General features: G+C 68.0%; 97 protein-coding genes, 3 pseudogenes and 1 riboswitch. Of the genes and pseudogenes, 39 read left to right on the top strand and 61 right to left on the bottom strand.

Annotation, left to right across the window (positions count from 1 at the left end; translation table 11 throughout):
- A partial coding sequence (locus AB0F41_RS18215) for an NAD-dependent epimerase/dehydratase family protein (protein ID WP_357425168.1) occupies positions 1 to 640 on the bottom strand: 640 nt, incomplete at its 3' end.
- A 32-nt stretch (positions 641 to 672) separates the two neighbouring features.
- A pseudogene (locus AB0F41_RS18210) lies at positions 673 to 993 on the bottom strand (short-chain dehydrogenase); the annotation flags it as partial.
- 63 nt (positions 994 to 1,056) lie between these two features.
- Between AB0F41_RS18210 and AB0F41_RS18205 the strand changes: the two are divergent.
- The 5 genes and pseudogenes from AB0F41_RS18205 to AB0F41_RS18185 all read left to right on the top strand — a co-directional run bounded on the left by AB0F41_RS18205 (position 1,057) and on the right by AB0F41_RS18185 (position 6,128).
- Positions 1,057 to 1,567 (top strand): annotated as a pseudogene (locus AB0F41_RS18205) (helix-turn-helix domain-containing protein).
- A gap of 448 nt (positions 1,568 to 2,015) precedes the next feature.
- Positions 2,016 to 2,777, top strand: coding sequence for an alpha/beta hydrolase (locus AB0F41_RS18200; RefSeq protein WP_357425166.1), 762 nt, complete (start codon positions 2,016 to 2,018; stop codon positions 2,775 to 2,777).
- Between the two features lie 104 nt (positions 2,778 to 2,881).
- A complete protein-coding gene (locus AB0F41_RS18195; RefSeq protein ID WP_357425164.1) occupies positions 2,882 to 3,181 on the top strand; it encodes an AMP-binding protein in 300 nt (99 codons plus the stop codon).
- A gap of 243 nt (positions 3,182 to 3,424) precedes the next feature.
- Positions 3,425 to 5,104, top strand: a complete 1,680-nt coding sequence (locus AB0F41_RS18190) for a 5'-nucleotidase C-terminal domain-containing protein (RefSeq protein ID WP_357425162.1) — start codon at positions 3,425 to 3,427, stop codon at positions 5,102 to 5,104.
- A gap of 415 nt (positions 5,105 to 5,519) precedes the next feature.
- A complete protein-coding gene (locus tag AB0F41_RS18185) occupies positions 5,520 to 6,128 on the top strand; it encodes a hypothetical protein (RefSeq protein ID WP_357425160.1) in 609 nt (202 codons plus the stop codon).
- 80 nt (positions 6,129 to 6,208) lie between these two features.
- Here AB0F41_RS18185 and AB0F41_RS18180 read toward each other — a convergent pair whose 3' ends face one another.
- The 7 genes from AB0F41_RS18180 to AB0F41_RS18150 are packed head-to-tail and all read right to left on the bottom strand — an operon-like array spanning position 6,209 to position 12,768.
- Positions 6,209 to 7,255, bottom strand: coding sequence for a hypothetical protein (locus AB0F41_RS18180; RefSeq protein WP_357425158.1), 1,047 nt, complete (start codon positions 7,253 to 7,255; stop codon positions 6,209 to 6,211).
- A gap of 42 nt (positions 7,256 to 7,297) precedes the next feature.
- Positions 7,298 to 7,657 carry a hypothetical protein gene (locus tag AB0F41_RS18175; RefSeq protein ID WP_357425156.1) on the bottom strand — a complete coding sequence of 120 codons (360 nt, stop codon included), beginning with the start codon at positions 7,655 to 7,657 and terminating at the stop codon, positions 7,298 to 7,300.
- Positions 7,658 to 7,702: 45 nt separating this feature from the next.
- A complete protein-coding gene (locus AB0F41_RS18170) occupies positions 7,703 to 8,716 on the bottom strand; it encodes a zinc-binding dehydrogenase (RefSeq protein ID WP_357425154.1) in 1,014 nt (337 codons plus the stop codon).
- On the bottom strand, positions 8,692 to 10,284 hold the full coding sequence (gene phnE / locus AB0F41_RS18165) for a phosphonate ABC transporter, permease protein PhnE (RefSeq protein ID WP_357425153.1): 1,593 nt from the start codon (positions 10,282 to 10,284) through the stop codon (positions 8,692 to 8,694). Before phnE ends, AB0F41_RS18170 begins: the two co-directional genes overlap by 25 nt.
- Positions 10,281 to 11,099, bottom strand: coding sequence for a phosphonate ABC transporter ATP-binding protein (phnC, locus tag AB0F41_RS18160; RefSeq protein WP_357425151.1), 819 nt, complete (start codon positions 11,097 to 11,099; stop codon positions 10,281 to 10,283). Before phnC ends, phnE begins: the two co-directional genes overlap by 4 nt.
- Before the next feature lie 5 nt (positions 11,100 to 11,104).
- On the bottom strand, positions 11,105 to 12,064 hold the full coding sequence (locus AB0F41_RS18155) for a phosphate/phosphite/phosphonate ABC transporter substrate-binding protein (RefSeq protein WP_357425149.1): 960 nt from the start codon (positions 12,062 to 12,064) through the stop codon (positions 11,105 to 11,107).
- A 32-nt stretch (positions 12,065 to 12,096) separates the two neighbouring features.
- Complete coding sequence (locus AB0F41_RS18150; protein WP_357425177.1) at positions 12,097 to 12,768, bottom strand: phosphonatase-like hydrolase; 672 nt, start codon at positions 12,766 to 12,768, stop codon at positions 12,097 to 12,099.
- Between the two features lie 107 nt (positions 12,769 to 12,875).
- Here AB0F41_RS18150 and AB0F41_RS18145 point away from each other — a divergent pair, with 107 nt between their 5' ends.
- Positions 12,876 to 13,619: a GntR family transcriptional regulator gene (locus AB0F41_RS18145; protein ID WP_357425147.1), complete on the top strand. Its 744-nt coding sequence runs from the start codon at positions 12,876 to 12,878 to the stop codon at positions 13,617 to 13,619.
- Between the two features lie 43 nt (positions 13,620 to 13,662).
- On the opposite strand, the gene AB0F41_RS18140 is transcribed toward AB0F41_RS18145, so the two are convergent.
- The 3 genes from AB0F41_RS18140 to AB0F41_RS18130 form a co-directional block, all read right to left on the bottom strand.
- A complete protein-coding gene (locus tag AB0F41_RS18140) occupies positions 13,663 to 15,207 on the bottom strand; it encodes a hypothetical protein (RefSeq protein WP_357425145.1) in 1,545 nt (514 codons plus the stop codon).
- Between the two features lie 98 nt (positions 15,208 to 15,305).
- Positions 15,306 to 15,584 carry a hypothetical protein gene (locus AB0F41_RS18135; protein WP_357425143.1) on the bottom strand — a complete coding sequence of 93 codons (279 nt, stop codon included), beginning with the start codon at positions 15,582 to 15,584 and terminating at the stop codon, positions 15,306 to 15,308.
- Positions 15,585 to 15,747: 163 nt separating this feature from the next.
- A complete protein-coding gene (locus AB0F41_RS18130) occupies positions 15,748 to 16,155 on the bottom strand; it encodes a hypothetical protein (RefSeq protein ID WP_357425141.1) in 408 nt (135 codons plus the stop codon).
- A 264-nt stretch (positions 16,156 to 16,419) separates the two neighbouring features.
- Between AB0F41_RS18130 and AB0F41_RS18125 the strand changes: the two genes are divergently transcribed.
- Entirely contained in the window at positions 16,420 to 17,313 is an 894-nt protein-coding gene (locus tag AB0F41_RS18125) for an oxidoreductase (RefSeq protein WP_357425175.1), read from the top strand.
- A gap of 46 nt (positions 17,314 to 17,359) precedes the next feature.
- On the opposite strand, the gene AB0F41_RS18120 is transcribed toward AB0F41_RS18125, so the two are convergent.
- Both AB0F41_RS18120 and AB0F41_RS18115 read right to left on the bottom strand, forming a co-directional pair.
- Positions 17,360 to 17,629, bottom strand: a complete 270-nt coding sequence (locus tag AB0F41_RS18120) for a hypothetical protein (protein WP_357425139.1) — start codon at positions 17,627 to 17,629, stop codon at positions 17,360 to 17,362.
- A gap of 40 nt (positions 17,630 to 17,669) precedes the next feature.
- Positions 17,670 to 18,656 carry a glycosyltransferase gene (locus tag AB0F41_RS18115; RefSeq protein WP_357425137.1) on the bottom strand — a complete coding sequence of 329 codons (987 nt, stop codon included), beginning with the start codon at positions 18,654 to 18,656 and terminating at the stop codon, positions 17,670 to 17,672.
- A 408-nt stretch (positions 18,657 to 19,064) separates the two neighbouring features.
- Here AB0F41_RS18115 and AB0F41_RS18110 point away from each other — a divergent pair, with 408 nt between their 5' ends.
- The gene (locus AB0F41_RS18110; RefSeq protein WP_357425135.1) at positions 19,065 to 20,678 is read left to right on the top strand and encodes an ABC-F family ATP-binding cassette domain-containing protein; all 1,614 of its coding nucleotides are present in this window, start codon (positions 19,065 to 19,067) and stop codon (positions 20,676 to 20,678) included.
- Between the two features lie 73 nt (positions 20,679 to 20,751).
- Here the strand turns inward: AB0F41_RS18110 and AB0F41_RS18105 are convergent, their stop codons facing one another.
- The 8 genes from AB0F41_RS18105 to AB0F41_RS18070 all read right to left on the bottom strand — a co-directional run bounded on the left by AB0F41_RS18105 (position 20,752) and on the right by AB0F41_RS18070 (position 26,436).
- Positions 20,752 to 21,165, bottom strand: coding sequence for a hypothetical protein (locus AB0F41_RS18105; RefSeq protein WP_357425133.1), 414 nt, complete (start codon positions 21,163 to 21,165; stop codon positions 20,752 to 20,754).
- A gap of 202 nt (positions 21,166 to 21,367) precedes the next feature.
- Positions 21,368 to 21,856 (bottom strand): cupin domain-containing protein, encoded by a 489-nt coding sequence (locus AB0F41_RS18100; RefSeq protein ID WP_357425131.1) that lies wholly within the window; start codon positions 21,854 to 21,856, stop codon positions 21,368 to 21,370.
- Between the two features lie 198 nt (positions 21,857 to 22,054).
- The gene (locus tag AB0F41_RS18095) at positions 22,055 to 22,864 is read right to left on the bottom strand and encodes an ESX secretion-associated protein EspG (protein ID WP_357425129.1); all 810 of its coding nucleotides are present in this window, start codon (positions 22,862 to 22,864) and stop codon (positions 22,055 to 22,057) included.
- A 1-nt stretch (position 22,865) separates the two neighbouring features.
- Positions 22,866 to 24,233, bottom strand: coding sequence for a hypothetical protein (locus AB0F41_RS18090; RefSeq protein WP_357425127.1), 1,368 nt, complete (start codon positions 24,231 to 24,233; stop codon positions 22,866 to 22,868).
- 12 nt (positions 24,234 to 24,245) lie between these two features.
- Entirely contained in the window at positions 24,246 to 24,623 is a 378-nt protein-coding gene (locus AB0F41_RS18085) for a hypothetical protein (protein WP_357425125.1), read from the bottom strand.
- Between the two features lie 10 nt (positions 24,624 to 24,633).
- Positions 24,634 to 25,137 (bottom strand): DUF3558 domain-containing protein, encoded by a 504-nt coding sequence (locus tag AB0F41_RS18080; protein WP_357425173.1) that lies wholly within the window; start codon positions 25,135 to 25,137, stop codon positions 24,634 to 24,636.
- A gap of 199 nt (positions 25,138 to 25,336) precedes the next feature.
- On the bottom strand, positions 25,337 to 25,543 hold the full coding sequence (locus tag AB0F41_RS18075; protein WP_357425123.1) for a DUF397 domain-containing protein: 207 nt from the start codon (positions 25,541 to 25,543) through the stop codon (positions 25,337 to 25,339).
- On the bottom strand, positions 25,540 to 26,436 hold the full coding sequence (locus tag AB0F41_RS18070; RefSeq protein ID WP_357425121.1) for a helix-turn-helix transcriptional regulator: 897 nt from the start codon (positions 26,434 to 26,436) through the stop codon (positions 25,540 to 25,542). Before AB0F41_RS18070 ends, AB0F41_RS18075 begins: the two co-directional genes overlap by 4 nt.
- 294 nt (positions 26,437 to 26,730) lie before the next feature.
- Between AB0F41_RS18070 and AB0F41_RS18065 the strand changes: the two genes are divergently transcribed.
- Genes AB0F41_RS18065 through AB0F41_RS18050 form a run of 4 tightly spaced genes read left to right on the top strand, consistent with a single transcriptional unit; the run spans position 26,731 to position 28,959 of the window.
- Positions 26,731 to 27,099, top strand: coding sequence for a hypothetical protein (locus AB0F41_RS18065; protein ID WP_357425119.1), 369 nt, complete (start codon positions 26,731 to 26,733; stop codon positions 27,097 to 27,099).
- On the top strand, positions 27,096 to 27,434 hold the full coding sequence (locus tag AB0F41_RS18060) for a hypothetical protein (RefSeq protein WP_357425117.1): 339 nt from the start codon (positions 27,096 to 27,098) through the stop codon (positions 27,432 to 27,434). The genes AB0F41_RS18065 and AB0F41_RS18060 overlap by 4 nt, the downstream gene beginning before the upstream one ends.
- Positions 27,431 to 28,339: an NAD-dependent epimerase/dehydratase family protein gene (locus AB0F41_RS18055; protein ID WP_357425115.1), complete on the top strand. Its 909-nt coding sequence runs from the start codon at positions 27,431 to 27,433 to the stop codon at positions 28,337 to 28,339. Before AB0F41_RS18060 ends, AB0F41_RS18055 begins: the two co-directional genes overlap by 4 nt.
- A gap of 59 nt (positions 28,340 to 28,398) precedes the next feature.
- Positions 28,399 to 28,959, top strand: coding sequence for a GNAT family protein (locus tag AB0F41_RS18050; RefSeq protein ID WP_357425113.1), 561 nt, complete (start codon positions 28,399 to 28,401; stop codon positions 28,957 to 28,959).
- A 91-nt stretch (positions 28,960 to 29,050) separates the two neighbouring features.
- Here the strand turns inward: AB0F41_RS18050 and AB0F41_RS18045 are convergent, their stop codons facing one another.
- From AB0F41_RS18045 to AB0F41_RS18000, 10 genes are all read right to left on the bottom strand, one after another.
- Complete coding sequence (locus AB0F41_RS18045) at positions 29,051 to 29,464, bottom strand: hypothetical protein (RefSeq protein ID WP_357425111.1); 414 nt, start codon at positions 29,462 to 29,464, stop codon at positions 29,051 to 29,053.
- Positions 29,461 to 29,895 (bottom strand): DUF6188 family protein, encoded by a 435-nt coding sequence (locus tag AB0F41_RS18040; RefSeq protein WP_357425109.1) that lies wholly within the window; start codon positions 29,893 to 29,895, stop codon positions 29,461 to 29,463. The genes AB0F41_RS18045 and AB0F41_RS18040 overlap by 4 nt, the downstream gene beginning before the upstream one ends.
- Positions 29,896 to 29,908: 13 nt before the next feature.
- Positions 29,909 to 30,250, bottom strand: coding sequence for a hypothetical protein (locus tag AB0F41_RS18035; protein ID WP_357425107.1), 342 nt, complete (start codon positions 30,248 to 30,250; stop codon positions 29,909 to 29,911).
- A gap of 61 nt (positions 30,251 to 30,311) precedes the next feature.
- Entirely contained in the window at positions 30,312 to 30,782 is a 471-nt protein-coding gene (locus AB0F41_RS18030; protein WP_357425105.1) for a hypothetical protein, read from the bottom strand.
- Positions 30,783 to 30,915: 133 nt separating this feature from the next.
- Positions 30,916 to 31,455, bottom strand: coding sequence for a hypothetical protein (locus AB0F41_RS18025; protein WP_357425103.1), 540 nt, complete (start codon positions 31,453 to 31,455; stop codon positions 30,916 to 30,918).
- A 300-nt stretch (positions 31,456 to 31,755) separates the two neighbouring features.
- Entirely contained in the window at positions 31,756 to 32,070 is a 315-nt protein-coding gene (locus AB0F41_RS18020) for a hypothetical protein (protein ID WP_357425101.1), read from the bottom strand.
- A gap of 13 nt (positions 32,071 to 32,083) precedes the next feature.
- On the bottom strand, positions 32,084 to 33,478 hold the full coding sequence (locus AB0F41_RS18015; RefSeq protein ID WP_357425099.1) for a hypothetical protein: 1,395 nt from the start codon (positions 33,476 to 33,478) through the stop codon (positions 32,084 to 32,086).
- 6 nt (positions 33,479 to 33,484) lie between these two features.
- Positions 33,485 to 33,790, bottom strand: coding sequence for a WXG100 family type VII secretion target (locus AB0F41_RS18010; RefSeq protein ID WP_357425098.1), 306 nt, complete (start codon positions 33,788 to 33,790; stop codon positions 33,485 to 33,487).
- Positions 33,791 to 33,810: 20 nt separating this feature from the next.
- Positions 33,811 to 34,131 carry a WXG100 family type VII secretion target gene (locus AB0F41_RS18005; protein WP_357425096.1) on the bottom strand — a complete coding sequence of 107 codons (321 nt, stop codon included), beginning with the start codon at positions 34,129 to 34,131 and terminating at the stop codon, positions 33,811 to 33,813.
- 98 nt (positions 34,132 to 34,229) lie between these two features.
- Positions 34,230 to 34,556 (bottom strand): WXG100 family type VII secretion target, encoded by a 327-nt coding sequence (locus AB0F41_RS18000; RefSeq protein ID WP_357425094.1) that lies wholly within the window; start codon positions 34,554 to 34,556, stop codon positions 34,230 to 34,232.
- Between the two features lie 87 nt (positions 34,557 to 34,643).
- On the opposite strand from AB0F41_RS18000, the gene AB0F41_RS17995 reads away from it, so the two are divergent.
- A complete protein-coding gene (locus tag AB0F41_RS17995) occupies positions 34,644 to 36,308 on the top strand; it encodes an alpha/beta hydrolase (protein WP_357425092.1) in 1,665 nt (554 codons plus the stop codon).
- A gap of 1 nt (position 36,309) precedes the next feature.
- Positions 36,310 to 36,867 carry an LppA family lipoprotein gene (locus AB0F41_RS17990; protein WP_357425090.1) on the top strand — a complete coding sequence of 186 codons (558 nt, stop codon included), beginning with the start codon at positions 36,310 to 36,312 and terminating at the stop codon, positions 36,865 to 36,867.
- Between the two features lie 27 nt (positions 36,868 to 36,894).
- Here AB0F41_RS17990 and AB0F41_RS17985 read toward each other — a convergent pair whose 3' ends face one another.
- Positions 36,895 to 37,248 (bottom strand): DUF6086 family protein, encoded by a 354-nt coding sequence (locus AB0F41_RS17985; RefSeq protein WP_357425088.1) that lies wholly within the window; start codon positions 37,246 to 37,248, stop codon positions 36,895 to 36,897.
- 186 nt (positions 37,249 to 37,434) lie between these two features.
- Here AB0F41_RS17985 and AB0F41_RS17980 point away from each other — a divergent pair, with 186 nt between their 5' ends.
- Complete coding sequence (locus AB0F41_RS17980) at positions 37,435 to 38,445, top strand: hypothetical protein (protein ID WP_357425086.1); 1,011 nt, start codon at positions 37,435 to 37,437, stop codon at positions 38,443 to 38,445.
- Positions 38,446 to 38,503: 58 nt separating this feature from the next.
- Here the strand turns inward: AB0F41_RS17980 and AB0F41_RS17975 are convergent, their stop codons facing one another.
- From AB0F41_RS17975 to AB0F41_RS17965, 3 genes are read right to left on the bottom strand one after another with little or no spacing between them, the layout of a single operon-like run.
- A complete protein-coding gene (locus tag AB0F41_RS17975; protein ID WP_357425084.1) occupies positions 38,504 to 38,851 on the bottom strand; it encodes a hypothetical protein in 348 nt (115 codons plus the stop codon).
- 22 nt (positions 38,852 to 38,873) lie between these two features.
- Complete coding sequence (locus tag AB0F41_RS17970; protein ID WP_357425082.1) at positions 38,874 to 39,872, bottom strand: hypothetical protein; 999 nt, start codon at positions 39,870 to 39,872, stop codon at positions 38,874 to 38,876.
- Positions 39,873 to 39,905: 33 nt separating this feature from the next.
- On the bottom strand, positions 39,906 to 40,229 hold the full coding sequence (locus tag AB0F41_RS17965) for a hypothetical protein (RefSeq protein ID WP_357425080.1): 324 nt from the start codon (positions 40,227 to 40,229) through the stop codon (positions 39,906 to 39,908).
- Between the two features lie 212 nt (positions 40,230 to 40,441).
- Here AB0F41_RS17965 and AB0F41_RS17960 point away from each other — a divergent pair, with 212 nt between their 5' ends.
- Entirely contained in the window at positions 40,442 to 40,711 is a 270-nt protein-coding gene (locus tag AB0F41_RS17960) for a type II toxin-antitoxin system prevent-host-death family antitoxin (RefSeq protein ID WP_357425079.1), read from the top strand.
- Complete coding sequence (locus AB0F41_RS17955; RefSeq protein ID WP_357425078.1) at positions 40,701 to 41,177, top strand: type II toxin-antitoxin system VapC family toxin; 477 nt, start codon at positions 40,701 to 40,703, stop codon at positions 41,175 to 41,177. Before AB0F41_RS17960 ends, AB0F41_RS17955 begins: the two co-directional genes overlap by 11 nt.
- Before the next feature lie 124 nt (positions 41,178 to 41,301).
- On the opposite strand, the gene AB0F41_RS17950 is transcribed toward AB0F41_RS17955, so the two are convergent.
- From AB0F41_RS17950 to AB0F41_RS17920, 7 genes are all read right to left on the bottom strand, one after another.
- On the bottom strand, positions 41,302 to 41,904 hold the full coding sequence (locus AB0F41_RS17950; RefSeq protein WP_357425076.1) for a TetR/AcrR family transcriptional regulator: 603 nt from the start codon (positions 41,902 to 41,904) through the stop codon (positions 41,302 to 41,304).
- A 6-nt stretch (positions 41,905 to 41,910) separates the two neighbouring features.
- Positions 41,911 to 42,750 carry an enoyl-CoA hydratase family protein gene (locus AB0F41_RS17945; RefSeq protein WP_357425074.1) on the bottom strand — a complete coding sequence of 280 codons (840 nt, stop codon included), beginning with the start codon at positions 42,748 to 42,750 and terminating at the stop codon, positions 41,911 to 41,913.
- Positions 42,751 to 42,811: 61 nt separating this feature from the next.
- Positions 42,812 to 43,972: an acyl-CoA dehydrogenase family protein gene (locus AB0F41_RS17940; RefSeq protein ID WP_357425072.1), complete on the bottom strand. Its 1,161-nt coding sequence runs from the start codon at positions 43,970 to 43,972 to the stop codon at positions 42,812 to 42,814.
- Positions 43,973 to 43,987: 15 nt separating this feature from the next.
- Positions 43,988 to 46,060, bottom strand: coding sequence for a biotin carboxylase N-terminal domain-containing protein (locus AB0F41_RS17935; protein WP_357425070.1), 2,073 nt, complete (start codon positions 46,058 to 46,060; stop codon positions 43,988 to 43,990).
- A gap of 8 nt (positions 46,061 to 46,068) precedes the next feature.
- Entirely contained in the window at positions 46,069 to 47,667 is a 1,599-nt protein-coding gene (locus tag AB0F41_RS17930; RefSeq protein WP_357425068.1) for an acyl-CoA carboxylase subunit beta, read from the bottom strand.
- Positions 47,664 to 48,860 (bottom strand): acyl-CoA dehydrogenase family protein, encoded by a 1,197-nt coding sequence (locus AB0F41_RS17925; protein WP_357425066.1) that lies wholly within the window; start codon positions 48,858 to 48,860, stop codon positions 47,664 to 47,666. Before AB0F41_RS17925 ends, AB0F41_RS17930 begins: the two co-directional genes overlap by 4 nt.
- Positions 48,812 to 50,527 (bottom strand): acyclic terpene utilization AtuA family protein, encoded by a 1,716-nt coding sequence (locus AB0F41_RS17920; protein ID WP_357425064.1) that lies wholly within the window; start codon positions 50,525 to 50,527, stop codon positions 48,812 to 48,814. The genes AB0F41_RS17925 and AB0F41_RS17920 overlap by 49 nt, the downstream gene beginning before the upstream one ends.
- Positions 50,528 to 50,695: 168 nt before the next feature.
- Between AB0F41_RS17920 and AB0F41_RS17915 the strand changes: the two genes are divergently transcribed.
- Together AB0F41_RS17915 and AB0F41_RS17910 are read left to right on the top strand one after the other, a co-directional pair.
- On the top strand, positions 50,696 to 50,851 hold the full coding sequence (locus tag AB0F41_RS17915) for a hypothetical protein (RefSeq protein WP_357425062.1): 156 nt from the start codon (positions 50,696 to 50,698) through the stop codon (positions 50,849 to 50,851).
- A 192-nt stretch (positions 50,852 to 51,043) separates the two neighbouring features.
- Entirely contained in the window at positions 51,044 to 51,313 is a 270-nt protein-coding gene (locus AB0F41_RS17910) for a hypothetical protein (protein WP_357425060.1), read from the top strand.
- Between the two features lie 143 nt (positions 51,314 to 51,456).
- Here AB0F41_RS17910 and AB0F41_RS17905 read toward each other — a convergent pair whose 3' ends face one another.
- Positions 51,457 to 52,050, bottom strand: a complete 594-nt coding sequence (locus AB0F41_RS17905; protein WP_357425058.1) for a TetR/AcrR family transcriptional regulator — start codon at positions 52,048 to 52,050, stop codon at positions 51,457 to 51,459.
- 104 nt (positions 52,051 to 52,154) lie between these two features.
- Between AB0F41_RS17905 and AB0F41_RS17900 the strand changes: the two genes are divergently transcribed.
- Positions 52,155 to 53,036: an alpha/beta hydrolase gene (locus tag AB0F41_RS17900; protein ID WP_357425056.1), complete on the top strand. Its 882-nt coding sequence runs from the start codon at positions 52,155 to 52,157 to the stop codon at positions 53,034 to 53,036.
- Between the two features lie 31 nt (positions 53,037 to 53,067).
- Here the strand turns inward: AB0F41_RS17900 and AB0F41_RS17895 are convergent.
- The 5 genes and pseudogenes from AB0F41_RS17895 to thiE form a co-directional block, all read right to left on the bottom strand.
- Positions 53,068 to 53,674, bottom strand: a pseudogene (locus AB0F41_RS17895) (response regulator transcription factor).
- Between the two features lie 24 nt (positions 53,675 to 53,698).
- A complete protein-coding gene (locus tag AB0F41_RS17890; RefSeq protein WP_357425054.1) occupies positions 53,699 to 54,862 on the bottom strand; it encodes a histidine kinase in 1,164 nt (387 codons plus the stop codon).
- 108 nt (positions 54,863 to 54,970) lie between these two features.
- Positions 54,971 to 55,750: an ABC transporter permease gene (locus tag AB0F41_RS17885; protein ID WP_357425052.1), complete on the bottom strand. Its 780-nt coding sequence runs from the start codon at positions 55,748 to 55,750 to the stop codon at positions 54,971 to 54,973.
- Between the two features lies 1 nt (position 55,751).
- Positions 55,752 to 56,702, bottom strand: a complete 951-nt coding sequence (locus tag AB0F41_RS17880; RefSeq protein WP_357425050.1) for an ABC transporter ATP-binding protein — start codon at positions 56,700 to 56,702, stop codon at positions 55,752 to 55,754.
- Between the two features lie 133 nt (positions 56,703 to 56,835).
- A complete protein-coding gene (gene thiE, locus AB0F41_RS17875) occupies positions 56,836 to 57,531 on the bottom strand; it encodes a thiamine phosphate synthase (RefSeq protein ID WP_357425048.1) in 696 nt (231 codons plus the stop codon).
- Between the two features lie 140 nt (positions 57,532 to 57,671).
- Between thiE and thiO the strand changes: the two genes are divergently transcribed.
- The 6 genes from thiO (at position 57,672) to AB0F41_RS17845 (ending at position 63,000) form a co-directional block, all read left to right on the top strand.
- Positions 57,672 to 58,766 (top strand): glycine oxidase ThiO, encoded by a 1,095-nt coding sequence (thiO, locus tag AB0F41_RS17870; RefSeq protein ID WP_357425046.1) that lies wholly within the window; start codon positions 57,672 to 57,674, stop codon positions 58,764 to 58,766.
- Positions 58,763 to 58,987 carry a sulfur carrier protein ThiS gene (gene thiS, locus AB0F41_RS17865; protein WP_357425044.1) on the top strand — a complete coding sequence of 75 codons (225 nt, stop codon included), beginning with the start codon at positions 58,763 to 58,765 and terminating at the stop codon, positions 58,985 to 58,987. The genes thiO and thiS overlap by 4 nt, the downstream gene beginning before the upstream one ends.
- A complete protein-coding gene (locus AB0F41_RS17860; RefSeq protein ID WP_357425042.1) occupies positions 58,959 to 59,738 on the top strand; it encodes a thiazole synthase in 780 nt (259 codons plus the stop codon). The genes thiS and AB0F41_RS17860 overlap by 29 nt, the downstream gene beginning before the upstream one ends.
- A gap of 130 nt (positions 59,739 to 59,868) precedes the next feature.
- A complete protein-coding gene (locus AB0F41_RS17855; RefSeq protein ID WP_357425040.1) occupies positions 59,869 to 60,876 on the top strand; it encodes an ABC transporter ATP-binding protein in 1,008 nt (335 codons plus the stop codon).
- Positions 60,876 to 61,643 (top strand): ABC transporter permease, encoded by a 768-nt coding sequence (locus AB0F41_RS17850; RefSeq protein WP_357425038.1) that lies wholly within the window; start codon positions 60,876 to 60,878, stop codon positions 61,641 to 61,643. Before AB0F41_RS17855 ends, AB0F41_RS17850 begins: the two co-directional genes overlap by 1 nt.
- Before the next feature lie 592 nt (positions 61,644 to 62,235).
- Entirely contained in the window at positions 62,236 to 63,000 is a 765-nt protein-coding gene (locus AB0F41_RS17845) for an adenylate/guanylate cyclase domain-containing protein (protein WP_357425171.1), read from the top strand.
- A 121-nt stretch (positions 63,001 to 63,121) separates the two neighbouring features.
- Here the strand turns inward: AB0F41_RS17845 and AB0F41_RS17840 are convergent, their stop codons facing one another.
- Entirely contained in the window at positions 63,122 to 64,099 is a 978-nt protein-coding gene (locus AB0F41_RS17840) for a LysR family transcriptional regulator (protein WP_357425036.1), read from the bottom strand.
- Positions 64,100 to 64,250: 151 nt separating this feature from the next.
- On the opposite strand from AB0F41_RS17840, the gene dnaE reads away from it, so the two are divergent.
- Complete coding sequence (dnaE, locus tag AB0F41_RS17835; protein ID WP_357425034.1) at positions 64,251 to 67,790, top strand: DNA polymerase III subunit alpha; 3,540 nt, start codon at positions 64,251 to 64,253, stop codon at positions 67,788 to 67,790.
- An 83-nt stretch (positions 67,791 to 67,873) separates the two neighbouring features.
- On the opposite strand, the gene AB0F41_RS17830 is transcribed toward dnaE, so the two are convergent.
- A complete protein-coding gene (locus AB0F41_RS17830) occupies positions 67,874 to 68,956 on the bottom strand; it encodes an acyl-CoA desaturase (RefSeq protein WP_357425032.1) in 1,083 nt (360 codons plus the stop codon).
- A 425-nt stretch (positions 68,957 to 69,381) separates the two neighbouring features.
- On the opposite strand from AB0F41_RS17830, the gene AB0F41_RS17825 reads away from it, so the two are divergent.
- Entirely contained in the window at positions 69,382 to 69,843 is a 462-nt protein-coding gene (locus AB0F41_RS17825) for a hypothetical protein (protein ID WP_357425030.1), read from the top strand.
- Between the two features lie 46 nt (positions 69,844 to 69,889).
- Here AB0F41_RS17825 and AB0F41_RS17820 read toward each other — a convergent pair whose 3' ends face one another.
- From AB0F41_RS17820 to AB0F41_RS17810, 3 genes are read right to left on the bottom strand one after another with little or no spacing between them, the layout of a single operon-like run.
- Complete coding sequence (locus tag AB0F41_RS17820; RefSeq protein WP_357425028.1) at positions 69,890 to 70,345, bottom strand: deaminase; 456 nt, start codon at positions 70,343 to 70,345, stop codon at positions 69,890 to 69,892.
- A gap of 14 nt (positions 70,346 to 70,359) precedes the next feature.
- Positions 70,360 to 71,061, bottom strand: coding sequence for a dihydrofolate reductase family protein (locus AB0F41_RS17815; RefSeq protein ID WP_357425026.1), 702 nt, complete (start codon positions 71,059 to 71,061; stop codon positions 70,360 to 70,362).
- Between the two features lies 1 nt (position 71,062).
- Positions 71,063 to 71,827, bottom strand: a complete 765-nt coding sequence (locus AB0F41_RS17810) for an NUDIX hydrolase (protein WP_357425024.1) — start codon at positions 71,825 to 71,827, stop codon at positions 71,063 to 71,065.
- Positions 71,828 to 72,013: 186 nt separating this feature from the next.
- Between AB0F41_RS17810 and AB0F41_RS17805 the strand changes: the two genes are divergently transcribed.
- The 3 genes from AB0F41_RS17805 (at position 72,014) to AB0F41_RS17795 (ending at position 76,794) form a co-directional block, all read left to right on the top strand.
- Positions 72,014 to 73,372, top strand: coding sequence for a hypothetical protein (locus AB0F41_RS17805; RefSeq protein ID WP_357425022.1), 1,359 nt, complete (start codon positions 72,014 to 72,016; stop codon positions 73,370 to 73,372).
- Positions 73,369 to 74,364: a glutamate ABC transporter substrate-binding protein gene (locus AB0F41_RS17800; protein WP_357425020.1), complete on the top strand. Its 996-nt coding sequence runs from the start codon at positions 73,369 to 73,371 to the stop codon at positions 74,362 to 74,364. Before AB0F41_RS17805 ends, AB0F41_RS17800 begins: the two co-directional genes overlap by 4 nt.
- Positions 74,365 to 74,505: 141 nt before the next feature.
- The gene (locus AB0F41_RS17795) at positions 74,506 to 76,794 is read left to right on the top strand and encodes a tetratricopeptide repeat protein (RefSeq protein WP_357425170.1); all 2,289 of its coding nucleotides are present in this window, start codon (positions 74,506 to 74,508) and stop codon (positions 76,792 to 76,794) included.
- Between the two features lie 58 nt (positions 76,795 to 76,852).
- Here the strand turns inward: AB0F41_RS17795 and AB0F41_RS17790 are convergent, their stop codons facing one another.
- Positions 76,853 to 77,950, bottom strand: coding sequence for a CaiB/BaiF CoA-transferase family protein (locus tag AB0F41_RS17790; RefSeq protein ID WP_357425018.1), 1,098 nt, complete (start codon positions 77,948 to 77,950; stop codon positions 76,853 to 76,855).
- Between the two features lie 148 nt (positions 77,951 to 78,098).
- Here AB0F41_RS17790 and AB0F41_RS17785 point away from each other — a divergent pair, with 148 nt between their 5' ends.
- Both AB0F41_RS17785 and AB0F41_RS17780 read left to right on the top strand, forming a co-directional pair.
- On the top strand, positions 78,099 to 78,647 hold the full coding sequence (locus AB0F41_RS17785; RefSeq protein WP_357425016.1) for a methylated-DNA--[protein]-cysteine S-methyltransferase: 549 nt from the start codon (positions 78,099 to 78,101) through the stop codon (positions 78,645 to 78,647).
- A gap of 97 nt (positions 78,648 to 78,744) precedes the next feature.
- A complete protein-coding gene (locus AB0F41_RS17780; protein ID WP_357425014.1) occupies positions 78,745 to 79,479 on the top strand; it encodes a MerR family transcriptional regulator in 735 nt (244 codons plus the stop codon).
- Positions 79,480 to 79,532: 53 nt separating this feature from the next.
- On the opposite strand, the gene AB0F41_RS17775 is transcribed toward AB0F41_RS17780, so the two are convergent.
- The 3 genes from AB0F41_RS17775 to AB0F41_RS17765 are packed head-to-tail and all read right to left on the bottom strand — an operon-like array spanning position 79,533 to position 80,461.
- Positions 79,533 to 79,865 carry a rhodanese-like domain-containing protein gene (locus AB0F41_RS17775; RefSeq protein WP_357425012.1) on the bottom strand — a complete coding sequence of 111 codons (333 nt, stop codon included), beginning with the start codon at positions 79,863 to 79,865 and terminating at the stop codon, positions 79,533 to 79,535.
- Positions 79,862 to 80,020 (bottom strand): hypothetical protein, encoded by a 159-nt coding sequence (locus tag AB0F41_RS17770; protein WP_357425010.1) that lies wholly within the window; start codon positions 80,018 to 80,020, stop codon positions 79,862 to 79,864. The genes AB0F41_RS17775 and AB0F41_RS17770 overlap by 4 nt, the downstream gene beginning before the upstream one ends.
- 21 nt (positions 80,021 to 80,041) lie before the next feature.
- Positions 80,042 to 80,461 carry a MarR family winged helix-turn-helix transcriptional regulator gene (locus tag AB0F41_RS17765; RefSeq protein WP_357425008.1) on the bottom strand — a complete coding sequence of 140 codons (420 nt, stop codon included), beginning with the start codon at positions 80,459 to 80,461 and terminating at the stop codon, positions 80,042 to 80,044.
- A gap of 502 nt (positions 80,462 to 80,963) precedes the next feature.
- Between AB0F41_RS17765 and AB0F41_RS17760 the strand changes: the two genes are divergently transcribed.
- Positions 80,964 to 81,842, top strand: coding sequence for a TIGR03854 family LLM class F420-dependent oxidoreductase (locus tag AB0F41_RS17760; RefSeq protein WP_357425006.1), 879 nt, complete (start codon positions 80,964 to 80,966; stop codon positions 81,840 to 81,842).
- Between the two features lie 72 nt (positions 81,843 to 81,914).
- Here the strand turns inward: AB0F41_RS17760 and AB0F41_RS17755 are convergent, their stop codons facing one another.
- Positions 81,915 to 82,490 (bottom strand): TetR/AcrR family transcriptional regulator, encoded by a 576-nt coding sequence (locus tag AB0F41_RS17755; RefSeq protein ID WP_357425004.1) that lies wholly within the window; start codon positions 82,488 to 82,490, stop codon positions 81,915 to 81,917.
- 95 nt (positions 82,491 to 82,585) lie between these two features.
- Between AB0F41_RS17755 and AB0F41_RS17750 the strand changes: the two genes are divergently transcribed.
- On the top strand, positions 82,586 to 83,413 hold the full coding sequence (locus tag AB0F41_RS17750) for a GDSL-type esterase/lipase family protein (RefSeq protein WP_357425002.1): 828 nt from the start codon (positions 82,586 to 82,588) through the stop codon (positions 83,411 to 83,413).
- Between the two features lie 111 nt (positions 83,414 to 83,524).
- The gene (locus AB0F41_RS17745; protein WP_357425000.1) at positions 83,525 to 84,007 is read left to right on the top strand and encodes a DUF456 domain-containing protein; all 483 of its coding nucleotides are present in this window, start codon (positions 83,525 to 83,527) and stop codon (positions 84,005 to 84,007) included.
- Positions 84,008 to 84,028: 21 nt separating this feature from the next.
- Here the strand turns inward: AB0F41_RS17745 and AB0F41_RS17740 are convergent, their stop codons facing one another.
- Positions 84,029 to 84,898 carry an amidohydrolase family protein gene (locus tag AB0F41_RS17740; RefSeq protein ID WP_357424999.1) on the bottom strand — a complete coding sequence of 290 codons (870 nt, stop codon included), beginning with the start codon at positions 84,896 to 84,898 and terminating at the stop codon, positions 84,029 to 84,031.
- Positions 84,899 to 84,969: 71 nt separating this feature from the next.
- Positions 84,970 to 86,358 (bottom strand): FAD-dependent oxidoreductase, encoded by a 1,389-nt coding sequence (locus AB0F41_RS17735; RefSeq protein ID WP_357424997.1) that lies wholly within the window; start codon positions 86,356 to 86,358, stop codon positions 84,970 to 84,972.
- Between the two features lie 227 nt (positions 86,359 to 86,585).
- Between AB0F41_RS17735 and AB0F41_RS17730 the strand changes: the two genes are divergently transcribed.
- The 3 genes from AB0F41_RS17730 (at position 86,586) to AB0F41_RS17720 (ending at position 88,875) form a co-directional block, all read left to right on the top strand.
- Entirely contained in the window at positions 86,586 to 87,056 is a 471-nt protein-coding gene (locus tag AB0F41_RS17730) for a hypothetical protein (protein ID WP_357424995.1), read from the top strand.
- A gap of 64 nt (positions 87,057 to 87,120) precedes the next feature.
- A riboswitch (SAM riboswitch) is annotated at positions 87,121 to 87,233 on the top strand.
- 17 nt (positions 87,234 to 87,250) lie between these two features.
- Complete coding sequence (locus AB0F41_RS17725; protein WP_357424993.1) at positions 87,251 to 87,667, top strand: rhodanese-like domain-containing protein; 417 nt, start codon at positions 87,251 to 87,253, stop codon at positions 87,665 to 87,667.
- Complete coding sequence (locus AB0F41_RS17720) at positions 87,664 to 88,875, top strand: O-succinylhomoserine sulfhydrylase (RefSeq protein ID WP_357424991.1); 1,212 nt, start codon at positions 87,664 to 87,666, stop codon at positions 88,873 to 88,875. Before AB0F41_RS17725 ends, AB0F41_RS17720 begins: the two co-directional genes overlap by 4 nt.
- Positions 88,876 to 89,124 lie beyond the last annotated feature (249 nt).

Raw genomic sequence — 89,124 nt, 5'->3', positions numbered from 1 at the left:
TGTCGGCGGTTTCCAGGATTCGATGCGATGCGGCGGCTCGGGTGGTCTCGAGCATGGCTTCGCCGTGGCGCAGGCTGGAGGTGACATATCGTGGCGCGACCCGCCGCAGCAGCGGGGCCAGCGGTGTCACGACCCGGTACAGCAGGACATAACTTCTGGTCTTCGCTTTGGTGCCGGGCAGCGGCAGGATGAACGCCGGCCGGAACATGTATGCCCGTGGGGTGAGTTCCAGCAGGGTGTTCTCGACCTCGCCTTTGACCCGGGCCCACATCATGCGGGAGGCGCCTGTGCCGTCGGTGCCGGCGCCGGAGACGTAGCAGAACGTAAGCCCGGGATTGGCCGCCAGCGTGCGGGCGACGGCGAGGGTGACATCGTGGGTGATTGCGCGGTAGTCGGTTTCGCCCATGCCCAGCGCCGAGGTTCCCAGACAGAAGAAGCAGGCGTCGTAGCCGGCCAGCCGGGACCGGATGGGTGTGAAGTCGGTGAAATCCGTGTGGCCGATCTCGCGGAGTTTCGGATGAGTGCGGCCGGTCGGCGTACGGCCGATCACGAGGACCTCGGTGACTGCGTCCTCGCGCAGGCATGCCTCCAGAACTCCTTGACCCACCATGCCGGTGGCGCCGAAGACGATGATGCGCACTGAGTTTCCTGTTCGGTGTCGTGATCGGACGGTCAGTCGATGGGATAGGTGATTCCGGTCAGCTCTTCGGAGACCTGCCACAGCCGGCGTTGCAGGTCGGCGTCGTGGGACTGCTTGCTCGATTCGACACGTTCGGGGTGGCCCTGGATCCCGCCGGGGCCGCCGGGCCCGTAGTACTGCCCGCCCCGCACCTCGGGGTCGGTCGCGGCACGCAGGGTGGCCAGCGCGCCCATCTGCGCCGACTGGGACATCAGCCGCATGGCCGGCACCCGGATCACCGCCGGCAGGTGGCGGCCCAGCTCGGTGTTCGCCCCGCCCGGGTGGGCGGCCACCGCGATCGTGTCCTGCCCGGCGGCGCTCACTATACGGAACGCACGCCCCGTTTGCTGGTGGGATAGCGCACAGGAGGTGCCCCGATGGCCGAGACCGCCAAACCGCTACGCGCCGACGCGGCCCGCAACCGGGAACTGGTACTCGAAACGGCGTACGCGACCTTCGCCGCCGAGGGGCTGTCCGTGCCCATCGACGAGATCGCCCGCCGCGCAGGCGTCGGAGCCGGCACCGTCTACCGGCACTTCCCCACTAAAAACGCTCTGTTCTCGGCCGTCATCCAACATCGCCTCCAGCAGGTCGCAACTGCTGGACGCACTCTGCTCGACACCGGTGAACCCGGTGCAGCCCTGTTCGGTTTCATCCGGGCCATGGCCGTGGACTGGGCCGCGGCCGACCAAGGGCTGAACCAGGTCATCGCCGGCGACGGCATCGACCTCGACCGGATCGCCCCCGACGCGGAAGCCCAATTCCTGGCGCTGCCAGGCCGTACAGAGCCACACCCCCGATGTCGCCGAACGCGTCATCGACCTCATCCTCGCCGGGCTCCGGCCCAACCCCAACACCGGGCGTCATGAGCGGACAAACCGTCCCTAGATGGCCACCCCGGCTGCTCCTCCGGCCTGGTCCTCGGAGCGCTGGCGCCAGAGGCGATCCCGGCATCGCGGTCAGTCGTCCCCGCTGACCGCGATGTACTGCAGACCCACCAGAAGCGCATGCCTGCTGCGATCAGCAGCATCGCGGGAGCAGCCACGCCGCCCCATGTTGCTGTGGGCCGGACGTCCCGCCGCTAGCGGGACGTCCCGGTCACTGCCGCGCAAGCGGTCGAGCACGAAGCGCATACGGCTGGGTCGGCGGGTACGAAAAAGGTTGGACCGGGTTCGGTCGAGGTTGATAGCGTGCGCGAGACCGTGACATCACGCGAGGAGGTGAGACCCCATGAACGCAACAACCATGTGGGTGCTCCCACTCGTGTTCACGGTTCGGCGATCGTCGTAGGTGTCGCCGGGAGCGCCTGAGCAAGGCAATCCCGAAAGGCAACACCATGCATTTCACCTCTGAGACCTCATCGGACGGGGTCATCGAACGTACCTTCATCCTGGACGGGATCACCGGCGTGCTCTGGTCGCCCGCATCCGGAACCACCGGCGCACCACTGCTGTTGTCGGGGCATGCCGGCGGCATGCACAAGAAGGCGCCCGGACTACTGGCCGGCGCACTCCATTGCGTGACGACCTACGGATTCACCGTCGCCGCCGTCGACGCGCCCGGCCACGGCGACCGGCCACGCAACCAGCAGGATCAACGGTGGGCCGAGGCAATTCATGCGGCTCTGGCAGCGGACGAGCCGATCGCCCCGATCGTCGTCGAATACAACAGGTCGCTGGCGGAGCGTGCGGTGCCGGAATGGCAGGCGGCCCTCGATGCCCTGCAGGCATTGCCCGAGATCGGCGCCGAGACGCCGATCGGCTTCGGCGGTATGACGTTGGGTGTCGTGACCGGGCTGCTTTTGGCGGCGGCCGATTCCCGGATCGCCGCCCTGAGCCTGGGTGGAGTTTTCGTGGACGACGCGCTGATCGAGGCGGCGAGGAAGGTCACCGTCCCGGTCGAGTACCGGATTCCGTGGGACGACGAGAACATGGACCGCGACTCCGGGGTCGCGCTGTTCGACGCCATCGCGTCGAAGGAGAAGACCCTGCACGCCCATCCGGGCCGCTACAACCAGGTGCCCGAATACGAGCGTGACAGCTCGGCCCGGTTCTTCGCCCGCCATCTCGGCGGGGTCGCGGAAACGGTTTCGTACTGAGGTAACCGGGTATCGGCGTCCGGGCCCGCACGGACGCCGATACCGTGCCCGCCGCCGGGAACTCATCCGGTACGGGGCGACACCGCTGTGCGAGACCGAGGTGCATGACTGAACCGCCGGTTCCCACCATCACCTGCGGTTCCCGGACCCGCTCGCAGCCCGAAGCGCATGCCCGCGCCGGACGGCTCGCGTCGGCCCTGGTGGATGCCGGTATCGGCCGCGGGGATCGAGTGGCGGTGATGGCTCGCAACGATATCGAATTCCTGGAAGCCTCCCTGGCGATCGCCGCCGCCGGGGCGAACCCGGTACCCATCAATACGCGGTGGCGGGCGGCGGAAGTCGCGCATGTGCTCTCGGACAGCGCGGCGCGAACAGGGTCCGATTCTGTTGCCGGAACCGCCTGACGTCCGAAGGGGGCGACGGCCCAATGTCTCGGATTCACGGACCGCCGCCCCCGCAAGTTCGGACGGGATGGCCCGGTGAAACTCATCGGCCGGGCCGGGATTTCTTTCGGCACAGCTCCCCGTGTCGTGCGCCTGGACAAGGTGTATGCAGGTCAGGACGCATCTCGCACCTCGGCAACCGGCGGGAGAAAATTCACCGTGGCGTCGCTCAGCGGCTGTCCGGAGCTGCCAGAGTCGGGCGGTATGGGTGTTGTGCGTAGCGCCGCCTCCGGCTGCGCTCTGGTCATGGGTCTCGTTCTGCTCGCCGGATGTTCCGGGTCCGGTGAACCCGCCGCCCCACCCGGAACGGTGCCGCTGGTCTCCACCGCCGACCTCCCGGCCGCCGGGCCGGGCGAGGTGCATCTGTTCGGGTTCAACGACCTGCACGGCCACCTCGAACCCCCGGAGGCGAGCAACGGACTGGTCGGTGAATACACCGCGGGCGGGGCCGCGTATCTGTCCGCTCACCTGCAACGGCTGCGGACCGCCTATCCGGACAGCGCGGTCCTGTCGGCCGGCGACAATATCGGCGCCGCCCCGCTGGTGTCGTCGCTGTTCCACGACGAACCGACCGTATCCTTCCTGAACCGGGTCGGCGTCGCCGCTTCGGCGGTGGGCAACCATGAACTCGACCACGGGGTACTGGAACTGGCCCGCCTGAGCAAGGGCGGATGTGCGCCGGACGGGTGTGTACCGGGCGAACCGTTCACCGGCGCGGATTTCGCTTTCCTGGCCGCGAACCTCACCGACGCCCGCGGCGCGGTGCCCCCGGAGGTGCGGCCGTGGACGATGGTCGAGGTGGGTGGGCACAAGATCGGGGTGGTCGGCACCGTCACCCCCGACACCGTGAACCTGGTCTTCCCCGAGGGTATCCGCGGCTACACCTTCGGCGATCAGGCCGACGCCATCAACAAGTACGTACCCGCCATGCAGGAGGCCGGCGCGGAGACCGTGGTGGCGTTGGTGCACGACGGCGGCGCCCAGGGCACCCCGCCCGAGACCACCGACTACAACGGCTGCGCCGATATCGGTCCCGATGTTCCCGACCTGGCCGCGCGCACCGATCCGGCGGTTCAGGTCCTGCTCACCGCACACAGCCATCAGCCCTACGTCTGCGAGTTCGGCGGGAAGGTGGTGACCCAGGGCTCGTCCTACGGGCGGTTGATCACCGATATCACGCTGCGTTTCGAGGATGGGCGGGTTTCGGCGAGGGCGGTGAACCGGGTGGTCACCCGCGATATCGAGCCCGATCCGGCCGTCACCGCGATGATCGACTACTACGCCGGACAGGCCGCGCCCCGCGCCGAACGGGTGGTCGGCACCGCCACCGCGCCGCTGGCCCGGGGTAGCGCCACCGGCGAATCCCCCCTGGGCGCGGTGATCGCCGACGCCATGCTCGAGGCCACCGACGATTCCGCGCAGGCGGTGGCGGCGTTCATGAATCCCGGTGGTGTGCGGTCCGATATCGATCCAGGACCGATCACCTACGGAAACATCTACGAGACCCAGCCCTTCGGCAATCAGGTGGTGACGCTGACCCTCACCGGTCGCCAGATCCTCGATCTGCTGGAACAACAGTGGGACAACACGAGCAAACCGGCGATTCTGTCGGTGGCGGGCCTCACCTACGCCTATGACGAGGCGGCGGCACCGGGCGACAAGGTGATCGAGGGTTCGGTGCGGATCGCCGGCCGGCCGGTGAACGAGGTCGCGGTCTACCGGGTGAGCACCAACAATTTCCTCGCCTCCGGCGGTGACGGTTTCACCGTTTTCACCCGCGGTACCGATACCGCGGTCGGACCCACCGATCTGGACGCGCTGGAAACCTATCTGCGTGATCGCGGGCCGGTGGCGGCGCCGGAAGAGCGCATCCAACGCCGCTGAGTTTCCGTTCCGCACGGTGAGAATAATTAATGAGCGCTGTGATTGTGTTCACAGAAATAGTTGCGTGTCGCAAGGAACCTGCAATTTCGTCACGGTGAAATCCATCGCCGCCCCGCGGTTCGAAAAGCGGCGTCGCACATTCGACAACCATCGGGCAATTGATACGAACCAATTCACGAACGTCCCGGCGAACTGAAATCATCTGCGGGTTCCCGCTGTCCGGGATTCATGGAACCGATTCACTGGGCCGTCGGGCCAATGTCCGGCTAATGACAGTAATTCCGCGGAACTCTCTCATTCACAATGATTCCCCCACGTCGCGGAACATTTGCTTCGCCGGTCTCGGTGCGTAGTACTGTCGTGCCGCGGCGAGCCCAACTCAGGGCAGCCGAAATTCTGGGGAGGATTTTCAGTCATGAAATTCGGAAAGTTCAGTGCTGTCGCGTTCATGGCCGTCGCGGCCGTCGGTATCACCGCCGGCGCGGCGAATGCGGCGCCCGCACCCGCGACAGAGGGCGTTTCGACCGCCGGTGTGCAGCAGGGGATCGGCTACGAGTCCACGCTTTCCAGTGATGCCCGCGAGGTGAGCACCCATGTCGACGCGGGTGCGTTCGCGCTCACCGACAACGGCACCACCGTCACTCTGACCGCCGCCGACGGCGCGGAGGTCACCCAATTCCCGCTGACCTTCCAGGTGGCGGGCCGCTCGATCCCGGTCGGGCACGACATCGCCGACAACGGGCAGACGCTGACGCTGACACCGCAGGTGAGCCCCGGCGATATCGCCGAGCTGAAGAACATCGGCTCCTTCGACCGGTTCATCGACCAGGCCAATCAGAACATCGTCGGCATGATCGCCGGTGGTGTGATCGGCGGATTCATCGGCGGACTGGTGGGTCTCGGGATCTTCAGCCTCATCACGGCGCCGGTCGGAATGGTGACCGGCGCGCTGGTCGGCGGTGCCGCGCTGGGCGGGCAGCCGTTCATCGATGCGCTGACCGCAGTGGCGACGGGTCAGCCCTGACCTCGACGAGTCACGAGTGAGGGGATGCACCCGGTGGGTGCATCCCCTTCTCTTGTGCCCGGGCCGGGATCACCCCGGCTTCACCACTGTCCGTCCTGGACCGGTTTGTCGTTCAGGTGGTACGTGGGCAGGGGCGCTTCCAGCGGGGCGTCCGGTTCGGACTCGGGGAACCAGTCGCCGCTGGCCTGCACGGCGGTCAGATCGGGGGCGGGCGGGAGATCCCCGGCGTCGGCGTCGTAATAGTCGAACCACGGCAGCCCCTGTGCCGCATACGCTTGCGCGGTCACCGGAGTGGGTGGGGCGGGTTCCCCGGTGATCTCCTGCCATTCGGCCGCCGACGCGAGATGGACGAAAACCCGGCCGTGGGCTTCCGCGCGGTAGTCCCCGACAGGCCGGGTGTCCTCGAAGATCTGCTGCCGCATCCGCCCACCGGCACCCAGCCCCATCGGAGACGCTCCCGGCCGGCGTGGCGCCGCACCGGGTTCCGCCGGCGCCGCACCGGCCGGGGCCTGCGCGAGCGGCGCCGAGCCGTACCCTGCCCCCGGCAGTGTGTTCGCCCGCCGCCGCATTTCCGCGCGGCGGGCCCGAGCGGCTTCCTGTTCCCGGTCCCAGGCCTCGCGCGCCGCGGCGGTGAGCCCGTGCACCGCCAATTGGACCCCGCCCCACTGCTCACTACCGGTGACCTGCCCCTCGACCGTCGCACCGAGACCGAGCGGCAGCGCGACGAATTGACGGACGGTGCCGTGACCGGAGTTGATGCCGTCCAGCCACGGCTGCCGCGGCAGCGGCACATAGTTCTGGGGGTCGCGGGTGAGCGTGCCGGACCAGGGATTCCCGGATACCGCGCACACCTTCCCGACTCCGATCTTCAACGCGGTGGGCACGGTCGCGCCGAACCGCAGCCACATCGCTTCACGCTGGTACACCGGCAACATCACCCCGCCCCGCTCCCGCCACTGCTCGGGGACGGTATCCGGGTAGTCCGCGACCCTCCGCAGCGGGAACGACCCCAACCCCGGCGGAAGCGGATAGGTCCCCTCCTCGGGCAGTCGCAGCGTCCGCACGAACCGGACCCGGGCGCCACCGGGCAGTTCCAGAGAGTCGCCGGTCAGATGTATTTCCGTCATCGCAGGTCCCACCCGTATCTGTCGATCTGTGTTGTCACTGGATCACCACCGGCAGGACTGCCCGGCCGGACCGGATATCTGGATCAGAAAGGCGAATCCACACATCATGAGGACGATTCCCACGCTACTCGCCAGAACCCGAAGCCGGCCGATCCTTTCGGCCGTCCACAGCCGGGCGAGTAGCAGAAGTCCTGCTGCCAGCATGGTCACGGCACCGGCAACCTGAAACCCCTGTGCGGCAGCGAATTTCGCTCGGGCCGAACCACCGTGCGCGCTGTCGCAGTAATCCATGACTCCGCCGGTGAAGATCACGTGCCCGCCCAGGTAGATCGCGGGCCCGAGAAGGACAGAAGCAACAACGTAGGTCAAGGCGAAATGGACCGGACGTTCGAGCGGTTTCACCTCGTCAGAGTAGGCCTCGGGTGGATCGCCCGATACCGGGCGAGGCTAGGGCGCAACGGAAGTGCGCAGGATGTTGCGCGGGGCGGGGCCGAGTGCGAGGCCGATCTCGTCCAGCCCGACAGGGTCGGCGACGAGGTCGTGCCAGGGCCGGTGGCCGAGGGTCGCGGTGAGGAAATCCACGGCGCGGACGAGGTGGCGAGGCTCGTAGTTGTGCACCCCGGTGAGTGTCAGCCAGCCCCGGACGACCGCTTCGGGATCCACGTTTACGGCCGGTCCCGGGGTGACCGATCCGGCGAGGACCAGGGTGCCGCCGAGGTCGAGCCGGGACAGCGCGGTGGCCACGGCGGAGGCCGAGCCGGAGAAGTCGAAGGCGATATCGACCGGGCCGCCGGTGTCGGGGACCGCGCCGAAGCGGCCGGCCAGTTCGCGGCGTTCCTGGTGCGGGTCGGTGACCTCCACCCGGGCGCCGTGTTCGGCGCAGGCCGCCGCGGCGGTGATCCCGAGCAGCCCGGCACCGCAGATCAGCACCCGGCGCCCGGCCGGCTCACGGGCCGCTTCCAGGGCGGCCATCACGGTCGCGGTGGCACACCCGGCGGGCGCGGCGACCGCGTCGGGCATCGTCTCCGGTACCGATACGGTGGTCACCCCTGCCGGGAGCAGGATGTGCTCGGCGTAACCGCCGGACAGCGGCCAGTCCCCGGTGAACGATTCGTGCCCCACCTTGCGCACCCGCTCGCATTTGGCGGTGAACCCGCGGCGGCAGCGGGCGCACCGGCCGCAGGCCGAGGTCACCGACCAGACGATCCGCTCCCCGGCCTCGCGTTCGGCGCCCGGACCGGCGGCTACTACCTGCCCGACGGCCTCGTGCCCGAGAATCGACGGACATGCCGCACTGCGCCGCCCCGAGACCGTGTGCAGATCGCTGCCGCAGACGGTGGCCAGCCGGACCCGGACCAGCAGTTCACCGGGGCCGGGGTCGGGAATATCGACCTCGCGCACCCGCACCTCGTCGCCGGACCAGATCGCCGCGCGGGTCAGACGACGAGTGAGCGTATCCATCCGGACAACCTTTCGATGGTGTAGACGATGACGAAGACGACGATCACGATCGCGCCCGCGATATCGAAGTTCAGGGTGCGGATGGCCTCGAACAGCAGATAGCCGATACCGCCCGCGCCGACGATGCCCAGCACCGTGGAGGTGCGGATATTGACGTCGAGCAGATACAGGCTCGATCCGATCATCGACGGCACGGTCTGCGGTATGACCGCGGCGAACAGGGTTTTCCACCAGCCGCCGCCCACCGCCCGGACCGCTTCGAGGGGTCCGGGGTCGATCTCCTCCACCCCGTCGGCCACGAGTTTGCCGAGGAAACCGATGGAACCGATGGCCAGCGCGCAGGTTCCGGCGATCGGCCCCAGCCCCAGGGCGGCGACGAACACCACCGCGATGATGAGTTCCGGTACCGCCCGGACGACCAGGATCCAGGCGCGGGCGAACCAGTACAGCACCGGATGCGGCGAAACGTTGGCGGCGCCGAGGATCCCCAGCGGAATCGACAGCACCACGCCGATCGCCGTCGCCACCAGCCCGATGGCGACCGTTTGCAGCGCGGCATCGAACAGTTCCGTGCCGAGGGCCTCGAAGTTCGGCGGAATCATGCGCCCGAAGACCTCGAACGACGGCAACGGCCAGGTGAACAGTTCCCCGAGACCGATATCGAGCACCATCAGGGCGGCCAGTGCGCTCGCCGCCAGCAGGGTGCCGAAGACGAAGCGGGTGACCCGGTCCCGGCGCGGGCCCGCCTGGGAGGGCGTCAGCAGCGTGCGGCGGATGACAATGGTCAGTACTTCCATCGCCGCGATGATCACCAGGATCACGCCCACGATCCCGAGCGCCCGGGGATAGATCAGGCCGCGTAACGCGTCCTGGAGGGCGAATCCGATCCCGCCCGCGCCGACGAATCCGAGCACCACCGACATCCGGAGATTGATATCGATGCGGTAGACGAAGGTGGCGATCCAGGCGGGAACCACCTGCGGGACCACCGCGTTCAGCATTTCCCGGAAATAGCCGGCGCCGGTGGCGCGCACCGCCTCCCGGGGGCCGGGATCGGTCTGCTCGATGGCGTCGGCGAACAGTTTGCCGAGCATTCCGATGGAATGCAGGGCCAGCGCGAGGATTCCGGGCAGCACCCCGATGCCCAGCGCACGGACGAACAGCGCGGCGAACAGCAGATCCGGCATCGCCCGGCAGAAGGTGATGACGGCCCGCGCCACGCCGTACACCGCCGGATGCGGTGTGGTGTTGCGGGCGGCCAGGAAGGCCAGCGGTATCGAGGCCGCGGCCGCGAGCACGGTCCCGAGAATCGCCATGAGCAGGGTTTCGACGGCCAGTGTCGAGATACGGCCGGGGTCGTCCAGCCGCGGCGGCAGCATCCGTTCCAGCAGGGCGGCGATCTCGTCCACCCCGTCGATCAGGGTGGCCGGCGCGAAGTCGATGTACCACGACGCGGCCAGGGTCGCCAGTACCGCGACCAGCGCGCAGGCCCGCAGCGCGACGGTCCGGAGCCCGCGCGGCGCGGCCGGTTCCGGCTTCGCGCGGCGCGGGGCGAGCAGCGTGCTCATCGCGGTTCGGCCGCGTCGGAGCTCGCGGTCGCCGGTTCGACCCGCTGGTAGACCTCCATGACCTCGTCCCGCGACATCCCGACCGCAGGACGGTCGAGTACCTTCTGCCCGCCGCGCAGACCGATCAGCCGGTGCGCCCAGCCCATCGCCAGATCGACCTGGTGCAGGGTGCACAGCACCGTCAGCTTCTCCTCGATACACACCCGGAACAGCAGATCCATCACCACACCCGCGTTCTCCGGGTCCAGTGAGGCCACCGGTTCGTCGGCGAGGAGTACGGCGGGCCGCTGCATCAGCGTGCGAGCGATCGCGACCCGCTGCTGCTGGCCGCCGGAGAGGGTGTCGGCGCGGCGTTCGGCCAGATCGGCCAGCCCGACCCGGTCGAGGTGTTCCAGCGCTTCGGCACGCATCCGCCTGGGATAGGTGAGCGCGCCGTAGCGCGGGAACCGGATCCGCCCGAGCCCGCCGATGAGGACGTTCTCCAGGCAGCTGAGCCGGCCGACGAGGTTGAACTGCTGGAAGACGAACCCCACGTCGCGGCGCAGCGCCCGTAGCCGCGCCCCGGAGGCGAGGTCGACGCGGGTGCCGTCGACCTCGACCTCCCCCGACGTGACCGGATGCAGTCCGTTGAGACACCGCAGCAGCGTCGATTTGCCGGACCCGGAGAGTCCGAGCAGCACGACCATTTCACTGCGGTGTACCTCGAACGACACGTCCTCGAGTGCGGTGGTGGCACCGAACTTCTTGGTGACCGACCGCGCGGAGAGGACGGTGTCGTCTCCGGCGACGGTCGGCCGGTGGGGCGCGGGAGGCATCGGAATCAGCCCTTGCACTTCTCGGAGCCGGTGACCTCACAGACATGCCGCACGCCGTTGTAGTCGGCGTCCTCGGCGGGCGCGACGCCCCAGATACGTTCGTCGGTGATCCGGCAGTCGCCGGTGCAGAACCCCTGCTCCAGCATATATTCGGCATTCACCTTCTCGGTGAAGATCGTCTTCAGCTTGCCGACGGTCTCGGTGCCGAGCGCATTGTTCGCGGCGAACAGCGATCCGGCGATGGTCTCGGATTTCCACACCGTCTTCAGCTGGCCCGGTTTCAGGTCGCCCTTCTCGATCAGGGTTTTGTCGACCATCGTGTCGAAGGCGAACCCGGCGTCGCAGTCACCGGCGGCGACGGCCAGGGCCGACGCGTCGTGCCCGCCGGCGTAGATCGGCTGCACACCGGCCGACACATCGGCTTCCGACCCCGAAGCGATCACCTTCGATTCGATCAATCCGGCCGTCGGATAGAGGAATCCGGAGGTCGAACTCGGATCGACGAAGCACACCTTCTTACCCTTGAAATCGGCGAGACCGGATACGGCGGCGTTATCGGTCTTGGCCAGGCCGTAGGACTGGTAGCCGGGCTTACCGCCCTTTTCCTGGATACCCGCGGCGAGCGGGGTGAGATCGGCGCCGTTCACCCCGGCGACCACGTAGGCGAAGGGTCCGAAGAACGCCAGATCGACGTTCCCGGCGATCATCCCTTCGACCACGCCGGCGTAGTCGGAGGCCTGCACGAAGTCGACCTCCGAGCCGGTTTCCCGCTCCAGCAGCGCGATCAGCGGATCGTAGCTGGCCTTCAGATCGGTGGAGTTCTCCGCCGGGATCGCGGCCAGGGTCAGGGTCTCGGGGAAACCTTTTTCGTTCAGGGCGTCGGAATCACCGGAGCCGGAACAGGCGGAAAGGGTGAGCGCGAGGCCGGCGAGGGCGGCGGCCGCGGCGTGACGACGGAAGAACATGGAACGTCCTCGGGGAGAAGGGGTGTAGCGGATCAGGCGGATAAGAGCAGGGCGGGCAGTTCGGAGACGGAGTCGATGACGTGGGTGGCGCCGGCATCGCGCAGCGCCGGGGCGTCGTGGGCGCCGGTGAGGGTTCCGATCACGACGGCGGCTCCCGCGCGGAGGCCGGAAAGGATATCGCTGGAGGTGTCGCCGACGACCGCCACGCGGCGCAGATCATCGGTTTCGGTGCGCAGGACCGCGGTGAGCACCAGATCGGGGTAGGGGCGGCCGCGGCCGGCGTCGGCGGGGGCCAGGACGAGGTCGGCGATATCGGTCCACCCGAGGGCTTCGAGGAGCCGCTGTTGCGTTTGCTTACTGAAACCTGTGGTCAGCGCGACTTTGATCCCGGCCGCACGCAGTTCGGTGATGGTCTGTTCGGCGCCGGGGATCGGGGTGACGCCGCCCTCGTCGACGAAACCCTCGTAGGCGGATTCGAACGCGGCGTTGGCCTCGGCGGCCCGATCGCCGAACAGATGGGTGAACACCGCGATCTTCGACTGTCCCATGGTGTCGAGCACGTACTGCCGGGCCTGCTCGCGCTCGGGGCCGCTCTCGGGCAGGCCGACCGCCGTGGCGGCGGCGTCGAACGCGCGGACCACCGCGCCGTCGTCGGCCACCGTGGTGCCGGCCATATCCATTACAACCAGGGTGATATCGCTGATGTCGTGCACGGGATCGAGCATGCACCCTGGTCTATACCAGGGATCGGACGCCGGGCGAACGGCTGGTTAACAGCTGGTATAGACCAGCATCGCGGTAGGGTTGGCCCGTGTCGTCCACGGCCGAACCGCGGGTTCTCAAACATCAGATCGTCCGGGCTCGAATCGAGAAACTGCTCGACGGGCTGCCGGAAGGCGCCCCCGTACCCTCCGAACGCGACCTCGCCGTGCGCTTCGACGTGGCCCGCGAAACCGTGCGCCAGGCCCTGCGGGAACTACTGGTCGCCGGGCGGATCGAACGACAGGGCAAAGCGACGCTGGTCGCCGGCCCCAAACTCGTTCTGCCCCTGGCCCTGGGCTCCTACACCGAAGCGGCCCGCGCGGAAGGCCGCAGCGCCACCCGAATACTCGTGGGCTGGTCCCAGTTCCCCGCCGAGGCCGAACTCGCGGCCATGCTCGCCATCGAACCCGGCGATCCCGTCGTACAACTCGAACGCGTCCTCACCACCGACGGCGTCCGGCTGGGCCTGGAGACGACCCGCCTGCCCGCCTACCGCTACCCCGGCCTGATCGAAACCTTCGACTACACCCAATCGCTCTACGCCGAAATCGCGAGTCGCGGGGTCGCCTTCGCCGAGGCCGTGGACAGTATCGAAACCACCCTGCCCGACGCCCGCGAGGCCGCGCTGCTCACCGTGGACACCCGCACCCCGATGTTCCTGCTCAACCGGGTGTCCTACGACCCCGCCCGCGTGCCCATCGAACACCGCCGGTCGCTGTATCGGGGAGACCGGATGACCTTCACGGCCATCCAGCACCCCGAGCCCGGGAGTTCCCCGCACGCCGCGGGATAGGTTCCATGCCGCGGTCCTCCCCACCGGGCCCGCGAAGAGAACCTCAGCTCGGCGGGAACGCGAGCATCTCCGCGCGCAGGTCGGCGTTGGTCTCATGGTCCGCGGCAGCCCGGACCAAGGCGACCACCTCGGGCGGACGGGTTTCCGGCGGCCACTCCTGGCACACCGTCAGGGCGGCCCGGCGACACCGCACCACCCGGTTCGCGAGTGCCACCGGGATCAGTTCCGCACCGATCCCCGGGTGATCACTCAGCTTGCGCACGACCAGTTCCAGGCACATATCCGCGTCGTACTCGCTGCTCAACCCCAGTGACTCGGAAGGTCCCGATGCCAGCTCGCCCAACGGCAGCAGCTCGGCGGCCAGTGCCGCCACCCGCTCCACATCGGCCCGGCCGTCGGAGTGCAGCAGCCACTGCCAGATATAGGGGTTGTGGCGATCGGACCGCAGGCAGGCGACCGCTTCCTCCCATACCCGCATCTCGAGCCGGCGGGCACACGAGAGTGCGACGTTGGCCGAATATCTGCTTGCGGCGCGCGACTCGGCATCACTGTCCGGCGGCGCCGCCGATTCGCCGCGCGAAACGAGCGTCCGCCGCACCAGATCACGCCATCGACGCTGACCTGTCAGTGCCTCGTATCGGGCGGCGAGCCGCGCAGGTTCACCCTCGGGCCAGGGGAAACTATCGCGCGTGATCAGCCGGCGCAGGGAAAGTGCCGCGTCCAGCCGCCCGAGCGTGGGTTCGGCGGTGTCGAGCAATTCACCGAACCGGTGCATGACCGGAACCGCGTCCTCGTAGTCGCGCATATCCTCGGCCGGGCCGCCCATTTCGAGAGCCCGCAGGATATCGGCGGCGCCGTCGAGCAGTGCGTCGTCGATATCGGGTTCGAGCAGCGCCTCGTACAGGCCGCCGGTGGTGGCCGCGAGATGGGCGAGATATTCGTTCATCACGCCGTTGCGGAAACCATCGCGCAGCAACCACGCCCGGATATCGGGGTCGGCGCATCCCCGCAACCGTTCCACCGCGTGGATCCGGCCCCAGCCGTCGAGCCGCCGCGCCAATTCGAAAACCTTGCGCTGCGGATCGGGCTGGGTGTTCATCAGTGCCACGACGGCGAACAGGGCGAACTCCTCGAGCGACCCGAGGAGTTGCAGTAGTTCGCCGTCGCGTTCGTCGCCGCTCACACCGAGCAGCACGATGCCGAGTTTCGCGACTTCGCGCCGGGTGGCGTGCTCGACGACGAACCGCGCCGCCAGACGCAGCTTTTCGCGGGACACCGGGCGCGAACGCAATTCGCGGACCAGATCATCGGCGATCCGGACGGCTTGTAGCTCGGCGAGCGCGTCGAGTAATCTCGCGGGCTCGTCGAGCCGGGCGAGTATCAGATCGGCCAGTTCGGATACGGGCTGGGATTCGGGGCGGAAATGATGAGTGGAGACACCGTCGTGAACGACGCTGGGAAGAATTACCGCACCGGCCGCAGGATCGTCGTCCGGTAATGGATAGCCGCTGCGGGGCCACGGGCCCGGACCATGCAGTGCGGCAAGGGATAGCGCGTGGGCCACGAAGGTGGCCGCGCGGGGGTTCAACGAACCGGGCGCAGGACGCCCTTTCCATGAGAGGTCATGGGCACGAGCATGGCAGCTCGCAGACCCCCGCACAACCCCCGCGCACCGGCCGCCGGCGATCAGATACCGCCGGAGAGCCGCCCGTACACGAACAGCAGGATCACGTTGAACAGCGCGATCCCGGCCAGCGCCGGCCACTGTCGCCGCCAATCCGTCCGGGTGACCCGCAGCGCGGCGGCAGCGCCCGCGCCACCGGCCCCGCAGTAGCCGAGCGCCCACGCGACGCCATCGGCGGTCAGGCCCATCACCACGGTGAACAGCGAGAACACCACCGCTGTCACCAGAAGTTCGGTGCCCAGCAGACCTTCGTCCAATCTGACAGTGAACCGGGTGATCACGGCCGCGGCACCTCTCGGGCGTCGCGAACGAGTCGTATCCCCCATCCGTATTCCTTCCGATCGAGAGCCGTCGCATCGGCGCCGGACCCTGAATTGCCCGTGCTCTGTGGGAGTTCGAACTGCTGTGGAAAACCGGGATCGTCCCGGCTCGGATATCGACCGGTTACAGCACCGGGCAGGCGGACCCGAGATCCACTCCGGTCCCGACCTCCACCACCACCGACTGGCGGCTGCCGATCTGCTCGGCGTGCAGGTTGTGGGTGCCCCGGGTGTGCGGGGTCCACCGCGCTGTGACAGTCCCGGATTTCCCGACGAGTATCGCGCCGGGCGGGTCGAAGGACCCCTTTTGACTGTCGTAGAAACTCACATATTCACCCGGTTCGGCGGCAGCGGTCGCGGTGTAGGAGCAGCCGGTGCCGAACGCCGATGAACTACTACCCCAATCGATTCCCGGAGTCACCCGGAAATCGGTGACGGCCGCCGGTGCGGTGGGGGCGGCCGCCACCAGCGCCACGGTCAGCGCGGCGAAGGCCGACGCCGAGGTGACTACAGACCTGCGTGAGCGATACATCGACGATCCTTTCCGGTGACGACTGGTCGAACGGAAAAGCCGGTGCGAACCGGACCGGAGACGCGCGGCCGGTATCGCGGGAAACAGCGGAGATCGGGTTTCGTGCACACTCACGACCCGGCACGCGGGAACGCGTGCACCAGGCTACTCGTGTTTCCGTCTCCACCACCTCTGATCAGTACTTCTCGGCCGCCGCGGCTGCCGTTACCGATTCGGCGCACCGGCCACGCGCGCGGTTGCGGGTGGGGTGCCGCGCGCTACGGTCTGGATATGAGTTCTTCGCACTGGACCGCCGCCGATCTGCCCGAGCTCGACGGCCGCACCGTGGTGATCACCGGCGCCAACAGCGGTGTCGGTTTCGGCACGGCCACCGCCTTCGCCCGGGCCGGCGCGCATGTGGTGCTCGCCGTCCGCGATATCGGCCGCGGCAACGAGGCCGCCCGGGTGATCGGGGGCAGCCACGAGGTGCGGCGGCTCGACCTCGCCGATTCGATGTCGATCCGCGAATTCGCCGAATCCTGGCAGGGCGATATCTCGATCCTGGTGAACAACGCCGGGGTCGCGATGGTTCCGCGGGGCCGCACGAAGGACGGCTTCGAAATGCAGTTCGGTACCAATCATCTCGGCCATTTCGCGCTGACCAACCGACTACTGCCGCATATCACCGACCGCGTGGTGACGCTGGCGTCGGGCGCGCACAAGGTCGGCACCATCGATTTCGACGACTTGGATTTCGCCAAGAGCGGTTACGGCCCGGTGAAAGCCTACGGCCGGTCCAAACTCGCGAACCTGCTGTTCACCCTCGAACTCGAACGCCGCCTCCGGCAGGCCGGTTCGGCGGTGCGCGCCACGGCATCGCATCCCGGTTACGCGGCCACCGAATTGGGCACCGCGAACCGGCCGAAGTTCCTGGTCGGCATCGTTCATATGGCCGGGCGCCTCCTGGCCCAGACCCCGGAGCAGGCCGCGCTCCCCACCCTGTTCGCCGCCACCCAGGATCTGCCCGGTGCGAGCTACGTCGGCCCCGACGGTCGCGGGGAGATGCACGGGTATCCGACCCTGGTCGGGCGTTCGGCGCAGGCCAGCGATGTGACGGTGGCGCGACGGCTGTGGGAGGTGTCCGAAGAACTCACCGGCGTCGAATTCCCGTTGTCCTGAGCACATGCCCTCCTGAGCGCACCGGGCAGTACGCCGGAACCGGCAGCTATTCGCCCGGGGCGAGGCAGATAACGCCCTCGTTCATCCAGGACACGGCCGACTCACCGGCCGGGCAGTGGGTGCGCTTGTACTCGTTGGTGGATTCGTCGCATTCCCAGTACGAGGTGGGATCGTCGGCGCGGACCTCGGGGATATCGCTGCAGTCGCCGCTATCGGGCAGTTTGGGTTGGGCGGCGGCCACGATCGGCGAAGCGAACGCGGCGGCCGAGAGCGCGGCTACCGCGAGGGCTTTCGATGACTTCGTGGTGGCAGACATGCCCTCGTTCCTATCGACCCCTCGCACCGGCGATCAATCGTCACGGCGCATTCCGGTCCGGATGTGAGCCAGTTGTTGTAGCGATGTCACCCACCCGATTCCTGGCCGGCGGCACGTTCGCTTGACGGCCGCCGGATATCCCGGGCAGAGGTTGTACCGCCGCCCGGGCTGCACGGGCGGGCCGCGGCCCGCGGAGTTGTCCGATCGCGAGACCGAGCAGCAGACCGCGCTCCTCGGACGCCAGGTTGCGGGCGAGTAGCACCTGCGCGATCCACCGGAGTTGCGGAAAGAACCGCGCCACCGGCAATCCGTTTCCGGGGAAGTCGGTGTGCAGCCGTGTCAGGCCGCGGCCGCGGGCGATGCCCTGCCGGTAGCCGGAGCGGAAATCCGGCCGGTACCGGTAGGCCACCAGCGCGGCCTGCACGAACCCGACCCGGTAACCATGCCGGGCCGCACGCCAGCCGAACTCGATATCTTCGTTGGCGGGGTATCCGGTATCCAATCCACCGAGTTCGAGATACACATCCTTACGGCAGGCCATACTGCATCCGACCAGGATCGGCACCCGCACACCCGCCGGCTGGAAGTGCTCCGGCGCGGCGATCGGGGCGACGGTGCGCGGGTCGGCGGTGTTGAGGGTGTCGCCCTCGACCGCGGAACTGGCCAGGTCGTAGCCCGATTCCAGGTGCTCGGTCAGCCGGCGAATCCACTGCGGATACACGCGATCGTCGTGATCGCAGAACAGCAGCACCGATCCCGCGGCCGCCTCGGCTCCGACATTGCGGGCGTAGGAGGCGCCGGAGCCCCGGGTGGCCGCCACGTACCGCATCCGCAACTGCTCGCGACAGGGATGTTCCCCGGTGAAGGTTTCCAGGCCGGGCCGCGATCCGTTGTCGGCGATGATCACTTCGAACGGCTCGGTATGGTCCTGCCCGGCAAGCGCGGTGAGCTGTTCGTCGAGTTGCGCGCGGCCTTCCGCGGTGGTGATACGGGCCGGCACGATCACCGATATCACAGGTAAAGACATACTAAAATTTGCTTTCGATCGGTCACAGTCCCGGATATGTTATCGCCGGTCGGCCGATCGAGCAGAACTTGTAAGGCAGTAGCGGATGACATCCGTGACAATGCCGAAAATTCCCTGGCCTCTCCTGTAGCCGTTCACTACCGTGGTGCCCATGTTTGTAGGCACTGTATCGCCGAAGCCCTGGTCGCTCCGCTGACGGCGGCGACCCGGATCACACTCCTCTTCTGAAGCCGCCGTCCGAGCAGTCGTGCCGGGCGGTTTCTCGCTGTCCCGGCTCCACCCTCGAGCCGCGGAGAATCAGTGTCTCTTTCGCAACGGGGCCGATCGGCCCCGCACACACCCGTATCCACCACATCCGACGTCTCTTTTTCCGACGGCGGAAGTCTCCCGCCCCCACAGCAGGATCAGTTGCCCGCAGGGACGCACGCGCATATCCGGGCGACCTCGGTATCGGTGACACTCGGATCCCGTCCGGTGCTCACCGACGTCTCCGTCACGGTGTCCCATCGCTCGCGGCTGGCCGTGGTCGGCGAGAACGGACGCGGTAAAACCACCCTGCTGCACGTACTGGCCGGGCTGGTGCGCCCCGACAGCGGCACGGTCGGCCGGACCGGCACGATCGGAGTCGCCCAGCAGGCCATACCTTTTCGTGACGGCGAGACGGTCGGGGATCTGGTGGCCGAAACCATCGGACCCGCTCGGCGCGCCTTGCGCGAACTCGATACCGCCACCACCGCACTCGCGGCCGGTTCCCCCGGCGCCGATGACGCCTACGCCGCCGCGCTGGAGGCCGCCACCGCGCTCGACGCCTGGGACGCCGAACGCCGGGTGGATATCGCGCTGGCAGCGCTGCACGCGTGTACCGACCGCGCGCGTCCCCTGGCCACGCTGTCGGTCGGGCAACGCTATCGAGTGCGCCTGGCCTGCCTGCTCGGCGCCGCCCGCGACATCCTGCTGCTCGACGAACCGACCAACCACCTCGACCGCGACGGCCTGGACTTCCTCACCGAACGCCTGCGCGCCCATCCCGGCGGACTGGCGCTGGTGAGCCACGACCGGGCGCTGCTGGGGGATATCGCGGAGGAGTTCCTGGACCTGGACCCCAGCCGGGACGGTCGCCCGCAACTCTTCGCCGGCGGCTATTCCGGCTGGCAGGACGGACGTTCCCGGGCCCGGACCCGCTGGGAGAACGAGCACGAGGAACAACTCGCCGAAGGTGCGCGGCTGAAGGAGGCCGTGGCGGTCGCCCGCGACCGTCTCGACACCGGATGGCGGCCCGACAAAGGCACCGGTAAGCATCAGCGCCAATCCCGGGCACCGGGTGTGGTCCAGGCGCTGAAGCGGCGGCAGTCCGAGCTGGCGGCGCATACCGTCACCGTGCCCGACCCCCCGCTGCGGCTACGGTTTCCCGACCTCCCGGCCCGGCCCGGCGCTCCGCTGCTGAGTTGTGACGACGTCACGGTCGCCGGGCGGCTCCCGGTTCCCGTCGCGCTGTCGCTGGCGGCCGGGGAACGTCTCGTGATCACCGGCCACAACGGGGCGGGGAAATCGACACTGCTCGCGGTACTGGCCGGGGAACTCGAACCGACCACCGGGGCCGTGCGGCGTCATGGCACCGCCCGGATCGCCCTCGTCGGTCAGGAGGTGCCCGGCTGGGATCCCGAACTCACCGCCGCGGAACTCTACGACCGGCACGCCCGCGGGCTCGGCCTGCGCCACGGCGTCGACCCGGTACCGCTCACCTCGACAGGTCTACTGGAGAGACAGGCGCGCGATACCGCCGTCGGGCGGTTGTCGCAGGGACAGCAGCGCAGGCTGCACCTCGCCCTGCGACTGGCCGCCCGCCCGACGGTGCTCATCCTCGACGAACCCACCAACCACCTGTCGGCGTCGCTGGTCGACGAACTCACCCCGGCGCTGTCGGATACACCGGCCGCCGTCATCGTGGCCACCCACGACCGGCGGATGCTCACCGACCTCGCCGGCTGGCCACGGCTCACCGTGAGCGGGGCTTCAGGGTAGGCCGGGGGCGGGCTCCCCCGGCCGGGGAGCCCGCCCTGTTGAGACCCCCCGCTGCCCCGGCGCGGGGCCGCGCTCACATCTCGTTCGGCCGCCAGGCCGACACCGCCCAGATCACCACGATGTTCAGCGCGATGACAATGATCGACCACCACGGGTAATAGGGGATCCACAGAAAGTTGGCGATGATGGACAGCCCCGCGAGGAACACCGCCACGATGCGTGCCCACAGCGCGCCGGTCATCAACGCGATGGCCGCGATCGCCAGCAGGATGCCGAGCACGATATGCACCCAGCCCCACGTGGTCGCGGAGAACTGCAGGGTGTAATCGGGGCCCTCGACGAACAGCTCGTCGCTGGCGACGGCCGAGATACCGGCCAGGATCGACAGCACCGCCACCGTCAGCAGCAGCACCGCCGCCGCGATCGAGGTCACCGCGGCGACGCCCTGGCGCACCGGGGAATGCTGGGGTTGCGTTCGGTAGGTCATGGTCGGCCCTCCTGGAGTGGTCGGCCCATCACACTCAGGCGCGCGGCCCACCGCCTCACCCGCAACGGATGAATTCGGCGCACCGCGCATACCAACGGCCCCCCGGGAGCCACCGTCCGGCGCGACCCCCGCCGCAACGGCAGGGGTCGTGCCGGTCGCTGAAATAGCCGCCCGCGGTGGTGGTGACCAGGGGTGACCGGCGTCAGCGGTTCCAGTCGCTCCAGACCGGGGGCGGGCCCACGATGTGCACGCCGTAGTCCTCCAGCACCCCGGTGTGCTCGTCGTCGTGCCGCTCGTCCGCGGCGCCGACGCCCGTGAAGTACCCCTCCAGCGCGCCGGGGGTGTTCCCGATGAGCACCTCGGCGGTATCGGTGATGGTCTGGAAGGTGTGCACGACATTGCGGGGGCCGAAGACGAAAGCACCCGGTTCGGCTTCCTGCACCGCGCAGGTCTCCAGCGTGGCGCCGCCCAGCCAGAAACGCACCCGGCCCGACACCACCGTCCAGAACTCGTCCTCGCGGGTATGGAAATGCAGTGGGGGCGCGGACTCCTTGTTGAGGGTCATCCGCATCATGGTCAGCTGACCTGCGGTGTCCTGTTCGGTGAGCGACTGCTCGAAACGGGTGTTGTAGTAACCGTAGTCCGGCTGGGTCCAGGGGTTGCGGACACCGCCGCGGCCGATCGCGGTCATGATCAGACCTCTTTCACGTTGTGACACCGGCGCTTTCGTATGCGCCGTCAAGATTAGTCGGCCGACCGCGCCCGGGCAGGGCGAACGGATCGACGAGGGAACCGGGCATTGATGTTGCGGCCGGACCGTTTTCGCATGTACTGGACTGGACCGATTCGTTCTGGTGGGCCGGCGAGCGCTCGAACGGAACCCGCCCGGTCAGCGTTCGCTGTCTTCTCGGTGATCGTGCAGGGTCCGGTCGAGCAGATCGCGCAGGTGGGTGGTGAGTTCCGCGCGGTCGGCGGGGGTCGCGGTGACAGTGGCGGTGGCACGGACCCGGTAGCGACCGTCGGGATAGTCCATGACATGGAAGTCGCGGGCCGGGGCGGGCCGGTGGTCGTAGGCGCCGCCGGCGTAGACGGCCAGGTGGACGACCGCCGACCGGGGGCGTTCGAAGAATCGTTGTGCCTCGCGGCGTCCGGGCTGCGGGGTGTCGTCGAAGAATCCCGTGAATGGCCCGTCGCCGGCCTCGTCCACGGCATTGCGGTCCAGACGGATTTCCGGGCCGGTGCCGCGTGGAGTGTCGGGCAGCGCGGTGAGGACGCGGGCGGCGAGGGTGCGCGCGGTGGTGAACATCAGCCGGATGTCGCCCCCGCGGACGGGGTCGGCGGTGGGTTGCTGGGTGAGCAGGACCGCGCTCTGCCCGGAGACGGCCGCGTGGATGCGGACCCGGCTGGTGGGGTCGGATTCCACCCGGGGCGGTACCGGCGGGTCGGCGCCGGCGAACCCGGCGATTTCGATGCGGGCTTCGGGTTCCACCAGCACCCGCAGCGGGCCGTAGAGATCTTCGTCGAAGACACCGCGCAGCCGGGCCGCGGCCGCCTTGTAGGCGTGCTCGTAGGCTTCGGAGGTGCTCTCGGCCGACCGGTAGCGCAGCGGATAGGGCAGGACATCGCGGCCGATGGCGTGCCAGAGCACGGTGAGTTCCAGCGCCGAGAACGTCCAGGCGCGCGGGGTGGGGTCGGGCACCTCATTCCCCCAGGACGGGTGGAACCGTCTTGGGGCGGTGCTCCGGGTCGAGGCCGGTCAGTTCGTCACCGTGTTCCTGGGTGACCAGCGCTTCGGCGATATCGGACTTCTGTTTCTCTTTGTCGTCGTCGCCGCGCCCGCGCGCACCGCCCGGCATCATCGGGCCCATCCCGGGTGTGCCGCGACTCTGACCGGCGGCGGTCGCGGCCGTGGCGGCGCCGGGACGCCCCGGCCCGGTGCCGGTTCCGGGGCCCGGGACCGTCTGCCCGGGGAGGGGTGCGCCGGGTGAGCCCGGAGTTGATCCCACCGGGGCGCCCGGGGTGGTAGATGGGCTTCCCGGTGTGGTCGACGGTGTTCCCGGGGTGTTCGGGACGGTGGTTCCGGGGGACGGTGTACTGGACGCGGTCGTCGTATCCAGTCCGGCAGGGGTGGTAGTGGACGCCGGATTCTCTGTGGAAGCGGGCGTTTCGGCTGCCGCCTGCGGTTCGTTCGCGCCCGGGTCACCGGTTTCCGGGTTATCGGTCGCGGGCGCGGCGCCGGGTTGCGGCCCGCCGGTGTCGGTGCTGCCGTTCGGCTGCCCGGTCTGTGTTCCCGCCGGGCCGGGGCCGGTGGTGGTGCCGGGATCGTGTATCGGGTTGTAGGCCAGTGGTATCCGCGGTTGCGCGGTATCGCCTTCCCGGATGCCCGGCTGATACACCTTCTCCAGCACGGAATAGGTGGCGAGTTCGGCGGCGCTGGTGCGGTCGCTGTCCATCTTCCAGGACGGCCCCGGAACCCAGCCGGCGACAGTGCTGGCCCAGCCGGTATCGGGTGCGGGCTGCACATTCTGTTTGGTCACCTCGACCGCGGATTTCACCAACCCCACCTTGTCGGCCACGATCTTGCTGGCCGACACCAGATTGTGCGCCTTGGCCACATAGTCGGTGATCCCGGTGGCGGCGGCGGACGCGGACGCACCGGTCCACGATTCCGCCATGGCGGCGCGGATGGCGGGCCCGAATTCGGCGAGCCCGGTCTCGAGTTTCTGGGCCCGCGAGTTCCACATCTGGAACAGGGTGTCCATCGCGGCGACGTCGATGGACTGCGCTTTCCGGTACAACTCGTCCACATCGGCGCCGCGGACGTTCTCGAACAAACCCTCCGGGATACGGGCGTGGTGGAATTCGCCGTCGAACTGATTATCGGTGAGATCCTGGATCCGGCTACGCGCCGCGATGGCCTCGGGACTCTGATCCCCGTTGGCGGCGGCCAACGCCTGCGCCGCGGCATCGATATCCGCGGACCCTCGCACCATCGCCCCGAGCGGACCCTTCATGGCCAACTCCCCCAGCCCGACAACGATTTCCCCGAACGACGGTAACCCGACCATCCCCGCGCCCCCTCAGCTCACCTGGTTGTAGCTCTGCGAATTACTGGAATCCTGCTCCTGCACACGATCCAGCGAGTATTGGATGGTTTCGCCCATCAGCTTCAGCACCTCGATGTGATCCCGCAGGGCGGAGGACAGGTCTCCGTCTCCAGCCGGATCGACCGCCTTCAAGCCCAGCAGGCGGGCAAGTTCCGCTCCGCATGCGAACTCGCCCAGACCGGTTACATGCTCCATATCCCTGATGCCGTACAGACAGTCTTCGTAGACGCCGATCTGGGCATCGATGGCCGCGCGACAACCTTTAGCTACAGATTCATCGAGAAACAACCGGCCGGACTCGGCCTCACCCGCGAGGAATGCCCATTGCGATATTTCCTCTTCCAGACTCATTTGCACGCTCCTACGACGGGAACACCGGAACCAAGGATTCCGCAGCGGCGGCGGCGATATCGCAAGGATCTCTCTCGTCCTCGGTAGAAACCGCCTTGTAGATAGATATTTCTATCGACTGGTTATCGGCCGGGAACCTCAAGAAGCAGACTTCATTGTGAGTATCGTTCGCCTGCTTGAACTGAATACCGGACCGACCGGATAGTGTGACTTCGGTGAAGCCGACATTGTTCGTATCCCGCTTCGAATCCTCAACCGTCTGCGTCGTCGACCACACACCGAGACGATAGTTTTCGCGTGTAGGTTTGTCCTTCCACGAGCACAACTTCCACCCTTCGACCCGTTCCACCCCTGAAATCGTGTTGTCCCGAGTAGAAGGGTCGACGCCAACTTGGCGTAGGACATCCTCACTGACCTGCGAGCATGGATCCCAGAGAGCCTCCGTTGCCGCAACCGCATCCGTCGTGGTCTCCGGTGACGCAGTACCGCCCGTAGTCGCATCACAACCAGTCACCGCAAGAAGCGCCCCCACGATTACCGCTACCGCCACTGTCGTGCGCTGCCCCACTACCCGCTCCCGTCGACCGTCACGTACTACTCCCGTAGTGTATGACGGCCCAGCGGCGGATCCGGTTCCATACGGATACCGAGCAGGGATGCGTCCCGCACGCCTGCCAGCACCCGACGGCCTTGTTTTTCGGACCGCGCACCGCTCAAGCGGAGGGCGTTGCACCGCCTCGGACCACCGCAATCAATCCTGTCCACGCCTCAGAGCTGAAAGCCAGCACTGAACTCTCAGGGTTCTTGGAATCGCGGACCCCGACCCGACCACTGGGCAGCCAGGCCACCTCCACACAGTCGGTCTGTCCTCCACTGTGGCTGCTCTTGAACCACTTCGCCCCGGCTAGCTCCGCACTCACGCCTCGTACTCCCTTGCAGCTCGCCTCAGCAGCTCTCGCGATTGCGCATCGTCATGCGCTGCACTCCGAATCTCCGAAGCAAGGTCATCGTAACGTCGTACATCCTCGTCGCTTTCGAGATAGAGGTCCGGCTTCCCATGGCCCTCGAAGTAGACGAGCGAAGGTTCGACGGTCCGCCCTTTCGTGTCCGTACCGAAGTCGAGAATCACGAATGGTCCGTGGAGAAGTCCTTGGGCGTAACCAGCTGTATATGGGTGGATTCGGATGTCGATATTGGGCCGTTTACCGATCTCCGCAAGGTGCCGCAGTTGCGCCGCCATCACCTCGGGACCGCCCACGACCCGCCACAGGGCCGACTCGTGCAACAGCAGTTCCAGCCGCACCGGATCGGCTTTCCGCGTGACGATCATCTGGCGTTTTATCCGCAGGGCCACCCTGCGCTCGATATCGTCCGGGCTTTCCTCACGGTAGAAACTGCTGATCAGGGCCCGGGCGTAGTCGGGAGTCTGTACGAGCCCGAGGACTATCTCCTGGTAGGAGATCAATTGCCGCGCCGAGGCCGACAGTTCCACGTACATGTTGAATGTCGGGTCGCTGTAGAGCCCCGCGAACGCCGTGTACCAGGACGTCACCTTCGCCTGCTCGGTCAGGTCGAGTGCGCGGGCGGTCTCCTCCCTCGAAACCTCGTAGAGGTCGCAGAGCGCGCGGACATCGATCGAGCGGACCTTCTTCGTCTTCGCCGTCTCGATGCGCTGTAGCGCCGCCTGGCTCAACTCGGCGAGCGCGGCGGCCTTCGCCAGGCTCAACCCGATCGCTTCGCGATGCTCGCGCAGGAACCGGCCCAGCTGCCGCCGCGGCAGGGTCGATGGTTCCGCCCCCTCGTCACCGGTCATATCCGTCCTCCATCCAAAAAACGAATCATTGGAAACCCCGAAATCGAATCGATCCGAACCCTGCTTCCGAAACCCGTTCTGGGACAGCGCGTCAGTTGTATCCGGGTCGGCCGATTCGGCTTGGACCAGCGTATGTCCCGTGATCTGCTGACGTCGGGCGAACGGGCGAGATCCCGCCGGTGCAGGGGCCGGCGAGCATCCGGCCGATTCGCGATGGGTTGCCGGGCGTAGCGCGCCGATCGCGGCCCGAACACCGTCCCCATGCCATGTCCGCTACCGGTTCCGGGAGGAACAATGCCGTACCCGCGCGCCAACCCACGGTCGATGGATCCCCGCCCGACGGCGGTCGGGTTCATCCGCACCGAACTCTCCGCCCACCACGCCCCACGCCACGCCCGCGAGATCCAGCGGCATGCCTGCGATTCCGGCTACCGCTACCTCTACACCGTGCGCCCGCCGGCCGATGATCCGAATCCGCTGACCTACGTCCGCGTTCTCGCCACCGAACTCGCCGCCGGGATCATCATCGCTTTCGACCTCGGTCACGTGGACAACCAGCCGCATCTGCTCTGCGATCTCGGCTACCGGCTGGAGACCGTCTGCCCGCATACGGTGTGGGCGCCGACCGTGCCTGCCGGTATAGCGGGCGGGGTTCCGGCATGAATCCCTGGTCGGCGTTGTGCACCGCGGCCTTCGCGGTGGCTCTGTGCGGGATCGCCGTCACGATCCTCGGGTGCGTCTGGCCCACCGATCCGCCCCCGATCGCCGACTCCGTACGGCGACCGCGCTGTCCATCCACAACCGTCCCCAGCCCTACCGCGTGGACCTGTGCGCTGCCGGGAGTCCCGTTGAGCGTCGACGACGCCCACAACGCCATGCGTCATCACCGCACCCACGACTGTCCACGTAAGCGGGCCGCCTTCGCCACCCTCACCACGTACGGCTGCCTCGTCCCCGACCACACCCGGGCGCCCTACCGTCGGCAGGCCGCGGCATGAACCATGTGCTCGTCACAGGCGGTGCCGGTTTCCTGGGCTCGCACCTTTGCCGCGCTCTGCTCGACCGGGGTGACCGGGTGACCACCGTCGACAACTTCGGCACCGGCCGGTACGCGAATATCGCCGGATTCACCGGCCACCCACGCTTCACCCTCCGCACCGCCGACACCACCACCCTCGGTTGCTTCGCCGACCTCGACCGAATCACCCACCTGGTCCACCTGGCCTACCCGGGCAGTCCCACCACCGCGGCCCGTCATGCGACCGCCGCGTTGCGCGCGGCGTCCACCGGCACCCTGGCCGCCCTCGACCTGGCCGCCTCCCACAACGCCCGCATCGTCCTCGCTTCGGGCCCCGAGCCGGCAACCGCGCCGGAACACCTCCACCGGACCGCCACTCCGGACGTGCACGCGGCCGGGCACCGGCTCCTGGAATCCGCCGCCCGAAACTATCGCGGCGCCGATATCGCAATCGCCCGGCTGCCCGACGTGTACGGCCCGCACTTGTGGCCTGGCGACGGCCGGATCACGTCGGCGATCTGCGCCGCCGCCCTACGCGACCAATCCCTGTACTTCGCATCGGATCGCCTACTGCATCCCCTCTACGTCACCGATGCCGTCGCCGCATTGATCCGAATGCTCGACACCGAGAATCCCGCGATCCTGGAAATCACGGCAGCCGCCGTACCTCTCACCAGGTTCGCGCGCACAGCAGTCACGTCGGCCGGCCGCGGATGGCTCGAAATCCACCCTGCCGCCACCTGCCTCGATATCCCGGAACCGGTTACCCTTACTGCGCCCCGAGCAGGACAGCCCGTTACCCCACTCCCCAGCGGGATACGCAGCACCCTGGACTGGATGCGTTCGATTCTGTCCGGCCCTCGCGAACCTCGGCCCGCGCCGTAGCCCGCGATGAAGCCACGGGCCCGCACCACCGGCGACCGTTCACGTCGTAACGTGCGGGCATGCCACCGCTACCGCACCCCGACCCGGCGCTCACCGACGGTGTCGTGCTGCTGCGCCCTTGGCGCGAGAGCGACCTTCCGCAGCGGTTCGCCGGTTTCGCCGATCCGCTGTGCCTGCGGTTCTCGTGGCCACTGGAGGAGCCGTTCACCGAACAACACCTGCGAGCACGGTTCGAAGACGAGGAACCCGCCCGCCTACGCGGCGAAGAAATCGGGTTCGCAGTAGTGAATGCCGCCGAGCCGGCCGATATCCGGGGTGGAGCGTCGATATACGACGCGGGACGATCCGAGGGACGGATGGGGGTCGGATACTGGCTCGCGCCACACGCTCACGGACGCGGCAACGCCACCCGGACCCTGCGCCTGCTGACCCGCTGGGCATTCGATGAACTCGCCGTCGAACGCCTCGAACTCACCTGCGGCCCCGACAACATCGCATCCCAGCAGGTCGCGCTGCGGTGCGGATTCGTGCGGGAAGGACTGCTGCGATCCCATATCCCGTTCCAGGGCGGTCGCCGGGATACCGTGCTGTTCAGCCTGCTCCCCGGCGAATCGGAATAACTCCGAGCTACGTCCCTGTCAGCGTCCTCCGGCACCACACGGCCGGTCCGCAGGCTTTGGCCTGTCGTAGATCCTCGTCGGTCGACACCACCTACTCACGACCCCGCAATCTCTTCAATTGCTGGAACCCGACGGAGCCGTTGTGCGACAGCTCCCCCCTGACCGGCTCGATCATCTCGAGTATTTCCAGTTCGCCACTCGCGTCCAACTCGTAGAGCCTATTTGCGATGTAGTCCGCATCAGGGTCGCGACGTCGCCGCCCGATCTCATCCAAAACGATAAACAGCCCTTGCATACCCCCGCGCCTGGCCAGAACATCGGCCGCATCTACCTGCATAGTGACGATATCGTCGTCCAGCATTTCCTGAAGGCGCCTGACTGCTATGTCTTCCTGGATGAACTTCGCAAGTTCATAGATGGCAGCATCTCGTGTGAGATCATCCGAACTCCGAGAGTTCGACAACGCAGTCTCCAACGTGGCGGTTTTCTTACCGGGATCGGTCACGGGATCTCCTTGGTAGGGCGGGGCGTACGCACAGCCGCAGCCTGGTCTCTCCCGACCAACCCGCTATCATCCACTTCCTGCCACACGGCCAGTTCCCCACCCGGCATACACACCACTCTGAATCCGCCGGATGCCACGATGCTCCACGCCTCGTAGACCGGGTCGGCGAAGGCCAGCAGCGTGACACCGGATTCGAAATCGAGCTGTAGCGTTCCGATCTCCGTCGCCCGCGCACCTCGCAGATTCCCGGTGAGCTGCCTCCCTACCTCTCCGGGTATCTCACCGACCGAGTACCGACAACCCTCCCGACCGAACTCGGCAACCCCCACAGTGCTTTCGACTTGAACTTCGAAGTCCAACCGGGTGCGAAGTACCAGAACGGGAGCCAGCTGCACAACTGCGACCTGGCCTTCAGGCGTAGGGATAATCATCATGTCCTGCCGTTCAGGCCCCGGCCGTCTTGGAACAGAGCAGCGCATCGGGGTACCGGGATTCGGGGCTGTACTCGACACTCCACCCCGGCCCGAGTTCGCCACGGAGCCTATGAGCCAACTCGGCCCCCTCACGCCAGAACGTCCGCTCACTGTCCTCGGAAGGGAATTTCGGGTTTCCGGGATCATTGACCAGATCGTAGGTCGAATCCCATACATCCGACCAGCGATGCAGAGCGATAGCCAATTCCGTCGTTATTCCGAGAGAATCCGGGTCCACGTTATCGAATAGCCCACGATCGCGAATCCACGTCGGCCAGCATTGAATCTCCGGTATGAGCTTCAAATACGTCATGCCACTTCCATCGTTAGTCGCCGGCTGCGACCATCAAGTGCATTCCCGGCCTCACGCAGATTCATCCGAGACCATCATCGAAAATATCTTCCACACCCCGAAAAGGCCTGTAATCACCCTCGGCTTTCACCAAGGGATCATCGAACCAAGGATCCCCGTACGTTTCATACGGATCACCGAGAGTCGCCAACCTCGCCTGGCCGGACTCGGTGAGCCTTGCCCGGAATACCTCGTTGGATCCGATCTCCGATTCGGGTATGTCGAGGTAACCACGTTCTCCGTTGTATCCGTTCTGGATTCGATAGATACTCTCGTCCAACGGAACCCTCCAGAGCTCCCATGCTCGATTCCCTCCGGGGAATGCACCGATCTCTATCAAACCCCTGTCAGCCAGTTCTCTGATAACCTGCACGACGGCACCGCGAGAATGTTTCGGTCCCGCCAGCCTCCGCATGGTCGAATCGAACTCGGCGACTGGAGCCCAATCATCGGACACTCCGTACAGGATAAAGTTCTCCAAGGCGATGTTCATGGGAGGTGGACCTTCACCGGCTTTCCACTTTGAGGATCCTTCGTGTTATCGAATTGCCCACCATCGCGAATCGACGTCGGCTAGCATTGAATCGTCCGGGATGAGCCTCAAATAGGTCACGTTACTTCCATCGTTAGTCGTCGGCTGCGATTATCAAGTGCAGAGATCCAGCATTTCTGTCGATCACAACCAGCTCATGGAATTCTCCATGAATGAAACCATAGTCACCGACAGCCGAGTCACCGAGATCCCGCAGTTCAAAGATGGCTGTAGCTGCGCGCATTCTGAGCAGTACATTGCTTTCCACATCCAGCATCAACGACTCCGGCACCACACCACATCCATCGATCCAATCGGTAATCAGATCGAGAGCATATCCGGATTCCACATGCATGTACGAGTCCGAAGAGACGCATTCGATGCGATAGGGTCCGTGGTGAGTACCCTTTGGATCCACCCCACCACCGACATAGTCGTCTCTGAACTGTTCCTGTTCGATAAGCTTCGCAATCAGGCGATCATCACTCGCGGAGATCTGGGGTATCGAGAAACTCTTGACGTCTATCCATCGACGACAGCGCGCTCCACTCTCACCGAATTCATAGTCGCGAAAGTTGATTAATAACATACCCTTGAATTGTATATCGTCACGCATTACCACCGTCACCATCATCCCTCACATCTCCGCCGCATCTTGCTCCAAGCCACGTCGCCATCCGCCAACAAGGCCGCCGAGCATTGCAATGCGGGTTCCTCGGGTAAGAGGCCGCCAAAGCCGTTGTCGAATACCGACGAAATCCCATCGAGGGGAGTACGAATCATCGTAGGCGGACACGCGACTCCTCGAAAATGGGGCCGACGGCGCAGGGTCGTGGTCGATTGGACACCGCGCCGCCACTTCCTGACGAATACTCACAAGCTCGTGGAGCGTCGAATTAGTCGCGGATATACCCCGTGGGCGGACGGTTCAGAATTACATGATCGGATCCAATGACCGGGGATCATACTCAACAGTCCAGCCGGATCCGAGTTCACTCCGGAGTCGACCGGCCAGCTCCTGACCTCGACGCCAGAAATCTCGTTCGCTGCCCTGCGACGGAAATTTCGGATTGCCAGGATCATTCACAAGGTCGTAGGTCGAATCCCATTCGTCCGACCAGCGCTTCAACGACGCAGCCAACTCTTCAGTGACACCGAGTGAATCCGGATCCACATTGTCGAATTGCTTGCTGTTGCGAATCCATGTAGGCCAGCACTGAATCTCCGGCTTGAGTCTCAGATAGGTCAAAATACCTCCATCTTCAGGATGCCGGGTTCGCCCCGACCACGAATCCATTGCTGCCGACCGTAACGGCGATCTTCAACGTTTGACCGTTGTGCTCTATCTCGTAAACCGGCCGATCCTTTCCTTGCGAACCGACTATTTCTCCTTCGGTAATCGCCCTCATCACCACGGCTGGTATCTCAGATTCCAATACTCCCTTATCACCGAATTGTCCCGAATGTTCCATCAAGATGTGGTGCAAACCCGCTCGCGCGCCTCCTTCTTCCAGGAAGACTATTCTTCCATCCGGATCTCTACCTATGGACACGACATTCTCCCGGCTGAATTTTACTCCGTTCTGTTCGAGCTCATTGATCAAGTCCTCCTTTTGTTCGGGTGTCTTGGCAATACCTGGCGCTTTTTCAGGGTTTCCCCCAGCCTCGACGGAGTCTTCGACGGTTTCGATGAGGTCGTGGATGCGTTCGAGTTTGGCTCGGGTGTCGCCGGTGGAGCGGGTCATGGCGACCACGGTCCGCAGACCTGCCGCGGCGACGATGCGGCGTAGCGCCTTGACGAGGTCGTTGACGAGATCGACGGCTTTACCCGCCCGGATGGCCGCGACAGCGCCGCCACCAATTCCGAAACTGACCACCGAGGCGGCTACGGCGAGCGCGAGGGTGATGGCGACCTGCTTCTTCAGTTCGTCGGCGAACTCGGCGAGCATGTCACGCAATTGGACTTTCATATTGTCGTGGGCGGTTTTCTGGGCCGCGCACGATGCGGCGATATCGGCGAACGTCGCCAGCAGGTTTTCGGCCGCGGTCTTGATCTCCCGGAGATCCTCGTCGATCGATGCCACCTCGGGCGCGGTGACCGTCTGGAACATCGCTGCGGCCCGCTCCAGTTCCACGGGCAGGTTGATGACGCCCTGCGAACGGGCCAGGCTGTTCCAGACGGTGGCGGCTGTATTGAGCTTGTCGGTGTCACCGTCGGGAACCGGAAGATCGACACCGATCTTCTTCGCGAGTTCGATACCGTCGTCGATCAGACCGCTACCGGGCCCGCCGGCCGAGGGCGGCGGCAGGGCACAGCTGACGTAGGCCAGCTGAGGATCAGGCGGCTTCTCCGGCGCGGGCTTTCCCGACTTGGGGTCGTGATCACTACTCGCGTAGACGAATCCGGCCTGGTTCAGGACCCGTGCGTACTTGTCCAGCGCGAGCATCAAGGCGCTGACCAGGTTGTTGGTTCCGCGCACCTCGTTGTCGTAGGAGATCGCCCATTCCTTGCCCGGCCCCACACTGCCGGCCATATCGCCGGTGTTCTTCAACGCCTGTAGGTGCTGGTCGTAGGCGGTGAAGAAGGCGGAGGCGGCCCGGTTCACGATGGTGGCGGCCTCGTAATAGACGGCCGGGTCGACGTTGATGAAGTTCAACTCGGTTTACCGGGGGCCGAACATCCGCTGCACTGTCTGGATGGCTTCGGTGTAGCGGGTGTGGGCGTCCACTGCCGCCTGACGCATGGCATCGACCCCCTCACGCACATCGGTGGCGCCCGCCGACCACTGCCGGAAGGCGTCGGACTGCGCGATCGCCGCGTCACCGGACCACGTTTGGTGCAGGTTGGCCATCCGCTGCTCGAGGCCGGTGAGACTGTCCTCGAGAAAACCGATGAAGTTCGCGGCGCGCGCGGTGAGATTGTCGAGTTCGTCGAGATCGACCTGGAAGGCCTCGGATGACTCGGGCACGATAATTCCCCCTCGTGATTTCAGAGATTGAGCGACGGATAGCTCTGCGAATTGCTGTCGTCCTGCTCCACGAACGTCTGCGTCGTCACCCCCAGTAACTCCGCGATGGTCGACAACGCCTCCAGCACCTGGATCGCGCCCTGCTTGGTCTCGTCCCAGCCCGCCCGATACGCGGTCGCGGAGTTGCCCTTCCAGACCTCCAGCACCCCGTCGATATCCACATCGAGATCACGCAGAGCATTCACCAACTGGTCGGCGGTGAGCTGCACGAACCTCCCGGCATCCAGAACGTGATCCGGTACGACCTGGATAACGGGCGCCGAATCCGCTGGATCGGCCACAACATCCCCCTCGAAGAACGAACAACAGCTGTCCCGACACTACCGCCCGCCGGTTTCCGGACGACCTCCGAGAAGGCGGGAGCCCTCGCCCTGAGACTTCAGAGGTCGAGGCTGGTCGGGCCCGGTGTCGGCTGCCCGGCCAGCGTCTGGCCGGTCGCCTGATCTCGTGACTCGAGGCTGTCCGCCGTGGTGCGCAGCAGCTCGGACATCTCACCGAGGTTGGTCTGCAACAGCTTCCGGCGGCCCTCGAGATAGCCGTTGAACCGCCCGAACGCGGCGGACGCGGTGTCCTTCCAACCCTCGGCGCTTTCCGCGATGTCCTGATCGGTCTCGCCCAGCGCCGCGCCGGTTTCACCGAACAGGACATCGAGCCGACCGGCCGCCGCGCGCAGCAACTCCGGATCGGCGGACGTGGTATCCCCCATGCGAACTCCCCCTGTAACCGATAGACAACCACCGGTAGCCTATCGGCAAGACGTGACGAGGGACCAAGTCCGGGGGATCGAGATTTCGTGCTGTTACCTGATATCCGATGGTGGAACGAGCTCGCTCTCGAACACCTCGAAACATCGCTGTCCCGCCGTATCACCACCGTCGAGGACGTGAACAAACAGCTCGCCGAGATCAAGAACATTCCGGGCTGGAGCGGGGACGCCGCCGACGCGGCGCAGCGCCGGTTCGCCGATACCTCCGATCAGCTGACCGATGAAGCCGCCGCGCTCGCGGCCGTGCGGACATCGACCACACAGTCCCGGGCGGCCGTCGCCCACTTGAAGACGACACTGTCCACCATCGACCGCCGGGCGGCCGAAAACGGACTCGAGGTGTGGGACAACGGGCACGTCACCATCGCCGACAAACCCGGTGCTCCCGACCCGGCGGCCGTGGAATCGCTGCGGCTCGAACTGATCGACGCCGCCCACGCCGTAATGCGCCAGGCCGACGACATCATCGCCGACGCCGCGGCGGTGCTGAACAAGGCCGCCGACGGCACGATCGACGACGGCGGCGCCACCGATACCGCTGCCGCCGCCACGGCCGGGGCGACCCAGGGCGGGTTGACCGCACCCGCACCGCCGGAGAACGCGACACCGGAACAGAACAGCGCGTACTGGAACGCCCTGAGCGACCAGCAGCGTCGCGAGGTCATCGAGCAGCATCCCGAATGGGTCGGCAACCGGGACGGTATTCCGTCGGCCGCGCGCCACGAAGCGAACATCAACCGGATCGACGACGAACGGGCGCGGTTGCTACTCGAACGCGATCGCCTGAAACGGGATATCGAGGAATCCCTCTTCGACAACCCTTCCTGGGACGACGACGTGGAGCGGGTCGAGACCAAACTCTCCGACCTGGACTCGCTCGAAGACACGTTGCGGAAATACCCGCTCGACCCGGACAACCCGAATGCCGGCGCCCGCCTCATGCTGCTGGATATGCAGTCGGGGGACAAAGGTATGGCGGCGATCGCGATCGGCGACCCGGATAACGCGCAGCATATCGCTGTCACCACCCCAGGCGTTTCGACGACTATGCCGTCGCTGGACGGTATGGCGGGTGAGGCGCTGGCCCTACAGCAGGAGACCCAGCGGCAACTCGAACTCGCCGGGCGACCCGATGAGCCGGTGGCCACCATCGCCTGGCTCGGCTACGAGCCGCCCGCGGATATCGGCATCGACGCCGCGAACCGCTCCCGGGCCGAAGCGGGAGCGCCCCGGCTGGCGAGCTTCTTCGAGGGTCTGGACGCCGCGTCGAACCGGCCCGACCCCCATATCACCGCACTCGGCCACTCCTACGGTTCCGTGACCACGGCACTGGCCCTGCGGGAATCCGGTGCGGGCGGACCGGTCGACGATGCCGTCTTCTACGGTTCGCCCGGTGTGATGGCCCACGACGAACCGGATCTCGGGCTGCCGCAGGGCCGCGCCTATGTGATGCGCGCCCCCGACGACCCGATCACCTTCGCCGATCACTTCGGCGTCTTCGGCCCCGACCCCGTCACCACCAACCTGGAACAACTCTCCGTCGGCGAGGCGACCACCCCGGACGGCGTCCACCGTGAGGACTCCAACGGTCACAGCGAATACCCGAGACCCAGCGCCAACGGTGAACTCCGCACCGCCGCCTACAACATGGCCGTGGTGATCGCGGGACTACCGCACCTGGCGGTGCGCTGAGATGGCGGCTCGCCCCGCTTTACTGCTCACCGCCGCACTGATCGCCTTCTTCCTCACCGGATGCGCGAGCAGCGACGACACCGCGACAGCGGACGAGATCGCGCACGCCGAAGCCGAAATGCGCGAACTCCCCTCCCTCGAACAGACCTACGACCAGCTCACCGTCGTCGTCCAGCGGATCGCCGACGCCACCGAAACCGCGGCCCCCGAACTCACCTGGGAACCGAAGGTCAATCGCGCACAGGGCACCCTCGGCTGCCCCGACGCCTACTTCGAGACCGACGGCGTCTCCATGACCACCGACAAGCGCTACTCCCCCACACCGATCAGCGATACGGCCTGGCCACGAGTCCTGGACGCGGCCCGCACCATCGCCGCGGAATCCGGGATGACGGTGCTCACCGTCCGATTCGACGAACCCGGCCACCACGACATCACCCTGCACTCACCCGACCACGGCAACCAGATCACTATCGGCACCCGGGTCGCCGCCTCTCTGGGTGGGGTGACGGGCTGCCGCTACCGCGCCGAAGACCTCCCCACACAACAACACCGATAATCGGCATGACACCAGATTGACCTCCCGCTACCGCGGCATCGACAGGTCCCGGGCACGACGTAGAAACTCCCGCTCCTCGGCCGAATCGGGAACAACAGACTGTCCGCCCCGCTCCAACACGACGATCGAGGGTGCCAGTACCGCCCCGATCAGCCCTCGCAATACCGGATGGCTACTCGAGAAGTATTCCTTGTACGCAAGACGCACGAACGTTACGAATACGTCGAGTTCGATTTCGCAGAAATCCGATGCCATTGCGGTCATACCCGTAGGTACCCCGAGTGATTCGGCCACGTCCTGAGCCATGCTCTCATACAGCTTCCCCACTCGCAGAGCAGGGCTCCACACCGTTTCATCCTGAATCTCGAATATGTAGCTCACTGTGCCCACTCCACACGTATGGCGGCACCGCGGCGCAACACCTCGGCGCGGAGATCCCTCGGCCCGGACACGTCACCGGCGGACCGGGCCTCATGACTCGCCGACGATTCCCCATGCATGAGTATCTTCGGTGGTCCTGACACGACTACGATTTTGTCCTCAGCTGATCCGAGACGGGTGGGGCGAGTGCGGAGCTGCCAGATCATCGATGTCCTGCTTTCCGCCGCTCGTAAGGTGCGGAGTTCGGGCGAGGCCATGGCCGACCATCTCGCCGTCGGGTGCGGCCGGCAGGGCAGCACTCTGCGCGCCTTGGCGCAGGTGACCGAGGGGAACGACCGGGCGAACGCACGCACTTTGGGTGGCCTGGCCGCGGATGCCCCGCTGGGCCGGTGGTCCAGCCTCGAGGAGAGGCTGGATCGGGGTCGCCACGGTGCCGAAGACTTCTACGCGGACCTGCGTGCGCACATCACGCGGCACGAGATGCCGGCGGACATGCGCACAGAGCCGGAGAAACGGGACGAGTGGGATTGGCCGGAAGACGACGCGCCCGATCGGGGCCCGTCGGAAGGCGAGACCTGGCTCGCCAATCGCACGTGGGGCCGGGCGATCCAGATCAAACAGGACCATCTCCGTGAGTCGGGTGTCACCGGACGGGAGTACGCCCAGGCCATGTGGGAGTGGAAGGACCAGTTGGAGCAGCAGGCCCGCCGGCTCGGGGAGCCGCTGCCCTTCTCCGCGGATATCGCCGGGAAGGAGCCCTATCTGGGCGAGGTGTACCGGGGCGACGAACGGTCCCGTGACACGATCTTCGAGGAGGGCTTCCGGCCGTGGAGCGATAAACGTGAGGAGGGCTGGATCATTCCGCACGATGATCGGGCCGGAGATCGCGGCGATACCTCCGACCACGTGTGGACGTCCAAGAACCCCGATGTCGCGGCGGTGTACGCGGACGGCTCCCAACGGCAGGTCTATGTCGTCCAGGACGCACCCCGGTCGTTGGATATGAACAACCGATACGGTGCCGATTACGAGGTTCACCATGCCGAGGAGGTGGTGTTCCGCGGGGGTGTTCCGGCCGACAAGATCAAAGGTGAGTTGATCGATCCGGACGACATCGGCGCGGGAATCATTCCCAACCCCGGATTCACACCTTACGAACCGGCGCCGATCAGGCCGCCCCGCGAGGACGGCGACTGACCGGCCCGAGGCCGACTGCGGCGCCGATGGGCGCAAGACCTGGACGACTCGACGTCATTCACTCGACGACATCGGGGGCTGGTTCGGCGGCGATCTTCGCGCTGAACTCCGAGCCGTACCGTGCCGCATTCGCTTGCATCACGGGAGCGAGCAAAGCCGAGTTCGCCGACCGGCCCGACAGCAGTCCGTCCCAGGTTTCGGTCCCGGCGGCGACCAATGCGGCGGCCTGTTCCATTTCCGAACCCAGCTCACCCGACTCCGCGAGCTCCTGCAACTGCCGCGCCTCCTCCGGAGTAGTCACGTTCGCCTGCGCCAGTCGCTCTACCTCCCGCTGCAGATCGCCGAGCGCCGTGGTGAGCTGATTCAGTATCGTGCCGAATGCGTCGCCGCGGTCTGCTATCGCCATAGTTGTTCTCCTGGTCGGGTTCTCACGCCTTCGGGGGTGTCGGCAGCGACTCGCGGCCGAACTCGCCGATCGCGGAAATGAAGAGATTCACGATGGAACGCAGCAGCGTGAAGAAGACATTCACCACCGTCACGACCCCCTTGTAGAGTTTGAAAGCCTCCCACCCCTTCGCTGCCAGATATGCCTGCCCGTACAGCGGAATAGAAGCCTTGGTGAACGCCGCGGTGAGCAGGCTGACGATCAGGACGAAAGCGTCGGTGGCGTTCTGGGCTAGGTTCACGGCCTGCTTCGCGGCGTCGTCGAGGTACTGCGCCGTCTTGCGCATGATGTCCTCGACACGGTCGAATTTCGTATCCCACGACTGGAAATGGCCCGCCGCCGCGGCCGACGCACCGCCCGTCCAGGTTTTGGATATCGCGGTCTGCCCACCGGCGAGATTGCCCTGCACGTCGTCGATGAACTCGGCGAGCCGCCGCCAGGCATCGGCCTGGCCGGTGGCCTTCGGAATATCGCCCGCCAGCAGTGTGGCGACCTTGGTGCGTGGGTCGGGGCCGCCGAGTGTCACCAGCAGGTCGCAGACCCTGTCCCAGAGGATGCCGAAGGAAACCGTTGGTATCTCCTGGTCTCCACGCACAGGGTCCTTCAGGTGTTCGGTCGGGGCCGACGGATCGTTGAACCCGTCGGCTACCCCATCGTCGGCGAGGCCGACCGGAACATCCCCATCCGCGCCGGCCAGCGACCCTGCGAGCTTCCGATCCACATCGACGTAATCGTTGGCGGTGATCTCCAGGGCGTTCTTGGCGCGGTCCATGTTCTCACTACTCGCGAGCAACATATCGTGCAGAGCCGGAAGTAATCTCGAGTAATCGCCCTTGATGAGATCCATGATGCGACCGAACTCGGGGTCGTTGATATTCCGGAGAGCGTAGCCGTGCCCTTCGAAGAGGTGCGTTCCAGACCTACCGACCTGTCCGGACCAGCCGCGAAGATCACTGATTTCGACCGAGGTTTCCGGTGCCATGATTGCTCCTGAAAAATAGCTTCACTGTTCGATTCAGACATCACCCGTCAGTCGCCCGTAAGCGACCAGCAGGGCAATGTTGAGAACACAGATACACAGGGACCCCAGCCATTGCAGAGTCCATTCCTTGCGCATGGTGACGAACGACGCCACTATTCCGACGCCACCCGCGAGGCAATAGCCGATCTTCCAGGAGGTACTCGACGCCGTCAGGCCGATCACGATCGTGAAGGTCGACAGCAGCACAGCGCCTATCAAGAGCTCCCGCCGGAGCAGCCCCTCGGCGAGCAGGCCACCGAGCCGGGCGGCCGTCCCAGCGATACGGGCCGGATTTCTCGGCTTGCGCTCATCCCCCATAATTCCCTCCCAACAGGTCCAGAACATCGAGCTGGCTTCCTGTCTGCCGGGCGATTCAAACATGTCAGGGGCACCCGAGCAAGCCCAACCCCGTCAACGCTCGGGAGCAGGGCCCGGTCGGGAACCGGATCAGCGGCGGGCTGCGAGTGCCTCGTGGAGGCCGACCGCAGCACCTTGTAGCACTGCGTGGCACACCACGTTATCCTGGGACTATGAGCGTTCAGCCCGAAATCACGCAGCGGGATCTGCGCAATCGGTCGAAGGAGATCATGGACGCGGTTCAAGACGGGCAAGCGTTCACCGTCACCCGCGACGGCAACCAGATCGGTGAGCTCGTTCCGCTCCGGCGCCGCCGCCGGTTCGTCCCACGAGCGGAGTTCGCTGCCATGTCACGGACCGCGCCCGGCATCGACCCCGAAACGTTCCGTGCCGATCAGGACGCTACGGCGGATCAATATCTGGACAGCCCCTATGACCGTTGAACGCCGGACTCGCACTCGCGGGCTGATCGACACCAACATCATGATCCTGCGGCGCTGGATCGACCCAGCGGAACTTCCGGATGAAATGGCGATTACGGCCATCACCCTGGCCGAATTATCGGCCGGGCCACATGAGGTTCGCCCCGCCGCCGAGCAACACAACTACGACGAACACGCGGAGCGGGCCCGGCGCCTCGATGTGCTCCAGCGAGCCGAGCACGAATTCGATCCCGTACCTTTCGACGGAGAATCGGCACGCGCTTATGGGCGAGTGTGCGCAGCTGTCATCGCCACGGGGCGAAAGCCGCGGCGTCGCATCGCCGACCTCATGATCGCGTCCATCGCCCTCGCCGAGGATCTCCCGCTCTACACCACCAACCCCGGTGATTTCAAAGGCTTGGAAAGCCTGGTCACGATTGTGTCCGTCACTCGTCCGAGCGTCCCGCACGAGGGCAGTACCGGCTAGGGCGCGTCTCCTGTGTGAGGTCGGGTTTCGAGGCGATGCCGCCGGGGTGACGACGGCTTCGCGGTAGCGGGTGTTCGATGACGCTCAGTGGGAGTCGGTGTCGGGAAGCCGATATAACGCCTGTTCAGCGGCGGGCTTCGAGGGCCTCGTGGAGGGTGACCGCCCACTGGTGGACGATCTGTTTGCGGCGGGCCGAATCGTCGGTGAGCACGTCGGCCAGCCCCAGCCCGCGGGCCAGATCCAGGGTGGCCTGAACCAGGTGGTGGGTGACCGGGTCGGTGTCGTCGACATCCAGCGCGCGGACGGCGCGGCGGTGGGCGCCGCGGCCGAAGCGGGCTTCCAGGGGAATGATGTGTTCGCGCAGTGCGGGGTCGGCGGCGGCATGGGTCCACACCTGGAGGGCGGCTTTGAACAGCGGGCTGGTGTAGGAGTCGACCAGGCCGGCCACCACCGCTTCGGTGCGGGCGAGACCGGATTCGGTGCCCGCGGCCGTGACCGCCTGGTCGGTGCGGGTGTCGAACATATAGGTCAGCGCGGCGGTGATGAGGTCTTCGCGGGTGGGGAAATGATGCTGGGCGGCGCCACGCGACACCCCGGCCCGTTCGGCGACCACGGCGACCGTGGCGGCGGCCCAGCCTCTTTCGGCCAGGCAGTCGATGGTCGCCTCGAGGAGCCGCTGCCGGGTGGCCCGGCTGCGGTCCTGTTTGGGTTCGTGGGGGGTCGCCATAGCCGTCTATTCTGCCGAGCCCTCGGCGGGGCCCGAACCCGGAGCGGATGTCGCCGGGGCCGGTTCGGCCCAGTTCGGCGGGCGGCGTTGCAGAAACGCGGTCATGCCCTCGATCACCTCGTCGCTGCCGAAGAAGCTGCCGGAGCGGACGGCCAGCTCGGCTGCGGAACGGTCGAATTCGGCGAGGATCCCGGCGGTGGTGAGACGTTTGCTCTCCGCGAGACCCTGCGGCGAGCCTTCACGCAGTTCGTCCAGGAGTTCGGAGACGCGGGCGTCCGGGTCGTTCGTGGCCAGGGTGATGAGGCCGATCCGTTCCGCGGTATCGGCGTCGAACTTCTCCCCGGTCAGGAAGTAGCGGTCCGCGGCGCGGGGCGCCATCCGGGGCAGCAGGGTCAGCGAGATGACGAACGGTGCCAGCCCGAGCCGCGCCTCGGTGAGCGCGAAACTGCTGGAGAGGCCGGCGACCGCGATATCGCAGGCCGCGAGCAGGCCCATACCGCCCGCCCGCACGTTCCCGTCGACCTTGGCGATCACCGGTTTCGGCAGCTCCAGAATCGAGCGCAGCAACCGCACCATCCACTGGGTGCGGATATCGGCGGCGGCGGCCGGATCGGCGGCCACCGCCTCCTTCAGGTCCGCGCCGGCGCAGAAGGTGTTGCCGGTGTGGGTGAGGACCACCCCGCGCACCCGGGGGTCGGCGGCGGCGCGGTCCAGGCCCTCCTGGAGTTCGGTGACCAGCCGGGAGGAGATGGCGTTGCGGTTGTGCGGGGAATCGAGGGTGAGGACGGCGAATCCGTCCTCGACGGCGTAGCCGACTACGCGGCCGGTGGTTTCGGGGCCGGTCACGGCGGTCCTGCCTTTCTTCGGAGACCGGGCCGGGCCTCGATCGAGCCCCGGCCCGGGATGTTCAGTAGGACTTCGGCAGACCCAGCGAATGCTGCGCGACGAAGTTCAGGATCATTTCCCGGCTCACCGGGGCGATACGGGCGATCCGCGCGGCGCCCAGCATGGCCGACAGGCCGTACTCGGAGGTGAGGCCGGAACCGCCGTGGGTCTGTATCGCCTGGTCGAGGGCCTTGATACTCGCTTCGGCGGCGGCGTATTTGGCCATATTCGCGGCCTCCGCGGCGCCCATCTCGTCACCGGCGTCGTAGAGGGTGGCGGCCTTGAGCATCATCAGCCGGGCCAGTTCCAGTTCGATCTTCACCTGTGCGAGCGGATGCGAGATGCCCTGGTGCGCACCGATCGGGGACTTCCAGACGGTGCGTTCCTTGGCGTAGTCGACCGCTCGGTCGAGGGCGTAGCGGCCGATACCGACGGCCATGGCGGCGCCCATGATGCGTTCCGGGTTGAGTCCCGCGAACAATTGCATGAGGGCGGCGTCCTCTTTCCCGACCAGGGCGGTGGACGGTAGCCGGACATCATCGAGAAACAGCGTGAACTGGTGGTCCGGTTCGATGATGTCCATTTCCTGCGGGGTCTTCTCGAACCCGGGAGCGTCGGTGGGGACGATGAACAGGGCGGGCTTGAGTTTGCCGGTCTTGTGGTCTTCGGTGCGGGCCACGATGAGCACGGCCTCGGCCTGGTCGACCCCGGAGATGAAGATCTTGCGGCCGGTGAGCAACCAGCCGTCACCGTCGCGGCGGGCGGTGGTGGTGATCTGGTGGGAATTGGAACCGGCATCGGGTTCGGTGATACCGAACACCATCTTGGCCGAACCGTCGGCCAGTTTCGGCAGCCATTCCGACTTCTGCTCGTCGGTGCCGTATTTGGTGATGATGGTGCCGCAGATGGCGGGCGAGACCACCATGAGCAGCAGGCCCGCGCCCTGCGAAGACAATTCCTCCATCACCAGCGCCAGTTCGTACATTCCGGCGCCACCGCCGCCGTATTCCTCGGGCAGGTTGACGCCCAGGAATCCGAGTTTGCCCGCCTCGGCCCACAGTTCGTCGAGCGGTTCGCTCTTACGCGCCCGGGGCAGCACATAGTCGCGGTAGTTGTATTTGGCGGCCAGCGCGGCGACGGCGGCGCGCAGCTCTTTGCGTTCGTCGGATTCGATGAAGCTCATTGCCTTCTCCTGTTTTCAGCGCTGTTCGTGGTCTTCGGTGGCGGGGTCCACCACGGCGAGAACGGCTCCGACCTCGACCTGCCGGCCGACTTCGACATTCACCGCACTGAGCACACCGGCGGCGGGCGCGGCGATGGTGTGCTCCATCTTCATGGCCTCCAGCCACAGGATCGGCTGCCCGGCGGTGACGGTGCTGCCGACCTCGGCGCCCAGCCGGATCACGGTGCCGGGCATCGGGGCCAGTAGCGATCCGGTGGCGACCTGGTCGGCGGGGTCGGTGAACCGCGGGAGCCGGGTCAGCGCGACCGGGCCGAGGGCGGAGTCCACACAGACGAGGTCGCCGTAACGGGCGACAGCGAACCGGCGGCGCACCGGCCCGTGCGGTCCGGGCACCGCGAGGACCACCTCGCCGGGTGCGGCCGAGATCAGCTCCAGACCTTCGACACCTGCCACCTCCACCCCGGACCGGGTGAATCGGTAGCCGACCTCGTGCACACCGCTGGTACGGCTCTCGTAGGACTTGTGCTGGGACTGCGACGGCAGATTGCGCCAGCCGCTGGGCGCGCCGGCCAGCACGCCGGCCCGGGCCCGGTTGGCGGCCGCATCGGCGAGCGCCGCCGCGACGACGGCCAGCTCCTCGTCCACCCCCGCGACCAGCGGCGCGGCGAGCGCGTCCAGACCGTGGGTGGCGAAGAAGGCGGTATCGGTATCGCCGGCCAGGAAGGCCGGATGGCGCAGCACCCGGACCAGCAGGTCGCGGTTGGTGGCCAGGCCGTGGATGCGGGCCCGGTGCAGAGCACCGGCCAGCAGCCGGGCCGCCTCGTCGCGGGTACGGCCGTAGGAGATGACCTTGGCGAGCATCGGGTCGTAGTGCACGCCGACCACCGACCCGTCCACCACCCCGGAGTCCAGCCGGACGCCGGGTCGTTCGAGTAGATCGAACTCGGCGGCCACCGAGGGTAGGTCGATATGGTGCACCGTGCCGCTCTGCGGCTGCCAGTCCTGAGCGGGATCCTCGGCGTAGAGCCGGACCTCGATCGAATGACCGTGCATCTCGGGCGGTTCCGGATCCAGATGGGCGCCCTGGGCGATCTCCAACTGGAGTTGCACCAGGTCGAGACCGGTGGTGCATTCGGTGACCGGATGCTCCACCTGCAGCCGGGTGTTCATCTCCAGGAAGAAGAACTCCCCGGACTCGTCGGCCAGGAATTCGACCGTGCCGGCGCCGGTGTAACCGATGGCGGCGGCGGCCTGCCGCGCCGCCTCGAACAGCCGGTCGCGCATCCCGCCGGGGACCACCCGGCCGCCCGCACCGGCCGCCGCCCCGTCCAGGAGGCCCTGCGCGTCGATCCGCTCCACCAGCGGCGAGGGCGCCTCCTCCACGACCTTCTGGTGCCGACGCTGGATCGAGCACTCCCGTTCGCCGACCGCCCAGATGGTGCCGTGTGTATCGGCCATCACCTGTACTTCGATATGGCGGCCGGTTTCCAGGTAGCGCTCACAGAAGACGGTGGGATCGCCGAATGCCGATTCGGCCTCGCGCCGCGCGCCCTCGAGCTGTCCGGGCAGCTCGGCCACGGTGCGCACCACGCGCATTCCACGGCCGCCACCACCGGCGGAAGCTTTGATGAGGACCGGCAGCTGATCCTCGGTGACCTCGTCGGGGTCGAGTTCGGCCAGTACCGGAACCCCGGCGGCGTCCATCATCTTCTTGGCCGCGACCTTGGAACCCATTTCCTCGATCGCGGCGGCGGGCGGCCCGATCCACACCAGTCCGGCGGCAACGACTGCGCGCGCGAATTCGGCGTTCTCGGAGAGGAACCCGTAACCCGGGTGCACGGCATCGGCGCCGGTCGCCTGGGCGGCGGCGATGAGCAGGTCGGCACGGAGATAGGTCTCGGCGGGGGTGTTCCCGGGGAGCCGGACCGCGGCGTCCGCCTCGGCGATATGCGGGGACTCCGCGTCGGCGTCGGAGTAGACGGCGACCGCGCCCAGACCCATCCGGCGGCAGGTCGCGAAGATCCGGCGCGCGATCTCCCCGCGATTGGCGACCAGCACGCTGGTGACGGTTTGCGGTGAATTGGTCACGACCGGCCTCACATTCGGAAGACGCCGAAGGATTCGGCGCCCTGGACAGGAGCAGTGTGGATGGCCGACAGCGCCATCCCGAGCACGGTGCGGGTATCGCGCGGATCGATGACGCCGTCGTCGAAGAGCCGGCCGGACATGAACATGGCCAGCGATTCGGCTTCGATCTGCGCTTCCACCATGGCGCGCATACCGGCGTCGGCCTCCTCGTCGAAGGCCTGCCCGCGCGCCTCGGCGGCGGCCCGGCCGACGATGGAGATCACCCCGGCCAGCTGCGCGCCGCCCATCACCGCGGATTTGGCGCTGGGCCAGGCGAAGACGAAACGCGGGTCGTAGGCGCGGCCGCACATTCCGTAATGCCCGGCACCGTAGGAGGAACCCATCAGCACCGAGATATGCGGGACCTTGGAGTTGGATACCGCGTTGATCATCATCGCGCCGTGTTTGATGATGCCCTTCTGCTCGTATTCCTTGCCGACCATGTAGCCGGTGGTGTTGTGCAGGAACAGCAGCGGGGTGTTCGTCTTGTTCGCGAGCTGGATGAACTGGGTGGCCTTCTGCGATTCCTCGGAGAACAGCACACCGCGGGCGTTGGCGAGAATGCCCACGGGATAGCCGTGCAATTCGGCCCAGCCGGTGACCAGGCTCGACCCGTAGAGCGGTTTGAACTCGTCGAAATCGGAGCCGTCGACGATACGGGCGATCACCTCGCGCGGGTCGAACGGGATCTTCAGGTCCGGCGGGACGATACCCAGCAGATCCTCGGGATCGTGCAGCGGTTCGAGGACAGCGGCGCGCGGCTGCGGTCCCTGCTTCTTCCAGTTCAGCCGCTTGACGATACGGCGCCCGATCCGGATGGCGTCCTGTTCGTCGAGTGCGTAGTAGTCGGCCAGGCCCGAGACCCGGGCGTGCATATCCGCGCCGCCGAGGGATTCGTCGTCGGACTCCTCACCGGTGGCCATCTTCACCAGCGGCGGTCCGCCGAGGAACACCTTGGAGCGTTCCTTGATCATCACCACGTGATCGGACATGCCCGGGATGTAGGCGCCACCCGCGGTGGAGTTGCCGAAGACCAGGGCGATGGTGGGGATACCGGCCGCCGACGCCTGGGTGAGGTCGCGGAACATCCGGCCGCCGGGGACGAACACCTCTTTCTGCGTGGGCAGATCGGCGCCGCCGGATTCCACCAGCGAGATCACCGGCAGCCGGTTCTCGCGGATGATGTCGTTGATCCGCAGCGTCTTGCGCAGCGTCCACGGGTTGGAGGTGCCGCCGCGCACGGTGGGGTCCGGGGCGACGATCATGCATTCCACACCCTCGACCACGCCGATCCCGGCGACCGTGCTCGCCCCCACCTGGAACTCGCTGCCCCAGGCCGCGAGCGGGCACAGTTCGAGGAACGGGGAGTCCTCGTCGATGAGCAGTTCGATGCGCTCGCGGGCGGTCAGTTTGCCGCGTTTGCGATGCCGGGCCAGCTTCTCCGGGCCGCCGCCCGCGACGACCTTCTCGAATTCCACCGCGACCTCGGCAAGTTTGGCGGTCATGGCCTCGGCGGCCGCGGTGTATTCGCCACCGGTGGTGTCGAGGGTGCTGCGCAGCGTCGTCATGATTGGTACCCCAGTCGTTTCGCGGCCAGGCCGGTGAGGATTTCGGTGGTGCCGCCGCCGATCCCCAGGATCCGCATATCGCGGTATTGGCGTTCGACCTCGGATTCCCGCATATAGCCGAGCCCGCCGAACAGTTGCACCGCCTGATTCGCCACCCACTCCCCGGATTCGACGGCGGTGTTCTTGGCGAAGCACACCTCGGCGATCAGATCGGTCTCCCCGGCGGCGGCGCGGGCGGCCACGTCGCGGGTGTAGACGCGGGCGATATCCACCCGGCGCGCCATTTCGGTGACCGTGTTCTGCACGGCCTGCCGCGAGATGAGCGGGCGGCCGAAGGTCTCCCGGTTGCGCACCCAGTCCAGGGTGAGGTCCAGGCAGCGCTGCGCGCTCGAATACGCCTGGACCGCGAGGCCCACGCGCTCGCTCACGAAAGCGGCCGCGATCTGCAGGAAGCCGGAGTTCTCCGGACCCACGAGGTTGGTCACCGGGACCCGGACGTCCTGGTAGGAGAGTTCGGCGGTATCGGAGGCCCGCCAGCCCATCTTGTCCAGCTTCCGGCTCACCGTGAAACCGGGAGTGTCCTTCTCGACCAGCAGCAGTGAGACGCCCGACGACCCGGGCCCGCCGGTGCGCACGGCGGTGACCACGAAATCGGCGCGGCAGCCAGAGGTGATGTAGGTTTTGGCGCCGTTGACGATGTAGTGGTCGCCGTCGCGGCGCGCCGAGGTCGTCAGATGGCCGACATCGGAACCGCCGCCGGGTTCGGTGATCGCCAGCGAACCGATCTTGTCACCGGCCAGGGTCGGCGCCGCCCAGCGGGCGATCTGCTCGGGGTCGCCCGCGGCGATCAGGTGCGGCACGGCGATACCGCAGGTGAACAGCGAAGCGAACACTCCACCGGAAACACCCGCGTAGTGCAGCTCTTCGCAGACGATCGCGCCGTCGATCCCGTCGCCGCCGGCGCCGCCCACCGCTTCCGGGAACTGCACCCCGAGCAGGCCGAGTTCCCCGGCCTGCTTGTGCAGTTCGCGGGGGATCTCCCCGTCGCGTTCCCAATCGTCCTGGTAGGGCAGGATCTCGCGGTCGGCGAAAGCGCGTACGGTGGCGCGCAGTTCACGGCGTTCCGCGGTATTCCAGACAGTCGTCACGACAGCAGCTCCAACGGTATGTCGAGATGGCGGGACCGCAACCATTCGCCGAGTCCCTTGGCCTGGGGGTCGAAACGGGCCTGATAGGCCACGCCCTCGCCGAGCAGACCGGTGATCAGGAAGTTCAGCGCGCGCAGGTTCGGCAGCACATGCCTGGTGATTTCCAGCGCGGCCGTTTCGGGCAGCAGTTCGCGCACCCGGTCGACGGTCAGCGTATGGGCCAGCCAGCGCCATTGCTCGTCGGTGCGCACCCAGACGCCGATATTCGCGTCGCCGCCCTTGTCGCCGCTGCGGGCCAGGGCCACGGACCCGAGCGGCACCCGGCGGGTGGGTCCGGGCGGAAGCGGTTCCGGAAGAGCCGGTTCGGGCACATCCTCGAGAATCTGTGTCTTCGCCGGGGCGCCCACCAGCACCCGGAAGCCCGCCGGGCGTACCGCGGTATGCGCGACCTCCGAGGCGTCGACATAGCCCGGCCGGTAGACCCCGTAGGGCGCGCCACTGCCGGGCGGCGCGGTGAAACTGCAACCCGGATAGCTGGCCAGCGCCAGCTCCACCGCGACACCGGAAAAGGCGCGACCCACCTTCTTCGGGTCGGGATCACGGACGACACAGCGCAAAAGCGCACTCGCCTGCTCCTCGGTCTCGGCGTCGGGACGATCCAGCCGCGCCAGCGTCCAGTCGAGTTCGGCCGGGCGTTCGGGCAGCCACGATTCCAGCTGCCGCTGCGCCAGTTCGGCTTTCGCCTCGATATCGAGGCCGGTCAGGATGAACTCCATCTCGTTGCGGAACCCGCCCAGGGTGTTCAGCGAGACCTTCAGCCGCGGCGGCGGCGGCTCACCCTCGGCGCCCCGGATCGCCACCCGGTCCGGGCCGTCGGCGGTGAGTTCCACGGTGTCGAGCCGGGTGGTGACATCGGGTCCGGCGTAGCGCGCGCCCTGGATCTCGTACATCAACTGCGCGGATACCGTATCGACGGTGACCGCGCCGCCGGTGCCGGCGTGTTTGGTGATCACGCTGCTGCCGTCGGCGCGCAGCTCGGCGATCGGGAAACCGGGACGGCCGAGATCGGCGAGTTCGGTGAAGAAGGCGAAGTTACCGCCGGTGGCCTGGGTACCGCATTCGATCACGTGCCCGGCCACCACGGCCCCGGCCAGCGCATCGTAATCGGTACGGGCCCAGCCGAAATGCGCCGCCGCCGGGCCCACCACGACCGAGGCGTCGGTGACCCGGCCGGTGACCACGATATCGGCGCCCGCGTCGAGGCATTCGACGATTCCCCACGCCCCGAGGTAGGCGTTGGCGGTGAGCGGGGATCCGAGTCCGAGTTCGGCGGCGCGGCCGGTGAGGTCGTCGCCTTCCACGTGTCCGACCCGCGCGTCGAGCCCGAGGCGGCCGGCCAATTCGCTGACCTTCTCCGCCAGCCCCGCCGGATTCACCCCACCGGCGTTGGTGACGATCTGGACGTTGCGCTCCAGCGCCAGGCCGAGGCAGTCCTCGAGCTGGCGCAGGAAGGTTTTCGCGTAGCCGAGGCCCGGATCCTTCATCCGGTCGCGGCCCAGGATCAGCATGGTGAGTTCGGCCAGATAGTCGCCGGTGAGCACATCGAGGTGCCCGCCCTCGAGCATTTCGCGCATGGCGCCGAACCGGTCGCCGTAGAACCCGGAGCAGTTGCCGATGCGGATCACGTCCGGATCGGCGGCCAGAGCACTCATCAGCGGTTGTGCCTCCTACCGTGGCGGCGGGTGGGACGGTGCGTACCCGCGGCGGATGAGTTCAGCATCACAGGCACCGCAGAAAAAAGCAAGCACGCGTGCTTGTTAAATGCCGGGCACCCTCCCCAAACCTCGGCCACCGGGTACGACCAGGCAAAATGTCCTATCGTGTCCACCGATGTCGCTGTCGTGCTGCTGTTCACCCTCGCCGGATTCCTGATCGGCGGCGCCTACACCACCTGGAAGACCACGCGCCCGCTCGCGATCGCCCTGGGCGTGGCCGCGGCACTCGCGGCCGCGGGCGCGCTGCTCTGGTTGCTGTGATCCGCAACCGCCGTATGCCGCGACCGCTGTAGTCCGTAACCCTCTCCACAGTCCGGATTTCCTTGCGAGGTTTCCCGGGCGGCCGCGCGGGGCACTATGCCTGCGGTGGCGTACCGGGCCGGGCCGGGCACCACTCGATGCGCTCGACCCCGGTATCGATTCGCGCTCCGGGCGCGCGTAGGAGGACAGCTAGTGCGTTCCATCAAGGCGGGTTTCCTGGCGACAGCCCTGGCCGCGGCAGCCGTAGCGGCCGCCGCGCCGGCCCAGGCCGAGCCCGCGCCGGCACCCCCGACGGAGATCCTCTCCATCGATATCAACCTGCTGGGTTGCTCGATCGGCGCCGGTTTGGGACTCGACCTGCTGCTCTCGCTGGGAAGCGGCAGCAGCAGCGGATCCAACATCGGGGTATCCCAGGGTCTGGCGACCCGGCTGAAAATGGCCGGCTGCCTGCCCTGGACCTGATGTAGACGCGTCGGCCCTGCCCATCTGCGCCGGGCAGGGCCGACGCACCCCCTCGAAACCGGCACACGACCAGCCCGGCCGCGCGGTGATCCAACCCCGACCGGCCGCTTCGCCCCGCGCGTTCGACTTGCGTCCCGGGTTCGTCAGTTCCCGGGCGCACCCAGTATGAGATCAAGCAGGTGGTCCACCAGCGCCACCGCCGATTGCGCGGTGTAATGACCGGGAAGCATCCCCTGCGCGAGCCCCCCGACGGCGGCGAGGATCAGCTCGGCGTTCGGCTCGGCGGAATCCGGGGACCCACCGCGCCGGAGCTGTTCGGCGACGATGGTCACCAAGGCCCGGGGTGCCGCCAGAGTTTCCTCGGCGCTGATACCCCGGCCGGCGATGGCGGCGGTGTTGAAGGCCCCCAGGACGATCGCCTCCCCCCGTCTCCGGTCGTCGAGCGGTAGCAGTTCGGTGAGTACGGCACGGATGAACTCGCGCGGGCCGGCCCCCGGCGGCAGTCCCGACATCCGCTGAGCGAAGCGGGCCCCGGCGTCCTGTATCACCGACCGATGGGTCGCCAGCAGGAACTCTCGTTTGGTGCCGAAGTAGTACTGCACCAGTCGCACCGACAATTCGGCTTCGGCCGCCACCGTCTGGAACGTCACCGCATCCAGACCGCCCGCGACGATCACGCGCCGCGTGGCATCCGTGATCTCCCGGCGCCGCACCTCGTGATCGACCAACCGTGGCACGAGTTCCGCCACCTTCCTTCCGCGTCCGAGCCCGCCCGCTAGATGATATACCCATATCATTTTAGTGGTATGGTCATATCGTAAAAACCGGCGAGAGGGAGATCATGCCGAAAACGGGGAGATTCACCAGCGACGACGCGAAGACCGCCCACCGGCGCGCATACGATGCCCTGGCCGCACGCTGGCCGGTCCCATCGACGACCTTCGACGTGCCGACTTCATTCGGGACCACCCATGTGCGCAGGTCCGGGACGGGCGAAGGCGCTCCGATCCTGCTCCTACCGGGCATCGCGGGAAACGGGACCGTATGGCACCGGTTCATCGAGGATTTCGCCCGCGACCACGTGGTCTACACCCCGGATGTCATGGGGTGGCCGGGCCGCTGCGTACAGACCGCGCCGCTTCGCGACGGCGCCGATATCGCGCAATGGGCGGTGGAGGTACTCGACGGGCTCGGCGTGGACCGGGTTCATCTGGCCGGGAACTCACTGGGTACCTGGCTGGCGGGCATGGTCGGGGTGCATCACAGCGAGCGCCTGGCGAGTATCACCATGTTCGAACCGGGCGGCGCCACCTTCACCAAACCGAGCCCGGGTCTGCTGTTCAAGTTCGTGCTTCTCGGTATGCGGGCGACTCCGGAACGCATGCGGAAGTTCAACCAGTGGCTGACACCCCGCTCCGAACTCGATACCGAGGAACTCGCGATGGCCGCGGCGGCGGCGAAATTCCGGCCCGGGATGCCGTGGGACCGCATGCTCACCGATGAACAGATGACCGCCCTGACCGCGCCGCTGCTGGTGCTGTACGGGGCCGAGACGGTCGTCAGCGACCCCGCTGCCGGGAGCGCGCGAATCCGGAAGTTCATACCCGCGGCGGAGATAGAGGTCTATCCGGGCGTGGGCCACGATCTGCTCTGGGCGAACCCGGAGCAGGTGATCCCGCGCTTCCTGGACTTCATCGACAGCCACGACCAGGTGCGCGCCTGAACCATCCACCGCCCGCGACGACGCACGGGAGTCAGAGCCAGCCCATTCTTTCGGCGGCCCGGACCGCCTCCGCGCGGGTCCTGGTGGATGTCTTCCCGATGGCCGCGGACAGGTGGTTGCGTACGGTGCCCTCCGACAGATGCAGGCGGCCGGCGATCACCGCCGCCGTCGCCCCGTCCGCGGCCGCGGCCAGCACCTCGCGCTCCCGGGCCGTCAGCGGGGAGGTGCCCGCGGTGAGGGTTTCGGTGGCCAGCGCCGGATCCACCACCCGCAACCCCATATGCACCCGCCGCACCGCATCGGCCAGTTCGCGCGCCGGGGTGTCCTTGACCACGAAACCACTCGCGCCCGCGTCGATCGCCCGGCGCAGATAGCCGGGGCGGCCGAACGTCGTCACCATGAGAACGCGCACGCCGGGGTGCTTCGCGCGCAGTTCCCCCCGCGACCTCGATACCGTCCGGACCGGGCATCTCCACATCGAGCAGCACCACATCCGGACCCGTGCGCGCGACCGCGTCGAGTACTTCGTCGCCCCGCCCCACCTCGGCGACGACCTCGAGGTCTGATTCCAGGCCGAGCAGCGCGGCGAGCGCGCCGCGGACCAGCGCCTGGTCATCGGCCAGCAGCAGGCGGATCATCTCCGGCCCCTTTCCCGCGACTCATCATCCGGATATCGCGACGACAACACGGACGCCTCCTCCGGCCGGTTCCGATACGGTCAGCACCGCGCCCGCGGCCCCGGCCCGCTCCCGCAGGCCGGTGAGACCCGATCCGGCCGCGGCGGCGCCCAGTCCGCGGCCGTCGTCCACCACCTCGATCCGCGTCGGCGATACGGTCACCGCGCAGTGCCGGGCGGCGCTGTGGCGGACCACATTCGTGATCGACTCGCGCAGCACCCAGCCGAACAACTCGTGCTCGCCCGGCGGTAGCCGCGACGGATCGGGCAGGTCGGCCGCGATATCCGCGGCCGCCAGGGCACTGCGCGCGTTGGCCAGTTCGCCGCGCAACGTCACCTCGCGCAGGCCGCCCACGGTATCGCGGACGCCGGACAGCGCGTCCCGGGCCAGGTCCTCGACGTCGGCGAGTTCGGTTCGGGCCCGGTCGATATCGATATCGAGAAGCCGGCGCGCGAGTTCGGTTTTCACGGTGATGACGGTGAGCGAATGGCCGAGGATATCGTGCACATCGCGGGCCACCCGGTCACGTTCGGCGGCGACGGCCAGTTCGGCCTGCTGCCGGCGGGCGAGTTCGGTGAGCCGCGCGCCCCGCACCCCGACCTGCCGGAGCACCCAGATCACCGCGGGCACGAAGGCCACCGACCAGGGCACATCGGCCGGTCCGGGAACGACGGGCGGCGGCAGCAGGATCGCGAGCGAGACGGCCAGGCAGATCCAGCCGGACGCGCGGGGCGTCAGCCGGAACACGGCGACGACCGCGAGGTAGAGAGCAGTGGGCACCGCGGTGGCTCCGAATAGTGCCACCAGTGCGGCGACACAGAAACCCATCCCCGCGAGCACCGGCCAGACCCGGCGGTTTCCGGGCCGCGACACTTCGGCGGCGCTGACCGGCGCGGTTCCGGTGAGCGCCGCGACGATCAGTACCGCGTACCCGAGAAGAATCGCCGTCTCGGCCGCCGCCGCCGGCTGGTCGGCTTCCCGCCAGTCCTGCAGGATCCGCGGGATCAGGTACCCGAGCCAGATCACCGCCAGCACCGCCCCGAACCGGCTGCGGCGGGATCCGGCGGCGGCCGACGCGTTGTAACCGGCCACCCGATCCAGTAAGGCGGATATCCGCCCGCCGGGCGGGGGGTCGGCAGGCGCGGTCACGACCGGTCCCGGAGCGCGCGTGGGCCGCCCGCCCCACCGGGGAGCGGACGGCCCCTGCGGTGGTCGATCACGAGGACCGACGGTACCGAAGCCGGCGTGACCACCGGCTCAGCGGGCGGTGTCACGACGGAACATCATCGCCGCGCCACCGGCGAAGACGGCGGTCCACGCGACGATATTCACGACAGCCACCGCGATCGCCGAACCCCCGGTCGCCCCGAACGGCATCCGGACCAGGGTCGCGACACCGTGGGTGGGCATCACCGTCGAGAGGGTCCCGATCCAGCCGTGCAGAGGTATGAACAGTCCGCCGCCGAACGACAGCGCGGCCAGCACCGGGCCGAGCACCTGCATCACGTTCTCGGAGGGGAGCAGGTACCCGACGAACAGCCCGAAGGCCGCGAACACGAACGAGCAGCCCCAGGCCAGCAGGAAGCAGGCGACCCAGGCGGCGGCGGTGAGCCGGGCGCCGGACAACGCGCCGACGGCGAACACCACACTCACCGAGATGACGGCGAGCACCATCGCGACCGCGACCTTGGTCGCGATATAGGCGGCGGGACGCAGCGGGGTCAGCCGTAACTGGCGACTCCAGCCCTGCGCGCGTTCGATCGCCACCATGGCGCCGGCGCTGGTGGTGGCGACCATCGCGCCGTACACGGCCATCGACACCATCACATAGCCGGTGACGTTGCCCGAGCCGAACGACTCCGCGCGGAAATCGGATTGCAGGCCGAACAGGGCGAAGAACAGCGGCGGCACCAGCAGGGTGATCAGCAGGGTGCGCCGGTTGCGCAGCATGCGGCGCAATTCCATGCGCAGGAAACCGGACCGGAATCGGAGGGGCAGGCGGCTACCGGTGGGCAGGAATTCGGGGGTGGTGGTCATCTCAGTTGTCTCCGGTGGTGAGGGTCAGGAACGCGGATTCGAGGTTGTGCGAGGAGATCTCCAGATCTGTCGCCGCGGTGGCGGTGAGCAGGTGGCGGGCCAGCGCGTCGGAATCGACGGTGTGCACGACGACCCGGTCGCCGGACAGTTCGACCTCGTCGACACCGGGTAGCGACAGCAGCCGGGCGGGGTCTGCGCCGGGCAGGGTCGCGCGGACCGTGCGGCCCGCGGCGAGATTCTTGATCTGGGCGGCGGTACCGTCGGCAACCACCTTCCCCGCCCGCACCAGCACGATCCGGTCGGCGTAGGCATCGGCCTCGCCGAGGTAGTGGGTCGCGAAGACCACCGTGCGGCCGCGGCGGGAATCCGCGCGCAGGGCGTTCCAGAACTCCCGGCGGCCCTCGACGTCCATTCCGGTAGTCGGTTCGTCCAGCACCATGAGATCGGGATCCGGCAGCAGCGCCAGCGCGAACCGCAGCCGCTGTTGCTGCCCGCCGGAGCATTTGCCCACCCGGCGCCGGGCGATATCGAGGATCCCGGCCCGCTCCAGCACCTCGGCGACCGGGCGCGGCCGCGGATGCAGAGCCGCCACCAGTTCGACGGTCTCGGTCACGGTGAGATCGGGCAGCAGCCCGCCGGACTGCAGCACTGCCGCGACCCGGCCCGCCGCGACCGCCCGCGCCGGCGATTCGCCGAATATCCGGGCCTCCCCGGCATCCGGCGCGGTGAGGCCGAGCACCATATCGAGGGTGGTGGACTTACCCGCGCCGTTCGGGCCGAGAAACGCCACAATCTCCCCGGGGGCGACCACCAGATCCAGCCCGTCGACGGCCCGGATCTCGGCACCGTCCGGAGCGCGGAAACTCTTGCGCAGCTCGCGCAAGTCGATCGCCGCGGGGCCGGCCCCGGCGAGCGCCGCGGCGGCCGGCGCGTTCGTCACTGTCGATGTCATGACTCCACCGTCGCCCGAAAGCACGGCGGATCCTTCGCACGAGTGTCATCGATCGGCCATGACGAGTGTCATGGCCGATCTACGGGCAGCGCTTCGACCCCGGTGCGGAACCCGGGCGGCGGCGAGAGGCCGGTCAGGCCTCCAGCAGTGCGGCCTTCAGTTCGCGGGCGGCGGATTCGGGGTCGGTGGCGGCGGTGATCGCGCGCACCACCACGATGCGTTCGGCGCCCGCGCCCATGACCTCGGGCAGCGTGGCGCCGTCGATCCCGCCGATGGCGAACCACGGCCGGGCCGGGTGCGCGGTGGCGGTACTGCGGACCAGGTCCAGGCCCGCGGGGTCGCGACCGGGTTTGGTGGGGGTCGCCCAGACCGGGCCGGTGCAGAAGTAGTCGAGATGTTCGTCGGCGGCGGCCAGCCGGGCCTGCTCCGGATCGTGGGTGGACTGCCCGATCACCACGTCGGCGCCCAGAATGCGCCGGGCGTACCACGGGGGCAGATCCTGTTGCCCCAGGTGCAGCACATCGGCATTGGCGGCCAGCGCGATATCGGCCCGATCGTTGACCGCCAGCAGCGCCCCGTGCCGGCGGGTGGCGGCCTTCAGTTCGGCGAGTGCGGCGAGTTCGCCCTTCGCCTCGAGCGGGCCGAACCGCTGCTCGCCCGGCGAGCCCTTGTCCCGGAGCTGGATGATGTCGACACCACCGGCCAGCGCGGCGTCCGCGAACTCGGCGAGGTCGCCTTTCTCACGTCGGGCGTCGGTGCACAAGTAGAGCCTGGCGGTCGCGAGGCGGTCACGCGGTGGCAGCGTTCGGCGAGCGGAGGACTGTTGCACAACTGCCACGGTAACCGCGCTAACGTGGAGACGTTGCAAGAGGTAGAGCGTTGCAGTGCGAACATCCGCGCGCACGACCCGGGTCCGGTGGCGGCGCCGCGCCGGCGAGATCGTGCGCGAGCAGTCCCGGAGGAGGTGGCGTGGTGACCGTGCGCGAACCCTCCGTCGCCGTCGTGGGCGGTGGCGTCATCGGGCTGGCCGTGGCCTGGCGGGCCGCGGAGTCCGGCCTGCCGGTAACCCTGTTCGATCCGGCCGTGGGCTCCGGCGCGTCGTGGGTGGCCGGGGGAATGCTGGCACCGCTCTCGGAAGGCTGGCCGGGAGAGGACGAGGTGCTCGCCTTCGGCGCGGCCGCGCTGGCGAGCTGGCCCGGATTCGCCCGGCGGCTCGAGGCCGTCACCGGTGTGGATGTCTTCGTGGCCACCGAAACGCTGACCGTCGCCCAGGACGCCGCCGACGCCGCCGATCTGCGCACCGTCGCCGACTGGGTGGGCGAGCGCGGACACGAACTGCGGATACTGGACCGGGCCGGGGTGCGCGCGCTGGAGCCCGGGCTGGCCCGCGGCGTCCGTGCCGGACTGCTCGCCACCGCCGAACCGGCCGTCGACAACCGGCGGCTGGTCACCGCCTTGCGCAAGGCGGTCGCGGAGGCCGGGGTGGTGGTGGACCCCACTCCGGTCCGCGACCTCACCGGCCTCACCCAGGACCGGATCGTGCTGGCCGCCGGCGCGGCCTCGGCGCGGCTGTGGCCGGGGCTGGCGGTGCGGCCGCTCAAGGGGGAGATCCTGCGGTTGCGGCACCGGCCGGGCGCCCAGCCGCCGCCGGCCCGGGTCGTGCGCGGGCGGGTCCACGGCCGGCCGATCTACTTCGTGCCCCGTGACGACGGTGTCGTCCTCGGCGCGACCCAGTACGAGGCCGGTTTCGACACCACGGTCACCGTCGCCGGGGTCCGCGATCTGATCGCCGACGCCGAAACGCTGATACCCGGTATCGGTGAATACGAACTGGCCGAGGCGAGCGCCGGATCCCGGCCCGCGACCCCGGACAACCTGCCGTTGCTCGGCCGCCTGTCCGATCGCGTGATCGCCGCCACCGGGCACGGCCGCAATGGCATGCTGACCAGTGCGCTCACCGCCGAAGCGGTACTGGCAGAACTCGGCGGGCACCCGCTGCCCGAGGTCGCGGCGGCGGATCCGCACCGGTTCGCGCTATCCACACCCTCAGGAGGAAGTCGATGACACTGTCATCCGCATCCGTGCCCATCGGCGTCACGGTGAACGGCACCGAGCACGAATTCGGTGCCCCGCTCAGCGTGCGTGAACTGCTGGAACGGCTGGAACTGCCGTGCCGGGGAGTTGCGCTGGCGGTCAACGGCGCGGTATTCCCGAAATCTCGCTGGGATGAGCCGGTGGGACGCGGCTGGGAGATCGATGTGCTCACGGCGGTCCAAGGTGGCTGACGAACCGCTGCGCATCGCCGACCGCACCTTCGGTTCCCGGCTCATCATGGGCACCGGCGGCGCGGAGAACCTGACCGTGCTGGAGGAGGCCCTGCTGGCCTCCGGGACGGAACTGACCACCGTCGCCATGCGCCGGGTCGACGCCGCCGGCGGCACCGGCGTCCTCGATCTGCTGAAGCGGCTCGATATCGCACCGCTGCCGAACACCGCGGGCTGCCGGACGGCGGCCGAGGCGGTGCTCACGGCGCAGCTGGCGGCCGAGGCCCTCGACACCACCTGGGTCAAACTCGAGGTCGTCGCCGACGAACGCACCCTGCTACCCGATCCGATCGAACTCGTCGATGCCGCGGAACAGCTGGTCGACGCCGGTTTCACCGTATTGCCCTACACCAACGACGATCCGGCCCTGGCCAAACGGCTCGAGGACACCGGCTGCGCGGCGGTGATGCCGCTGGGCTCGCCGATCGGCACCGGCCTGGGCATCGGGAACCCGCACAATATCGAGATGATCGTGAGCCGCGCACAGGTGCCGGTGATCCTGGACGCCGGTATCGGCACCGCCAGCGATGCCGCGCTCGCCATGGAACTCGGCTGCTCGGCCGTCCTGCTGGCCACCGCCGTCACCCGGGCCAAACAGCCCGCGCTCATGGCCGCCGCCATGGCCGACGCGGTGCGGGCCGGGCATCGCGCGCGCGAGGCCGGGCGGATACCCAAACGATTCTGGGCCCAGGCGTCCTCCCCGGGCCGGTAGGCCCGCCGGACGGGGGTGAACCCCGACGCGCGGGAGTGGGTCACCCGGGGGCGGGTCATCCTCCAGGATGACGGCGGGTCACGACCAACGGGCGACGCGGGCGAGCCCGCCATAGGGCATGCTGGTCGGCATGATCGAAGTCCGGGGCTTGACCAAGCACTACGGGCAAACCGTCGCCGTCCAGGATCTGACCTTCACCGTGCGACCCGGCCAGGTCACCGGGTTCCTGGGACCCAACGGCGCCGGTAAGTCCACCACCATGCGAATGATTCTCGGCCTGGACCGGCCGACTGCGGGCACCGCCCTGATCAACGGGCAGCCCTACGGCCGGTTGCGCCATCCGCTGCGTGAGGTCGGCGCGCTGCTCGACGCCAAATGGGTGCATCCCAATCGTTCGGCACGCGCCCACCTGGAGTGGATGGCGGCCTCCAACAATCTGCCCAAATCGCGGGTCGAGGAGGTGCTGCGCCTGGTCGGCCTGTCCGAGGTCGCCGGGAAATCGGCCGGCGGGTTCTCCCTCGGCATGTCACAGCGGCTGGGTCTGGCGGGCGCGCTGCTGGGCGACCCGAAGGTGCTGCTGTTCGACGAACCGGTCAACGGCTTGGACCCCGAGGGCATCCTGTGGATCCGCCGGTTCATGCAGCGCCTGGCCGCCGAGGGCCGCACGGTGCTGGTGTCGAGCCATCTGCTCTCGGAGATGTCGCAGACCGCCGACCATCTGGTGGTGATCGGCCGGGGACGGCTCATCTCCGATTCCACCACCTCCGAATTCATCGAACGCGCGTCCGAATCGTCGGTTCGGGTCCGCAGCCCGCAGCTCGACGAGCTGCGCAGCCTGCTCACCTCCAACGGGATGACGGTCAAGCAGAACGACGGCAACGCCGACGGCGCGGCCCTGGTGGTCAACGGTGTCACCAGCGACGCGGTCGGCACCCTGGCCGGTGAGCACAACATCACCCTCCACGAACTCGCCCCGCAGCGCGGCTCGCTGGAGGAGGCGTTCATGCGCATGACCGGGGGCGATGTCCAGTATCACGGGGAAATCGGCCCCCAGGCCGATGCGGCCGCGCTCGCGGCCGAGGCCGCCGCGATCCCCACACCGCAGAGTCCGGCCCAGACCGTCGGAGGTACCAAATAATGGGCGTGATAGCCGCCGAACGCATCAAACTCACCTCGACCCGTTCCCCCTGGTGGTGCTCGGTGATCGTGGTGGCGCTGGCCGTCGGCTTCGCCGCACTGTTCGGGTTCATCGGGCGGATCGCCGCCGATGACCCGCAGGCTTCGGGTGCGCCCGCACTCACCGTCGACACCGCGTTCCTGGGCATCACCGGTTTCGGTGTCATGGTGCTGGCCATCATGGCGACCCTGACCGTAACCAGCGAATACCGATTCGGCATCATCCGGACGACCTTCCAGGCCGTTCCCAATCGCACCCTGGTGATCGGCGCCAAGGCGGGGCTGGTCGGCATCTACGCGGCCGTGCTCACCACCGTGCTCGCGTTCGCCGCCTACGCGGTCGCGAAAGCCGTTGCGGGCGATGCCGGATCGACACTGCTGCTCGACGGCAACTGGCGGGCGCTCTACGCCATCCCGGTCCTGGCCTTCCTCAATGTGGTGCTCGCCATCGCGGTGGGCGTGCTGGTACGGCAGTCGGCCGCGGCCATATCACTGATCGTGCTCTGGCAGCTGATCATCGAACCCCTGGTCGGGGCACTGGGTAAGGTGGGACGGGAGATCGGTGCGTTCCTGCCGTTCCAGAACGCGAGCCGCTTCGCGACGATGGACGACTCGATGACCTCGGCGAACTGGCACTGGGGTGCCTGGGGCAGCCTCGCCTACTTCATCATCTTCGTCGCGGTGGTCGCCGGTATCGCGGTCCTGGTGCTCAACCGGCGCGACGCCTGACCGGAAAACCACCCGAGCCGCTTCCCTCGCCGCTCGGGTAGTGGGTAGCGCGACCTTGTCGGGAGGATCGCGCGCCCCGCGCCTCGGAGGCCACTGCCCGGCCCCTGAGGTGCTCGCACCACCGGCCCGGCGCCGATACGCCGGGCCGGTGGTCGTAATCACAAAACTGGTCATTTGTCCTGCTGATCGATGTCGTGACGGTGACACCGGATCGGGAACGCGATTTTCCCGTAACCGCCAGTTCACCTCCCACAGTGCGACCATCGCTACGATCGGTTCAGGCACCACACGTTTTCCATCGGCGGACCCAACGGCGTGCCGCACTCCTCCGATAGAGAGGTGACAGGTGACGATTCTCAGCATTCCCCCCGCGTCCGAACCCCTGAGATACGCTCAGGGCGTGAACGAAAATCCCTCCGGCAGCGCCGTACCGGAGCCGGAGGTCGACAGCGCCGCCGCGCCGGGCGCAGGCCACACACATACCCCGCGGCCGCGCCGCACCAAGATCGAACTGGCTCCCGTCGAGGAGACGAACGGCGAGACCCCGCCCGGGGTTGTTCCCCGCCCCCTCGTGGGCCCGCTCGCCGCGTTCATGAACGCCACGAACCAGCGCCCGGATGTCATCGAGGTGCTGCGCAGGGCACGCAGACAACTCCCCGGCGACCCCGCGTTCGGCGATCCGCTCTCCGTCAGCGGTCCGGGTGGCGCCCGCGCCGTGGCCCGCGCCGCGGACCGGCTGGTCGGGGACAACCCCAGCGCCGCCCGCGAAATCGGTTTCGGTGCCCTGCAGGTCTGGCAGGCGATGCTCGAACGCCTCGGCCGCGGTAAGGGCACCGAGGAGATGACGGTGATGTTCACCGATCTGGTGTCCTTCTCGTCGTGGTCGCTCACCGCCGGCGACGAGGCCACCCTGAACCTGCTGCGCAAGGTCGCCCGGGCCATCGAACCGCCCATCGCCGAACGCGGCGGGCACGTGGTCAAACGAATGGGCGACGGCGTGATGGCGGTGTTCCCGTCGGCCGACCGCGCCGTGGAAGCCGCGATCGCCGCCCGCCGCAATCTGGCGGAGATCACCATGGGCACCTACCGGCCCCGGATGCGGATCGGGCTGCACACCGGATCGCCGCGCGAGATCGGCGGCGACTGGCTGGGTGTGGACGTCACCATCGCCGCACGGGTGATGGAAGCGGCCGGAAACGGCCGCATGATGATCTCCGAATCCACCCTGGCCGCACTGGGTCCCGAAACCCTCGCCGAACTCGGCCACAGCGCCCGCCCCTACCGGCGCAGCTTCTTCGCGGCGCCCCTGAGCGGGGTGCCGGAGGATCTGCGGATCTACCGGGTCAGTTCATCCTGATCCGGTTCCCGCGTACTGCGGCCGCGCAGAGTACGAGCCGCAGGCGGGTACCACCCACCCCTGGCTGCACAGAGTCCGACCAGGGCACGGCCCGCGGCGGGTACCGCCACCCGGTGGCAGCTCAGCGCGCGAACAGGGCACGGTCGGGGGCGGGCATCCAGCAGCCGCGTGCCGCGTCCCGGTTGTAACCGTCCCGGAAGTGGGCGATCAGTGCGGCCAGTCCGGGATGGGGGTCGGTCTTGTCCCACAGCAGCGCGTGCGGATAGGCCGGAGTCGGATCGACCACCCGGACCCGGCGGATATGCGGATGCCAGGGCAGTTCGAAACCGTCGCCGTTGAACGTCGACAGCGTGGCGGACCCGGCGATATGGTCCAGCAGCGCCTCGATCGGCGCGGGACCCCGGTCGGCGTCGGGGAAGAGTTCCGAGCGCGGTGTCCGGTCGATGATGACACCACTGAAGCGGCTCAGGCTGTCGTAGAAATCCGCCCATTCCGACGGGACCGCCGCCCCGGGCACCCAGACGGTCTCACCCGCCAGTTCGGCGAGCGGGACGGCCTCGCGGCCCGCCCACGGGTGATCCCGGCCGACCAGCAGATGCAGCACGTCGAGATACGCGGGGAGCGCGGCGATATGGGCGGGTAACGGACGCGGGCCGCCGTGGGCGCGGGCGAACGCGATATCGGCGCGCCCGCTCAGCAGGGCATCGCGAGAGGTCACATAGGCGTTGGAGAGCACCATTTCGATATCGGCACCGGGATCGCGGGCCAGATAGAAACGCATCGCCCGCATCTCGGCCGCTCGTTCCCCCAGTACCGCCACCCGCAGCGGGCCGGGATGCGCGCTCGCGGTGGCGACCGCCTCGTCGGCCAGGGCCAGCAGCGCCCGGGCGTGGGTGAGGAACCGCACCGCCGCCGCGGTCGGTTCCGCCCCGGTGGGGATCCGGTCGAACAGCGCGATCCCGAGTTGTCCCTCCAACCGCGCGATCCGCTTGGACACGGCCTGCTGACTGATCCCGAGCACACCGGCGGCCAGCCCGAACTGCCCCTCGTCGACCACCGCGACAAAGGCCCGCACCGCCGCCAGATCGAGATCGGTCACCCTGCCTCCACCTACATCCATCGGTTGTCGAACGACGCATGCCGATTGTTCGACCGACCGCGTTTCTCCTGGTCATATGTAGCCCGAACGACCATATACGCCGCCCGGACCCGACAACCGGACGGTATACGGATCGAGGCACGGGGTATCGATGACCAACGCGTCTTTCGTGCATCTGCACAACCACACCGAGTACTCGATGCTCGACGGTATGGCCAAGGTGGACCCGCTGTTCACCGAGGCCGAACGGCTGGGCATGCCGGCGGTGGGGATGACCGATCACGGCAATATGTACGGGGCGGCGGAGTTCTTCCGGCGGTCCCGGCAGTCCCCGGTGAAACCGATCATCGGGATCGAGGCCTATATCGCTCCGGAATCCCGGTTCTCGGGTAAGCGGGTGTTCTGGGGCGATCCGTCGCAGAAATCCGACGATATCTCCGGTTCCGGCGCCTACCTGCATATGACGCTGTTCGCCCGCAACGCCACCGGCCTGCGCAACCTGTTCCGGTTGTCATCGCGGGCCTCGTTCGAGGGGCAGCTCGGGAAATGGCCGCGGATGGACGCCGAACTGATCGCCGAACACGCGGACGGTCTCCTCGCCACGACGGGGTGCCCGTCGGGTGAAGTGCAGACGCGGTTGCGCCTGGGGCAGTTCGAGGCCGCCTGCGCGGCGGCCGGCCGGTGGCGCGATATCTTCGGCCCGGAGAACTTCCTGCTCGAAGTGATGGATCACGGTCTGTCGATCGAGCGCCGGGTCCGCGCGGACCTGCTCGCCGTCGGCGAAAAGGTCGGGCTGGCAACGCTGGCCACCAACGACTGCCACTATGTGGTGCGCCAGCAGGCCACGGCGCACGAGGCGATGCTGTGCGTGCAGACCGGCCGGACGCTGTCCGATCCGGCGCGCTTCCGGTTCGACGGCGACGGCTACTACCTGAAATCCCCCGCCGAGATGCGGGCGCTGTGGGATCTCGAGGTCCCCGGCGCCTGCGACACCACGCTGGCGGTGTCCGAACGCATCGAACCCTACGACGAGGTGTGGGAATTCCGTGACCGGATGCCGGTGTTCCCGGTGCCCGAGGGGCATTCCGAGGACAGCTGGCTGAGGCACGAGGTGGCCGCCGGATTGCGCTGGCGCTGCCCCGGCGGTGTCCCGGGCGGCTACCTCGCGCGCGCCGATTTCGAGCTGGACATCATCCGCGACAAGGGTTTTCCCGCGTACTTCCTGGTGGTGGGCGATCTGGTGGCGCACGCGCGGCGAGTGGGTATCCGGGTGGGCCCCGGCCGCGGGTCGGCGGCCGGTTCGCTGGTCGCCTACGCGCTGGCGATCACCAATATCGATCCCATCGAACACGGATTGCTGTTCGAACGTTTCCTCAATCCGGAGCGGCCGTCGGCGCCCGACATCGATATCGATTTCGACGACCGCCGCCGCGGCGAGATGATCCGTTACGCCACCGAACGCTGGGGCGCGGACAAGGTCGCCCAGGTGATCACCTTCGGCACCATCAAAACCAAGGCCGCCCTCAAGGACGCCGCCCGTGTCCAGTTCGGCCAGCCCGGTTTCGCGCTCGCCGACCGGATCACCAAGGCGCTGCCGCCGGCCGTGGCCGCCAAGGACATCTCGGTCGCCGGAATCACCGACCCGGGTCACGAACGGTACGGGGAGGCGGCGGAGGTGCGGGCGCTCATCGCCGCTGACCCCGATATACGCCGGATCTACGACACCGCCGTCGGACTCGAGGGCATGGTGCGCGGCGCCGGTGTGCACGCGTGCGCGGTGATCCTGTCCAGCGAACCGCTGCTCGATGTGGTGCCGCTGTGGAAACGACCCCAGGACGGGGCGATCATCACCGGCTGGGACTATCCGTCGTGCGAGTCGATCGGCCTGCTCAAAATGGACTTCCTGGGCCTGCGCACACTCACGGTGATCGGCGACTGTCTCGACAATATTCGCGAGAACCGGGGTATCGAGATCGATCTCGACACCCTCGCGCTCGACGACGCCGCGACCTACGCCATGCTCGCGCGCGGGGACAACCTCGGCGTGTTCCAGATGGATTCGGCGGGAATGCGGGAACTGCTGCTGCGGATGGCACCCACCGAGTTCAACGATCTGGTGGCCTCCAACGCGCTGTACCGGCCGGGTCCGATGGGTGTGGGCGCGCACTGGGCCTACGCCGACCGCAAGAACGGCCGGGAAGCCGTGCGGCCGATCCACCCCGAACTCGACGAACCGCTGCGCGAGATTCTCGCCGAAACCTATGCGCTGATCGTCTACCAGGAACAGATCATGCAGATCGCGCAGCAGGTCGCCGGATACTCGCTCGGCCAGGCCGACCTGCTGCGCCGCGCGATGGGCAAGAAGAAACCGGAAGTCCTGGCCATGGAATTCGAGAACTTCCGCGACGGTATGCGCGCCAACGGATATCGCGACGAGGCGGTAACCGCGCTGTGGGAGGCGGTGCTGCCGTTCGCCGGGTACGCGTACAACAAATCCCACGCCGCCGGATACAGCCTGGTGATGTACTGGACGGCCTATCTCAAGGCCAACCACCCCGCCGAATTCATGGCCGCCCTGCTCACCTCGGTCGGCGACGACAAGGACAAATCCGCGGTGTATCTGGCCGACTGCCGCAAACGCGGGATCCGCGTACTCCCGCCGGATGTCAACGAATCGGCGGCCACCTTCACCAGCATCGGCGCCGATATCCGGTTCGGGCTCGGCGCCGTGCGCAATATCGGAGAACCGGTGGTGGAGGCCGTGGTGCGCGCCCGGGACCGGGCGGGCGCTTTCCGCGGATTCTCCGACTACCTGGCCAGGGTCGAGACCACGGCCTGCGCGAAGAAGGTGGTCGAATCGCTGGTCAAAGCCGGTGCGTTCGATTCGCTGGGGCATCCGCGCAAGGGTCTGCACCTGATCCACACCGAGGCCGTCGACGCAGCGCTGAGCACCAAGAAGGCCGCGGCCCGCGGGCAGTTCGATCTGTTCTCCGGCGAGACCGGCGACCCGGATTCCGGGGCATCGGTGTTCGAGATCCCGGTGCCGCAGGAGGAATGGGAGCCCCGGCAGCGGCTCGGGTTCGAGCGGGAGATGCTGGGACTTTATGTTTCCGGCCATCCGCTCGACGGTATGGCCGGTGCTCTGGCCGCGCCGGGCGATACACCCGTTGCCGCCCTACGGGACGGGGCCGTGCCGCACGGCCGCCGGATCACCGCCGCCGGCATCATCGCGGGCGTCGACCGGCGAGTCACCAAGAAGGGCGAACCGTGGGCGATCGTGCGGCTCGAGGATCTGGAGGCCGCGACCGAGATCCTGTTCTTCCCCACCGCCTACGCCCCGGCCGCCGGGCTACTCACCGAAGACGCCGTGGTCCGGATCGAAGCGCAGGTCAGCGTGCGCGACGGCCGCCGGTCCCTGCTCGGCGACCGGGTCACGGTGCCGGACCTGGCGGCGCCGGGCGCGGGACCGCCGCTGATTCTCACGGTCACCACCGCCGCCTGCACCCCTGAATCGGTGCGAGCTCTGCGGGAGTCCCTGCGACGGCACCCCGGCACGACCGAAGTCCGGATCGAACTGCTCGGTGCTCGCGGGCCCCAGCTGCTGCGACTCGACCCGCGATTCCGGGTCACCGGTTCGCCGGCGCTGATGGGCGAACTGAAAGCGCTGTTCGGGGCCGACTGCCTGCGTTGACAAGCCCAGATCGGCCCAGGCCTGCCGTGGACCGGCCACGAGCCGGCCGGTTTCGCGGCGGTTCTGCGTTGCCGGCGTACCGATCAGCCGGCGGCGGGCACGCCGCGCAGCGACTTTCCGACGGTGTTCAGATGCCCCACCGACCGGGTGTAGGAGGCGACCAGACCGGTCTCGCAGTAGGGGACACCGATCTCGGCGCAGTACTGCGCCACCATCGGCTGGGCCCGGCGCAGATTCGGCCGCGGCATGGACGGGAAGAGATGGTGCTCGATCTGGTAGTTCAGCCCGCCGAAGGCGGTATCGACCACCGGCCCGCCCCGCACGTTCCGGGAGCTGAGCACCTGACGCCGCAGGTAATCGGTGTTGTCACCCGCCGGGAACACGGTCATTCCCTTGTGGTTCGGCGCGAAGGTGACGCCCATGTAGAGCCCGAACAACCCCTGCTGCAGCAAGATGAACACGATCGCCTTCCCGGGCGAGAGCACGGTGAACACCACGGCGAGGTATCCGGCGGCGTGGGCGAAGAGCGTCGCCGACTCCACCACACGGCTTCCGATATCGCGGCGGACGATCGCCTTGACGCTCGCGCCGTGCAGACTCCAGCCCTCGAGCAGCAGCATCGGGAAGAAGAGCCACCCCTGATACCGGAAGATCAGGCGCCGGATACCGCGGCCCGCGCGGGCCCGCGCACTCGAATGCGCCAGCACACCCATGATGTCCGGGTCGGCGTCCTCGGTATTGGGATGGGCGTGGTGGCGGTTGTGGTTGCTCGTCCACCAGCCGATGCTCACCCCGATCGCGAGGTTGCCGAAGAACAGTCCGAGCAGGTGGTCGCGGCGGCGGTCGCCGGAGATCTGCCGGTGCCCGGCATCGTGGCCGAGAAAGGCGAACTGGGGAAATACGGCGGCCAGGAACACCGCGGCGGCCAGCACCCACCACGAATCGCCGATCACCACGACCGCCGCCCAGCCGGCCAGCAGTGCGAGCGTGGCGGCCGCGCCCTTCCAGACGTAGTAGCCGGGCCGCCGGTCCAGCAGGCCCGCGTCGCGCACCCGGCGCAGCAGCACCGAATAGTCGCTGCGCGGTTTGGTACGCACGGATGGCTCGGAGGGCGGGAGCTGCGGGGGTTCGACGGTAGGGAGACGTTCGGCGGCACGGGCCGTCATATTTTCACCGATCTCTGCAGAGATTCCACTGCGCCGGGAGGCCACGGCGGCGCACGTCCTCGTCGACTGTTGCCTGCAGACTACCCGGGACCGGTGAACGCGCCCGCCCGCCTGCCCGTCCTCGGCCGGACCGGTTTCGGCCGGTCGGCACGAGATCCGCGATCGGTGTCACGATCGTGGGCGTACCAACGGATTCGAGTAACACGGCCGACCGCCGAGTCGGGTTATCCGGCCGCCGGGGCGAGTACCGGCCCGCAGATCCTCTGCGGCCGGCTCGGCGCGGGGACCGCCGATAACTGACCATTTCCGCAGGAAGAGCCCGGTACGGCCGATCCGGATGGCCGACGGCTCCGAAGACAGGTTGCGCAACTCATAGCAATTTTCGATCAGTCTTCCGAGAGGGGCACGAGTTGTTTCGTCGTGTGATGTGCACGGTCCTGCTGGCTGCCGGAACCACCGCGGCCGCCGGTGCCGGAGTCCCGGCGCACGCCGAGCCGGACTGCGGTGCCAGCCTGCAGTCCTACAGCGGCGGTCTCCCGCTGAGCGTCGGCTACCCCGGCGACGACCGCGACTATCCGTCGCCGGAAGCCTTCCGGCTCCTCCCGAACCGGATGGCCGCGTTCCCCGTCGTCCTGGCGGCGCGAGGTGTCCGGACCCAGGGCTACCGGGGTACCTGGAATATCGATTCGAGCACCGCCGAACTGACGGTGAAGATGACCGTGGACGGCGACAGCAGGATGCTCGCCAACGCCGCCACACTCACGGTGAGGCCCACCCGATGCAGCGGCCGGCTTGTGGAAGAGCTGGGCGGCACCGTCACCTGGGGCAGCGGCCGCAGCGCCACCGTCACCGCGCTGAACCCGCCGTCGCCGGAGTCCTTCTTCTGATCGGGGGCGCGAGCCGAACGGCTCCGGCCGCCCCGGCGCGTTTCGGTCAGGAGAGGTCGAGATGACGATTCATCGCCATCGCCGCCTCGGCCAGGTCCGGTAGTTCCACCACCCGCACCCCGTGCTTCTCCAGTCTCTCCACGCCCACGCAGTTCTCGACGAAGGTCGCGGGTTCGCGCCAGGCGATCACGACGGTCGGGATCCCGGCCGCCAGCACCCGGTCGGTGCAGGGCAGACGACTCTTGGTCGCCCGCTCCGAACACGGCTCCAGCGTGCTGTAGAGGGTGGCGCTCCGCAGCCGTGGGTCGGCCGGGTCCAGTTTCGCCAGCGCGGCCTCCTCGGCGTGCTCCTTGGGATCGGTTTCGCGGGAGTAGCCGGTGGCGATCTCCGCCCCGTCGGCAACGATCACCGCGCCCACCGAGAACGCTCCCGGGGCCACCGGACTCCGGCGCGCCAGCTCGATCGCCCGCAGCATCCAGCGGTGGTGTTCGGGTTCGGGCATCGGACCTCCTGGACTCATAGGGGCGGCCGAGGCCGATACCGCAGGACCGCCACATCCCCGGCCCGGGAGACCTCGAGCAGATCCATACGATGGCCGGCGCCGCCCGGAAACCGGGCGGGATGCAGGAACCGCGGCGCGTCCGCGTCGCCGACCAGGGCCGGGCCGACGGCGAGACTCAATTCGTCGGCCAGGCCGCCGGCCAGGAACGCGGTATGGATACGGCCGCCCCCCTCGACCATCAGCCGGCCGATTCCGCGGCCACCGAGATCGTCGAGCAGGGCACCGAATTCGACATCGTCACCGAGTGCGACGACATCGGCGGGTTCGCTGAGCCGCCCGGCGAGCCGGCGCGCCCCCGCCTCGGTCGTGTAGACCAGCGGCGGATGCTCCGCCGTCCCGGGCCCCCAGAGCCGGGCGGCCGGATCCAGATCGCCGCTCGCGGTCACGGTGACCTTGCGCGGATACGCCGGTCTACCGGCGGCGAGGCGTTCCCGGCGACGGTGCTCGTCTTTCACGATCAGGCGGGGGTTGTCGCGCCGTACGGTCTCGGCGCCGACGAGTATCGCGTCCGCCCAGGCCCGTAACCCGTCGACGCGGTCGAAGTCGGCATCACCGGACAGCAGCAGGCGTTCGTCGGACGTATCGTCGAGATACCCGTCGACACTCACCGCGACCGACAGCAGCACATAGGGCCGCCGACCGGCACCGGAGTCCATATCAGGTCTCCGGATCCAGTACCCGGTCACGCGGGATACCCAGTACGCGCGCGGACCCGGCAGCCGTCGCGCCGAGGTCTGCGCCCGGATCACCATCGGCGGTCACCGCGACCGCCGTCACCGCCGACTCGCCCTCGTCCGCCGGTTCGGGCGGATACGGAGGATCGAGCAGTACCGCCCGCTCACCGGGCCCGCCGGGGTCGGCGTGCAGCCAGACGAACTCCACGCCCAGATCGATCGTGCGCGGCAGGCCGGCCACCAGGCCCGCGGCGTCGGCTTCGTCGCATTCGGCCGGATCGAGATGGGCGAACGTGGCGCGCAATGCCGGCCACGCGTCGGCGAAACCGGCGTGCAGTGGCCGATCATCCACCTCGTCCTCGGGGACCCAGGCCAGTTCCACACTTTCCATATTCGGGCGGACGGGCAGCGGTTTGCCGGCATCGGCGATCACGGTGGTGTAGGTCCAGCCGCTGGGCGCGGTGGCGGTGACCCGTTCGGCGCGGACCGCGATATCGGCGGCCTTGATCCCGGCCTCCTCATCGGCCTCCCGGACCGCCGCGTGCACCGCCGTCTCGTCGCTGTCGCGGGCGCCCCCGGGTAACGCCCAGGTCCCGCCCTCATGGCTCCACAGCGCCCGGTGCTGCAGTAATACGGCCGCGCCGCCGGTGGTGAGCGGGGCACGCAGCAGCAGCCCGGCCGCACCGAAGCGGCCCCAGTGGCGCACACCGCCCGGGCTCACAGCCCACCCGTCTCCATCACCACGCATCTCACACCGCCCTCGTCGACCGTCCCCCCTCCATCCTGCCGTACCCGCATACGGGAATGATCGGTATGGGCGTCATAGCGCGGACGTGGACAATACCTAATACGCTCATGGCTGCGGTGTGAACGAGAACCCGTGCGCACCGCCGAGTGATACAGCGCATCCGGCGCCCAGAGTTGGAGGGTGGACATGACGCCGTTGGCGGTGGATCGGGCGGTTTCCGAACCCGACCCGGCCCACGCGGACCCGGCGCCCGCGACCGGGCCGGCGAACAGTTTCCGCCCCGGGGTGCAATGGGCCTGGAACCGGCTGAACCCGGCCCGTTTACGGCTGTTCGCGCAGTCGTCGCCGGGACGGCTGATCGGTATCGGGCTACTGGTGGTGCTGATGTGCCTGGGTTCGGGCGCGCTCACCGCCGCGACCGTGCACGACCGGCAGCGAGATCTCGATATCCTGCTCGCGGGTACCGAACCGGACGCCCATGCCGCACACCGGCTCTACACGTCCCTCTCGGTGGCCGACGCCGCGGCGGCGACCGCGTTCATCTCCGGCGGGCTGGAACCGCAGCAGGTCCGGGACCGGTACAGCCAGGCTCTCGGCGAGGCGGGCGCCGAACTGGTGACCCTGTCCGGCGACGGGACGCAGGACGACGAGCAGCGGATCGGTATCGGTTCCGGACTGCCGGTGTATTCGGGGCTGGTGGAGACCGCGCGAGCGAACAACCGGGCCGGGCATCCGGTGGGCGCGGCCTATATGAGCGAGGCTTCGCATCAGATGCAGACCGTGCTGCTGCCGATCGCCGAACAGCTCTACGTGCGCCGCGCGGACGCCGTCGACTCCGCGCAGGACCGTCATGTCCGGCCGCCGTGGCCGGCGATCGTCCTGTTGCTGGTCGCCTTGGCCGCGCTGGTCTGGGGGCAGCGACTGCTGGCCCGGGGCTGGCATCGCACCCTCAACCCCGGAATGTTGCTGGCCTCGGGCGCGGTCCTGATCCTGCTGCTGTGGACCGTGATCGCCGGTTCGGTCTCGGCGATGTCCATGTCCAGCGGCAGATCCGACGGCACCGTCCCCGCCGCCCGGCTCACCGAAAGCCGGATTCTCGCCCAGCAGGCGCGCTCCGCGGAAACCCTGAAACTGGTACGCCGGGACACCACCGGCGATTACGACCACGCCTTCGACGCCAATATCACCCGCCTGAACGAACTGCTCTCCGGTCATTCGGATTCGGCCACCAGCGCGGCCCGCGCCGCACTCCTGCACTGGCTGGCCGCCCACGAGCGGATGAACGACGCACTCAATCGCGGGGAATTCGCCCGCGCCGCCACCATCGCCACCGGACCGGGCGCCGAGAACGCCACCGTCCATGTGGATGCGCTGGACACCGCACTCGGCGCCGGAATTTCCGATACCCGGGACACGCTGCGTGACAATATTTTCCACAGCGCGCGGGTACTCGACTATCTGGCGCCCGGCGCGGTCATACTGGGTATCGCGGCTGCGGCGTACACAGCGTTCGGCATCTGGCCACGACTGCGGGAGTATCGATGAGAGCTGCGCGTAAGGCACTCCGCCATTCCTGGCCGACGCGCGCCGGGATGGTCTGCACCGCCCTGTTGCTCGCCGGCTGCGCGGCCGGCCCGGGACCGCGCAGCGCGACCCCGCACGGCGACTACGCCCGCCCCCCGTTGCCCGCCCAGGCGACCGCGATTCCCGCCGACACCACGGTCCGCGTCCCCGACGACCCCGCGTGCGGTGATCCCACCGCGAGCCTGCGCCCCACCGGCCCCGGAGCGACCGGTCCGGTACTGGACCGTATCCGCGCCCGCGGGCGCCTGGTGGTGGGGCTGGACACCGGAAGCAATCTGTTCAGCTTCCGGGACCCCAACAGCGGTGTCATCGTCGGCTTCGACGCCGATATCGCCCGCGAGGTCGCCCGCGACCTGTTCGGCGACCCGGACCGGATCGAATACCGCAGCCTGGGTTCGGAAGAGCGCGAGGCGGCGCTGGTGGACCGCCGCGTCGATATGGTCGTCAAAACCATGACCGTGAACTGCGCCCGGCTGGAACGGGTCTCCTTCTCCACCGTCTACCTGCAGGCGCACCAGCGGGTCCTGGCGGTCCGCAATTCCGGGATCAAGAGCCTGAAAGATCTGGCGCACAAACGGGTGTGCACGATCCGGGGTACCACCTCGCTGGAGCACATCAACCGTATCCAGCCCGAGGCCTCGATCCTCACGGTGCCCACCTGGGCGGACTGCCTGGTGGTACTGCAGCAGCGGCAGGTGGACGCGGTCAGCACCGACGACTCGATCCTGGCCGGGCTGGCCGAACAGGACCCGCATACCGAATTGGTGGGTCCGAGTATCAGCGAGGAGCCCTACGGGATCGGTATCCCCAAGGGCGACGAGGATCTGGTGCGCTTCGTCAACGGCACGCTCGACCGGATCCGCGCCGACGGCACCTGGAACCGGCTCTACAACCAATGGCTCGCGGTCCTCGGACCCTCACCCGGACCCCCGCCACCGGCCTATCGGGACTGATTCCCCGTGGTGACCGACGAGTCCGGTATCCCGGCCGGCTCCGGAGACGTTCCGGAGCCGCCCCCGACCCGTGCGGTCGAGGCCGACCGGCTTCGCACCGGGGCCACGGAACCGGAAGACGTCGCCGCGACCGAGGCCGCCATGGTGGGGACCTCGATAACTCCCGGCACCGCCGCCGTCACCGGGACGGCCGCGTTCCTCGGTACCGCGGCCACCGGCGCCGCGGATCCGCACCGGGATTCGGTAGCCGGTTCGGGGCGGGGCAGCGGCGCGCAGATGCGCACCGGTCGCAGCAGCCGTACCGTCCGGTCCCGGCCGACCGTGCGCACGCTGGTCGCCGGGCTGGTGGAGATCCCGCCCGTGGCGCCCGCCGACCCGGCCGGCGCGGTGCTGGCCGACCCGGTCGTGGCGGAGGGGAAGCGTTTCTGCTGGCGCTGCGGGAAACCGGTGGGCCGGGCGTCGGCGGGCGGCCCGGCCACCACCCGCGGTACCTGCGCCGGTTGCGGTGCGTCCTATGATTTCCGGCCCAGCCTGGCACCGGGCGATATGGTCGCCGGACAGTACGAGGTCCAAGGCTGCCTGGCGCACGGCGGGCTCGGCTGGATCTACCTGGCCGTCGATCGCAATGTCAGCGATCGCTGGGTCGTGCTCAAAGGACTGCTGCACGCCGACGATATCGAGGCGCAGGCGGTGGCCGTCGCCGAACGTGAATTCCTCGCCGAAGTGGCACATCCCGGCATCGTGAAGATCCACAACTTCGTCGAGCACCGGCCGCATCGGGGCGAGCCGATCGGGTTCATCGTCATGGAGTACGTGGGCGGCCGGTCGCTGCGCGGCATGCTCGACGACCGCCCGCGCCCCGAGCGGATCCCGGTGGCCCAGGCCATCGCCTACATCCTCGAAGTACTCCCCGCCCTGGACTACCTGCACGCCACCGGGCTCACCTACAACGACCTCAAACCCGACAACATCATGGTCACCGAGGATCAGGTGAAACTGCTCGACCTGGGTGCCGTCGCCCCGATCGACGCCTACGGGAATCTCTACGGGACCAGGGGTTTCCAGGCACCGGAAATCGCGCGCACCGGCCCGACGGTGGCCTCCGACATCTATACCGTCGGGCGCACGCTGGCCGTGCTCACCCTGAACATCCCCACCGAGCACGGCGCCTATCGCGACGGCCTGCCGGTGCCGGAGCAGGAACCGATCCTGGCCCGCTACGAATCGTTCCACCGGCTGCTGCTGTGCGCCACCGACGCCGACCCCGACCGCCGGTTCGCCTCGGCCGGGGCGATGGCCGATCAGCTGTCGGGGGTGCTGCGCGAGATTCTCGCGCTGGACACCGGGGCCGAGCATCCGCACCGGTCGGCGGTATTCGGCAAACAGCGTTCCGCGTTCGGCACCGAGGAGTGGATCGGCCAGACCGACGCGTATACCGACGGCCTCGCACGCGATACCCGCCTGTCGGCCGCCACCGTCGCCGCGGCGCTGCCGCTGCCGCTGCCGCCCCCGGCGGATCCGGCCGCTGCCGGGTTGACCGAGACGATGCAGGCCGATCCGGACCGCGCACTCGCCGCGCTGAACGAGGCGCGCGAACAACTCGCCGCGGATCCCACGGCCGCGCCGGAGCACCTGGAGTTCGAGTTACGGCTGGCGGAGGCCCGGATACTGCTGGATCTCGACCGGGCCGGTGAGGCGAACGAACTGCTCGAGGCGATACCGCGGACCGACCGCCGGGACTGGCGGCTGGATTGGTACACCGGTATCGCGGGCCTGCGCGAGCAGGACTACGAGAAGGCGTATTCGGCGTTCGACGCGGTCCTGCGCATCCTGCCCGGGGAGCCCGCCCCGAAACTCGCGCTCGCCGCCACCGCCGAACTCGTCCTGCAGCACTGGGATCCGGATGAGACCCGGGCCTGGCGCGATTTCGCGGAGAACTTCTACGCCACCGCCTGGCGCACCGATCACGGACTGGTGAGCGCGGCCTTCGGCCTGGCCCGGCTGCTCACCGCGACCGGCCGGCACGCCGAGGCCATCACCGCGCTCGACGAGGTACCCGCTTCCTCACGCTATTTCACCACCGCCCGGATGACCGCCGTCCTGGCGCTGCTCACCAGCGCGCCGGTGGACCGGCTTCCGGAGACGGCCCTGCGCCGGGCCGGGGTCCGGGTGGAGGAACTGCCCGCGGGCGAACGGCGGGCACCGCAATTGCGGTTGCTGGTCCTGGGCAGCGCGCTGGCCTGGCTGCGCGCGGGCAACACCCCGGGGCGGCCGCGGCCCCCGCTCATGGGAGTCGCGTTCACCGAGCACGCGCTACGCGACGGCACCGAGAAGGGTTTGCGCGCACTGGCCCGATCGGCCCCCGATCGGCGCCACCGGTACGCGCTGATCGACCTCGCGAACTACATGCGGCCCACAACCTTGTTCTGAGCGCGGGCCGCTTCTTCCGGTGACCGGGCCGTCGCCGGGCCGGTCACCGGAATCGATATCAGTCGGCCCAGACCGTCTCGATCGGGGTCGCCGCGGTCGGCGGCGGGGACGGGACGGCCGCCGGGGTGCGGGAGAAGCGCGGAGCCGGGGCGTGCTGGGTGACGTTCTCCAGCTCGATCAGCGATTCACGGGCGGCGATATGCTCGTTCTCGCTCGCTTCCTCGAAGGTGAGCACCGGGGTGACGCAGGCGTCGGTACCGGCGAAGACCTCGGTCCATTCGTCGCGGGTCCGGCTGCGGAACTTCTCCGTGAAGAGTTTCTTCAGGGTGTCCTGCCCGGCGGGGTCGATCTGCATCGGCAGGTCCGCCGGGTCGAGTTCCAGCCCGGCCAGCAGCTGGGCGTAGAACTGCGGTTCGATCGCGCCGACGGCCATGTACTTACCGTCGGAGGTCTCGTAGGTGTCGTAGAACGCCATCCCGGTGTCGAGCAGGTTCGTGCCGCGTTCCGAACTCCACGAGCCCATACCGCGGAATGCCCAGATCATCTGCGAGAGCGCCAGCGTGCCGTCGATCATCGCGGAGTCGATGACCTGCCCTTTCCCGGAGCTCTGACGTTCCACCAGGGCGGCCAGGACGCCGAAGACCAGGAACATCGAACCGCCGCCGAAATCACCGACCATGTTCAGCGGCGGGACCGGGCGCTCGCCCTTGCGCCCGATCGCGTGCAGGATGCCGGTGAGGCTGATGTAGTTGATGTCGTGGCCGGCCCGATCCGACAGCGGCCCGTACTGACCCCAGCCCGTCATCCGGCCGTAGACCAGCCGCGGGTTGCGTTCCAGGGCGACGTCCGGCCCCAGGCCCATCCGCTCGGTGACGCCGGGCCGGAACCCTTCGAGCAGCACATCGGCCTTCTCCACCAGGCCGAGCACCCGTTCGATATCGGCCGGGTCCTTCAGGTTCGCCTCCACGACCTTGCGGCCACGCAGGGTGGGACGGTCGGCGCCACCGGGCAGCTGCCCGGCACGCTGAATCCGCACCACATCGGCGCCGAGGTCGGCGAGCAGCAATGCGGCATGCGGCCCCGGGCCGATCCCGGCCAGTTCGATCACGCGAATGCCCGCGAGCGGGCCCTGCTTGGCGGTGGATGGTGTAGTCACGCCTACCTCGGTTCGTCGTCGATCCAGTGTCCACCCGCGGCCGCCCGCGGGACGTATTGACAGTATGACAACAGCCGCGCCACGTCACGGGTCCGGTGCATCCGATCCGCCGATACGCGTTGTCGGTGGGCCGGCGCACACTGTCGGTATGCCCGACAGCGCGGTCGCCCACCTGGACGCGACGGATTTCGACACCGCCATCGGCCGGTGCGCGATCGGGTGGCGGGCAGACGCCGTCGCCCGTTTCGCACTGCCCGGTTACGACCCCGGCACCACTGTGACCGCTCTCGACGGCGCCCGGCGGATCCCGGCGCCCGCCCACGGCCCGCGCGCCGAGGCGATCGCCCGCATCCGAGCCCATCTCGACGGCGATCTCGACGATCTGCGCCGGATACCCCTGGACCTTACGGGCGTGCCCCGATTCCCGCTCGCGGTCTACGCCGTCACCCGGGCCATCGACCCCGGCCATACGCTCAGCTACGGCGAGGTCGCCGAACGGGCCGGCGCTGCGGGCGCCGCCCAGGCCACCGGCCAGGCCCTCGGCCGCAACCCGATCCCGCTGATCATTCCCTGCCACCGGGTCCTGGCGGCCGATCACGCACTGCACGGCTTCTCCGCGCCCGGCGGGATCGACACCAAACAGCGACTGCTGGCCATCGAGCACACCTCGGGTTTCGGCGAGCCGACCCTGTTCTGACCGCGGTACTTGACCATGCCCTTGCGGCACAGTTGAGACTGAGGTCGAGTCGGCGCGCCCGCGCCGGCGGCCCTGGCGCCCGAGGAGTGACTGGTTTATGGCGTGGAGTACTCGTCAGCTCGCGGAACTCGCCGGCACCACCGTTCGAGCGGTGCGGCACTACCACGAGGTCGGGCTGCTGGAAGAGCCCGAGCGGGGCTCCAACGGCTACAAGAAGTACAGCTCGACCCACCTGGTTCGCGTACTTCGTATCAAACGGCTCGCGGACCTGGGCATACCGCTCTCACAGATCGCCGCCATGGATGGTGCCGAGGAACATCCGGAGGAAGCATTGCGCACATTGGACGCCGAACTCGCCGCGACCATCGAGCGTCTCCAGCGGATCCGGGTGGAACTCGCCCTGATCCTGCGGCAGGGCGCCGCCACCGATCTTCCGCCCGAGATCGACGCGGTCGCCTCCGAACTCAGCGCGGCCGACCGCGATTACACCGTGATCCTCACCCGGGTGCTCGGTCCCACCGGCCTCGGCGCGCTACGGGAACTGTTGACCGACGACAGCTACCGGACCACCTTCGCCGCTTTCGACGATCTCACCCCGGAAACCGACGCACGCACCCGGTCCGAACTGGCCGTGGAGCTGGCGCCACATGTCCGCGACCTGCTCGCCGACCACCCCACCCTGAGCGAACAGCACAAGGATTCGCCGCTGGGGGCCGAACGCGCGGCACACACCATTGCCGTCGCGGTCCACGACCTCTACAACGAAGCCCAGATCGACGTCCTGGTCCAGGTGAATCAACTGCTCGAAGCCGAGCGGAACGCCGAATCCTGAGCCGTGCGGGCGGTGCCGCACCCCGCCCCGCACCGACGGCGCCGGTCCGCCGCTCACCGATCGGTCAGCGACCCGCCCGCGGCTCGCCACTCGATCAGGCCGCGACTCATATTCACCGCATCGAAACCATTCTCCACCAGCAGATTCGCCGCACCGGCGGAGCGGAGACCGCCGGTGCAGAAGGCGATGAGCAGCCGGTCGTCGGGCAATTCGACGCAGCGGTCGGGCAATACTTCCAGCGGCATATGCACCGCGCCCGGGATATGCACCCGGTTCCATTCGAACTCACGACGGACGTCGACGACCAGCGCGCCTTCGGCCACGAGGCGAATCGCCTCGGCGGCGGTGATGGCCGGTGGCCGATGGAGATAGTGCCGGAACTTCATGCGCTGCGAACTTCCCCCCGCACAGTGACAACGGCGAGTGGCCGGCGCCGCGAGGATGCGGTGCGCCCCTGCACCACGGCGAAAGTGACTCCGGCCACCGGGCCCACGAAGAGGAGGCCCGCCACGACATGGGCGGCCTGCAACAGGGATTCCATAACCTTCAGAGTAACTGAAGGCTATGGACCGCCCGCTGCCATTCGCGTCATCACGGCGCGCAGCGCCTCGGTCAGCTCGGGATACTGCGGCGCGAACTCCGCATCCAGCCGGGTCACCACCTCGGCGGCCCGGGCCAGCAGCTCCTCCCCCGCGGCGGTGACACGCAGGGTCGAGGCGGACCCGGCGTGCGCGGTCGTATCGTCGACGAACCCGGCATCGACGAACCCCGCGACGGCGGTATGCGCGCTCTGCACAGTGATCCGGGACCGCCGGGCGAGTTCGCTGAACGAGATGCCCGGAGTCGCGCGGATATGCCCCAGCAGCCCGTACTTACGAGTGGTCAGTCCGAGCGGTTTCAGCCCCTCGGCGAACCCGGCCTCCCAGACCCGGCCCACCGTCAGCAGCATCACTGTCGGACTGAAGGGTGGCGGTTCCGGCATGAGAGCAGGCTACTGTTCGCCCGAGCCCACGTCGGCGGCGTCCGCCGACCGCGCCGCGATCAGCACGAAAGTGGACTGACGTCAGCGATTTTCGCCGCTACCGTGGGTTATGGAGATTTTCAGCTGGATCCTGGCGCTGGTGGCGGTGATCGGCATCGTCACTTTCTTCGTCACGGATCGCCGCAATCGGCAGACCGGGAAGCGCCGCGGACGCAGGGGCCTGCGGTCGGGAGGTTCCGGTGCGGCGTCGGCACCCTGGTTCTTCGGGGGTTCCGACGGCGGCAGCGGTGGTTCCGACGGAGGTGGTGGCGGCTGCGGCGGAGGCAGCAGCTGTGGGGGCGGGGGTGGAGGCGGAGGTGGAGGCTGCGGTGGAGGCGGAGGCGGCGGCTGACCCGCCGACCCGCGCGCATCCCTCCGGCAGCACCGCCCGGAGCCGGTCGCGGACCCTCCCCGCCCTCGCGGACTATCGTGGCCGGAAGGGCAGCGGACCAGGAGTGACGATATGAAGATCCGATTCGGCGTCGGCACGGGCTCCACCACCCCGACCGCGGAGCTACCGGCCCTCGTGGACCGGCTGGAGAGTGCGGGCGTGGATTCGCTCTGGTTCTCCGAACTCATCCGGTCGCCGGCCGTGGATCCGGTGGTGGGGATGGCGTTCGCGCTCTCGCGCACCACTCATCTGAAGGTCGGCACCTCGGTCGCCATTCTGCCCGGTCGCCATCCCGTACTGGTCGCCAAACAATTGACGTCGCTGGCCGCCCTCGCGCCACGCCGGGTGCTGCCGGTATTCGGATTACAGCCGGCGAGCCCGGAAGAACGCGACCTGTTCCCGGTCCCCGGCCGCCGCGGCGCGGTCTTCGATGAATCGCTGCGGCTTTTGCGTGCCGCTCTGGACTCCGACGAGGTGTCCTTCGACGGCGACTATTTCACGGTGCACGGGACAGGCGTCGGCACCCGCCCCGCGCGACCGCTGGATATCTGGCTCGGCGGGCGCGCCCCGGCGGCCTACCGGCGAATCGGCCGGTACGCCGACGGCTGGCTGGGCAGTTTCGTCGCACCGGCCGACGCCGCGACCGCGGTGCGCACGATCAACGCCGAGGCGGCGGCCGCCGGACGCGAGATCGAAGCCGACCATTTCGGGATAACCCTGTTGCTGGCCGAGAGCGGTATCCCGGCCGAACTCGCCGCGGGCATCCGGGCGCAACGCCCCGAAGCCGATCCGGCCGAGCTGGTGGCGGGCAGCTGGCCGGACCTGCACCGTCTCATCGATGGATATCTGGCAGCCGGGCTGACCAAATTCGTGGTCGTCGCGGCCGACGGTAAACCGGTGGAAGGTTTCCTGGACCGGTTCGTCACCGAACTGCTGCCACGTCAGAACTGACCTCGGCGGCCGCGCACGGTCGCCGGAGATCGGCGCCCTGTCACACTCCGGACTGCCATGACGTCCACCCGGTCACATCAACGGCTCGATCACTGCGGTGACGAGTCCCAGCGCAGTGGCCCGGGACGCGGGCCCGGCTGCGGCGCCCTCCGCGTAGTAGCTCAGAAACGCCTCATGGAAGCAGGCGCCGACCAGCAGTGATGCGACGGCCTCCGGGTCCGCGCCGGCCGCGATCCGGCCGAGTTCCTGCTCGGCGCGCAGATACTGGGCGAACGCGGTGACCGCCTTGTCCGGGCCGGCGTCGTGTTCCCGCATCGCGGTGCGGTGGGCGGCCATCCGCCGTGGGTCCGCCAACAGCGCGCCGAGCATCGGGATGGATTCCCGGTAGAAGCCGAGGGCCGCGTGGGCGAGTTCGGTGAGATTATCCGCCACCACACCACTGCCCGGTCGCACCGCACCGCGCGCCGGTCCGGGCAGTCGTTCCCGCAGCACGGCCAGCAGCAACTGCTCCTTGTCGCCGAAGTATTTGTACAGCGTCGGCTCGGAAACGCCGGTGGCCTGCGCGATCTCCTTGGTGGTCGCATGGGCGACCCCTCTGGTCCGCAGTAGATCGGCGGCGGCGTCGAGGATCCGCTCCCGCGTGCTCACACCCGTCCTCCTCGTTGTGACCTTGACAGGTTAGTGAACACTAGCGCATTCTGTGGCTAGTGTTCACTAACCACGCTCGACCTGGAGGACTACCCATGCGTCTCGGCATTTCCGGCCGTCGGCGGCAGATCCTGATCGCCGTATCCGTTGTGTTGGCCACCGTCCTCGGCGCTGCCGGCGCGGTCGGCTACCTCACCTTCGTCCGCTCACCGGCCGACGCCCCCGGCAAGGCGTGCCGGGACGGCCGCCCGGCGCACGACGGACCGGTCGTCGTCGCCGCGGGCGCCAGCATGACCCAGGGCACCCTGGGCGCGGACTGGGTCGGAGCGCTGCGAGAGCGCCCGGAGTTCGCCGGCCACCGCTTCGTCAACGCGGGCGTCAACGGAGACACCGCCGCGGACCTGCTGGACCGGCTCGACAGCGATGTCCTCGCCTGCCGCCCCGATACGGTCGTCGTTCTGGTCGGCACCAATGATGTTCGCGGCGAGACCCCGCTCGACGAGTACCGCGACCACCTCGACGCGATCGTCGGACGACTCACCGCGGCGGGCGGAATCCGGGTGGCGCTGATGTCGCTGCCCCCGATGGGCGAGGACCTCGACACCCGGATCAACCACGAACTCGCCGACTACAACCGGATCATCGCCGAAACCGCCGCGCACCACGATATCGACTATCTGCCGCTGCACGAACGGATGTCCGACCTCGTCCGTCGAGAGGGAAACCCACGCTCGGACAACGATTTCAGTTTCGCTCTGGCGTTCGGCGCGGCCACCCGGCACTACCTTTTCCGGCAGAGCTGGGACCAGGCGGCACACAGCAACGGACTGAACATCTTCGTCGACAACATCCATCTCAGCGACCGCGGCGGCGCGGTCGTCATCGACCTCGTCTCCCACTGGCTCGCCTCCGCCGGACACTGATCCGGAGTCGGCCGCCGAAGCCGGGGTCACCGGATGACGACACCGGACGAGTCGACAGATCAGGGGTTTCACCGATCCACGAGGGCCGGCGATCCGGGATAGGTTGGACCTGTGAGCGTATGGGGAGAAATCGTTGTCGGCCTGGTGATCCTGGTCGGGCTGATCGGCATCGTGGTGCCGATTCTGCCGGGGGTGATCCTGATCTTCGGGGCGATAGCCGTCTGGGCTTTTCTCACCGGCGGCACCACGGCCTGGGTGGTCCTGGGGATCGCCACCGTACTGCTCGTCATCTCCGGCGTCGTGAAATACACCTGGCCGGGACAGAAACTCAAGGACGCCGGGGTGCCGAACCGCACCCTGCTGCTGGGTGGGCTCGCGGGTATCGCCGGCTTCTTCCTGATCCCGGTGGTCGGGCTGTTCGTGGGATTCGTGGTGGGCGTGTACCTCTCGGAGCTGCTGCGCCTGCCCGACAACCGGCAGGCGTGGACGTCGAGCAAGCACGCGCTCAAAGGTGTGGGGCTGTCGATCCTGGTGGAGTTGTTCGGCGCACTGCTGGCCACCGGAGTGTGGGTGGGCGGCGCGATCGCGGCCTGAGCCGCCGGTACCGCCGGAGCCTCAGCGCCGCCCGGGCGGGCGGCCGATGATCGGCAGCGGGCGCGTGGTGCCGTCGGTGGGCGCGCCGCCGTTCTCCGGAAGCGGCGGAACCAGTAGCGGCAGTGTGGGAGCCGGATCCTCGATATGCCGCTCGACCGCGGGCAGACCGTAGAAGGCGCGGGCGTTGTCCTCGAGCACCGCGTGCATATCGGTGCCCACCACATCACAGATCAGATCCACATCCGACTCCCGGAACGGGCGGCCCGCCCGGGTGCCGGGCAGATCGCTGCCGAACATGAGGGCCTCGGGATTGACCGCGTGGATACGCCGCAGGGCGGTCGCGATATCCAGATCCACCCGCCCGAAACCGGTCGCCTTCACCCGCGCACCCCGGTCGACCAGATTCAGCAGATACGACAGCCCTTCCTCGGACATCCCGAGGTGATCGACGGAAACCTTCGGCAGTTTCAGGATCACCGGCTGCAGCGACGCCAGCATCTGGCCGTCCACATAGATCTCCACATGCCAGCCGGCCAGTTCGTGGGCGCGCAACGCCTGCCGGGTCATACTCGTGATATCGGCGGCGGCGCGTTTGAGGTTGAACCGCACCGCCCGTACCCCGGCCTCGTGCAGGTCGAGGATCTCGGAATCGGAGGCGTCCAGATCCAGCCTGGTCACCCCCACCCAGCCGGGCCCCAGCTCGGCCAGCGCCGCACGCAGGTAGCTCTGGTCGTTCCCCTGGAACGACGCGCTGACCACAGCACCGCCCGAAGGCTCGAACCGCACCATCCGGCGCCGGTAGTCGGCGACGGTATAGGGCTCCGGCAGGTAGCCCTCGTTCTCGATCAGCGGAAAACGCGGATCGATGATGTGCACATGGGCATCGAACACTGATACAGCATGCCTGACGGATCGGGGCGCCCGCTCCTCCCAGCGCTGAAGCGGTAGGAGCGGGCCGCGATTCATACCTTGTGCGGTTCGCTCGCGCGCAGCATGTCCTCGCGCTCGACGACCTTGACCCGCTCCCGGCCCTCGGGCTCGCCCAGCGACCGCTCGTGGGCATCGAGCCGGTACCAGCCCGCCCAGGTGGTGAACGGGATGCCCCGGCCCTCCAGGAACTCCAGTACCGCTTCCGGCTCCGGGTTCTCGGCGGCGGCGAACGCGGTGGCGTCGTCGAGCAGGCAGGCCACGGTCTCGTTGGCATCGCCCTTGGTGTGGCCGATCAGGCCGACCGGGCCGCGCTTGATCCACCCGGTCACATAGGTGCCGGACATATAACGCGCAGCGCCGTCGGCATTCTCGTCGACCAGCACACGGCCGGCCTCGTTCGGGATGACGCCCGCCTGATCGTCGAACGGCAACTCCGAGATGTTCTGCGACAGATACCCCACCGCGCGGTACACCGACTGCACATCCCAATCCTTGAACGTGCCGGTGCCCTTCACGTTGCCGGTGCCGTCGAGCTGGGTGCGCTCGGTCCGCAGGCCCACGACCCGGCCGTCCTCCCCCAGGATTTCGGACGGGGATTCGAAGAAGTGCAGGAACAGCTTGTGCGGACGATCGCCCTGGTCCCGGATCGCCCACTGCTCCAGCGTATTGGCGACCATATCGACCTGCTTGGAATGCCGACGCGCCGCTTCGGAGCCCTCGTCGTAGTCGATGTCCTCCGGGTCGACGATCACCTCGATCGTCGGCGAATGATCCAGCTCGCGCAGCTCCAGCGGAGTGAATTTCGCCTGCGCCGGACCGCGCCGCCCGAACACGTGCACCTCGACGGCCTTGTTCCCCTTCAGGCCCTCGTAGACGTTCGGCGGGATCTCGGTCGGCAGCAGTTCGTCACTGGTCTTGGCCAGCACGCGCGCCACATCCAGCGCGACATTGCCGACGCCCAGCACCGCGACCTTCTCCGCGTCCAGCGGCCAGGTCCGCGGCACATCCGGGTGGCCGTCGTACCAGGACACGAAATCGGCGGCACCGTAGGAGCCGTCCAGATCGATACCCGGGATCGGCAGCGCACGGTCGGCGTTGGCGCCGGTGGAGAAGATCACCGCGTCGTAGAAACGCTTCAGATCCGAGAGGGTGATATCGGTGCCGTAGTCGATATTGCCCAGCAGGCGGACCTGTTCTTTGTCCAGCACCTTGTGCAGCGCGGTCACGATCCCCTTGATCCGGGGATGGTCCGGCGCCACGCCGTAGCGGATCAACCCGAACGGAGCGGGCATCCGCTCGAACAGATCGATCGACACCTCCGCATCCGACTTCATCAGTGCGTCGGCGGCATAGATCCCGGCCGGACCGGCTCCCACGATCGCGATCCGAAGCGGGCGGTTCGCTTCCTTCTGCTCGGTCATCAGTTACGCGCACCCTTATCGGTCGAGAGAATCACTGGCGTTGTTGTTAGCTTAGGCTAAGTTGACGCGTGGCTTGTATGCACCTCATCCCGCCTTCCGCGGGCGGCTCGTCGGCCATAGGTCTTCCCACGTCTCCGCGGTCACTGCTGTGCGGCAGCACCCGGTCTCCCCCGATTCTATCGGGGTGCGGGCACAAGCCGATGCGGGGACCAGGGATGATCGTCTGCATGAGCGATCCCGGACCCACCGAGGAGCAGCCGGCCGCCGGATCGGGCGGCGACGAGGCACCGCGCACGATCACCCCGTTCGTCGTGGCCGCGGTACTCGCGGCCCTTGTCCTGGGCGGCGTGCTGATCGCCGGGCTGGTGGCGCCCGCTGAGAAAAATGTCACAGAATCCGACCGGATCGCCGGAGCGGTCCGCGAGTTCGGCGACGCGAGCAGCCGCTTCGGGCCCGAACCACCACGGGAGGCGGTCTGCCCCGGTTTCGTTCCCGCCCGCTCGCCGCTGGCCGGGCAGCTGAAACCCGGCGAAACCGGGAAGGACGTCGAAATCGAGAGATTCGGCCCCGTGCAGGTCAACGGCGAAACGGCGACCATCGAGGTGACCAGCCGAGTCGAAGGCGAGGAGAGAACCGCGACATGGTGGCTCTTCCACTCCGACGGCGAGTGGCTGGTGTGCAACCAACCGGTGGAATGACGTCGCCGAGAGCGTCAACCGGGGTTTGACAGGTCGGGGCGCGCCGGGGCAATCTCATGCATTAGGTCATGAGTGCCAGCGCCAAGCCCCGGCTCGCTGGTCGGCAACCCTCCTCCGCGGTGGGGTGCTCCGGGTGACGACCTGGCGTGCATCGAACGGATGCGGCAAGTGCGGATTCGCAGGAGGTATCACGTATGAGTTACGCAGGGGATATCGATCCGAAGCAGGCATGGGAACTGCTGACCGGGCACCCCGACGCCGTCCTGGTGGACGTGCGCACCGAAGCCGAATGGAAATTCGTCGGAGTGCCCGACACCAGCGGAATCGCCACACCGACCCTGCTGGTGGAGTGGGTCGATTCCACCGGCACCCGCAACGCCGGCTTCCTGGACCAGTTGCGCCACTCCCTCAACGACCGCCCGGCGGACGCACCGGTCGTGTTCCTGTGCCGGTCCGGCCAGCGTTCGGCGCACGCGGCCGCCGCCGCGACCGCCGCGGGCATCGCACCCTCGTACAACGTCACCGAAGGCTTCGAAGGACCGCTGGACGAACTCGGCCACCGCGGCGGATCGGGCTGGCGAGCGCACGGCCTGCCCTGGCGGCAGTCGTGATCGGCGGCGGCGCGTTCGAACGCGCCCTGCCCGACGGCGTGGGACCGGCGACACTCGGCGTCCGCGGCGGACTCAACCGCTCCGGTTTCGAAGAGACCTCCGAGGCGCTCTACCTGAACTCGGGATTCGTCTACGCCAGCGCCGAGGACGCCGAAGCCGCCTTCACCGGCGATCTCCCGCATTTCGTCTACTCCCGCTACGGCAACCCGACCGTGGAGATGTTCCAGGAACGGATGCGGTTGCTCGACGGCGCCGAAGCCTGTTTCGCCACCGCCAGCGGCATGGCCGCGGTTTTCGTCGCCCTCGGCGCCCTGCTGAAGGCCGGCGACCGGCTGGTGGCGGCCCGCAGCCTGTTCGGATCATGTTTCGTGGTCTGCAACGAGATCCTGCCGCGCTGGGGTGTGGAAACCGTCTTCGTCGACGGTGAAGACCTCGACCAGTGGGAGGCGGCGCTGTCCGTACCCACCACCGCGGTGTTCTTCGAAACCCCCGCCAACCCGATGCAGACGCTCGTCGACGTGCGCAAGGTCAGCGAACTCGCGCACGCCGCCGGCGCCCAGGTGGTCCTGGACAACGTCTTCGCCACCCCGCTGCTGCAACGCGGATTCGACCTCGACGCCGATGTGCTCGTGTACTCGGGCACCAAACACATCGACGGCCAGGGCCGTGTCCTCGGCGGCGCGATCCTCGGCACCGCCGAATACATCGACGGCCCGGTCAAGACGCTGATGCGCCACACCGGCCCCGCACTCAGCCCGTTCAACGCGTGGACCCTGCTCAAGGGCCTCGAAACCATGCCGCTGCGCGTACGGCAGTCCACCGACTCGGCGCTACGCATCGCCCGCTACCTGGACGAACACCCGGCCGTGGAATGGGTGCGCTACCCGTTCCTCGACACCCACCCGCAATACGCCCTGGCCAAATCCCAGATGAGCGGCGGCGGCACCGTGGTCACCTTCGAACTGAAGGCCAACGCGGGCGAAGCCAAGAAACGGGCCTTCGAAGTACTCAACGGCCTGCGCATCATCGACATCTCCAACAACCTGGGCGACGCGAAATCCCTCATCACCCACCCGGCGACCACCACCCACCGGGCGATGGGCCCGGAGGGTCGCGCCGGAATCGGACTGTCGGACGGGGTGGTACGCCTCTCGGTCGGCCTGGAAGACCTCGAAGACCTACTCGGCGACCTCGACCAAGCGCTGTAATTTTGGAGCGCCTCCGCCGCGGAGGAGTGTGATTTTGGATCGGCCCCTCCGCGAAGGGTGGGGGAGGTGGGTTGAAGCGACCCCACCGCGAAGGAAGGGTTCGGATCGACCCCTCCGCCAAGGGTCGGGCTGTAATTTTGGAGCGGCTCCGCCGCTCGAGGGTGGGGCCCTATTAACCCGGTTCTTCACTCCCGCCGGTCAGTCGCTGCGCTCCCTCCCTCTGGTCGCTCCAGAACCGGGCGGGCCCCA

Origin of the sequence: Nocardia sp. NPDC024068, from assembly GCF_040638875.1 — a bacterium.
Taxonomy (GTDB): domain Bacteria; phylum Actinomycetota; class Actinomycetes; order Mycobacteriales; family Mycobacteriaceae; genus Nocardia.
This window is presented reverse-complemented; position numbering and strand designations above follow the sequence as displayed.

Bases quoted from the DNA above. Each gene is read 5' to 3' on its own strand.
- AB0F41_RS18200 (WP_357425166.1), top strand. From the start codon at position 2,016: ATGCATTTCACCTCTGAGACCTCATCGGACGGGGTCATCGAACGTACC.
- AB0F41_RS18195 (WP_357425164.1), top strand. From the start codon at position 2,882: ATGACTGAACCGCCGGTTCCCACCATCACCTGCGGTTCCCGGACCCGC.
- AB0F41_RS18190 (WP_357425162.1), top strand. From the start codon at position 3,425: ATGGGTGTTGTGCGTAGCGCCGCCTCCGGCTGCGCTCTGGTCATGGGT.
- AB0F41_RS18185 (WP_357425160.1), top strand. From the start codon at position 5,520: ATGAAATTCGGAAAGTTCAGTGCTGTCGCGTTCATGGCCGTCGCGGCC.
- AB0F41_RS18180 (WP_357425158.1), bottom strand. From the start codon at position 7,255: ATGACGGAAATACATCTGACCGGCGACTCTCTGGAACTGCCCGGTGGC.
- AB0F41_RS18170 (WP_357425154.1), bottom strand. From the start codon at position 8,716: ATGGATACGCTCACTCGTCGTCTGACCCGCGCGGCGATCTGGTCCGGC.
- phnE (WP_357425153.1), bottom strand. From the start codon at position 10,284: ATGAGCACGCTGCTCGCCCCGCGCCGCGCGAAGCCGGAACCGGCCGCG.
- phnC (WP_357425151.1), bottom strand. From the start codon at position 11,099: ATGCCTCCCGCGCCCCACCGGCCGACCGTCGCCGGAGACGACACCGTC.
- AB0F41_RS18155 (WP_357425149.1), bottom strand. From the start codon at position 12,064: ATGTTCTTCCGTCGTCACGCCGCGGCCGCCGCCCTCGCCGGCCTCGCG.
- AB0F41_RS18130 (WP_357425141.1), bottom strand. From the start codon at position 16,155: ATGTATCGCTCACGCAGGTCTGTAGTCACCTCGGCGTCGGCCTTCGCC.
- AB0F41_RS18120 (WP_357425139.1), bottom strand. From the start codon at position 17,629: ATGTCTGCCACCACGAAGTCATCGAAAGCCCTCGCGGTAGCCGCGCTC.
- AB0F41_RS18115 (WP_357425137.1), bottom strand. From the start codon at position 18,656: ATGTCTTTACCTGTGATATCGGTGATCGTGCCGGCCCGTATCACCACC.
- AB0F41_RS18105 (WP_357425133.1), bottom strand. From the start codon at position 21,165: ATGACCTACCGAACGCAACCCCAGCATTCCCCGGTGCGCCAGGGCGTC.
- AB0F41_RS18100 (WP_357425131.1), bottom strand. From the start codon at position 21,856: ATGACCGCGATCGGCCGCGGCGGTGTCCGCAACCCCTGGACCCAGCCG.
- AB0F41_RS18090 (WP_357425127.1), bottom strand. From the start codon at position 24,233: ATGGTCGGGTTACCGTCGTTCGGGGAAATCGTTGTCGGGCTGGGGGAG.
- AB0F41_RS18085 (WP_357425125.1), bottom strand. From the start codon at position 24,623: ATGAGTCTGGAAGAGGAAATATCGCAATGGGCATTCCTCGCGGGTGAG.
- AB0F41_RS18070 (WP_357425121.1), bottom strand. From the start codon at position 26,436: ATGACCGGTGACGAGGGGGCGGAACCATCGACCCTGCCGCGGCGGCAG.
- AB0F41_RS18065 (WP_357425119.1), top strand. From the start codon at position 26,731: ATGCCGTACCCGCGCGCCAACCCACGGTCGATGGATCCCCGCCCGACG.
- AB0F41_RS18060 (WP_357425117.1), top strand. From the start codon at position 27,096: ATGAATCCCTGGTCGGCGTTGTGCACCGCGGCCTTCGCGGTGGCTCTG.
- AB0F41_RS18055 (WP_357425115.1), top strand. From the start codon at position 27,431: ATGAACCATGTGCTCGTCACAGGCGGTGCCGGTTTCCTGGGCTCGCAC.
- AB0F41_RS18050 (WP_357425113.1), top strand. From the start codon at position 28,399: ATGCCACCGCTACCGCACCCCGACCCGGCGCTCACCGACGGTGTCGTG.
- AB0F41_RS18040 (WP_357425109.1), bottom strand. From the start codon at position 29,895: ATGATTATCCCTACGCCTGAAGGCCAGGTCGCAGTTGTGCAGCTGGCT.
- AB0F41_RS18035 (WP_357425107.1), bottom strand. From the start codon at position 30,250: ATGACGTATTTGAAGCTCATACCGGAGATTCAATGCTGGCCGACGTGG.
- AB0F41_RS18030 (WP_357425105.1), bottom strand. From the start codon at position 30,782: ATGAACATCGCCTTGGAGAACTTTATCCTGTACGGAGTGTCCGATGAT.
- AB0F41_RS18025 (WP_357425103.1), bottom strand. From the start codon at position 31,455: ATGATGGTGACGGTGGTAATGCGTGACGATATACAATTCAAGGGTATG.
- AB0F41_RS18000 (WP_357425094.1), bottom strand. From the start codon at position 34,556: ATGGGGGATACCACGTCCGCCGATCCGGAGTTGCTGCGCGCGGCGGCC.
- AB0F41_RS17990 (WP_357425090.1), top strand. From the start codon at position 36,310: ATGGCGGCTCGCCCCGCTTTACTGCTCACCGCCGCACTGATCGCCTTC.
- AB0F41_RS17975 (WP_357425084.1), bottom strand. From the start codon at position 38,851: ATGGCGATAGCAGACCGCGGCGACGCATTCGGCACGATACTGAATCAG.
- AB0F41_RS17970 (WP_357425082.1), bottom strand. From the start codon at position 39,872: ATGGCACCGGAAACCTCGGTCGAAATCAGTGATCTTCGCGGCTGGTCC.
- AB0F41_RS17965 (WP_357425080.1), bottom strand. From the start codon at position 40,229: ATGGGGGATGAGCGCAAGCCGAGAAATCCGGCCCGTATCGCTGGGACG.
- AB0F41_RS17960 (WP_357425079.1), top strand. From the start codon at position 40,442: ATGAGCGTTCAGCCCGAAATCACGCAGCGGGATCTGCGCAATCGGTCG.
- AB0F41_RS17955 (WP_357425078.1), top strand. From the start codon at position 40,701: ATGACCGTTGAACGCCGGACTCGCACTCGCGGGCTGATCGACACCAAC.
- AB0F41_RS17950 (WP_357425076.1), bottom strand. From the start codon at position 41,904: ATGGCGACCCCCCACGAACCCAAACAGGACCGCAGCCGGGCCACCCGG.
- AB0F41_RS17940 (WP_357425072.1), bottom strand. From the start codon at position 43,972: ATGAGCTTCATCGAATCCGACGAACGCAAAGAGCTGCGCGCCGCCGTC.
- AB0F41_RS17930 (WP_357425068.1), bottom strand. From the start codon at position 47,667: ATGACGACGCTGCGCAGCACCCTCGACACCACCGGTGGCGAATACACC.
- AB0F41_RS17925 (WP_357425066.1), bottom strand. From the start codon at position 48,860: ATGGTTGCGGTCCCGCCATCTCGACATACCGTTGGAGCTGCTGTCGTG.
- AB0F41_RS17920 (WP_357425064.1), bottom strand. From the start codon at position 50,527: ATGAGTGCTCTGGCCGCCGATCCGGACGTGATCCGCATCGGCAACTGC.
- AB0F41_RS17900 (WP_357425056.1), top strand. From the start codon at position 52,155: ATGCCGAAAACGGGGAGATTCACCAGCGACGACGCGAAGACCGCCCAC.
- AB0F41_RS17885 (WP_357425052.1), bottom strand. From the start codon at position 55,750: ATGACCACCACCCCCGAATTCCTGCCCACCGGTAGCCGCCTGCCCCTC.
- AB0F41_RS17880 (WP_357425050.1), bottom strand. From the start codon at position 56,702: ATGACATCGACAGTGACGAACGCGCCGGCCGCCGCGGCGCTCGCCGGG.
- thiS (WP_357425044.1), top strand. From the start codon at position 58,763: ATGACACTGTCATCCGCATCCGTGCCCATCGGCGTCACGGTGAACGGC.
- AB0F41_RS17860 (WP_357425042.1), top strand. From the start codon at position 58,959: ATGTGCTCACGGCGGTCCAAGGTGGCTGACGAACCGCTGCGCATCGCC.
- AB0F41_RS17855 (WP_357425040.1), top strand. From the start codon at position 59,869: ATGATCGAAGTCCGGGGCTTGACCAAGCACTACGGGCAAACCGTCGCC.
- AB0F41_RS17850 (WP_357425038.1), top strand. From the start codon at position 60,876: ATGGGCGTGATAGCCGCCGAACGCATCAAACTCACCTCGACCCGTTCC.
- AB0F41_RS17845 (WP_357425171.1), top strand. From the start codon at position 62,236: ATGAACGCCACGAACCAGCGCCCGGATGTCATCGAGGTGCTGCGCAGG.
- dnaE (WP_357425034.1), top strand. From the start codon at position 64,251: ATGACCAACGCGTCTTTCGTGCATCTGCACAACCACACCGAGTACTCG.
- AB0F41_RS17830 (WP_357425032.1), bottom strand. From the start codon at position 68,956: ATGACGGCCCGTGCCGCCGAACGTCTCCCTACCGTCGAACCCCCGCAG.
- AB0F41_RS17825 (WP_357425030.1), top strand. From the start codon at position 69,382: ATGTGCACGGTCCTGCTGGCTGCCGGAACCACCGCGGCCGCCGGTGCC.
- AB0F41_RS17820 (WP_357425028.1), bottom strand. From the start codon at position 70,345: ATGCCCGAACCCGAACACCACCGCTGGATGCTGCGGGCGATCGAGCTG.
- AB0F41_RS17815 (WP_357425026.1), bottom strand. From the start codon at position 71,061: ATGGACTCCGGTGCCGGTCGGCGGCCCTATGTGCTGCTGTCGGTCGCG.
- AB0F41_RS17810 (WP_357425024.1), bottom strand. From the start codon at position 71,827: ATGCGTGGTGATGGAGACGGGTGGGCTGTGAGCCCGGGCGGTGTGCGC.
- AB0F41_RS17805 (WP_357425022.1), top strand. From the start codon at position 72,014: ATGACGCCGTTGGCGGTGGATCGGGCGGTTTCCGAACCCGACCCGGCC.
- AB0F41_RS17800 (WP_357425020.1), top strand. From the start codon at position 73,369: ATGAGAGCTGCGCGTAAGGCACTCCGCCATTCCTGGCCGACGCGCGCC.
- AB0F41_RS17795 (WP_357425170.1), top strand. From the start codon at position 74,506: ATGGTGGGGACCTCGATAACTCCCGGCACCGCCGCCGTCACCGGGACG.
- AB0F41_RS17785 (WP_357425016.1), top strand. From the start codon at position 78,099: ATGCCCGACAGCGCGGTCGCCCACCTGGACGCGACGGATTTCGACACC.
- AB0F41_RS17780 (WP_357425014.1), top strand. From the start codon at position 78,745: ATGGCGTGGAGTACTCGTCAGCTCGCGGAACTCGCCGGCACCACCGTT.
- AB0F41_RS17775 (WP_357425012.1), bottom strand. From the start codon at position 79,865: ATGAAGTTCCGGCACTATCTCCATCGGCCACCGGCCATCACCGCCGCC.
- AB0F41_RS17770 (WP_357425010.1), bottom strand. From the start codon at position 80,020: ATGGAATCCCTGTTGCAGGCCGCCCATGTCGTGGCGGGCCTCCTCTTC.
- AB0F41_RS17765 (WP_357425008.1), bottom strand. From the start codon at position 80,461: ATGCCGGAACCGCCACCCTTCAGTCCGACAGTGATGCTGCTGACGGTG.
- AB0F41_RS17760 (WP_357425006.1), top strand. From the start codon at position 80,964: ATGAAGATCCGATTCGGCGTCGGCACGGGCTCCACCACCCCGACCGCG.
- AB0F41_RS17750 (WP_357425002.1), top strand. From the start codon at position 82,586: ATGCGTCTCGGCATTTCCGGCCGTCGGCGGCAGATCCTGATCGCCGTA.
- AB0F41_RS17735 (WP_357424997.1), bottom strand. From the start codon at position 86,358: ATGACCGAGCAGAAGGAAGCGAACCGCCCGCTTCGGATCGCGATCGTG.
- AB0F41_RS17730 (WP_357424995.1), top strand. From the start codon at position 86,586: ATGAGCGATCCCGGACCCACCGAGGAGCAGCCGGCCGCCGGATCGGGC.
- AB0F41_RS17725 (WP_357424993.1), top strand. From the start codon at position 87,251: ATGAGTTACGCAGGGGATATCGATCCGAAGCAGGCATGGGAACTGCTG.